Source organism: Nocardia sp. NPDC058666 (assembly GCF_042714895.1).
Classification (GTDB): domain Bacteria; phylum Actinomycetota; class Actinomycetes; order Mycobacteriales; family Mycobacteriaceae; genus Nocardia.
On record NZ_JBHXRY010000009.1, the window covers coordinates 85,110 to 195,449 of the forward strand.

A 110,340-nucleotide genomic window follows, 5' to 3' on the forward strand; every position below is an offset into this window, starting at 1 on the left:
GTAGCGGCCCGGCCGCGAGTTAGCCGCCGTTGCGTCCGAGGCGCAGCCTCTAGCAACGGTGGCTAACTCGCGGCCCCTCAGGGGCCGCGCTCGAGCGCGCCAGCGCTCCAAAATTACAGCCGAGCGGCCAGACGGGTGCCCTGGTCGATGGCGCGCTTGGCATCCAGTTCGGCGGCCAGGTCGGCGCCGCCGATCAGGTGCAGGTCCACGCCCGCCGCACGCAGCGGCTCTTCGAGTTCGCGTACGGATTCCTGTCCGGCACACACGATCACGTTGTCGACCTCGATCACCCGCGGGTTCTCGTGCTTGTCGCCGAAGCTGATGTGCAGGCCCGCGTCGTCGATGCGGTCGTAGTTCACGCCGCCGACCTTCTCGACGCCCTTGGCTTTGAGGGCCGCACGGTGGACCCAGCCGGAGGTCTTGCCCAGGTCCTTGCCGAACGGGGTCGACTTGCGTTGCAGGAGAACGACATCGCGCGCGGCGGGGGAGGGGTTGGGCTTCTTGAGCTGGCCGCGGGACTGCTCGTCTTCGGAGTCCACGCCCCACTCCTCTTTCCACTCGTCGAGCTTGAGCGTGGGATGCCCTTCGACAGTGAGGTATTCGCTCACGTCGTAGCCGATACCGCCCGCGCCGATCACCGCGACCTTCTTGCCGACCGGCTTCTCCTCCTTCACCAGTTCGGCGTACGACAGCACCATCGGGTGGTCGATGCCGGGGATGTTGGGGATGCGGGGGCGCACGCCGGTGGCCAGGATCACCGAGTCGTACTTGCCCGCGATCAATTCGTCTGCGCTGACCCGCTTTTCGAGGTGCAGGGTCACGCCGGTGACGTCGATCTTGCGGCGGAAGTAGCGGATCGACTCGTCGAACTCCTCCTTGCCGGGGATGCGGCGGGCGATGTCGAACTGGCCGCCGATCTTGTCGTCGGACTCGAACAGGTCCACGTGATGACCTCGCTCGGCCAGGCTCACCGCGGCCGACAGGCCTGCCGGACCGGCACCGACGACGGCGAACCGCTTGGCGCGGCGGGTGGGCAGCAGGTTCAACGTGGTCTCGCTGCCCGCACGCGGGTTGACCAGGCACGACACCTTCTTGTTGCCGAAGGCGTGATCCAGGCAGGCCTGGTTGCAGGCGATGCAGGTGTTGATCTCGTCGGCGCGGTCACCCTGCGCCTTGTTCGCCCATTCGGGGTCGGCCAGCAGCGGCCGGGCCAGCGAGATCAGGGCCGCGTCACCGCGCGTCAGGATCTCCTCGGCGATCTCGGGCATATTGATCCGGTTCGACGCGCACACCGGGATGTTCACCTTGCGGGCGATCTTGGCGGTGAACTCCACGAACGCCGCGCGCGGCACCGAGGTGACGATGGTGGGCACGCGCGCCTCGTGCCAGCCGATATCGGTGTTGATGATGTCGACGCCGACTGCTTCCAATTCCTGTGCCAGCGCGACGATTTCGTCGAAGGTCTGGCCCTTCTCCACCAGCTCGGCCATCGACAACCGGAACACGATGATGAAGTCGGGGCCCACCTCGGCGCGGATGCGGCGCGCGATCTCCACGGGCAGCCGACGCCGGTTCTCGGGCGTGCCACCCCACTTGTCGGTGCGCTTGTTCACGCGCGGGGCGAGGAACTGGTTGAGGAAATAGCCCTCACCGCCCATGATCTCGCAGCCGTCGTACCCGGCGAACTTGGCCAGCCCGGCGCAGCGCGCGTAGTCGTCGATGGTGCGCTCGACACCCTTCGACGACAGTGCGCGCGGCTTGAACGGGTTGATCGCGGACTTGATCGCCGAGGCCGAAACACTGGTCGGCATATAGGAATAACGGCCCGCGTGCAGGATCTGGATGGCGATCTTGCCGCCTTCGGCGTGCACCGCCTTGGTGATCGCGCGATGCCGGTAGGCCTCGGTCTTGTTCGACAGTTTGCCGCCGAACGGGGACAGCCAGCCGGCGCGGTTGGGGGAGTAGCCGCCGGTGATGATCAGGCCGACACCGCCGCGCGCGCGTTCGGCGAAGTAGGCGGCCAGCTTGTTGGTGTCCCAGGCGCGATCTTCCAGGCCGGTGTGCATGGAACCCATGACCACCCGGTTGCGCAGGGTGGTGTGTCCGAGGTCGAGGGGGGAGAACAGATGGGGATAGGCAGTCATGGGCGGTGTTCACCTTTTCGCGGTCGCAGGGCCTGCAGTACTTCGTCGCACCATTCGAGATAGCCGGACTCCGCGCGGATGCCCGCGCGCAGGACCAGATACTGGTGCAGAGCGGTGCCGGAGAGCTGGTCCGGCGCCGGAAAGAATTTCTTTTCGCTGAGGCGGTACTCGTCCAGGCGCTGGGCGTGCTGGGCGCGATGTCGCGCGACCTCGGCGCAGATGGCATCGATGTCGCCGTACGCGGCGGCGCGGATCTTCACGCCCAGTTCGTCGCGGGCGGGGGCGGCGTCGGTGGGTTCGGCCAGCCAGCGGGCGATCTCGGCCTGCCCGGCCGGTGCCACCGAGTACACCTTCTTGTCGGGTTTGCCCTGCTGGTTCACCGATTCCGCGGTCACCCAGCCGGATTCCTCCATACGCTTGAGGACCCGGTAGATCTGCTGGTGGGTGGCACTCCAGAAGTAGCCGATCGACTTGTCGAATCGGCGCGCGAGCTCATACCCGGAGCCGGCCCGCTCGGTGAGCGAGACCAGCAGCGCGTGCTCCAGTGCCATGACACGAGAGTATCCGCAACGCTCGGTACTATGCAACCAGGTTCATATGAATTGACGGCGCGAATGTCGGATCGCCGATACGCTTCGCGGATGACCGAGGTGAACGCGTCCGACACCGTCGGCGAGGCGGCCGGACGCGGACAGGTACTGGCGTGGGGGCTGTGGGACTGGGGGTCGTCGGCCTTCCAGGCCGTGACGCTGACCTTTGTGTTCTCGGTGTATCTCACCGACAAGGTGGGCGACGATCTGCCCGGTTCGATCTCCGCGAGCGCGTGGCTGGGCTGGGCGCTGGCCGGGGCGGGATTGGTCGTGGCGGTCACCGCGCCGGTGTGCGGGCAGTACTTCGACGCGGTCGGTTCGCGTAAACGGGCCTTGGCGACGTTGACCGCGCTCACCGTCGGCGCGATGTCGCTGATGTTCTTCGTCCACGACGACTATCACGACCTGTGGCTGGGCCTTGCGCTGCTGGCGTTTGCCGCGGCCACCTTCGAACTGGCGGGCGTGCCCTACAACGCGATGATGCGCCAGGTTTCCACACCGGCCACGGTCGGCCGGGTGTCCGGATTCGGTTGGGCGATGGGCTATTTCGGTGGCATCGTGCTGCTGCTGATCTGCTATGTCGGGTTCTTGGCCGGTGACGGCGACACTCGCGGGCTACTCGGGATGCCCACTGATCAGGGCCTGAACATCCGCCTGGTGATCGTGCTCGCGGCGGTGTGGTTCACGGTGTTCGCGCTGCCGGTGCTGTTCGCGGTGCCGGAGATGCCACGCACCGGCGCCGATCCGGGGGCGGCCAAGGTCGGGTTCCTCGGTTCCTACCGGGTGCTCGCGCGCGACGTGCGGGAGCTGTGGGGACAGGACCGGCACACGGTGTACTTCCTGCTGGCCAGTGCGGTATTCCGCGATGGCCTGGCGGGGGTGTTCACGTTCGGCGGGGTGCTGGCGGTGACGGTGTACGGGTTCGCCGACGCCGATGTGCTGCTGTTCGGGATCGCCGCCAATGTGGTGGCGGGCGCGGCCGCGATCGTGGCGGGCCGGTTCGACGACCGGATCGGGCCCAAACGGGTGATCGTGGCGTCGCTGGTCGGCATGCTCATCTGCGGTTCGGTGTTGCTGGCGGTCTCGGGCCCGACGATGTTCTGGATCTTCGGGCTGGCCCTGACGGTGTTCGTCGGGCCCGCGCAGGCGTCGGCGCGTTCGTTCGTCGCGCGGCTGGCACCACCGGGACGCGAAGGTCAGCTGTTCGGGCTGTACACCACGACCGGCCGGGCCGTGTCGTTCCTGGCACCGGCCCTGTTCGGGGTGTTCGTTGCGGTGTTCCACAGCGATCGCGCGGGCATCGCGGGACTGCTGGTGGTGTTGGCGCTGGGTTTGCTGGTGTTGTTGCCGGTGCGTTCGCCCGGAAAGGTCGCGCTGGAGAAGGAATCTCTGTGATGCGTCACCGAAGCGGCGGTCAATCGTTGTGTGTACGCCCGTACTCTGAATTCACTCCGCGTTTTTGGGTACCCAGCCCGCGATGCCCAGCGCGATCAGTCGCATCTGCATGACGGTGCGCTCCTGAATCGCCGATTCCTCACGGGGGGTGGATGCCACGAACGCGGCAATACCGTCGGTCACGGTGGTGACCAGTAGATCAGCGGCGATCTCCAACTCGGTGGTGCTCCACGAATCCAGTGCACGCAACCGGGACAGATCCGCGACGATCTCGCGCACGATCAACTGCATCTCCATCGCGATCGCCTGACGCAGTGGTGCGGGACCACCGTGACGTTCGCGAATGAGAAAGCCGAACAGTGCCCGCTTGGCGCGCACCTGTTCGAACACGAAGCGCACCGTATCGGCCAGGTGGGCGTCGGGTTTGCGCCTGACCTCGCGCAATGCCAGGCGCAGCGCGGTCACGCCCTCGTCGACGATGGTCGCGCCCAGGTCGTCCAACGAGGCGAAATGACGGTAGAAGGCGGTGGGCACGATGCCGGCCGAGCGGGCGATCTCGCGCAGGCTCAAGGCCGCGAAACCGCGCTCCGATGCCAGCAACAAAGTGCCGTCGAGCAGTGCGGCCCTGGTGTGCGCTTTGCGCTCATTGCGGGTCCCGGCCTGCTCAGTCACATCGGTGAGTATACGTGCGTTCACCATAGCCGCTTTCGTCATTGTGTTGTCCGCCTCACATCTTTGCCGGTTGACAGCGCCCCGGGGTCATCCGGCACACTAGTGAGTGTACAGACGTGCACTGAAAGTTGAAGCGCACGCCGGACTTTCTCGTAAGGGGCAATACGACATGGTGGGACTGATCGATCTGGTGCAGACGTTGACCACGCCGCACCCGCTGGACCGGTACCTGGAGCTCGTGCGCCCCGGGCTCACCGCCCGGGAGCTGCGCGCCGAGGTCACCCACGTCTCGCACGCCACACCCGGCTCGGTGACGCTGACGCTGCGGGCCTCCCGTCAGTGGCGCGGCCACGCCGCGGGCCAGTACATCCAGATCGGCGTCTCGATCAACGGTGTGCGCCACACCCGCTGCTACTCGCCGATCGACCCCGAGAGCAGCAACGGCCAGCGCTACCTGCAGATCACCGTGAAGGCGCACCCGGGCGGCCTGGTCTCGAACTACCTACACGACAACGCCAAGCCCGGCATGGTCGTCGACCTGGCGCCCGCGTCGGGTGTGTTCCACCTGCCGCAGCAGCGTCCCGACAAGATCCTGTTGGTCAGCGGCGGCAGCGGCATCACGCCGGTACTGTCGATGCTGCGTACTCTCGACGCCGAGGGGTACACAGGAGATGTCACCTTCCTGCACTACGCGCGGCAGCCCGAAATGGTGCCGCACCGCGCGGAACTGTCCTCGATCGCGCAGCGTCGCGCCAACTTCCGTATCGAGTACCGCTACCCGGTCGAGCCGGGCACGGTGATCGACGGTGAAACCTCCACCGGCAGTGGGTTCTTCGACTACGACGAGCTCGAGCGGGTGGCACCGTGGTTCGCGAACGCACAGACGTTCGTCTGTGGACCGCCGCCGCTGATGCGCGCGGTGCACACGATCTTCGACGCCGAAGGTCTGCAGGATCGGGTACTCAGCGAGGAGTTCACGCTCACCACCGTGCCCACCGACCCGTCCGAGGCCACCGGCACGGTGACCTTCTCCGACAGCGACGTCGCCGCCGACAACACCGGAGCAACGCTGCTCGAACAGGCCGAAGCATCGGGCCTGACCCCGGAATACGGCTGCCGCATGGGAATTTGCTTCTCCTGCACCGCGACCAAGGTCTCCGGCTGCACGCGCAACATCCGCACCGGCGAACTCGACGCCGAGCCCGACAAGCAGATCCAGGTCTGCATCAACACCGCTGTCGGCGACGTCGACATCGCACTCTGATCGACACACAGAACCAAACAAGGGGAGATATAGCCATGACGATCCTCACCGAAGGCAAAGACGGCCCGGTCATCCTGAGCCCGGAGCAGGTCGAAGAGCTCGGCGCCGCACTGGACGCGATCCGCGCCCGCGTCGTCGACGACCTCGGCGAACGCGACCGCGACTACATCTACAACATCATCAAGACCCAGCGTGGCTTCGAGATCGCCGGCCGCGGTCTGATGTACCTGGGCTTCCTGCCCCCGTTCTGGCTCGCCGGTGTGGCGGCGCTGGGTGTGTCGAAGATCCTGGACAACATGGAGATCGGCCACAACGTCATGCACGGCCAGTACGACTGGATGCGTGAGCGCGGCATCAACTCCCGCGAATTCGACTGGGACACCGTGTGCCCGGCGGATCAGTGGAAGCACTCGCACAACTACATGCACCACACCTACACCAACATCCACGACATGGACCGCGACATCGGTTACGGCATCCTGCGTATGGACGAGGGTCAGAAGTGGCACCCGTACTACCTGGGCAACCCGCTGTACGCGTTCCTGCTGATGACGTTCTTCGAGTGGGGCGTGATGCTGCACGACCTCGAGGCCGACAACATCATCAAGGGCAAGCGCAAGTGGTCCGACCTCAAGCCGCTGCTCAAGGGCCAGGGTAAGAAGGCCGGCAAGCAGGTCTTCAAGGACTACGTGATGTTCCCGGCGCTGACCGGCCCACTGTTCGTGTCCACCCTGGCAGGCAACGTGGCGGCCAACCTGGTGCGCAACGTGTGGACCTACTCGATCATCTTCTGTGGTCACTTCCCCTCGGGCGTGCAGACGTTCTCCAAGGAGGAGACCGAGGTCGAGACCCGCGGTGAGTGGTACGTGCGTCAGATGCTGGGTTCGGCCAACATCAAGGGTTCGCGACTGTTCCACATCATGTCGGGCAACCTGTCGCACCAGATCGAGCACCACCTGTTCCCGGATATCCCGGCGAACCGGTACCCGGAGATCGCACCCGAGGTCAAGGCGCTGGCCGACAAGTACGGCCTGCCCTACAACACCGGCCGTTTCTCCAAGCAGATCGGCTCGGTCTGGGCCAAGATCTTCCTGCTCTCGGTGCCGGATCGCTTTGTCAACAGGTCGTCCAAGCCTGCTGTTATCCTGATGCGTAATCAGCCGGAATCTTCCACTGTGAGCGGGTAAATGGTCGGGAAATTCGAAAGCAACAAGGACCTGGTCCAGGAGTTGACGGCTTCCGGTGCCCAGCGAGTCGGCAGGATCGCGACGCTGATCACCGGAACCATCATCGAGGTCACTCGGGAGATCGGTGAGTTCGTCACCGACGCGATCGAGATGCGCGAAGCCGCGGCGGCTGCTCGGCGCGATGCCGAGCAGGATCGGGCGGTGGTCACCGAGACCGAGACCGAGGTTGTCGATCTCGATGTTCCGGTTGCTGACGATCTCGGTGCACAGCCGTTGTTCACCGAACCGGTCCCTACCGACAAGACCAACCAGGCTTGATCCTCACCACACCGGCAACCGCCTGCGGTGTTCGGTGACATCGGTGATCAGGTCCCGGTAGCCGTCGGTCAGTTCAGCCAGACGACACCACTGCAGATGGGTAACACGCTCCCGCTGCCGTGGTGTCGTTTGCGTTTGCGCGGCCAAAGCTTGTTGGGCGGCAACCCATTTCGCGGCCATCCGGTCGATCACCGCGCCCAGGGTCTCGGTGTGCAGGGAGGCGCCTTCGCGGTGTTCGATGTGGGTGGCGACCCAGTGGTCGATGCGCGCGATCAGGGCGGTGCGGTCGTTGTCGATGTCGTCGACGCAGCGGGTGCGGGCCTCGACGTTGCCGGTCGTTTCCAGCAGCAGGCGGCGGCGATCGTGGCAGCGGGCCAGCCCGTTGGCGGCGTCGAGCACCCGGTGTCGGCCGGGGTGGTCGGTTTCGGTGAACGCTCGCAGCAGTGCCGACGGTGTCGGCAGCTGTGCGGAATCCAGGTGATCGATCGGCATGGTGTTGCCCCTGACAGCGCATTCGAGCATGGATACGCCAGGGCCGAGGAGGAAGTGGCGCACTCCCCGGCACCGGCGTAGCCCCGCCCGGGCGTCGACGGAAATCCGCGACGCTGCGGTGGTGTAGACGGCCCGGGGAAAAATCGGGACTCCTCCAGGAAACCGCGCGATGTCGGCGGCGCGCAATAATATGGTCGGCAAACTCGGAGGTGCGCGGGAATTGTTATCCACCATTACGGGTGGGTCTCCTGGCGGGCACTGCCCGGTAACCGGGTGGAGCATATTTCCGGCAATCATTTTGCCGCCGAATGCACTAACCTCGATAACTGTGCCGGCTTACGTGTCCTCGCCAGAGCTGACGTTCGGGTTCCTGTTCGCGCTGGAAGATCCCGAGCGCATCGCCGATGTCGTGCGCGGTCTCATGGAACGCCGTGCGGTGTCGGTGTTCCGGCTGGCGCGCCTGTCCGACGACGACGGCCCGCCACAACGCTACGTCGTGAATTGGGCTGCCATTCCACAGATTTCGATCACCACCAGCGCCCCCGACGAGCAGGAGTTGCGGGCCGCGCGGATCATGTTGGTCAACGCGTTCCTCGGTGACGGCGGCGAAGTGAGCATGTACGCGGGCAGTCCCGACGCGCCGCACTGACGATCAGCGGGTCGACTCGTAGATGCGGCGCACCACGTCTTCGATATCGGGTTCCTCGATCGAAAGGTCGCGCACCTGCGCCCGGTCCGACACCGCCGCCAGCAACGCCGCCGCGGTGGTGTGCTCGGCATCGAAAGCCAGCCGCTGACGCATCCCGCCCGCTTCGCTGGACAGTAGCTGCGCCCCGCAGGGCAGGTCGTTGAGATCCGGTGTGGGAGCGGCCAAATCGACCACCAGTACCCGGCGCGCGCCGACGGTGGCGCCCAAACCGGTCAGTGAACCGTCGTACACCAGTCGCCCGTAGTCGACCACCAGCACGCGATCGCACAGTCGCTCGATATCGCCCATGTCGTGGGTGGTCAGTAACAGGGTGGTGCCGCGTTCGATGCGTTCGGCGCGCAGGAATTCGCGTAATCGCTGCTTGGACAACACATCCAAGCCGATGGTCGGTTCGTCCAGGATCACCAGTTCCGGCGAATGTAACAGCGCCGCAGCGACTTCCGCGCGCATGCGCTGTCCCAGCGAGAGTTGGCGAACCGGAGTGTCGAGAGTGTCGGCCATTTCCAGCTGTTCCACCAGTTCGTGGGTGCGCTTGTCGGCGACGTCGGGGTCGAGGCGGTGGATCGCGGCCAGGATCGAAAACGATTCGTGCAGCGGCAGATCCCACCACAGTTGCGAACGCTGCCCGAACACCACCCCGATGCGTGAGGCCAGTTCCTTGCGCTGGCGCACCGGCTCGAGGCCGCACGTGCGCACGGTGCCGGTGGTGGGCACGAGGATGCCGGTGAGCATCTTGATCGTGGTCGACTTGCCCGCGCCGTTGGCGCCGATATAGCCCACCGCGGAACCACGTTCGATCCGAAAGCTCATCCGGTCGACCGCGGTGATGGTGTCGCGGTGTCGACGCCAACGGCGCCCGCTCTTGCGGTAGACGGTGAATTCGCGGGTGAGGTCATCGATGTCGATGATCGGCTCGCGGTCTTCGTTGTCGTCCATCGTTATCCCCCTCCTCCCTGATAATGCCTGGTACCGATCCGCCATGCCGCTGATGCGAGCAACCACACCCATATCGCGGCCAGCGGGGTGAGCCAGGCCGACCATGCGGGCAACAGTGGTGGGCCGGGCAGCCCCAGCAGGGCGATCGTTGGCACGTAGGCCGTGAACGCGACGGGAATCGCGAACCCGAACAGCAGTTTCAGCGGTGTCGGGAACACCGAGGCCGGCTGCATCGCGGCGAACGATCCGCCGTAGGTGAAGCTGTTGGTGAGCTCGGCACCGTCGATCAAGAAGAACTGTAGTCCCGCCGCGCATACGAAAAGGCCACAGAACAGCGCAATTCCACTGATCAGGGTGATCACGATCAAGGTAACCGGGGCGATGCCCCAGTCGATGTCGTTGCGCCACAGCCCGATCGCGAGCACGATCACCGCCACCGCGGCACGCGCGAGTCTGCGCAGGGAGATGTCGCTGGTCACCAGCTGCAACAGAAGTGGTTGGGGGCGAAGGTGATACGCGTCCAGCGTGCCCATGCGGATCATCGACGGCAACGAATCCAGGTGCCCGACCGCGACCTGGGCCAGCGCGAACGAGGTGTTGGACAGGCCGAAAAGCAACAGCGACGCCTCGACATCGAGACCGCCCAGCGTGCCGACGTTGTGGAAGATCACCCACACTTCGCCGAACTCGACCAGGCCGATCAGGAACGCGCTGAACACCTCGGTGGCGAACGAGAGCCGGTACACCTGTTGTGCTTTCACACGCGAACGCAATACTGCGAGATAGGGGGTGAACCAGGTCCCGGCTACGATGCGCACGGAATCCGGTTCAGCCACCCTGTACCTCCAGCCTGCGTTGTCCCGCTCGCAGCAACACCCTGCCCAGCAGTCCGATCGCCAGCACCCAGAAGCCCTGTATCGCAACGATCAGCAAGGCGTCGGTGCCGGCGGCCCGCCCTGACAGCGTATCGATCGGGGCCTGCAGGATGGACGGAAACGGCGTAGACATGGCCACGACACGCAGCCAGTCGGGGAACATGTGCACCGGCACGAACAGCCCGGCCAGAAACGTTCCCACGATCTGGTACAGGATCCGGATGCCGCGGATCTCGATGACCCAGAACCCGATCAGCGCCACCGCGAACAGGCACAGAAACGACAGCGCCACCGCGAGCAGCACACTGATCACGCCCAGCAGGTAGGCCAGGGGAGTGTCGGGCATCGACAGGCCGAAGGTGGCGGCGCCGATGACCACGCTGGGGATGCCGCGCGGCAGGATCGTGCAGGCGGCGCGGCCCATATCGGTGGCCAGGTAGCCCAGTTGCACGTCGATGGGGCGCAGGAAATCGATCGCGACGTCACCGGATTTGATCCGGTCGACCAGGTCGATCTGCGGTCCCATGAACTGGGTGGCGCCCAGAAGTGCTTGCGACAACCACACATACGCGCCGATGGTGCCCTCGTCGTACCCGCCGAAATCGCTGGCCGACCGCACCGCGGCCACCATCACCGCGGCACGGACGAACCCGAACACGCAGTTGGTGAAAAGCCCAGCGAACATCGCCAGTTTGTACTGCGCCTGCCGCTTGAATCCCGCCCGCGCCAGCGTCCAATACACCCTGATCGCCCCGGGCTTGCGTCGACGCCGCACCGCGAAGGCAAGCCCACCATCCCCCACCGCCTTGCCCCGCACAATCAGTCCACTGTAGGCCGCTCGCCCGAGATCAGGACGAAAACGGCACGGATCGACCGGTGCGGGCCGCGTTGCGGGTCAGTGCCGCACGCTCAGTGCTCGGGGAAACCCGTCGCGAACAAGATCGCAATAGCAACCGAGCTGACCACGGAGACGGCAAGAATGATCCACATGAATCGGAAGATTACCCGGAGGTAGGTGCGGGTTCGGCATCGCACCGCCGTGACCGGCATCGCGGCTGGTCGCGGGGGTGTGTGGCTTCGGGCCGACGGTCGATCGCTAGGCGCCCGTGTCGAACTGCGGTACGGCGGTGCCCGGTGGCAGCGCGGGCACTGGGTCACCGCTGCGCTTCGCGCGAATGATCTAGTTCGAGATCTGGCAGACCCGCAGGTGGGATCTACTGGCCGGACGCATTGCGATCGGTGAAGGTGATGCGGACCGAGATCGGGGTGGTTTGTAGGGCGCGGAAGGTGGCCGTGGTGAGGATGCCGGTGACGCGGTTGGTGGCGAAGCTGCGATTGCGGGCGGCGATGTCATCGTCGGGGGCGAAGGCGGCGGTGCCGGTTCGCCAGGTGTTGCCCTGGCGGATTCGCACTGCGGGGTCGGCGGTGATGTTGATGCCCCAACCGGAGCGGCGACCGTGTTGGGAGATCACCCAGGCGCCGTCGTTGTCGAACGCGGCGGCCACCGGGACGCGCCGGGCGAGGCCGGATTTGCGGCCCGTCGTCTCCAGTTCGGTGGCAAGCGAGGTCTGGATGCCGATCGCGTCGAGTGCCCGCACCGCAGGGTTGGCCACATAGCGTCCAACCAGGCGTTCCATCTGAAACTTGCGCAATCCGTGATCGGTCACCGGGGCTCCTTTGCCAGGTGGGCGGAGGCGCACGTGTGTCGCCCCGTCCCGATATTATGCTATCTACCATAATCGCGGCGGTGTGCGCGGTGTGCGCGGTGTCGTCAGTCCCGGTCGGCGATGGCTGTGGCGGCGGGGTTGGTGGCGTCGCGGATGATGCGCAGGGCGGTGACCAGGCCGTCGAGTTGGTCGGGGGTCAGCAGGCCGGTGAGCCACTGGTGGATCGCGGCCAGGTAGTCGGGCAGGACTTGTTCGAGGCGGTGGGTGCCGGCGTCGGTCAGTACCGCGTAGGCGCTGCGGCGGTCGGTGGGGTCGAAGTGGCGTTCGACCAGGCCCGCGGTGGTGAGGCGGTCGACCAGGCGGGTGACGCCGCTGGTGGAGAGTTCGGTTTGCGCGGCCAGGTCGGACATGCGCAGGCGCTGATCCGGTGAACGGCTCAGGCGCAGGATCGCGTTGACCTCCAGTCCCGACATTCCGTGCGACTTCCAGGTCGGCTCCAGTTTGGCGACAAGGCCACTGTGAGCCTCGAAGAGCAGGCCGGAGATGGTCAGGCGGGGGTCGTCGAAGAGATCGTTCATGGACATGACATCCACTCTAGCCGGTGCTTGCCCTGCGGATAGTTGACAAGAGGAATACCTTGGCGTAAACCTATGCGTAGGCAATATTCCTCACGGCAACTAATGGAGTGGTCATGCAGAACAACACCTGGATCGCGGGCTTCCGGACCGGCGTCATCAACCCCGCCGAGCAGATCAAGCTCGTGGAATCGCGGGAGTTCAGCGACGAGACGGTGCGCCACGTCATCCGGATGGCAGGCGGCGGCGAGGCGGTGCGGGTGCGGGTGACCAACCGTTACGGGCTGGTTCCGTTGCGGATCGGGGCCGCGCGCATCGGTGGGCGTAAGGAAGGGTCGGCGATTTCCGGCGATCACGAGATCAGGTTCGGTGGGGCTACCGAGGTCACCATCGCGCCGGGTGCCGAGCTGGTCAGCGATGCGGTCGAATTCCCGGTTGCCGCAGGCGAAGACGTGCTGCTCAGCCTCTACCTCCCGGAATCCACTGGCCTGGCGACCTTTTCGCACCAGCCCGCGGAGATCACCTACATCGCCGGTGGTGACCTCACCGCTGACACGGAACTCGTTGACGCAGAACAGGTTCCCTTCCGCTTCTTCGTCACCGGCGTCGATGTGCTCGCTCCCGAAGGCACTCCGGTCGCGGTCGCCTTCGGCGATTCCTGGTTCGAAGGCGTCGGCACCACGTTGAGCGCCAACCGGCGGTCGGTGGACGTGCTCAACACCCGGTTGTCCCACGGCTGGGTGGTCAACAACGGCATCGCGGGCAACCGCCTCACCGCCGAGGAAATCGGCGAATCAGGCTTGCGCCGTTTCGATTCCGACGCCCTGCAGGTCCCCGGCGTCACCGACGTGCTGATCAACTTCGGCATCAATGACCTGATCCTGGGCGCGATGGGCGGCCAGCCGTCGGCCACCACCGAAGAACTGATCGCCGGCTTCACCGATCTCGCCACCCGAGCACACGCCGCGGGCCTACGCATCCACGCCGCAACCATCGGCCCCTACGCCGGTTGCGTATTCCCCGGCATGCCGCTGCTGGAAACCCAGCCGACCCGCCACGCCGTCAACGAATGGTTGCGCACCACTTCGACTTTCGACTCGATCTTCGATGTCGACCGCGCGGTCGCCGACCCACAGCGTCCCGATTTCATCCGCCCCGAATTCGACAGCGGCGACGGCATGCACCTCAACGACGCCGGCGCCGCGGCCATGGCGCAGACGGTCGATGTGGACGCACTGTTCGTGTGAAGACCGACCGTGTCGTCCGAGCGCTCGCGGCGCTGTCTGTTTGACTCGCCTTGACAGCGTTCGGTGACCAACGATCGGAGAACGTCATGCCCACACCCCTTCCCGGCGGCACCATCACCCTCGGTGACGACCTCACCATCACCCGAATGGGTTATGGCGCAATGCAGTTCGGACTGCCAGGCACGGTCGGGTCGCATGGTGCCGACGGGAAGGCGGGTGCGGTGCTGCGGCACGTGGTGGAGCTGGGCATCAACCACATCGACACCAGCGATTTCTACGGCGCGGGCGGTGTGAACGAACTCCTTCGCAGCGCACTGCACCCCTACCCGAGCGACCTGCACATCGCGACCAAAGTCGGCTTCCGGTCCGACCGCGACGGAAATTGGTCGCCCGCCGCGGACCCCGACGACCTGCGGCGACAGGTGCACGACAACCTCGACCGATTGGGACTCGAGACCCTGGATCTGGTCAACCTCCGTGTCGACACCGAAGCCCTCGACACGGTGAGCGACGATTCCATCGCCGAACAGTTCAGCGCGTTGGCCGACCTGCAACGCGAAGGTGCGATTCGACATCTGGGCCTGAGTTGCGTGTCGGACGCACAACTGACTGAGGCGCAGTCCATCGCGCCGGTGGTGTCCGTGCAGAACTACTACAACCTCGCCCAGCGCAACCACGATGATCTGGTCGACCGCTGCGAAACCGAGAAGATCGCCTTCGTCCCGTTCTTCCCCCTCGGCGGCTTCTCACCTCTGCAGTCCCAGTCCCTGACCGACGTCGCCGCCGGCCTGGGCGCGACCCCGCAACAAGTAGCCCTGGCATGGCTACTGCACCGCTCGACCACCATCGCCCTGATCCCCGGCACCTCCTCGATCGACCACCTACACGACAACATCGCCGCCGCGTCTTTGGAGTTGCCCGCCGAGGCGATCGAAACGCTCGACACGATCGGTGCCGCTGCGGTCTGACCCTGCGGAGTCGGCTCCTGCTGCAGCCGCGCGTGGTCGGCCTCGCGGCACGAATGATCGATATATAGATCTTTGAAGGAAGCTAGGTCCCGATCGTGCGATAGATCCCCAGGCATTTCGCATCGACCTACTGTCTGCCGTGACCTTCAACGTCATCATGGGCAACGGCGACGCCCATTCGAACAACTACTCGCTACTGCTCAGTCGGCACGGGGAGGTGGCATTGGCGCCGCTGTACGACTCGGCGCCGGTCATGTACCTCGAATCGCGAATCAAGGGCACGGGGCATGTCGCGAATCAAGGGCACGGGGCATGTCATCAACGGGCGCACGAATATCGACTGGGTGGATGTGTCCGACCTCGTGGCAGAGGCGCAGTCGCGTTGCCCGCCGGTGTTGAGGAGATCACGGATCGGTTGGAGGCATTGTGGATTCGGCGTCAGTGGACTGTCGGCGGCCCGTAGGAGAACGCCCCTCCGCACTGTGGGGAGGGGCGTCGAGTTCGGTAGATGCTCAGGCGGATTAGATCTTGTCTGCGCGCGAGGCTGTTCCCCATACCGCCAGGACGATGATCAGTGCGAAGGCGACCAATGCTGTCCCGGTGCGTAGGAAATGGAAGATGTCCCAGCGGGTGAGCAGGGTGGCGTAGTCGGTGGGGACGCCGTCGACGGCCCAGTCGTTGATCTGGTAGTTGATCGGGACGTTGCCGAGGCGGGTGATGAGGAACGACGCGACTACGAACACCGTGGCTGCCGCCGCGAGTAGGCGATCGCGGCCGGTCGAGATGACTGCCAGGGCGAGACAGGTCAGGGCGGCGGCGGCCATGGTGAGTTGCATGCTGATGCTGTTGTTGCGCATCAGTTCGGTGTGGAATTCCAGGCGCATCTGGAGGGGGACTCGGTGGAAGGTGGGGACCAGGTTCGCGGCGCCGTAACCGAAGGCGCCCACGAGCAGGCCGGTGGTGAGCAGGGCGATGGCGCGGATGGGGGCGGATCTCATGCGGCGATGGTCTCAGGTCGGACAGGCGCGGGGGTTTCGGTGATGCGCTTGCCGAGGGTGATGAAGAAGAAGACCAGGCCTATCGTCAGGATGATGTGGCCGCCGCCTGCGAAATGTGCTGCCAGTTCGGGTGTTTCGTGGCCGAGGACCGTGCGGGTGCCGCGGATGGTCATCACGGTGACGGTCAGGGCCAGGCCCGCGTTGTAGGTCCAGAAGAACGGGGTGAACAGGTTGCCTGCCGACAGGGTGAACAGTTTTTCCAGGGCCAGCACGATCAGGAAGAACAGCATGCCCAGTGCCAGCAGGTGGGTGTGGACGAGGCCGAGTTGGGATTCGCCGGTGAAGTCGTTGAGCTTGGTGATTTCGCGGTAGTACAGGCCGGAGAGCAGGCCGACGATCATGTACGTGTGCGCGGCGTAGTAGAGCTTTTTCATCGGGGTCCTCAGTACGAGACGGTGAAACGCTGGTTCACGAAGGTGCTGTTTTGCAGCGCGTCGACGATCGCGCTCGCGTAATCGCCTACGGTGATGCGGCTTTCGCCGTTGGCGTCGGTGATCGGGGTGTCGCGGGCTTCGGCGCGGTAGGTGCCGGTCGCGTCGCCGGGCAGCAGGTGCACCGGTGGTGGGCTGACGTAGGACCAGCGGATCGAGGTGGTGGAAGCACGGAAGATTTCCAGTGCTTCGCCCTGGTCGCGGGCGGTTTCCAGGTACTGGGGCGGGAAGTTGGGGGAGTCCACGAAACGTTGGCCGGGTGCGTATTCGAGGCTGCCGCCACCGCCGAGGAAGATCAGACGGTCCACGCCTGCGAGGGGCAGGGCTTCGAGCAGGGTTTGCGCGCCACGGGGGACCAGTCGGTCGTCGCCCTTGATCGCTACGACGACTGCATCATGGTCTGCGACAGCGTTTTTGACCGAGGCCGGGTCGGTGACGTCCACGGTGGTTCGGTCGAGGGACGTGACCCGTAGGCCGCGGGCGGTGGCTTCCCGGACGACCGCGCTGCCGAGGTTGCCTTTCGCGCCGATAACAGCGATCTTCATGGGCTCGGTTCGATGCACCCGAGCGACGAAATCGCTGATGAGGGGGGCGATTTCGGGAAGGTTCTCCTCGAGTGCGAAGTGGCCCGTGTCCAGTACATGGATGGCGGCATCGGGAACATCGCGCAGGTAGGCGTACGCACCGGCTTCGGGGAAGAAGGCGTCGTTGCGGCCCCACAGCACCAAAGTCGGCGGCTGGTTGTCGCGCAGCCACTGCTGCCAAACCGGGTAGAGCGCGAGGTTGGTGTGGTAGTTCAGGCCGAGCTGGACCTGGGCTTCCTTGCGGCCGGGCAGGTCGAGGAAGTGCTGGTCCAGGGTCCAGCCGTCGGGGGCGATGAGCGCGGGATCGGTTGTGCCACCTTCGTATTGGCTTCGGGTGACGGGCAGTTCGAGGATCTGTCGCACGTTGTCGGCGCCGCCGGGCACGTCCGGGGTGTTCGCGGTCATAGCGCGGGCTATGTCGGACAGACCCTCGTCATAGGCGTTGGCGTTCTGGATGATCAACCCGGAGATCAGTTCCGGGCGACGGGTCGCCAGGCGCATTCCCACGGGACCGCCGAAGTCGAAGGCGTACAACACAAATCGCGACAGGCTGACTGCATCGACGAACCCTTCGACGATGTCGGCGAGCCGCTCGAAGCTGTACTCGAAATCCGCGGGGGTCTCGGTGTGCCCGAACCCGGGATAGTCGGGAGCGATCAGCCGGTATCGCCCGCCGAGCGCGTCCATGAGTCGACGGTACTGATGCGAGGCTGACGGAAAGCCGTGCAGCAGAAGCAAAGTCGGCGCACCCTGCGGTCCGGTTTCCCGGTAGAAGACTCGCACTCCGTCGACCTCGACGAACCGGTGCTTGATGTGCGGGAACACCATGTCAAAACCGACCTCTCTGAACGTTTTTCGTAGACGAATCTATGATTGAGCGTTCCCCGGAAGTGATCAACGACAGATCACCCAAGGATCGTTAACCAGCGGGCAAGGATCACGAGGACGACAGTGGAACGAAACGAGATCGAGGCGTTCCTGACGCTGTCGGAGGAACTGCATTTCGGCCGCACCGCCGAACGCCTACGGGTGTCCACGGCACACGTCAGCAAGACGATCAAAGCCATCGAACGCCAGGTCGGGGTACCACTGTTCGAACGGACCAGTCGCAAGGTGGCGCTGACCGCGGTCGGCGTTCAACTGCGCGAGGAACTGCGCCCCGCCTACGAGCAGGTACAACGCAGTATGCGCAACGCCAAGCTGAACGGGCGTGGCATCGCGGGGACCTTGTGGGTGGGCTACTTCGGGTCCGCCGGTGGCCGGTACCTGCTCGAGGTGGGCGAGATCTTCCACGCCCGCTACCCCGAATGCGAGGTGCGGATCGCCGAAATGCAGCTCAGCGACGGGGCGAGCAGGCTGCGGTCGGGCGAGGTCGAAGCCCTGCTGTGCTGCTTCCCGATGTGCGAGCCCGACATGGCCATCGGGCCGCCGCTGATCTCCGAGGACAAGATGCTCGCGGTGCCGTCGAGCCACGAGTTCGCGCGCAAAGAGTCGGTGTCGCTGGAAGACCTCGCCGACGTGGCGATGATCCAGAACCCACCCGGACTACCGGCCGACTTCGACGAATTCCACCATCCCAAACGCACCCCGTCGGGTCGACACATCCCGCCCGGCCCCACCGCGTGCACCTTCCAGGAAATCCTCGCCCTGGTCGGTGCGGGCAAGGGCGTCTACCTCACCACCACCCAGGCCCCGCTGTTCTACCAACGCCCCGACGTCACCTTCATCCCCGTCACCGACGCCCCACCCCTGCAATTCGGCCTCGGCTGGATGACCGCGAGCCTGACCCGGCGCGTCGAGGCGCTGGTGCAGGTGGCGGTCGATCAGCGCGGGGAGTGAGACTTCGCTGCTCGGCGACAGCATCGCCGCAGATCGGCGGCCTATACTATGGGTCATACAATAATTGCCGGACGAGGTGAGGCGGGCGAATGGCGGCGCGGGTGACTACGCGGCAGAAGATGCTGCTGGGCGGGGTCGAGTTGCTGCGGGAGCGCGGCGCGGCCGGGGTGACCATCGATGCGATTCTGGCTCGGACCGCGACGCCGCGTGGGTCGGTGTATCACCACTTTCCCGGTGGTCGCGGGCAGATCATCAGTGAGTCGCTGGATCTGGCCGGTGACGCGATCGCGGCCATCATCGACGAATCGCTGCAAGACGGGCCGGTCGCGGGGCTGGAACGATTCGGCGCGTTCTGGAAGCAGATTCTGCGCGACAGTGACTTCGAAGCGGGATGCCCGGTGATCGCGGTGGCGGTCGGTGGGGCGCCCGATGACGAGCTTTCGCACAAGGTGGCCGCGATCGTGCAGCGGTGGCAGACCAGCTTGCGAGCCTGCCTGGTCACGGCCGGGCTCTCGCCGCAGCGGGCCGTTCCGCTGGCGACTATGGCGATGGCCTCCATCGAGGGAGCGGTCATTCTGTGCCGGACCACGCGCACGATCACCCCGCTCGATGACGTGATCGGCGAGCTCACCGGGATGCTGGCGATAGTTATTCCGCGTCGATAGCCGACTCGATCGCCAGCAGTTGGCGCAGCGTCGCGAGTTGCTGGTCGAAGTCGCCGTCGAGTTTGGCCAGCAGGCTGGTGATTCCGGTGGCTCGGTACCGGTGCAGCCGTTCGGTGATCATCGCCGGTGTGCCGATCAGATTGGTGAGCTGGCCCAGTTCGCGGGGGACCGCTTGTCGGGCGGCGTCGCGGTCGCCGGACTGCCACAGCGCGGCGACTTCGGTGACGGCGCTGCCGAAGCCGAGTCGGGTGAAGGCGTCGTTGTAGAAGTTTCGGCCGCTGCCCATCGCGCCGATGGTGAACGCGTAACCCTGCGCGTGCCGGGCGATCGCGGCGGCCGCGGTGTCCTCGTCGGGGGTGATCTCGACCGCTACCGGGGCCACCAGATCGAGGTCGGTCAGTGATCGGCCCGCGCTCTCTGCCCCCTCGCGCAGTGGGTCGAGAAACAGTTCCGCGGCTTCGGGGATGAAGGCGTTGGCCAGCCAGCCGTCGGCGAGTTCGCCGGTCAGGCGCAGATTTTTCGGACCCATGGCGGCGTTGTAGATCGGAATGTGCGCGGGGGCGACCATCGGCCGCAGCGCGCGTCCCGGCCCGTCCGGCAGTGGCAGTGGATAGATCTCGCCGGAATGCTCGAGTCGTTCGGCGCGACTGACGGTCCGGATGATCTCGATGGTTTCGCGGGTGGTCTGGATCGGCTGCCGGAACCGGACACCGTGCCAGCCCTCCATCACCCGCGGGCCGGAGACGCCGATGCCCAGGTCGAAGCGCCCGCCCGAGAGTTCGTGGATGCTCAGCGCCGAGGTGGCCAGCAATGCTGGTGTGCGGGAACCGAGTTGGACCACGAAGGTGCCAAGGCGAATCGACGAGGTTTTCGCCGCCAGGTACGCGAGCGCGGTGAGCGCGTCGTAGCTCCAGACCTCCGGGACCCACAGCGAACGCGCGCCGGCTTCCTCCGCGGCGACCGCGAAGTCGATCGCGCCGGGCAGTCGCGGCTCGATCAGAACACCGATGTGCATCACGCCTCCTCGTCGATGAATTATGCTCTACAGCATAACTTCACTGGCACCAGAGTAGAGGAAGGTTCGCTGTGCGCTACCGCGACTGCCCGACGATCGAAGTCACCGAGCGAGTCCCCGCCGATCCGGCCACCGTCTGGGCCTTGGTCACCGATATCGAACTGCCGGTCCGCTGCGCCGGCGAGCTGGCCGAGGTCGAGTGGATCGGCCCGATCGACCGGGTCGAAGTCGGTGCGCGATTCCGCGGGCGCAACAGCCACCCTGCGCTGGGCACCTGGGAAACCGAATGCGAGATCGTGGAGATGGAACCGGGCCGCCGCTGGGTGTGGAACGTTTTCGGACCCGACGGGGTCAGCGCCACCTGGGGTTTCGAGGTCGATCCGGCACGGGAGGGGACGCTGGTGCGGCAGTGGGCCAAGCTGGGCCCCGGTCCGTCGGGGTTGTCGTTGGCGATCGCGGCGAAGCCGGAACTGGAGGGCCGCATCGTGGCCCGCCGCCTGGTCGAGTGGGCCGACAGCATGCGCGCCAACCTTGCCTGGGTTGGCGCGCAGTGCACTACCGAGTAGCCAGCAGCTGCTCGGACTTGGTGTGCTGCTTGGACTTTCCGCGCAAGGTCAGCGTGTAGACCAGGGCGGCCGACGCGGTGGCGGCCAGCAGTAGGTAACCGAGGGTGTAGTCGTGCCAGTGGCTGTAGGTCAGGCCCATGACCAGCGGCGGGAAGTAGCCGCCGAGGCCGCCTGCGGCGCCGACCAGGCCGGTGACCGTGCCGACCTTGCTCGGGTCGACCATCTTCGCCAGCAGGGCGAACACGCCGCCGGTACCGAGGCCGAGGAACAGGGCGGTCAGGACCAGGCTGGCGCCGGCCGCTAGTTCCAGGGGCGGGCCGAACGAGAGGACGACCGCCATGGTCGCCGTGCCCGCGAAGGCGATGGCCAACACCATGATCGGGCCGATCTTGTCCGACAGGATGCCGCCCAGTGGGCGGGCGGCGACACCGGCCAGGGCGAAGCCGGCGGTGCGCAGGCCCGCGTCGGACTGGGCGAATTCGTAGACGTTGTGCAGCACGGTCGGCAGGTAGGTGGAGAACGCGACGAAACCGCCGAAGGCGACGGCGTACAGGAACGCGCCCTGCCAGGTGGCCTTCATCTTCAGCGCGGCGCCGATGCGGGGAAGGGCGGGAGTGGTGGCCGGAGTCCAGTTGGGTGCGTCCTTGCTGAACAGGTACATCGCCACACCGGCCGCTGCCAGCGCGATCGCGATCAGCACATGGGTGGTGCCGCGGCCGAACCACTCGACCAGTCGCGGGGTGAGCAGGGCCGACAGGGCCGTGCCGCCCATGCCCGCACCGAAGATGCCGGTGGCGAAACCGCGACGGCTGGGCTCGTACCAGTTGTTCACGAACGGGACGCCGACGGCGAAGGTGGTGCCCGCGATGCCGAGGAAGAATCCCCAGAAGATCAGGGCCCCATAGGAATTGGACCATCCGACCATCAGCACCGGGATGATGCTGACGAAGCACAGGATCGTGAACATGCGTCGCCCGCCGTAGCGGTCGGCCAGGACCCCGACCGGGATGCGGCCCAGCGAACCGACCAACACGGGGGTGGCCACGAGCATGGACTGCTGGCCCGCCGACAGCGAGAGCAGTTTCGTGTACGAGGTCGAGAGTGGGCCGATGAGATTCCAGGCCCAGAAGGTGATGCCGAAAACGAGGGTCGCCAGGGCAAGATTGCGTGACTTCACTTGAGCTCGGTCCTTTCTGCGAGGCAGGTTTACGTGAGGAAGTAGGTGAGCAGGCCCGCGACGGCGCCGCCGAGCAGTGGCCCGCAGACGGGGACCCAGGCGTAACCCCAGTCGGGGTCCTTGTTGGTGGCCGTTACCGGGGCTCGGAAACGGTCGGGGATCGAAACCGGCGAACCGACGGTGACCAGGGCGCGCGGCGACACCCGACTGGTGGGCAGCAGGGCGTAGGCCAGGCGGGGAGCCAGGTCGCGGGCGGGGTTGATCGCGTATCCGGTCGGCCCACCCAGCGACGCGCCGATCCCGACAACCAGCAGCGCCGCGGCGAGCGGGCCGAGACCGCTGGGTGTGTGACCCAGCGACAGGATCACCAGGACCAGCGCGAACGTCGCGATCGCCTCGGTCACGAAGTTCCAGCGGTGCGACCGGATCGCGGGGCCGGTCGCGAACACGGCCAGCTTGGTGGCCTCGTCGGGTTCGGCGTCGAAATGCTGTTTATAGACCGCGAACGCGGCGCATGCACCGAGGAACGCGCCGGTGAACTGCCCGGTGAGATACGCCGCGGTGTCGGCGACGTTCACCGGGATACCCGGCGCGAATTCCGTTGCGCCGCTGGTGATCATGCCGATGGTGACCGCCGGGTTGAGGTGGCCGCCGGTCTTGTAGGCGGCGTAGACGCCGGCGAACACGCCGATGCCCCAGCCGATACTGATCAGCAGCCAGCCTCCACCGATCCCTTTGGATTTCCGCAGCGACACATTGGCCACCACCCCGGCGCCGAGCAACAGCAGAATGCCGGTGCCCAGTGCCTCGCTGACGAAAATCTGCCCGACGTTCATAGCCAGCGCGCGGTGACCAGGCGGGCCGCGTTGGCGGAGACATCGGTGGTGGCCTGGTTGGCCGCCAACTCCGCGTGCACGCGGTCGAAGTAGGCGTTGACCTCGGTGTCGACCCGATCGGTGTCCCAGCCCAGCGGGCCCGCGACCAGGCGGCCGATGTCCTGGGCGGCGGCCAGGCCGCGGTCGGGGACTTCGATCGAGATGCGGGTGCGGCGGGTGAGCAGGTCGTCCAGGTGCAGCACGCCTTCGCTGGTGGCCGCGTATACGACCTCGGCGGCAAGGTAATTCGGTGCGCCGTCGATCGGGCGGGCCAGGCTCGGGTTCGCGGCGATGAGATCGAACAGTTCGGTGACCAGTGATCCGTATCGACCGAGCAGGTGCTCGATGACCTCGGCCGACAAACCGGTCTGTGCGACAAGGTCTTCGGGATCGGCCAGCAGGGTCGCCCGCAGTTCGAAGTAGCCCTGCGCGCCGAGGATCGGCATGAACTCGGTCGCCGACGGGGCGACCGCACGATTCAGGCGTTGCGCGGCGGCGTCGACCACGTCCTTCGCCATCACCCGGTAGGTGGTGTACTTGCCGCCGGCGATCACGAACAGGCCGGGAGCGGGTTCGGCGACGGCGTGTTCGCGCGAGAGCTTCGCGGTTTCCTTGGTCGCGCCGGTCATCAGCGGGCGCAATCCGGCGTAGGTACCGACGATGTCCGCGCGCGTGAGCGGTTCGCGCAGCAGCGAATTGACGTGATCGAGGATGTATTGCACGTCGGCGGCGCTGGCGGTGGGGTGGTTCTTGTCCAGGGACCATTCGGTGTCGGTGGTGCCGATGATCCAGTGCTGCGCCCACGGGATCACGAACAGCACCGACTTCTCGGTCCGCATGATCAGGCCGGTGTCCATGTCCAGCCGGTCGCGCGGCACCATGATGTGCACGCCCTTCGACATCTGTACGTGGAAGGGGAATTCGACGCCGGTCATCTCGATCATGTCGTCGGTCCACACGCCGGTCGCGCTGATCACGGTCTTGGCCTTGATCTGGTGCAGGCGCCCGGTTTCGGAGTCTTCGACCATCGCGCCGGTGACGCGTTCGCCCTCGCGCAGCAGGCCGACGACCGTGGTGCGGGTGAGCACGGTGGCGCCTGCGTCGGCGGCGGTGCGGGCCAGCATCATGGTGTGGCGGGCGTCGTCGACCTGGGCGTCGTAGTAGCGGATCGCGCCGGTCATCGCGTCCTCGGTGAGCGCGGGCGCCAATTCCAGTGCCTTGGTGCGGCTGAGGTGCTTGTGCATGGGCACCGAGCGGGCGCCGCCGAGGGTGTCGTACAGGGCGATGCCCGCGCCGATGTAGGCGCGCTCCCACACGCGATGCTGCAGCGGGAACAGGAACGACACGGGCTTGACCAAGTGCGGGGCCAGCGAATTCAGTAGCAGCCCACGCTCTTTCAGCGCTTCACGCACCAGTGCGAAGTCCATCTGCTCCAGGTAGCGCAGGCCGCCGTGGATCAGTTTCGACGAACGGCTCGAGGTGCCGGCAGCGAAATCCCTTGCCTCGACCAGGGTTACGGACAGGCCGCGCGAGGCGGCGTCGAGGGCGGCACCGGCGCCGGTGACACCGCCGCCGATCACGAGGACGTCGACCTCGGTGTCGTCGAGGGCGGCGATCGCGGCGGCGCGGTAGGCGGGGCTCAGGCGGGTGGTGCGGGCATGGCTGGTCATCGGGTGCTCCTTGGGGAAAAGTGTGAAAAGTGGTGGTGGGGCGCGTTATACGTCGACCCAGTCGAGGGTGCGGCCGACCGCGTTTTTCCAGCGGGTGTAGCCGGTGGCTCGCTGTTGCGCGGTCCAGGTCGGCTCCCAGCGCCTGCCCTCGTGCCAGTTGGCGACCAGTTCGTCGACGTCGGACCAGAAACCGACCGCCAGGCCCGCGGCGTAGGCGGCGCCAAGGGCCGTGGTCTCCGCGACCGCGGGGCGCGAGACCGGCACGCCGAGGAAATCGGCCTGGATCTGCATCGCCAACTCGTTGGCGGTGACGCCGCCGTCGACCCGCAAGGTCGCCAGCTCCACGCCGGAGTCGCGCTGCATCGCCTCGACCACATCGCGGGTCTGATAGGCGATGGATTCCAACGTGGCCCTGGCCAAATGGGCGTTGTTGCTGAAGCGGGACAGGCCGACGATCGCGCCACGCGCGTCGGGTCGCCAGTACGGGGCGAACAGTCCGGAGAACGCGGGCACGAAGTACACGCCGCCGTTATCGGGCACCTTCGACGCCAAGTCCTCGACATAGGCGGTGCCGCCGATGATGCCCAGCTGATCGCGCAACCACTGCACCGCCGAACCGGTGACCGCGATCGACCCCTCCAACGCGTAGACCGGCTTCTGTCGGTCGAACTGGTAGGCGACGGTCGTGAGCAGACCGTGCGTGGAGTGCACGATCTCGGTGCCGGTGTTGAGCACCAGGAAATTGCCGGTGCCGTAGGTGTTCTTCGCCTCGCCCGCGCGGAAACACACCTGCCCGACGGTGGCCGACTGCTGATCGCCCAGCACACCCATGATCGGGACCTCGCCCTTGAACGGGCCGTCGGGATTGGTGAACCCGAAGGTGGTCGGATTCGACGACGGGGCGATCACCGGCAGCATCGCGCGGGGCACGTCGAACAGGGCGAGCAGGTCGTCGTCCCAGGTCAGCGTCTCCAGGTTCATCAACATGGTCCGCGAGGCGTTGGTCGGATCGGTGAGATGCAGGCCGCCGTTGACGCCGCCGGTGAGGTTCCAGATCAGCCAGGAATCGATGGTGCCGAACAGGGCGTCACCACGCTCGGCGTCGGCGCGCACGCCCTCGACGTTGTCGAGAATCCAGCGCAGTTTGCCGCCGGAGAAGTAGGTCGCGGGCGGCAGACCGGTGAGCTTGTGCACGAAGTCGGCGTGGCCGGTGCGGTGCAGGTCGGCGATGATCTTGTCGGTGCGGGTGTCCTGCCACACGATCGCGTTGCCGTAGCAGCGCCCGGTATGCCGGTTCCAGACCACGGTGGTCTCGCGCTGGTTGGTGACGCCGATCGCGGCGAGGTCGCGATGGGTGAGTCCGGCACCGGCCAGCGCGCTCTTGATGACAGTGCGGGTGCGCTCCCAGATCTCGTCCGGGTTGTGCTCCACCCAGCCGGGTGCGGGCAAGATCTGGTCGTGTTCGAGCTGATGGCGGGCGACTATCGCGCCGTCATGGTCGAACACCATGAATCGGGTGCTGGTCGTGCCCTGATCGATGGCACCCACGTACTGCTGCGTCATGTGCGGTCCTTTCCGACGGGCTCGTCGTTGGGCCCGCCGCCCGGCAATCACCGGGTTACACATTCGACGCTAGGAACTCGAGACGTCCCGCAGCAGCTACCCCGTTCGACAATGTCGAATTGTGGCCATCCTCACCAGCCCCGACGCTCCGGGCGCGACCCCATCAGCTCGTCCTGCTTGGCGCTCGAGCGGGACCGGTAGACGATGTACGGCCGGTAGAAATAGCTGATCGGGGCGCTGAACGCGTGCACAAGGCGAGTGAACGGCCAGATCGCGAACAGCGTCAGCGCGATCAGTACGTGGATGTGGAACGACGTCGGCGCTTCGGCCATGAGGTCGCCGCGCGGTTGCAGGATCCAGATCGACCGGAACCACGGCGACACGGTTTCGCGGTAATTGTGCTCGGGGCCGACCGCGCCGGAACCGATCAGCGTGGTGGCAAGGCCCGTCACCAGCGCCGAGAACAGGACCAGGTACATGATCTTGTCGTTGAGGGTGGTCGCGGTGAACACCGGTCCGTGGCGGCGCCGCCGGTAGATCAGCAGCGCGAGGCCGGCAAGCGTGGAGACCCCGGCGATGCTGCCCAGCGCGATGGCCTGGATGTGATAGACGTGCTGGCTCATCCCGACGGCGTCGGTCCACGATTCGGGGATGACCAGGCCGATGATGTGGCCCACGATCACCACCATCATCCCGTAGTGGAACAGCGGACTGCCGATGCGCAGCAGCTTGGATTCGTACAGCTGCGAGGAACGGGTGGTCCAGCCGAACTTGTCGTAGCGGTAACGCCACCAGGTGCCCACGATCAGGATCGCCAGGCTCACGTACGGGACGATGTTCCAGAAGGTCGTCACCGGAGTCCTTTCGCTACAGCGGGTTCCCGGTCGGTGCCGGAGCGACGTGGGGGCACGGTCAGGGTGAACGGGGCCAGGCCGACCGATTCGGCGGCGGGGCCGGTGTCGACGAGCCTGCGCGCCCAGCCCAGATCGGCGTCGTTCGCCGGTGGCAAAGTGGCGGTGACTGCGGCCAATGTCGGTGCGTAGAGCGAGTTTTCGTCTTGCAGGGCCATGCCGATCGCATGGATTGCGCGGCGGTTGGCCGACAGCAGGGCTGCACCGGCGATGGGGTCGACGGTGGCCGCGAATTCGAGGACTACGGGCAGGTGATCGGGGACCTCGCTCGACGGCGGTGCCACGCCCGCCGCCCGGTAGGCCTGGGTGAAGGTGAGCATGGCCATGCCGCGGTTGCGGGTGTCGCCGTCGGTCCAGTAGGTCAGCAGCAGTGTCGCCCGTCTGCGCAGGTCGAAGGTATCGACATACTGTTGTGCCGCAGCGGTTTCCGTCAGGGCGCGCAGGGCTTCGGCGGTGTCGAGCAGGGGGCGCGACTGTTCGGCGGGCAGGTGCGCGGTCAGTTGCGTGACCAGGTCCAGGCGCGCGCGCTGTTCGGCGTCCGGGTACGCCAGCAGCAGCGATGCCGCCTGCCAGGTCAGGCGATGTTCGGCGGACCGGCGGGCCGTGCGTGTGCGCATCATTTGCCGCCGCCGGGGAACATTCCGTCGGGTGCGCCCTTGCCGTCCCAGTTGAGCAGGTTGACCCGGGAGGAATTGCTGCTGTCCACGGATTCGCTGGTCTGGCGTTGTTTGAGCGCCTGGAATGTTTCCACCGCGACCGGCACCGGTTTGCCGCTGGTTTCGCCGAACGGTCCCGACGCCTGTTCGTACATGCCGGGGCCGCCGTCGAAATCCAGGGCGCAGTCGGTCATCGATTCCTCGAGCTGATGGCCCTGATCGGCATAGGCCGACGGAATCACATACCGGTCTTCGATTTTCGCCAGTGCCAGCAGTCGGTACATGCGGTACATCTGTTCTTCGGTCATCCCGACGGCTTCGGGAATATGGGCCTGCGGTTCACGGCCGAGATTGATATCGCGCATGTAGGAACGCATCGCGGCCAGCTTGCGCAACACCAGGGCCACCGGTTCGATATCGCCGGCGGTGAACAGTCCGGCCAAGTACTCCAACGGGATTCGCAGCGAATCCAGCGCGCCGAACAGGTTGCCGATGTCCTCACCGTCGTGACCGTCGCGGCTGACCGCGTCGACCACCGGCGACAGCGGCGGGATATACCAGACCATCGGCAGGGTTCGGTATTCCGGATGCAGCGGCAGCGCTACCCGGAAATCCTTGATCAGGGCGTGGATCGGTGATCGCTGGGCCGCCTCGATCCAGCTATCTGGAATCCCCGAAGCCTTCGCTCCCGCAACTACCTCCGGGTCGTTGGGGTCCAGCATCACGTCCATCTGCGCCTCGTACAGGTCGTGCTCGTCGGGCACGGCCGCGGCGTCGAGCACTCGGTCCACGTCGTAGAACACCAGCCCGATATAGCGCAACCGGCCCACACAGGTTTCCGCGCACACCGTCGGCAACCCGACCTCCACGCGCGGATAGCAGAACGTACATTTCTCGGCCTTGCCGGTTTTGTGGTTGAAATACACCTTCTTGTACGGGCAGCCGGAAATACACATCCGCCAGCCACGGCACTTGTCCTGATCCACCAGCACGATGCCGTCCTCGGTGCGCTTGTAGATCGCTCCCGACGGGCACGACGCGACACATGCCGGGTTCAGGCAGTGTTCGCAGATGCGCGGCAGATAGAACATGAACGTGGACTCGAGGTCGGTCTTGACCTTCTCGCTCACCTTCGCCAGCACCGGATCTCCGGGCAGGATCTCCGGCGAACCGGCCAGGTCGTCGTCCCAGTTGGCCGACCAGTTGATCTTCATCCGCTCGCCGGTGAGCAGGCTGCGCGGCGCGGCGACCGGGATCTGGTCGCTCAGCGGGGCATTGATCAGATTCTCGTAGTCGTAGGTCCACGGCTCGTAGTAGTCGTCCATCGACGGCATCTTCGGATTGGCGAAGATATTGGCGAGCTTGGCGAAACGATCACCGCCCAGCAGCCGCAACCGACCCTTCTTCAAGGTCCAGCCGCCGCGCCATTTCTCCTGATCCTCGTACTGCCGCGGATAACCCTGTCCCGGCCGGGTTTCCACATTGTTGAACCACACGTATTCGGTACCGGACCGGTTGGTCCACGCCTGCTTGCAGGTCACCGAACAGGTGTGGCAGCCGATGCATTTGTCCAGGTTCATCACCATCGCCAATTGCGCCATGACCTTCATCAGTACGTCACCTCCTGGCTGCGGCGACGGACCACGGTTACCTCGTCGCGTTGATTTCCGGTGGGGCCGAGATAGTTGAACGCGAACGAGGTCTGGGCGTAACCGCCCGCCAGGTGCGTGGGTTTGATCAGCAGCTGCGTGATCGAATTGTGAATGCCGCCGCGGGTTCCGGTGGTATCCGACAGCGGGACATCGATGGTGCGTTCCTGTGCGTGGTAGACGTAGACCACGCCTTCGGGCATGCGCTGGGAGACCACCGCGCGGCACACGTACACGCCGTTGCGGTTCAGCGCCTCGACCCAGTCGTTGTCGCTGACGCCGATCTTGTCCGCGTCGCCAGGACTCATCCACATCGTCGGACCGCCGCGCGACAGCGACAGCATCAGCAGGTTGTCCTGATATTCGGAATGGATCGACCATTTCGAATGCGGAGTCAGATAGCGCAGGGTCAGGCCGACGCCGTTGCGTTCACCAATTGCCGGTTCGCCGAACAGCTTTCCCATATCAAGGGGCGGCCGATAGATCGGCAGGGCCTCGCCGAGTTCCTCGATCCAGTCGTGGTCGACGTAGAAATGCATCCGGCCGGTGAGGGTGTGGAACGGTTTGCCGAATTCGATGTTCTGGGTGAACGGGGCATAGCGGCGGCCGCCGGTTTCACTGCCCGACCATTCCGGACTGGTGATCACGGGCACCGGGCGAGATTGCGTCTCGGCGAAGGTGATTCGACGTTCCTCGCTGCCCTCGGCCAGCACGACCATGTTGCAGCCGGTTCGCCGGTCCAGCTCCTTGAAACCTTCCACCGACAACCGGCCGTTGGACGTTCCCGAGAGCATGAGGATGGTCTCGGCGGCCTTCTCCGCGGTGTCCATCGCCGGACGTCCCACTGCCACACCGGCATTCATGACGCCGTGCAGGCGGGCGAGTTCGGGGACTTCCTGTTCGGGGAAGGTGGTGATGCCCTTGGTGGTCAGGCCCAGCTTCTCCACCAGCGGTCCCAGCGCGGTCCATTTGTCGGCCACCGCGGCGAAGTCGCGTTCGACCACCGCGATGGGCCCCATCGTCTTACCGGGCACGGGCACCTCGCCGGTGTCCTGCCAATTCGATTGCGTGCCATGGGGATAGGCCATCGCGCCCGGGGTGTCGTGCTGCAGGGTGCCAAGGACCACGTCGGTTCTGGTGCCCAGGTGCTTGGCCGCCATCGACGAGAACGCGCGGGCGATCGCGCCGAACGCGTCGAAGTCGGACTTGGTTTCCCACGGCGGGTCGATGGCCGGGGTGAAGGCGTTCATGAAGGGGTGCATGTCGGTGCTGGACAGGTCGGCCTTCTCGTACCAGGTCGCCGCGGGCAGCACGATGTCGGAGAACAGGGTGGTGGAGGTCATGCGGAAGTCGATCGACATCAGCAGATCGAGTTTGCCCTCGGGGACTTCGTCGGGGGACACCACGTCGACCGGGCGATCCGCGGGCGCGGCGATGGTGTTGCGCACGTTCGAGGCGGTGCCGAGCAGGTGCTTGAGGAAATACTCGTTGCCCTTGGAGGAGGAGCCAAGCAGATTGGACCGCCACACACTGAGCACGCGGGGCCAGTTCTTCGGGTTGTCGGGATCCTGGACCGCGAATTTCAGTGCGCCGCTGTGTAATTGGTTGGCGGTGTAGGTGGCGGGATCCTCACCTGCCGCCTTCGCCTCGTCGGCCAGTGTCAGCGAGGAACGGTCGAACTGGGGGTAGAACGGCGTCCAGCCCATCGCCACGCCCGCGCTCATGATGTCCATCGTGTGCTTGTCTCGGAACAGGCCGCGGCCGGTCGGGGAGGCGAGCACGTCGGCGCGGTAGCCGTCATAACGCCACTGGTCGGTGTGCGCGTACCAGTAGGAGGTGCCCGCCATCAGGCGAGGCGGGCGCGACCAGTCGGTGCCCATCGCCACGGTCGCCCACCCGGTCACCGGTCGGCACTTCTCCTGGCCCACGTAATGGGCCCACCCGCCACCGTTGCGGCCCATCGAACCGGTGAGCAGCAGCATCGCCAGGATCGCGCGGTAGGTGGCGTCGCCATGGAACCACTGGCAGATGCCCGCGCCCATGATGATCATGGACCGGCCACCGGAATCCACGGCGTTGTCGGCGAATTGGCGGGCGATCCGGATGACCTGCTCGGCGGACACGCCGGTGATCTGTTCCTGCCAGGCGGGGGTGTAGAGGCTGTCGGAGTCGGTGTAATCGGCGGGCCACGCACCGGGCAGCTGCTCGCGGCCCACGCCGTACTGGGCCAGCATCAGATCGAAGACCGTGCACACCGGGCGGCCGTCCAGGATCAGCACCGGCACGCCGCGCTCGATGGTCTCGCCGTGGCCGTCGAGGGTGTCGAAGCGGGGCAGGGTGACGGTCGCGGCCTTCAGTTGCGCGCCGCGCACATCGGCGACGCTGAGCACCGGCTGCAGATCGCCCAGCTCCAGGTTCCATTTGCCTGCCCCGTCGGGGCCGAAGCGGAAGCCCAGCGAGCCGTGCGGGATGACGGGGCGACTGGTGACGCCGTCGATGAAAATCGGTTTGAATGCCGCGTTCTCGTCGGTGCTGCCCAGGTCCGAGGCGGTCAGGTTCTTGCCGGGGACCAGTCGGCCGTCGCGTTGTTCCAGGCTGACCAGGAACGGCAGGTCGGTGAACTTCTGGACGTAGTCGACGAAGAACGGCTCGCGCTTGCGCACGAAATACTCGGTGAGGATGACGTGGCCCATCGCCATGGCCATGGCGCCGTCGGTGCCGGCCGCGCACGGCATCCACTCGTCGGCGAACTTGGTGTTGTCGGCGTAGTCGGGGCTGATCGTGACGACCTTGGTGCCCCGGTAGCGCACCTCGGCCATCCAGTGCGCGTCCGGGGTACGGGTCACCGGCACATTCGAACCCCACATGAGCAGGTATGACGCATCCCACCAGTCGCCCGATTCGGGCACGTCGGTCTGGTCGCCGAACACCTGCGGTGAGGCCACCGGCAGGTCGGCGTACCAGTCGTAGAACGAGGTCATCACGCCACCGATGAGCTCGATGAAGCGCGAACCGGCGGCGAACGACACCATCGACATGGCCGGGATCGGGGAGAAGCCCGCGACTCGGTCGGGACCGTACTCCTTGATCGTGTGCACGTGCGCCGCGGCGATCATCTCGACCGCTTCGTCCCAGGTCACACGCACCAAACCGCCCATGCCCCTGGCCTTTTGGTACGTGCGCCGACGATCGTCGTCGGCCTGGATGTCGGCCCAGGCCAGCACAGGATCGCCCAGCCGCTTCTTGGCTTCGCGATACATCTCGACCAGCAGGCCGCGCGCGTACGGATAGCGGACGCGAGTGGGGGAGTAGGTGTACCAGGAGAACGCGGCGCCGCGCGGACAACCACGCGGCTCGTAACCGGGCCGGTCGGGGCCCGCCGACGGGTAGTCGACGTCCTGCGCTTCCCAGGTGATGATGTCGTCTTTGACGTAGACCTTCCACGAGCACGAGCCGGTGCAGTTCACGCCGTGGGTCGAGCGCACCACCTTGTCGTGGCTCCACCGGTTGCGATAGAAGATGTCGCCTTCGCGGCCGCCCTTGCGGGTGACGGTGCGCAAGTCGGGCGATTCCACGCCGGGGGTGAAGAACCGGCCACTGCGAACGAGCAGATCTTCGACGGGACCGCCGATTCGAGCTTGGGGTGCCACAGCTTCTCCTTCGACGAATCGGACCGAATTACTCGACGGCGCGCAGTTTGACCACGGTGTAGATCAGGGCCGCCAGCGCCGTCGCCGCGAGCAGCAGCAGGCCCACGGCGTAACTGTGACTGGCCTCGTTGTAGGTGATGCCCATGATCAGCGGCGGGAAATAGCCGCCCAGACCACCGGCCGCGGACACGACGCCGGTGACACTGCCGACACTGGACGCGGGCGTGCGCCGCGCCACCCACGCGAACACGCCACCGGTCCCGATCCCCAGGAACAACGCCAGGGTGATGAACGTGGCGGCCGAAGCGACATCGGCGGGCGGTTTGAACGCGGCCACCACCGCCATGACCGCGGTGCCCGCCAGCGAGACGACCACGATGTACTTCGGCGCGATCCGGTCCGACAGCGCGCCACCGACGGGCCGGGCGATCACCGCGGCGAGCGCGAACGCGGCGGTGCGGGTGCCCGCGTCCACCGAGGCGAACCCGTACACATTGGTGATGTAGGTGGGCAGATACGAACTGAACGCCACGAACCCGCCGAACACCACCGCGTACAGGAACGACATCTCCCAGGTCACCGCGAGTTTCATCGCCGCGCGCAGCTTGGGCAGCACGGGATCTGTACTCGGGGTGAAGTCCGGTGAGTTGCGCATGAACGCGATGCACGCACCCGCCGTCACCGCGAGCACGACCGCCACGATCAGATGCGTCGGGAACAGTCCGAACCAGTTCACGAAGCGCGGCGTGAAGAACGCCGACACCGCGGTCCCGACCATGCCCGCCCCGAACACGCCGGTGGCGAACCCGCGCCGCGCGGGCACGTACCAGGAATTGGCGAACGGAATCCCGACCGCGAAAATCGTGCCGGGAATACCGAGCAGGAACGCGAACGCCAACATCAGGGGATAGGACTCGACCTGCCCCGCGATCCCGACCGCGATCACCGGCACGATCGAGGCCAACGACACCCCGATGAACATCGTTCGCCCACCCAGCCGATCAGTGAGCGAACCGGACACGATCCGCCCCAACGACCCGACCAGAATCGGCATCGCCACCATGATCGAGGCCGCGGTACTGCTCAACGCCATGTGATGGGAATACTGCGACGACAACGGGCCGATCAGATTCCAGGCCCAGAAGTTCACCGCCGACGTCCACGTGGCAAGGGCGAGATTCAGGGTCGCCGACCCGTTGCGTACCGCTGGCTGTAGCGAGTTCACGTCGCTTAGAAAACCACAGAATCGCCCGCTGACGGCGGCAACACGCAACTTTTGGGCTACCCGGTGGAAATCGGGCTAGCTGCGGGTACTACTCGGTGGTGGTCCGGCGGCAAACTCGAACGGTTTCTAGCTGTTGCCGCCGCCGACAGCAACGGCCCGCTCCGGTGGGCGATATATCGCCGCAGGGAACGGGCCGTTCGATGCGCCCCCGGCAGGAATCGAACCTGCGACCTAGAGATTAGAAGGCTCTTGCTCTATCCAACTGAGCTACGGAGGCAATCGCATCCACCTTGGCCGAAGTCGGCGCAGGTGTCCAGTTCGAAAAGTATAGCGACCGGTCGGATAGGTGATCGGGGGCCGCGGTGGGACGCCCCATCGGGGCGTGGCGGGGCTCACCGAACTACCCTCGTAGTCATGTCGTTATCGCAGGACCGCTCCGCTGGACCCGCCGTCGACGGCGGAACACCGGCGGATTCGCGTTCGGTGGCGTCGTTCGGTGTGCTCAGCGTGATGGCCGGGTGTATCGCCGCGGTGGTCGCGGCCATGGTGGTCGGGTTGTCGGCGGCGCACGCGCTGCGTTTGCTCGGGATACCCGATCCGGGGGCATTGACAACATATGGGTTGCCCGCGTTGCGGGCGGTGGCCGATCTGGCTGCCGCGGTGACGGTGGGTTCGCTGCTGTTCGCGGCGTTTCTGTTGCCGCCGCGCGATGGTGGGCTGCTGGAAGCGGGCGGGTATCGGGCGGTGCGGCGGGCCTCGGACGCGGCGCTGGTGTGGGCGGGCAGCGCGGCGCTGTTGGTGCCGTTGACGGTGTCAGATACGACGGGTCAGCCGGTGGATGCGCTGTGGCGGCCGGAGATGTTGTGGCCGGTGATCGCGCAGGTCGAGGTCGCGGGGGCTTGGCGTACGACGGTGTTGTTCGCGCTGATCGTGGCGATCGGCTGCCGGTGCGCGTTGCGCTGGGGGTGGACGCCGGTTCTGCTGGCTGGTGCGCTGGTGAGCATGATGCCGCTGGCGTTGACCGGGCACTCGTCCTCGGGTGGCTCCCACGATGTGGCGACCAATTCACTTATTTTGCACATGGTGTCGGCCTCGATTTGGGTGGGCGGGTTGGTCGCGGTGCTGGCACACGCGATGCGAGGGGGTGCGAATACCGATATCGCCGCTCGGCGGTTCTCGGTGGCCGCGACCATCTCGATCGTGGTGATCGGCCTGAGCGGCGTGGTCAATGCCTGGGTGCGGGTGCCGTTCTCCGATCTGTTCACGACCACGTATGGCCGGCTCGTGCTCGCGAAGGCGGCCGCGTTGTTGGTGCTGGGTGCCATCGGTTACCTGCAGCGTCGCGCCGCGCTGCCTGCGCTTGCGGCCGACCCGCGCGATCGCGGTGCGCTGATTCGCTTCGCCGGGGTGGAGATGTTGATCTTCGCGGCGACCATCGGCCTGGCTGTCGGCCTCGGGCGTACTCCGCCTCCGCCGCCCACGGCCATCCCGACGCCGGTCGAAGTGGAGCTGGGTTACAACCTGGCCGGACCGCCGACCGTGACACGACTGCTGTTCGACTGGCGCTTCGACCTGATCTTCGGAACATTGGCGATCGTGCTGGCCGCGCTGTATCTGCTCGGTGTGTACCGGCTGCGCAAGCGCGGCGATGCCTGGCCGGTCGGACGGACTATCGCCTGGTGCAGCGGCTGTTTGGTGTTGTTGCTGGCCACGTCGTCGGGTGTCGGCCGGTATTCGCCGGCGATGTTCAGCGTGCACATGGGCGCGCACATGGCGTTGTCGATGCTGGCGCCGATTCTGCTCGCGCTCGGTGGCGCGGTGACCCTGGCCCTGCGCGCGTTGCCGCCCGCCGGGCGCGGTGGGGTGCCTGGCCCGCGCGAGTGGATTCTGGCGGCCGTGCACAACCCGGTCTCCCGGTTCCTCACCCAGCCCGTGGTGGCGTCGGTGATCTTCGTGGCCGGGTTCTACGCGCTGTACCTGGGCGGCATCTTCGACGCCTACGTCGACTCGCACGCCGCCCATCTGATGATGAACACGCACTTCCTGCTCAGCGGCTACCTGTTCTACTGGGTGGTGATCGGCATCGATCCCAAACCGCGCGAGGTGGCGCCGCTGACCAAGCTCGCGATGGTGTTCGGCACGCTGCCGTTCCACGCGTTCTTCGGGATCGCGCTGATGAGCATGACCACGGTGCTGGGCGACTGGTTCTATCGCACGCTGGACCTGGGCTGGCGCATCGACCTGCTCGCCGACCAGCGCAACGGCGGCAGTTTCGCCTGGGCAAGCGGCGAGATCCCGCTGGTGGTGGTGATGCTGGCGCTGCTGATCCAATGGTCGCGCAGCGACACCAGGCTGGCCAAGCGCACCGACCGGGCCGCCGACCGCGACAACGACGCGGAGCTGACCGCCTACAACGCGATGTACTCCGAGCTGGCCCGTCGCGACCGCGAGGTCCGTCGGTGACCGGTGTGCAGTCCGGTGAATCGACGCGGCGCACCGAACCGGAGCGGGTGTTGCGCACCGACGTTCGGGAAGCGCGGCGTCGGCTGGCCGGACGGGTGCGTAAGACGCCGGTGTTCCACACGAGTGTGGAGGGGCCGCACGGGCCGGTACCGGTGTCGCTGAAGATGGAATTCCTGCAGCATGGTGGCACTTTCACCGTGCGTGGCGCACTCAATGCTCTGCTCGCTGCCGACGACGGGGCCGACCAGGTGGTGGTCGCCTCGGCGGGGAATGCCGGGATCGCGGTCGCGTTGGCCGCCGCGCAGCTGGGCAAGGAATGCACGATCGTGGTGCCCGAGTCCGCGCCGCATACCAAGGTGGCCGCGATGTGGGCGCACGGGGCCGAAGTGCTGTGGCACGGAACGACTTACGCGCAGGCGCAGGAACGTGCGGTGAGCCTGGCCGCCGAGCGAGGTGCCGACCACCTGCACGCCTATGACATGCCCGCGGTCGTTGCGGGGGCCGGCGTTATCGGGCTCGAGTTGGAAGAACAGGTGCGCGGCAGGCCGCCGGTGCTGGCCGCGGTCGGCGGCGCTGCGTTGATCGCGGGCCTGGGTGCGGCGCTGGGTAGACGCAGGCAGATCATCGGGGTCGAATCCGAGCACCTGCCGGTGTTGTCGGCGGCGCTCGAGGCGGGTGGGCCGGTGGATATCGAGGCGACCGAGGTGCTGTGCGCGACGCGGGTCGGCGATATCGCCTTCGATATCGCCCAGCGGCATCAGATGCCGGTGCTGTCGGTCGCCGACGACGCGGTCGCGGCGGCTCGGGAGTATCTGTGGCGCGAATTCCGTGTGGTGGTCGAGCTCGAGGGTGCTGCGGCGTTGGCCGCGGTGCAGAGCGGGATGTACACACCGGCACCCGGTGTGCGGCCGATTGTGGTCCTGTGCGGGGCGAATACCGAACTTCCGGTGCTCTGACACACGCGATATCCACAACCGACAAACTTATCCACAGATCGTCTGGGCGCCTGCCACCTGTGCATTTCCACGTCATCCTTGAGTGGTCAGAGCAACAGGAATCGAGCGGGGGGCGAGCACGATGTACGAGGCACACTCGACGGTGATCGGGACCGTCATCACAGAACCGGTGCGGCGCGATCTGAGCACCGGGGAGCAGATGCTGACTTTCCGAATGGCGAGCAACGCACGACGGTTCGACGCCAAAGCGGGGGAGTGGACCGACAACGGGACCTTGTATCTCACGGTCAGTTGCTGGCGAAGGCTGGTGGCGGGGGTGGATCAGTCGTTGCATCGAGGCGATCCGGTGATCGCCTACGGGCAGTTGCGGTCCAACGAGTATCGCGGCAAGGACGGCACCGATCGGCGAGACCTGGAGATGCGCGCGATCGCGGTGGGGCCCGATCTGGCGCGCTGCCATGCCAGCGTTGTTCGCCGGTCGGAAGGTTTGCGGTCGCTGCCACACGCGACGGTGCGCAATATCTCCGACGCCGGTAGCGCTGCACTACCGAAGGCCGACGACGCTGCCACCGGGTATGCGTCGACCGACCCCGTTGCCGTAGCCTCTACGACCGTGGCGGATCCTGTCCCCGCGCGATCGCCGGACGTGGTGCCGAGCACCGACGGTGCCGAGCAGATCGACGCATGAGGGTCGTTTTCGCGGCACCGGTCCCTTCCCGTCCCCGTTTCCCCCACCGATAGGCTTGCGCGTATGGCTGAGTTCATTTATCAGATGATCAAGGTTCGCAAAGCACACGGCGACAAAGTCATCCTCGACGACGTGTACTTGAACTTCCTTCCCGGCGCCAAAATCGGTGTCGTTGGTCCCAACGGCGCGGGTAAATCCAGCGTGCTGAAGATCATGGCGGGACTGGACCGGCCCAACAACGGTGAGGCGTTCCTCGGCGCGGGCGCCACGGTCGGCATCCTCATGCAGGAACCCGACCTCAACGAAGAGAAGACCGTCCGCGGCAACGTGGAAGAGGGCCTGGGCGAGGTCAAGGTCAAGCTGGACCGGTTCAACGAGATCGCCGAACTGATGGCCACCGAGTACTCCGACGAGCTCATGGACGAAATGGGCCAGCTGCAGGAGTTCCTCGACCACGCCGACGCGTGGGATGTCGACTCCCAGCTCGAACAGGCCATGGACGCGCTGCGCTGCCCGCCGCCGGACGCGCCGGTCACCAACCTCTCCGGTGGTGAGCGCCGCCGGGTCGCGCTGTGCAAGCTGCTGCTGAGCAAGCCCGACCTGCTGCTGCTGGACGAACCGACCAACCACCTCGACGCCGAGAGCGTGCTGTGGCTGGAGAAGCACCTCGCCGACTACCCGGGCGCCGTGCTGGCCGTGACCCACGACCGGTACTTCCTCGACAATGTCGCCGAGTGGATTCTCGAACTCGACCGTGGCCGCGCCTACCCCTACGAGGGCAACTACTCCACCTACCTGGAGAAGAAGGCGCAGCGCCTCGAGGTGCAGGGCAAGAAGGACCAGAAGCTGCAGAAGCGGCTCAAGGACGAACTGGCCTGGGTGCGCTCCGGCGCCAAGGCCCGTCAGGCCAAGAACAAGGCTCGACTGGGTCGCTACGAGGAGATGGCGGCCGAGGCCGAGCAGCACCGCAAGTTGGACTTCGAGGAGATCCAGATCCCCGCGGGTCCGCGCCTGGGCGACATCGTGGTCAACGTGTCGAACCTGGACAAGGGCTTCGGCGATCGTCAGCTCATCAAGGACCTGTCGTTCACGCTGCCGCGCAACGGCATCGTCGGCGTCATCGGGCCCAACGGTGTCGGTAAGACCACGCTGTTCAAGACCATCGTCGGTCTCGAATCCGCCGACAGCGGCGAGGTGAAGGTCGGCGAGACGGTCAAGCTCAGCTACGTCGACCAGAACCGCGGCGGCATCGACCCGAAGAAGAACGTCTGGCAGGTCGTGTCCGAAGGCCTTGACTTCATCCAGGTCGGCAACCAGGAGATGCCCTCGCGCGCCTACGTCAGCGCGTTCGGCTTCAAGGGTCCGGATCAGCAGAAGCCCGCGGGTGTGCTCTCCGGTGGTGAGCGCAACCGCCTGAACCTGGCGCTGACCCTCAAAGAGGGCGGCAACCTGATCCTGCTCGACGAACCGACCAACGACCTGGACGTGGAAACCCTCAGTTCGCTCGAGAACGCGCTGGACCAGTTCCCGGGCTGCGCCGTGGTGATCTCCCACGACCGGTGGTTCCTCGATCGCACCTGCACCCACATCCTGGCGTGGGAGGGCGACAACGACAACGACGCCAAGTGGTACTGGTTCGAAGGCAACTTCGAGGCCTACGAGGCGAACAAGATCGAGCGCATGGGCGCGGAAGCCGCACGCCCGCACCGTGTTACGCACCGCAAGCTGACCCGCGACTGATTCTCGCGGTCGGTGTGACGGCCCGGTGGAACGATCTTTTCATGGTCGATCCGCCGGGCCGTCTGCGTCGGTGCCGTCTGCCGTTCATCGGGTGTTGCGCAAGTTACCGGCGCGGCAAGCGAAAATTCCCACAGCGTGTTCCACTACCCGCCGCTAGTCTCGGATTTGCGCCACAAGCGTTGCGAAATCGAAGCGATCCACAACCATGGGAGTTGGCTAAGCGATGACGGTCTCGGAAATCTCGAGCGCGGCGTGGGCCGCGGGAATGCCGCAGAGTCTGCGCGGCGATCTCGCGACTCTCGAGCAGGCGTACTTCCGACACGTGGACGCCGGCGACATCGACTTCCCGATCCCTGGAATCACCCAGATCTTCCGGCACCACATGGAATTGGCCGCGGTCCGGCGGCCGGGCAACGCCAAGGTCCGCGTGCACCACCCCGACGACGGCACGGGGATGGGCGCGGCGGTGCAGGTGGTCACCGACGACATGCCGTTGCTGGTGGAGTCGATCACCGCGGCGCTGGGCCGGATGCAGGTCACCGTGTCCGAGGTGATCCACCCGATCTTCGAGGTCACCCGCGACGCCGACGGAGACCTCACCGGCGCGGCGGCGCACGAAGTGGACGGCAACGGGGCCACCGGGCTCACCGAATCGTGGATGCACCTGCAGCTGCACCCCTCGACCAGTCGGGCCCAGCTCGACGACATCGAGCGCACCATGCCGGAGGTGATCGCCGATGTGCGCCAGGTGATCGACGACACCGAAGCCATGGCCGCGGTACAGAGTTCGCTGGCCGACGAGCTCGATCGGGCCGCCGACTCGAGCTCTACGCCGTTCCCCGCGGTCGAGGTGGCCGATTGCGCGCAGTTGCTGCGCTGGTTGGCCGCTGGCAATTTCACGCTGCTCGGCTATGCCCGCTACCGGCGCGAGGTCCGCGACGGCCACACCGTGTCCACACCGGTGCCCGGTGCGAGCCTTGGCGTACTGCGCCCCGATATCGGCACCGACTTCCAGGTGCCCATCAACGGCGAGGACCGGCCGCTGCTGCTGCTCACCCAGGGCCTGGTGCGCGCGACCGTGCACCGCTCGGTGTACCCGTACTTCGTCGGCGTCGCCGATGTCGACGCCGCGGGCGCGGTGGTGGGTGTGCACCTGTTCATCGGGGTGTTCACCGTGAGCGCGGTGCACGAGAACGTGCTCGACATCCCGGTGATCAACCGCCGGGTGCGCACCGCGATCGAAGGTGCGGGCTTCGACAAGGATTCGTTCTCCGGGCAGGCGATGCTCGAAGTGATCGAGTCGTTCCCGCGCACCGAACTGTTCTCCGCCGACACCGATGCCATGCGCCGCACGGCGGTGGCGGTGCTGGGTGTCGGATTGCGCAGGCAGGTAAGGCTTTTCCTGCGCAGCGACGGGTACGGCCGTTTCGTGGCCTGCATGGTGTATCTGCCGCGCGACCGCTACACCACTGCGGTGCGCTTGGAAATGCAGGAGATCCTGGTCGCGGAACTGGGCGGGGTGGACATCGATTATTCGGCGCGGGTGAGCGAAAGTGAGCTCGCCAGTGTGTATTTCACGGTGATGCTGCCCGCCGAGGCCAAAGGTGTTGCCGCCCCGGATACCTCCGAGGACAACCGGCTGCGGCTGCAGACGCTGCTCAACGATGCCAGCCACACCTGGGACGACCGCATCGGTGACGCGGTCGCGTCCTCGACTGTGATCGATCCCGCTGTGGTGAAACGGTATTCGGAGGCGCTGCCCGAAAGCTACAAGGAGGATTTCGCGCCCGATCGCGCGCTGGCCGATGTGGTGCGCCTCGAGCAGCTCGCCGAAGGCGGCATCGACCAGTACCTGTACCGCAGGCCAGAGGCGGCGCCCGGTTCGTGGCGGTTCAGTCTGTACATCGCGGGCACCGGGGTGTCGCTGAGTCAGGTGCTGCCCGTGCTGCAGAGCCTGGGCGTGGAGGTGGTCGACGAACGGCCCTACCAGCTCGAACGCGAAGGCGGCACCGAGCGCTGGATCTACGACTTCGGCCTGCAGGCGCGTCCGGAACTGCTGCGCAACGCCCTGGGCGGTGACCTGGACGCCGCACTGCTGCTCGAGGCGCCCGGCCAGGCCGACGCACTGCGCACCCGCTTCACCGAGGCGTTCGAGGCGGTCTGGTACGGCCGTGCCGAAGCCGACGGCCTCAACGAACTCGTGCTGCGCGCCGGGCTGCCGTGGCGGTCGGTCGCGATCCTGCGCGCGTACGCGAAATACCTGCAGCAGGCCGGGTTTCCGTACTCGCAGGTCAATATCGCGCGGGTGCTGCTGGCGCACCCGGAGGTAGCGCGGGACTTCGTCGACCTGTTCGCCGCTCGATTCGATCCGGACACGGTGTCGGTGGACAAGGCCGTGGCGATCGAGGCACGGGTGCGGGCCGGGATCGACGACGTGGTCAGCATGGACGCCGACCGCATCCTGCGCGCCATCCTCGGCCTGATCAAGGCCACCCTGCGCACCAACAACTACGTCGTGGACGCCGACGGCCGCCCGCGCGACTACCTGGCGCTGAAGGTGGAGCCGCGCGAGATCGCCGAATTGCCCAAGCCGAGACCACAATTCGAGATCTTCGTGTACTCGCCGCGCGTGGAGGGTGTGCACCTGCGGTTCGGCTCGGTCGCGCGCGGTGGGCTGCGCTGGTCCGACCGCCTGGAAGACTTCCGCACCGAGATCCTGGGCCTGGTCAAGGCGCAGGCGGTGAAGAACGCGGTGATCGTGCCCGTGGGCGCGAAGGGCGGTTTCGTGGTGAAACGTCCGCCCGCGGCCACCGGTGACCCGACCGTGGACCGTCAGGCCGGCATCGCCGAGGGCATCGCCTGCTATCGCACGTTCATCTCCGGGTTGCTCGACGTCACCGACAATGTCGACCTGGCCACCGGCGCGGTGCTGCCGCCGGACCGGGTCGTTCGCCGCGACGGCGACGACACCTACCTGGTGGTCGCCGCCGACAAGGGCACCGCCAGCTTCTCCGATATCGCCAACGAGGTAGCGCAGAACTACGGCTTCTGGCTGGGCGACGCGTTCGCCTCCGGCGGCTCGGTCGGCTACGACCACAAGGCGATGGGCATCACCGCCAAGGGTGCGTGGGAAGCGGTCAAACGGCACTTCCGCGAGATGGACATCGACACCCAGAGCCAGGAATTCACCGTCGTCGGCGTCGGTGACATGAGCGGTGACGTGTTCGGCAACGGCATGCTGCTGTCCCCGCACATCCGCTTGGTAGCCGCCTTCGACCACCGTCACATCTTCCTCGACCCGAACCCCGACGCCGCCACCTCCTTCGCCGAACGCGAACGGCTGTTCGCGCTGCCGCGATCGTCGTGGGCCGACTACGACCGCAGCCTGATCAGCGAGGGCGGCGGCGTGTTCGAGCGGACCGTGAAGTCGGTGCCGATCTCGCCGCAGGCCCGCGTCGCGCTGGGCCTGCCAGATTCGGTGCAGACGCTGTCGCCGCCGGAACTGGTGCGCGCGATCCTGCTCGCGCCGGTGCAATTGCTGTGGAACGGCGGCATCGGCACCTACGTGAAGGCGAGCTCGGAAACCAATGCCGACGTGGGCGACAAGTCCAACGACGCGGTGCGGGTCGACGGAAACCAGTTGCGGGTCAAGGTGATCGGTGAAGGTGGCAACCTGGGTGCCACCGCCCTGGGTCGAATCGAGTTCTGCCGCAACGGCGGCAAGATGAACACCGATGCCCTGGACAATTCCGCGGGCGTGGACTGCTCCGACCACGAGGTCAACATCAAGGTCCTGCTCGACGGCGTGGTCAGCGCGGGCGGACTCGACCCCGCCGACCGCAATCCGCTGCTGGCCTCGATGACCGATGAAGTCGCGGCAATGGTGTTGCACGACAACGTCGATCAGAACGTGCTGATCGGCATCTCCCGCACCGACGCACCGCACATGCTCACCGTGCACGGCCGCGTGATCGCCGATCTGGAACGGCGACGCGGTCTGGACCGGGAACTGGAAGCGCTGCCGTCGCCCGCGGAACTGGCTCGCCGCCACGACGAGGGCACGGGCCTGGCCTCACCGGAGCTGGCCAACCTGCTCGCACACGTGAAGCTGGGGCTCAAAGCCGATCTGCTCGATACCGACCTGCCCGACAGCGCCTTCTTCGCCAGCACCCTGCCGTTGTATTTCCCGACCCCGCTGCGGGAACGGTTCGGTGCGGCGATCAAGAAGCACCGGCTGCGCCGCGAGATCGTCACCACGATGATCGTCAACGAGGTGGTGGACTACGGCGGCATCACCTACGCGCATCGTCTCAACGAGGAAGTCGGGGCCACCACCACCGATACCGTGCGCGCGTTCGCCGCGGTCACCGAGATCTTCGGGCTGCACGACATCTGGTCGCGTATCCGCAGCGCCGACGCCCCGACCGCGGTGCGCGATCTGCTGGAACTGGAATCCAAGCGGACCCTGGACCGGGCCTCGCGCTGGCTGTTGAGCAACCGGCCGCAGCCGGTCGCGGTCGGCGCGGAGATCAACCGGTATCACCGTCGAGTGCAGGAGTTGGCGCCGCAGGTGCCCGGTTGGTTGCGTGGGCATCACGTCACCTCGCTCACCCAGGGCGCGGCCGAGCTGATCGCACGCGGCGCCCCGACCGACCTGGCCACCGAGGTGTTCGGACTGCTCGGGCTGTACCCGCTGCTGGACATCGTCGATATCGCCGACATCACCGATCGAGACGGCGCCGAAGTGGGCGCGCTCTACTACGCCCTGAACGAGCATCTCAAGATCGACTGGCTGCTCGAGGCGGTGAGCCACCTCGAACGCGGCGACCGCTGGCACGCGCTGGCCCGGCTGGCCCTGCGCGACGACATGTACGGTTCGCTGCGCTCGCTGACCCTGGATGTGCTGTCCGCGGGTGACCCGGAGGAAACCGCCGACGAGAAAATTGCATACTGGGAGTCGAAGAACCAGTCCCGACTCGGCCGTGCGCGCGCGGCACTGTCGGAACTGTTCGAGTCCGGGACCCACGACCTCGCCACACTGTCGGTTGCCGCACGACAGGTGCGGAGCATGGTGAGCGGGGTGGGCGCCCAATCGGAGGTACGGTGACGAGTTCGCCGAACGGCAACACCGCCACGCCCGCGGCAGACCTGGTGCTGCCGCAGCGTTTTCACGCCAAGGTCGAGATCCGCTGGTCGGATATGGACGTGTTCCAGCACGTCAACCACGCCCGAATGGTGACCCTGTTGGAAGAGGCACGGATTCCGTGGCTGTTCGACGACGACAAGCCGACGGCGTCGATGGGGCGCCAGGGTTGTGTGCTGGTCGACCTGCACGTGAAGTACCGCGGGCAGTTGCGGCACGAGGACACACCGCTGGATATCGCGATGTGGGTCAAGCAGTTGCGCGCGGTCGATTTCACGATCGGCTACGAGGTGCGGGCCAACGGCGCGGCCCCCGATTCGCCGCCCGCGGTCATCGCGACCACCCAGCTGGCCGCGTTCGACATCGACACCCAGCGTTTGCGCAGGCTCAGCGAGACCGAACGCGACTATCTCGCGTTGTGGCGGGCCTGATTTCGTGAGTTCTGAACAGCGGGTACTGCACACACCCGACCCGGCGGAACGCGAGAACCTGGCGACGTTTCTCACCCGCGCTCTCCGCCTCGACCCCGCCGCGGTGGTTCGGCTGCGGCGGCGCGGCTCCAGTCTCGTCTCCGCTTGGGTGACAACAGGTTTCGAGACCCTGGCAGTGCGCACGATCACCGCCGAACTCGGGGTCGACGATGTCACCGTCGGAGCCGACATGGTCCTGGCGGGATTGAGCACCGGTCATCCGATCGACCTCGGGTACTCGATGGATTCCGCATGGCGGGGCGCGCTGCCGCCGACCGACGGCTTCACCCACGTCGACGATGTGCCCGCTCGGACGCTGGTCGAGTTGGCCGAGCGTGGGGCCGAGGTGGCCCGCGATCACGGTGGTCCCAAGGGGCCGCCCGCTTCGCTGCTGGATCAGTCGGTGCTCACCGTGACCGGCGCGGACGATCTCGAGGTTCAGGTCCCGATGCGGGTCGTGTTCGCGCTCACCGCGATGGACTTCATTCCGCACGCGGGGGAGAAGACTGAGTCGCGGCGTATTCAGCCGTCGGAGTTGGTTCGGGTTCGGGCCACGCGGACGTGGTTGCGGTTGGATGCCCGGTATGGGTCGGTGGCACGGCGTCTGGGCGGCGGGATTCCTTTGTCGCCCAGCTGAATTGCTGCCGTGGCGGATTGGGGTCGCCCAGCTGAATTGCTGCCGTGGCGGATTGGGGTCGCCCAGCTGAATTGCTGCCGTGGCGGATTGGGGTCGCCCAGCTGAATTGCTGTCATGGCGGATTTTGGGTTTGCAGGGTGCCGCTGCCGCCCGCCGGGCATGGGTGGTGCGGGCTTAGTGGTTTGGGGTCAGTGAACGCCCACCAGTCGCAGCAGGGCCGTTGTCGTTGCCGCGGCCAACACGGTGACCAGCAGTGGAGCGCGGCGCCAGGCGAGCAGGCCGCCGACGGCGACGCCCGCGGGTAGCGCGATGCCCATGTGGTCGGAGCCGGTGGGCAGGGTCGCGGTGGCTACCAGGGCTGCGAGCAGGATGAGGGCGCCGGTGTCCAGCAGGTGTATTGCCTTGGGGGACAGACGTAGTCGATGGCGCATGGCGGGCCCGGTCCAGCGCAGGGCGTAGGTTCCCACGGCCAGCGCCAGCATGGCGGGGAGCAGGTACGGCGCGCTCATGTCGTTTCCGTACTGATCGAAGCGGCGGTCGGACGAAGAGTCATGCCGCTACCGCCTCGGTCACGGGCGCGGGCGTGCGCAACGCGAACACCAGTCCGCACAGTGCGATCAGAATCGGCAGACCCGCCGGCACGAACGGCGCGACCACCACTGCCACTGCGGCCCCGACCAGCACCGGACGCAACGTCGCCCGGTCGCGCAGCGCGGGCAGGATCAAGGCCAGCAGGATCACCGGGAACACCGCGTCCAAGCCGAGCGCGGAGGTGTCGGGCACCAGGGAACCCAGCGCCGCACCGAGGGTTGCGCCGAGCGGCCAGCACAGCGCCACGCCGATCCCGCAGGCCCAATACGCGGCGCGTTTGCGTTCAGGATTGCCCGGTGCCGCGGCGAAGGCCGCCGATTCGTCGTTGAGCATGTGGATGCCCAGCGCGCGTTTCCAGCCCTGCCCGAACACTTCCGGCGCCGCCAATCCGTACGGCAGATGCCGTGCGTTGAGCAGCAGACCGGCCACCATCGCCGCCAGGGGACTGCCACCGGCCGCGACGATGCCGAAGAACAGCAGTTCCGACCCGCCCGCCAGCACCGTCACCGCCATCACGATCGGCATCCACATCGGGAACCCGGCCGCGATCGTGGACGCACCGTAGGACACTCCGAACAGGCCAACGGCAAAGCACGCCGCGGCTACGGCAGCCGCGGTTCCCCGGTCGAGTGTTCGCCATATCGAACGCATGTTGTTTATAGTGAACGCTGAGGGTGGGTAAAGTCAACGCGGTATCGCACGGCCCCAGGAGGCGTAGATGGACCGGCAGGACCCTGTCGTCGGACCGCCCCAGGCGGTGATCGCGGCCGCGCTGCGGCGTGAACGCGCGCGTGCCGGGCTCTCGCTGACCGAGGTGGCCAGCCGGGCGGGTGTGGCGAAATCCACACTGTCGCAACTGGAATCGGGCACGGGCAATCCCAGCCTGGAAACCCTGTGGGCACTGTGTGTCGCGCTGGAGATGCCGTTCTCCCGGCTGCTTGATCCCCCGCGCGCCAACGTTCAGGTCATCCGCGCCGACGAGGGTTCACCGGTCCCGTCCGCGGATGCCGACTACCGGGTGACGTTGCTCGCAGCGGGCCAATCGCTGACTCGCTGCGACGTCTACCGCATCGCCGCCGAACCCGGCCACATCCGCCGCTCCGACCCGCACACCCCCGGCGTGGTCGAGCACGTCGTGCTCGCGGCAGGTCATGCCATGGCAGGCCCGGCCGACGAGCCCGTGGAGATGCGCCCCGGCGACTACATCCGCTACCTGGGCGATCTCCCGCACATCTTCGAAGCCCTCGAACCGGGAACCTGGGCCACGATGGTGATCGAGAGCGCCTGAACCGCCGGTGTCAGGCGGCTCCCTCGCCCAGATACTGCAACCAGATCGGATCCAGATCGGCGGTGGTCGACAGCAGCCGCCAGTGCGGTCCCTTGGGCGAGACCAGCGGGTGGCGCAGGTGCCAACCCAGATCGACCAGCATCTTGTCGGCTTTGCGGTGATTGCAGGGGGCGCAGCTGGCCACGCAGTTCTCCCACGAGTGTTCGCCGCCGCGACTGCGGGGGATCACGTGGTCGATGGTTTCGGCTTTGCCGCCGCAGTACCCGCATCGGTAGTGGTCGCGATGCATGAGCGCGGCGCGGGTCATCGGCACGCGGGCGCGGTAGGGCACGCGCACGTAGGTGCGCAGGCGGATGACGGACGGAATGGCCACTGCCGAGCCCGCGGAGTGCAGGACCGGGCCTTCGGGGTCTTCGTGGACAGCGTCTGCTTTGGCGCAGATCAGCAGCACGACGGCGCGGCGCGCGGACAGCGCGGTGAGTGGCTCGTAGGTGGCGTTCAGGAGCAGGACCCGGCGTTTGCGCCATGCGGCGGCGTCGTGGTCTCCGGCGAGATGAAGGGGCGCGGGGATATGGGTGTGATCGGACAGGATGTGCAGCGGAACAGCCCCCGAGCCCCGATTGTGGACGTCGGCGGGCTGGAGTTGTCGGTGCGCACGCACCTCGTGTGAACGAGTGCTGGGTCGCTGCTTCATCGTGGTGACCTCAATTTCATGATTGGCAGGATCATGTGGTATCTGGGGCCGATACTGCCCTCAGTTGACCATGGTTCCGGCGGTATTGCACGGCTATTTTTCAAACTTCCGGGTGAACTGTGGTTGAAGGGCAGCGCGTTCGTGACCGAGCCGTTCGGAGCGCGGCGAACCGGGGCACAATGGAGCGCGTGACTTCCGGTGAGCAGACAACGACCTCCTTCTACGAAGCCGTGGGCGGCGCGGAGACGTTTCGCCGTCTGGTGTCGGTGTTCTATCGCGAGGTCGCGGCCGACGAGATCCTGCGACCGCTGTACCCGGAAGAGGACCTCGGTCCGGCTGAGCGTCGATTCCGGATGTTTCTCGAGCAGTACTGGGGAGGTCCGCGCACCTACTCCGACGAGCGCGGGCATCCGCGGCTGCGCATGCGGCACAACCCGTTCGTGATCGGTCCGCTGGAACGCGACGCGTGGATGCGGTGCATGCGGATCGCCATCGGCGAGATCGAACCCGCGATCCTGGACGACGAACATCGCAAGGCCCTGCTGGACTATTTCCAAATGGCCGCATCCTCCTTGCAGAACTCGACGATCTGACCCTCGCGGGCGGCCCCACCCAGCGTACGGGTGCCCAGTGTTCGCTGATGTCGAGAACATGGCCGCCCGATTTCGCGCCGATGCCGTCTTTTACCACGATGTAACGCTGCGGCGTGGCGAACGCTGGCAATTTGCCAGATTCGCAGAAAGTCTCGCCTCAGATGATTAATGTCGGCGACCTTTGGCAATATTGCACGTGTGACACAGACACCTGCCTCGCTGGTGCCGGGGGAAGCAAGCACCGCTCCATGGTGGAAAACGGCCGTGTTCTATCAGGTCTATCCGCGTTCGTTCGCCGACTCCGATGGTGACGGGGTCGGTGATCTGGGCGGGGTGCGCGAGAAGATGGGGTACCTGGAGTTATTGGGCGTCGACGCGTTGTGGATCTGTCCGGTGATGCGTTCACCGCAGGCCGACGGCGGGTACGACGTGTCCGATCCGCGCGATATCGACCCGCTGTTCGGTGGGCTGGAAGCACTGGACGCGTTGATCGCCGAGGCCCACGATCGCGAGATCAAGGTGACCATGGACCTGGTGCCCAACCACACCAGCGTCGAACACGCGTGGTTCCACGCCGCGGTGGAGGCGTCGCCGGGCAGTCCCGAGCGTGCCAGGTACATCTTCCGCGATGGTCGTGGGAAGAACGGCGACCAGCCGCCCAACAACTGGCCCAGCATCTTCGGCGGCCCGGCGTGGACCAGGGTCACCGAGGCCGACGGCACCCCGGGCCAGTGGTACCTGCACATCTTCGCGCCCGAACAACCCGACCTGAACTGGGACAATCCCGAGGTCGCCGCCGATTTCGAGAAGACCCTGCGCTTCTGGCTCGACCGTGGCATCGACGGGTTCCGTCTCGACGTCGCGCACGGCATGGCCAAGCCCGAAGGCCTGCCCGATATGGCCAAGGTGCAGACCAAGATGTTGGTCAACGACGACGACGATCCCCGCTTCAACAACCCGGGTGTGCACGCGATCCACCGCCGCATCCGCACGGTGCTCGACGACTACCCGCAGGCGGTGTCGATCGGCGAGGTGTGGGTCGACGACAACGTCCGATTCGGCGAATACGTGCGCCCCGACGAACTGCACCTGGCGTTCAATTTCCGGCTGGCCGAGACCCCGTTCGCCGCGGACAAGGTCCACGAGGCGATCACGCACTCCCTGGACGCGGTCGCCGCCGCGGGCGCGCCGCCCACCTGGACGCTGTCCAATCACGACATCGCGCGCGAGGTGACCCGCTACGGCGGCGGCAAAACCGGTGTCGCGCGGGCGCGCGCGATGATGATGGTCGAACTCGCCCTGCCCGGCGCGGTGTTCATCTACAACGGCGCCGAACTGGGCCTGCCCAATGTCGACGACCTGCCCGAAGACGTTCTGCAGGACCCGGTGTGGCAGCGATCGGGCCACACCGAGCGCGGTCGCGACGGGTGCCGGGTGCCGATGCCGTGGGAGGGCGCCACCACCCCGTTCGGTTTCACCACCGGCAAGCCGTGGCTGCCGATCCCCGCCGATTGGGCCGATCGCACCGTCGAAGCGCAACTGGAAACCCTGCACTCGACACTGTCGCTGTACCGGTTGGCGATCGACCTGCGCGGCACCCGACCGGAGTTCGGCGGGCAACGCATCGAGTGGTACGGCAGTCCCGACGGGTGCCTTGCCTTCCGTCGGCCGGGCGGGCTGATCTGCGTGCTCAACGCCTCGGAGAACACGATCCAGCTGCCGCCGGGCGAGGTGTTGCTGTCGAGCGCGCCGGTCACCGACGACCGGCTGCCACCGAACGCGGCGGCCTGGTTGGTGTAACCGGCCACGGACACGCGAGGCGGAAACCGGTGGCCGGAGGATGAACTACTACACAGCATCGTCTACCGTGGCAGCGTGAGCATTCTCGAGACAGTGCTGATCTTCGTCGGCATCCCGGCCGCGATCTACTTCGCGATCGCGGGCTTGTCCTATCTCGGTAAGCCATTCTCCGGTGAGAAGCCGGCCCACTTCGCACTCGGGCAGAAGTGGACCCACCGGCCGGTGCTGTGGAGTGCTACCGATGAGGTGACCGCCGCGGCGGGTCACCACACCGCCGAGCCGCATGGCAGCCATGCGGCTCTCGAAACCGCGCATGCGGACCTGATCGGAGGCCGGGCAAGTGGCAAGTTCTAATTGGCCCGCGGTGGTCGATGCCGACCTGCCGCACGGGTTCGTGGTGACCAGCAGTGGCCGCGTGTCCGGTGTGCACGAGCCCGGTGCGATGTTCGACGAGGTGCCGTTCACCGATCGCGAACGGGTGGCACTGGACAACGCGCTCACCGAGGCGACCCGCGCGACCAAGGTCCGCTTCAACATCTACCTCGGTGACCTGGGCACCGATCCGGCGGCCGGTGCCGACGCGATCCTGCCCAACACCCCGGAGTCGGCACACTCGGTGCTGATCGCGGTGTCCCCGAACCAGAGTGCGATCGAGGTGCGTTCGGGTGCCGATGTGGCCGAGCGTGCCAACGACCGCATCTGCCAGCTCGGCGTCACCGCCGCGTCGGCCTCGTTCCGTCAGGGCAACCTGATCGACGGCCTGATCTCCGCGGTCCGCGTGATGTCGGCGGCGATGGGTCGCTAGTACTTCTTCGACCGTGCGGCGCGTTCACTGTGAAAGGTGAACGCGCCGTTCGTGTTCGCGGGGAGAGGTTGCTCGGTCACCGTGGGATGCCAGGCCGGGCACGGGGTTCGCGTAACCTGGTCCGCGGTCTATCGGCAGTCGGCGTAGTGGGGGGAACTTGTACAGACGTATCGCTTCGGTGTTCGTGGCGGCTTGCCTGGCGTTGACCGCTTCGGCCTGCGCCGACGACAGCACGCCGGTCGAATTCGCCGCGGCCGCTCCTTTGTCGGAGTTCTACAACCCCAGCGCGGAATCGATTCCGGGACCGCGTGGTTCGGTGATCCGTTCGCAGCCGCTGTCCGGGTCGCACGCCGTGCCGGGGGCTCGCAACTTTTTGACGCTGTACCGATCGCTGGACGCGCAGGAACGGCCGGTCGCGGTGTCGGGGACGCTGGCGGTGCCCGAAGGTGTTGCGCCCGAAGGTGGTTGGCCGCTGATCTCCTGGGCGCCCGGGAGTACCGGGGTCGCCGATGTGTGCGCGGCGTCGCGGTCCGAAGGTTCCACGCCGAGTCGGGACGAGCAGGCCCGCTGGGTTGCCGAAGGGTACGCGGTGGCCAGGACCGATTATGTGGGACTGGGCACGCCCGGCGATCACGGCTACCTGATCGGCGAGACCGAACATCGCGCGATGGCCGATATCGCTACCGCGGCACGGGAAGTCGACAAATCCGTCGGCGCGCGTTGGGTGGCGATGGGGCACTCGCAGGGCGGTCACGCGGCCCTGTTCGCCGCCGCGGACTCCGCCGGCTGGGCCCCTGCCTCGCCGCTGCTGGGCGCCATCGCGCTCGCGCCGGCTTCGCATCTGGGCGAACAGGTCCGCATGGCGAAGTGGGCGGCGTCGAACCCGCTGGGCAAACTCGGCACGGGCGATATCTCGATCTACGTGCCCCTGCTGGTGCGCGGCGCCCAGACCATCACCGACGTCGATCCGGCACGCTTCCTCACCGACCGCGCCCGTTCGCTGCTGCCGGTCGCCGACGCCGAATGCACCGGCGGACTGCGCGATCAGTGGGGCGGACTGTCGCCGAAGGACGTGTTCACCTCCGACGGTGATGCGTCCGGGCTGCTGCGCGTTCTCGACGACAACGACCCGGGTGGCCTGCGATTCACCGTGCCGGTGCTCGTGCTGCAGGGTAAGTCCGATCTCACGGTTCCGCTGGCATCGACCGATGACATGGTTCGCGAACAGCAGGGGCGTGGGGAATCGGTCGACTACCGCAAGTACGACGACGTCGACCACAGCCACATCGTGTCGGCGTCCTTCGCCGATGCACTGAGCTGGGCAGACAAGCTTTTCTGAGTCTTTGGAGCGCTGGCGCGCTCGAGCGGGGCCCTTCGGGCCCCTGATCTTCCCTCCCTCCGGGTACTCCTTCGTCGCACCCTCCACTCAGTCCAGATCAGGGCGGGCCCCTTGAAGAGACGTATCGGTGCGCTCGAGCGGGGGCCGGTTCGGGTTACGCCCAGAGCAGATGACCGCGGGGATTCGGCTCGCGAGTTCTACGCTGGCGGGTATGGGCGAGCACAGCGGGTTGCGGGTGATTCCAGGCGGACGTGGGGAACGGCAGCCTGAACCTCTGTGGCGTGAGGCGCTGGGCGAACGCCTGCGTGCGCTGCGCTTGGAGCGGGGCTGCACGCTGGTGGATACCGCAGGTCGGGCGGGTATTTCGCCGCAGTATCTGTCCGAGGTCGAACGGGGGCGTAAGGAACCGTCGAGCGAGATGATCGCGGCGCTCGCGGGCGCCCTTGGCACTTCGTTGGGTGAACTTGTCGCCCAGGTGGCGGAATCGATGCGCAAGTCCGCGCTGGTGCCCGCGCGTGCGGTGGTGTTGGGCGGGCAACGTCAGATCGCGCCGATCAGGTCCGTTCCGATGGCCCCGAACGCGGTCTTGCTGGCCGCCTGATCGGCGGATCAAGATCACCAGGCTATGAGGGATTTTCTCTCTCGCGCGATGTTTGCGTAGTTGCCTGGTGATCAATTGTCCAGGTCGGTGCGGCTCAGGCTGTGCGGACCGAAGCGATCTGGCTGCGGAGCAGGTCCACGATCGCGCTGACCGGCAGTTCGGGGTCGATCGCGCGTTGCACGCCCAGGCCGATGCCCATCGAAAGTAATTGCAGCGCAGCGTCTTCCGGCGACATCGTGAGCTCGAGCCCGTGCTCGTCGGCTTGTGCGCGGACCACCGTGGCCAGCATCGCGGTGAGGCCGCTTCGCCGTTTCGCGAGCTCGGTGCGCACCTCGGGCATGTGCCGGGTGCTGGTGGCGAACTCGACTTCCAGCGCGGTCCAGCCGACATCACCGATGTTCTCGTCGGCCCACCGCGCGAAACCTTCGATGCGCTCGGCCATGGTGTCGTGCGCCAGCATCGCGGCGATCAGCGACTCCGCGCGCTGCACGTGCACCACGTCGAGCACGGCCAGGCCAAGTTCGTGTTTGGTCGCGAAGTTGGAATAGACCGCGCCTTTGGAGAACCCGGCCTCGGTGGCGACCTTTTCCAGCGAGGTCACGTTGTAGCCGTCGGCCAGGAACAGGCGGGTGGCCGTTTCGACCAGACGCTCACGAGTGAGTGCGTGCGACTCCTTGCGCGTCATCCTGGCCATGTGCGGGAGTTTAGCAAATGGGCTACCGTTGGAACTCGAATACCTTTAGTATTCGAAACATGACTACACGACGTGGCGTGGCCATCGGTTGCGGAGGGCTGCTCGGTTTCGCCTGGACCGCCGTCGCCCTCGACGCCGTCGAACGCGCGCTGAACTGGGATATCCGCACCGCCGAGGTCTTGATCGGCACGTCCGCCGGCGCCGAACTCGTCGCCGCACTGGGCTCGGGCCGCACACCCACCGACCTGCTCGCGGCCCTGGACGGCACCCCCGACGCCGACCCGATCCTGGCCGCTCACGTCGCCGTCGACCCGGGCAAACTCCCCCCGCCGCCCGCCCTCGCGTTCCCCGCCATCGGCCTGGTCGGCGCCGGCCTGCGCACCCGCTCGCCCTACACCGCACTGGCCGGCCTGCTCCCGCGCGGGCGCGGCGACGCGGGTTGGCTGCGCCGGTACGGCCAGGCGCTGGCCGGACCCGACGGCTGGGTCAGCCATCCCGCGACGTGGGTAGTCGCCGCCGACGCGACAACGGGCGAGCGAGTGGCTTTCGGCGCCAACGCGCACGACATCGCCGAAACGGCGAAGGGTGCGCGAGCCCCCGCTGACGTGCGCGATGCGGGAAAGGGTGAGCGAGCCGCCGTTGATGTGCGCGATGTGGCGAAGGGTGCGCGAGCCGCCGCTGATGTGCGCGACGAGGCAACCGGTGGGCGACGCGTCGGCGCACAGGACGCGGTCGACATCGGTGACGCGATCGCCGCCTCGTGGGCGATTCCCGGCTGGTTCCCGACCGTGCGGATCGGCGGGCGCGACTATGTCGACGGCGGTTCGGTGTCCTCGGTCTCGGCCGATCTGCTGGCGCCGTTGCAGCTGGACGAGGTGGTGGTGATCGCCCCGATGACCTCCGAAGGTGGCGCGCCGGCCACCGGCGTCGACCGCGTCGAGCGACTGCTGCGCGCACAGATGACCCGCGGCCTCGACCGCGAAATCGCCCTGCTCCGGGCCGCGGGCACCCGCGTGATCCGCGTCGAACCGGGCCGCGAGGAACTCGCCGCGATGGGCCCCAACTTCATGGACGCCGTCCGGCGCCCCGCCACCCTGGCCGCGGCCCGTCGCGCTATCGATGAGCGGGTCGCCGCCGCGATCCACACGGCCGACCGGGTATCCGCATGATCGGCAACCAAGTTTCGACCAGTTGCGTTGAGGCCGTGCGGTTCTCGCGCGCCCACGCCGTTGGCTCTGTTTCGCTCGAAGGAGAAATCTGATGACTGTGCACCACGAAGTAATCGTGATCGGCGCCGGCATTTCCGGCATCGCGGCCGCGATCAAATTGGCCGAGGCCGGCGTCGACGATGTCGTGATCGTGGAGAAGGCGCACGCGTACGGCGGCACCTGGCGGGCGAACACCTACCCGGGTTGCGCGTGCGATGTGCCGTCGGGGCTGTACTCGTTCTCCTTCGCGCCCAACAGTGAATGGTCGCGGCTGTTCGCGACCCAGCCGGAGATCCTCGAGTACGTGGACAAGGTCGCGCGTGAGCACGGGCTGGTCGAACGCACGCGCTTCGGCGTCTCGGTGGTGGGCACCCGGTGGGACGACGCCGCGAACCTGTGGCGGGTCGAGACCGACCAGGGTGAGATGACGGCGCGTTTCGTGGTGTCGGCCGCGGGCCCGTGGAACGAACCCAACCTGCCGTCGATCCCCGGCCTTGCCGACTTCCCCGGCGAGGTCTTCCATTCCGCCCGCTGGAATCACGACTACGACCTGCGCGGCAAGCGCGTCGCGGTGGTCGGTTCCGGTGCGTCGGCGGTGCAGTTCGTGCCCGCGATCGCGCCCGACGTCGCCCAGCTGCACCTGTTCCAGCGCACCGCGCAGTGGGTGCTGCCCAAGCCCGACCATCGGGTGCCCAACGTCGAGAAGCGGGTGATGCGACGAATCCCGTTCGTGCACAAGGTTTTGCGCTCGCTCGAATACGGCATGATGGAAGGTCTGGGTGTCGCGTTCCGGCATCCGCGTCCGCTGATGCAGGTCGTGCAGTCCATCGGTTCGGCGTATCTGCGTGCGGTGGTGCGTGATCCGGAACTGCGCGCCAAGCTCACGCCGGACTACCTGCTGGGCTGCAAGCGAATCCTGTTCTCCAACAACTACCTTCAGTCGTTGACCCGCGAGAACGTCGACGTGCACGCCACCGCGGTGCGGGAATTCCGGGGCAACACCGTGGTCGGCGCCGACGGCACCACCGCCGAGGTCGACGCCGTCATTCTCGGCACCGGCTTCCACATCCTGGACTCCCCGCTGTCGGATGTGGTGGTCGGCGCCGACGGCCGCACCATGGCCGAGCACTGGAAGGGCTCGCCCGAGGCCTATCTGGGCACCGTCACCACCGGGTTCCCCAACTCGTTCACGGTGCTGGGCCCCAGCTTGGGCACCGGGCACTCCTCGGCGTTCGCGATCCTCGAAGCCCAGGTGGCCTACCTGACCTCGGCCATCTCCGCCGCCCGTCGCGAAGGCTGGGCGGCCCTGGACGTGCGCCCCGAGGTGCAGTCGGGCTACGTCGACCAGGTGCAGGAAGCGCTGGCGACCACCGTCTACAACGCGGGCGGCTGCCGCAGCTACTACATGGACGTCAACGGCCGCAACAGCTTCAGCTGGCCCTGGTCCACCGGCGAACTCACCTCCCGCGTGAGCACGTTCGACCCCGCCGACTTCACCATCACCCACGCCGCGACAGTCTCCGCATGAGTCGACCTACCAGCGAAACCGGGTCACCACGCCATGAGTAGTCCCCCGATCGATCTCGCCGAGATACCGGTCGCTTCCACTCGCGCTACCTATTCGGTCGCGCACGTATGTACTCGACGAGAGGCCACGACATGACCTACCCACGGATCGACCTCGAAGGCGCCACCATCGCGATCACCGGTGCCGCCCGCGGCATCGGACTGGCCACGGCCAAAGCGTTCATCGAGGCCGGCGCGTATGTCGCACTCGGCGATCTCGACGAAGCGCTGGCCGTGCAGGCCGCCGCCGACCTCGGTGATCACGCGATGGGTCACGCTCTCGACGTGACCGACAAGTCGTCGTACGCAGCATTTCTCGACGCCACGGCGCAGTGGCGCGGGCTGCCGCTGGACGTGCTGGTGAACAACGCCGGCGTGATGCCCAACGGCGCGTTCCTGGAACAGTCCGACCGGATCGACCAGCTCACCATGGACGTCAACGTCTACGGCGTCATCCACGGCATGCGACTGGCGCTGCCCGGCATGGTCGAGCGCGGGTACGGGCACGTGGTGAACGTGGCGTCGCTGGCGGGCAAGTTCCCGCTGCAGGGTTTGGCTGTGTACAACGCCAGCAAGTTCGCGGTAGTCGGTTTGACCGCGGCCACCCGCCTCGAGATGGAAGGTACCGGCGTCAGCGTGAGCACGGTGCTGCCGTCGGCGGTGCGCACCGAGCTCAGCTCCGGCATCGACCTGGGCTTCCTGCCCACGGTGGACCCCGAGGACATCGCCGCCGCGGTGGTGCGCACGGTGAAGACTCGGGCGGGCGAGACGTCGGTTCCCGGGTATGTCGGGGTGTTGGCGAACGCGCACGGGCTCATCCCGGGGCCGGTCATGCGGGCCTTCCGCAAGGTGGCTCACGATGACGCCGCGATCTCGCGGGTGGACGACGATGTGCGTCGGGTCTACCTGGATCGCATCGAAAAGCAGTGAGTGTCGAGTAGTCGCGCCACGCAGGACCGCCTGCGCCCGGCGTAATCGACCACTTCGTCGCGTCCGAGTCGATATTTTCGACTGAACGCGGCTGAAGTGGTCGATTACGCCGGACAAGCTCGACGCCCACCGGACGCGTGCGCCCGGATCGATCACTGCAGTCCGGTGGTGGTGGCGTCGTCGGCGTGGAAGGGATGGAGTTCGACTCCGTCGAGTACGCCCGCCGCCGAACCGTCTCTTCGAGTTGCGGCCGCTCACTCCCGTTCGTGCAGGACCTGGTCGACCAGGCCGTAGTCCAGTGCGGTGTCGGCCGTGAACACGCGGTCGCGGTCGGTGTCGCGGCGCAGGGTTTCCGGGGTCTGGCCGGTGTGCCTGGACAGGATCGCCTCGATCGCCGCGCGCATGCGCACGATTTCGTCGGCCTGCAGGATCAGGTCGGGGATGGTGCCCTGGCCGCGAGTTGCGGGCTGGTGCAACACGATTCGGGTATGTGGCAGCATCGCGCGGTGTCCGGGGGCGCCGCCAGCGAGCAGGACCGCGCCGACCGCGATCGCCTGGCCGACGCACGTGGTGTGCACGGGGGCTTTGATGAAGCGCATGGTGTCGTAGACCGCGAGCATGGCGGACAGGTCGCCGCCTTCGCAGTTGATGTAGAGGCTGATCGCCTGGCCGGGGCTGTCGGATTCCAGGTGCAGGAGTTGGGCGATGAGGGCGTTGGCTACGCCGGAGTCGATGGGGGTGCCCAGGTAGACGATGCGTTCGCTGAGCAGGTGTGAGTAGATGTCGGTGATCCGCTCACCGCCGCCGGGGTGCTGGGACACCACGTTGGGGATCGTGTAGGTCATGCGCTGGCCTTCCGGAGGTAGCTGAACGACGTGGAGTACGGGAGGTCCGCTGCGGCGAGTCCGCCACCGAACGGCACCGAGGCGACGATGCGCTGTGGGCCATGTTCGCGGTGCGTGGCAGCGAGTACCTTGCGTACCAGTGACGGGAACCTGTGTGCGGCAGTGTTTTTCATGCGGTGATTCCGATGCGGTGCCGGTTGGGCACGACCTGGTCGAACGATTCGACGATGTGGTCGATGAACCCGTATTCCAGTGCCTGGGGTGCGGTGAACCAGCGGTCGTGCAGGGAGTCCTCGTAGATGCGGTCGAAGGGTTGGCCGGTGTCGGCGGCGATCAAACCGAGCACGGTGTCGACGGTGTAGCGCAGGTCGTCGGCCTGGACCTCGACCTCTACCGCGCTGCCGCCGATCCCCGCCGAACCCTGGTGCATGAGGACGCGGGCGTGCGGGAGGGCGTAGCGCTTGCCGGGTGCGCCGGCGGAGAGTAGGAATTGTCCTGCGCTGCAGGCCAATCCGAGGGCGAGAGTGGAGACTTCGCAGGGGACGAGGCGCATCACGTCGCGGATCGCCAGCATCGACGGGACGGAGCCGCCGGGGGAGTGGATCCACAGGGAGATGCCGGCTTCGGGGCTTTGGGCGCCCAGGGTGAGTAGTTGGGTGATGAGCAGGGTGCCGTTGTCGTCGTCGAGGGGGCCGTCGAGGACGAGGATGCGGCGGGCGAACAGTTGTTCGCGGGCTCGCCAGGTGAACATCGGGGTCTTGTCGTCGTGTGCCATGAGTCCACGGTGCCTCGCGGACACCATGTTTCGCCGCGATCGCTGCCCTCAGCAGATCTGCTCACGGCAGCGAGCCGACTTCACGTCGCGCCTAGCCGTCGAACCCGGCGTAATCACGCAATCGGCCTGCCGAGAATCAGTTTTCTGACTGTAAGGCGACGAAGTGTGTGATTGCGCCGGGTGCGGGCCGCGGATACGGCCGAGAGCCCGGTGTGCGAAGTCGCAGCACCGGGCTCTCGGGTCCAGTTACCTACTTGGCGTCGAATTCTCTTGCGCGGAGGGAGCGTTCGATGCCGGAGCGGCCTTCGGAGACCAGGCGGTACAGGGCCGGTGGGTGGTTGCCTGCGAGGAACTCGTCGGCTTTGGTTACCGCTTCTTCGGTGATTGCCCAATGGGGGTACAGGCCGATGACCACTGTTTGGGCTACTTCGCTCGAGCGGCGGTCCCAGACTGCGGGGATGTCGGCGAAGTACTTGTCCATGTACGGTGCCAGCAGTTCGCCTTGGCCTGCGGGGGCGAAGCCGCCGACGATGGCGCGGGCGGTGATGTTGGGGACGGAGTCGTCGGCCATCACGGTGTTCCAGGCCTTGGCCTTGGCCTCGGGGATCGGGCGGGCGGTGGCGGCGGTGGCCGCTTGGCGCTTGCCTGCCGCGGTCGGGTCGCGCTGGAGTTCGGCGTCGATGGTGGGGGTTTCGATGCCGTCGGCGTCGATGCGGCCGCCTGCCGCCAGCGCGGTGACCACGCGCCAGCGCAGGTCGGTGTCGATGGTGAGACCGGCCAGGCCGGCCGCGGCGGGGTCGCCGTCGAGCAGTTGCGCCAGCACGTCGAGGTGGCGGGCTTCCAGCTTCGAGCCGGTCAGCGCGTTGACGAAGGCCAACTGGTGGTCCGAACCGGCCTCGGCGTCGCGGGCCAGTTCGAGTAGCCGGTCGGCGAATCCCGGCCAGCCTTCCGCGTCGGCCCACGCCGGATCGGCGTAGCTGGCGATGGCGGTGTTGGCCTGCATGAGCAGGCGCTGCACCACGCCGATCTCGGTTTCGGAGCCGATGCCGCGCTGCACGAGCGCGACGAAATCGCGGGCCTTCATCTCGGCCTGCCGGGTCATCTCCCACGCTGCCGACCAGGCCAGGGTGCGCGGCAGGGAGTCGGCGATGTCACCCACGCGCTGCACGACCACGTCCAGGGATTCGGGGTCCAGACGCAGCGAGCAGTAGGTGAGGTCGTCGTCGTTGACCAACACCAGCGCACCGCGCGGCACACCGACCAGTTCGGGTACCTCGGTGCGCGGGGCGGCGTCGAGGTCGAGCTCGACTCGCTTGGTGCGCACCAACTTTCCGTCGACATCGTCGTAGACGCCGATCGCGATCCGGTGCACGCGGTACTCGCCCGCGCCGGGCGCGGCGCCTTCCTGCGCGACCGCGAAGCTCGAGAAGGTCCCGTCGTCGGCGACGGTGAAATCGGGGCGCAGGATGTTCAGGCCGGTGGTCTTGAGCCACTGCGCGCCCCAATCCGACAGATCGCGGCCCGACGCCTTTTCCAGCGCGGCGAGCAGATCGTCGAAAGTGGCGTTGCCGTAAGCATGTTCGGCGAAGTAGTCGCGCAGACCGGCCAGGAACGGCTCCAGTCCGACGTAGGCCACCAGCTGCTTGAGAACCGAAGCGCCCTTGGCGTAAGTGATTCCGTCGAAGTTGACCTCCACCGCGTGCAGGTCGGGGATGTCGGCGGCGATCGGATGGGTGGAGGGCAGCTGGTCCTGACGGTAGGCCCAGGACTTCTCCACATTCGCGAAAGTGGTCCAGGCACTGGTGTATTCGGTGGCCTCGGCCTGGCACAGGACCGAGGCGAAGGTCGCGAACGACTCGTTCAACCACAGGTCGTCCCACCACTTCATGGTGACCAGATCGCCGAACCACATGTGCGCCATCTCGTGCAGCACGGTCTCCGCGCGACGCTCGTAGGACGCGCGGGTCACCTTGGACCGGAACACGTAATCCTCGAGATAGGTGACTGCGCCCGCGTTCTCCATCGCGCCCGCGTTGAACTCCGGCACGAACAGCTGGTCGTACTTGCCGAACGCGTAGGGCACACCAAAGTTGTTGTGGTAGAACTCGAAACCCTGTTTGGTCTCGGTGAACAGCCGTTCGGCGTCCATGTGTTCGGCCAGCGACGCACGGCAGTACAGGCCGAGCGGGATATCACCGCTGGCATCGCTGAACGTGTCCGTCCACTTCGCGTACGGGCCCGCGATCAAGGCGACCAGGTAGGTGCTCATCCGCGGCGTGGTGGCGAAGGTGTGGCGCACGACCGCGCCGATCTTCTCCTGCTCGACCTCGGCGCCATTGGAAATGACTTCCCAGTCGTCGGGCGCGGTGGCCACGACGTCGAAGGTGGCCTTGAGGTCGGGCTGATCGAAGCAGGCGAACATCCGCTTGGCATCGGCGGTCTCGAACTGCGAGTACAGGTAGACCTTGTCGTCGGTCGGATCGACGAACCGGTGCAAACCCTCACCGGTATGCGAGTACTCGCACTCGGCCTCGACAATCAGTTCGTTGTCCTCGGCCAGGCCCGCCAGCGCGATCCCGGTCGACTCGTCGTAGGCGCTCACGTCGAGGGCAACCCCATTGAGCACCGCGGACCGCACTCGCAGCGCGACCAGATCGATGAACGTGCTCGCACCGGGCGTAGCGGTGAAGGTAACGGTGGTCTTCGATCCGAACGCGTCCGACACCTCAGACCCCGCACCACGCGGCTGATCGGTGAGGTCGAGTTCGATCTGGTAGTTCCGCACAGCCACCACGGCGGCACGCTCGACCGCTTGATCGCGGGTGAGATTCGGGGCAGACATTGATCTCCTTCGCTCTTCGACGAACACGGCTCTTCGGCGTCCACAATGCCACCCTCGCCACGGCGGCGCGCGCGAGTTATCGGCGCGGTGGTGTCGGCTCCTGGTCAGCCGAGTACATTCCCGATGACCACGAACGATCGTGGTCGCTCGATCGGCGCGCTGGTGCCACGCTCGTAGGGAATCTCGTGATCGTCTGGACCCGCTGGGGAATCTTGTTCTTTCTGCTCATCCCGGTGGTGATCTTGCCCGCGCTCGCGGCCGAGGAGGCGTTGATCGGTGGGCCGGTGCGCGGCGCGGGCGCGTTCCTGTTGTTCGGGGTGAACGCGCTGATTGTCACCGTGGTGTGGGCGCTGCTGTGGTACCTGATCGACGGGCTGGAGAAGCCTCGTCGTCTGGAGGTCGTCAGTGCCGACGGCGCGACCATGGTCGCGGTGACCCATCCCGAGACCGGGGAGCCGATCGAGTACGCGCCGTCGTCGTCGCTGTTCTTCATTCCGATCAAGTACCTGCCCGTGGTGGCGGGTGCGGCCAGCTTCATCGCGCTCGTCGCCGGTGCCACGCTGATGGTCGCGGAATAGGCGACGGTATCGTTTGCCCACGACAGGTTCGGTTCCACGGATTCGGAGGCCCACGGTGAAGCATGTGCACGCGGGGAAAGTTCGCGACCTCTATGAGGACGGCGATACCTTGCTGCTCGTCGCGTCGGATCGGGTTTCGGTTTATGACGTGGTGTTGCCGACGCCGATTCCGGACAAGGGTGCGCTGCTGACGCAGTTGTCGAACTGGTGGTTCGAGTACTTCACGGGGATTCCGAATCATGTGGTGTCGGCTACCGATGTGCCCGCGGAGTTCGCGGGGCGGGGGATTCGGGTGAAGCCGTTGAAGATGCTGTCGGTGGAGTGCATCGCGCGGGGGTATCTGACGGGCTCCGGGCTCAAGGAGTACCAGCAGTCGGGGACTGTGTCGGGGATCGCGTTGCCTGCTGGTCTGCGGGATGGGGACAAGCTGCCCGAGCCGATTTTCACGCCGTCGACCAAGGCTTCCGAGGGGCATGACGAGGCGATCAGTTTCGCCGATGTGGTGAATCAGGAAGGTCGTGAGGTGGCGGAGAAGTTGCGTGATCTCACGCTGGAGATCTACTCGCGGGGGGCCGAGCATGCGGCGAAGGCGGGTGTGATCGTCGCCGATACGAAGGTCGAATTCGGTTGGGACGGTGAGGTTCTCACTCTCGGTGACGAGGTGCTGACGTCGGATTCCTCGCGGTTCTGGCCTGCCGACGAGTGGGAGCCGGGTCGCCCGCAGGCCTCCTTCGACAAGCAGTTCGTGCGCGACTGGTCGACCTCCACCGGGTGGAACAAGGAATACCCGGGGCCCGAGATCCCCGCTGATGTCGTCGAGGGAACTCGCCGCAAGTACGAACAGGCTTATGAGCTGATCACCGGTCAGAAATGGGCCGGAATCCAGGCTTGATCCGACGCGGCGCCGAGCCGCACGAGCCGGCGCCGCACCCGATATCCAGCCGTCAGTGCACGGGTGCCCCAACACCTTTGACCGCGCAGATGTGTTGGAGTGTCGTGTCAGTGCACGGGTGCCTCAACACCTTTGACCGCGCAGATGTGTTCCATGTTCTCGTTGCCCCACGCGCCGAGCGTGACCAGCGCCGCGTTGAGTGACACCCCGCGCTCGGTGAGCGAGTACTCCACCTTCGGAGGAACCTGCGCGTAGACCTCGCGCGCGATGATGCCGTCGTGCTCGAGTTCGCGCAGCTGCTGGATCAGCATTTTCTCGGTCACGCCGGGGACCAGGCGTTTCAGGTCGCCGAAGCGTTGGGTGCCGGTGGACAGGGCCCACAGGATCAGGGCTTTCCATTTGCCGCCCACGACGTCCAACGCGGCGTCGATACCGCAGGAATACGGACGCTCTCGCTGCTTCATAGTCGCCTTACTTACTTTTAGGTGGGTATTGCACTTGATAGTCGGTACTTGTCGAGTGTAGTGCAACCGGCGATTCTAGGAGGGCGTTGCCGCTCGGCAGCGAAGAGCTTCGGATCTAGGAGAACAATGCCCAATCAGACTGCGGTACAGCGTATTTCGGTGATCGGACTCGGGGCGATGGGCACCGCGCTGGCGAAGGCCTTGCTGGCGGGCGGCCACGAGGTGACGGTGTGGAACCGCACTGCGGCGCGGGCCGACGCCGTGGTGGCCGACGGTGCCAAGCTCGCGGCGACCTCCGCGCAGGCGATGGCGGCGGCGGACCTGGTGATCCTGTGCGTGCTCGACGACGCCGCGGTACGCGAACACCTCGAGCCCGCCGCGGACCAGGTGCGCGGGAAGGTGGTGGTGAACCTGACCACCACCTCGCCGGAGCAGGCGCGCTCGCCGGGGCGCTGGGCTGATGTGAACGAGGTCGAGTTGATCGACGGCGGGATCATGGCCGTGCCCGAAATGATCGGTGGGCCCGCGGCTTTCGTGCTGTACAGCGGTGCGGCCGCGGGGTTCGAGCGGTTCCGTGCGGTGCTGGACTTGTTCGGTCGTGCCGAGTTCGTCGGCGAGGATCTGGGCGCCGCCGCCATGTACGACGTCTCGATCCTGGGTGGCATGTACGCCATGTTCGCCGCGTTCCGCCAGGGTGGTGCGATGGTTCACGCCACCGGCGGCTCGGCTGCGCGCCTTGCCGAGTTGATGGGGCCGTTCCTGCAGGCGATGGCGAACCTGCTCGCGGGATACGCCCCCGGCATCGACAACCCGGCGGACTATGTGCAGCCCCAAAGCGACGAGTTCACCGCCGCCGCCATCGACCTGATCGACAAGTCCGCCGCCGAATCCGGCAACCCCACCGAGCTCTACCGAGTGCTGCGCCACAACCTCACCGGCCTGTGACTGGTCGCCTTGCCGTCGATGGCCCGTAGCCACTTGCCGGATCCGACCGGCGTAATCGACCAGAACGGCGCCGCATAGTCGCTTTTCCGACTGTGGTGGCGGCAGATTGGTCGATTACGCCGGGTTGCGACGTCGTCGCAACGGGTGAGCGCGCGGGGACCGGTCCCTGCGTGACTGTGGTTCAGGCGTTGACGAGGTCGACGGCGAGCAAGTCGTCGACGAAGGCCTCGGCTTTCGCGTCGAAGGCGGCGTAGTGGGTGGTGCGCGCGTCGCCGCTGATCGCCTCGCCGATCACGAGATTGCCTGCGGCATCGATACTTTGGGGCTGCTCCTCGGCATCGGGGAGTAGGCCGACTCGGGACTCCGCGAAACCGCTGTAGTAGGCCAGACCCTCGTTGAGCTGGGCTTCCAGTAGCTGTTGCATGCCGGGGAGGATCGCGTCATCGGCTGTCGCCCCGGCCAATCCGAGCCACAGAATGCGCTTGCCCGCCAGACGTGGCTTGCTGCGGCCGTAGGCGAAACCGTAGTTCCAGATGCGGTCGATCCACCCTTTGAGCAGGGCGGGCACGCTCTGCCAGTAGACCGGGAACACCACGACCACGACCTGGGCGGCCAGGATTCGCTGCATGTGGGCTTCGGCGTCGGGGGAGTACTGCTTGTCGCGGTTGCCCCACTCGGGCTGGTCGGCCACGGTCATGCGCGGGTCGAAGTTCTCCGCCTGCAGGTCGAGGTAGTCGATGGCGTAGCCCGCTGCGGTGAGCCGGTCGACGGCCTTGGCGGCGATATGAGCCGACAGCGAGTCGGCGCGATGGTGGCCGAGAACGACGAGTGCGGTCGGTGCGGACCGCTCGACGTTGGGCTCACCGCTGGTCGGCGCAGTGGTGGTGGGCTGCGCGGCATGATGCGTCGCCGTGTCGAGGGTGGCCGGCGACGTGCCCGGTGTCGAGGAGTCGGTGGTGGTCAGTTCGGCGATGGCGGTCGTGGTGGCGGCGGACTGGGTCACGGTGGGCTCCTGTTCGATGGTGCGGGCTGTTCGGCCCGATGTATTCAGTCAACCGCGAATCGTGTGGACGATCTATGGGTGATCATCTCCGGTCGATAGGAATTCGTCTACGCTGGGGGAGTGGACCCGTTGAGTTCGTTGCTGAGCGGCATTCGTGCCGAAGGATCGGTCGTGGCCCATGCGGTGCTGCGCCCGCCGTGGACGATTCGCTTCGCCGATCGGGCGCCGCTGATCATGGTGACGGTGCTGCGTGGCGGCGGCACGTTGGTGCTCGCCGACGGATCGCGCACGAGTCTGGTCGCGGGCGATACCGCGCTGGTGCAGGCCGGTGAACCGTTCCATCTCGCCGATACGCCCGCCGCGCTGGACCGCCCGCACGAGCGCTACGAATTGTCCTGCTTCGTACCCGACGGCTTCGGCCCCGCCGATTTCACCTGCGCGACACCGGAATTGATCGAGGTACCGACGAGAACTGGTGTGCCAGGGGAGACTTCGTTGCTCGTCGGCGCCTACCGCGCGTCGGGACGGCGTCATGAACGGTTGCTGCGCGCACTACCGCAGGTCATGGTCGTGCACGAAGACCCCGAAATGTGCCGGTGGCTGGAACAATCCGCCGCCGACGCGGTCCGCATGAGCGCGGGCTCGCAGGCACTGATGGACCGGCTGCTGGACTGGGCGCTGGTCTGCACGCTGCGGTCCTGGCTTTCCGAACAGCAACACTGCGCGCCCGCCTGGTATCGGGGCATGGCCGATCCGGTGGTCGGGCCGGCGCTGACCGCCATCCATGATCGGCCGTTCGACCGCTGGACCGTGGCGAGCCTGGCCACCGAGGCGGCGGTCTCGCGCGCCCTGTTCGCCAAACGATTCACCGAGGTGATGGGCGAACCGCCGCTGGCCTACCTCACCGAATGGCGCATGGCCGAAGCCGAGGAACTGCTCGCCGACCCCGCCCGCAGCGTCGCGCAGGTGGCGACCACGGTCGGCTACTCCGACGCGTTCGGTTTCAGCGCGGCTTTCAAACGTTTGCGGGGGACCAGCCCGACCGAGTTCCGGGCCGCGCGGGTGTAGCGGACGCCTCGTGCCGGGCGGACGATGCGCCCGACCCGAGGTTGCCCACGCGTGGAGAGCCTGCCTGGGGAAAGTTGCGCTTGTGGGGATCGCACCGTGGCGACTCGGCCATAGTGTGCGGCTGGACCGGCGCCGGGCTGACCGAGGAAAGGCCACAGGCTCAGTTTCGTGGGGTGAGCAGGACCAGCGGGATCTCGCGGGTGGTCTTCTTCTGGTAGTCGCCGTAGCCCTTGTACGCGGCGACGACACGCGGCCACAGCTGCGCGCGCTGTTCGGGGGTGGCGATGGTGGCCAGCATCGGCCGCTCGGGCCCGTTGCGCAGCGAGACCTCGACGTCGGGGTTGTCGCGCAGGTTCAGGAACCAGGCCGGGTGGGTGTCGTCGCCACCGCGCGAGGCGACCACGACGATCGTGTCGCCGTCGATGACGGGCGCGGTCAGCATGGACTTGCGTGGGGTGCCGGACTTGCGGCCGATCGTGGTGAGTTCCAGGGAGGCCATTCCCATGAACGACGTGCCGATGCGGCCACCGCTCACGGTGAGCAACGCGCGGTGGACGGCGTTCATGATCTTCAGCTGCAGGTCACTGGGCATACCGCGAAATCTACTCCCACCGCCGCCGGATCTCACCCGAGTTGGATCACCAGGCGGTTCAGGAACGGCCGCTGGCCTTTTCCGAGCTTCTCCGCCGCGGTGGCGAGGTCGAACCATTCCGCCCGGTCGATCTCGGGGAATACCGCGACCTGCCCCGATCGCGGCGGCCACTCCATCTCGAAGGTGCCGGGCACCACGTCGGCCGGGTCGAGATCGCCCTCGACGGTCCACACCTTCAGGATCTTGCGCTTGGCCCCGCTGCGGTAAGTCACCTGACCGAGCTCGGCCCACTCACCCTCGGGTGCGGGCAGCCCGAGTTCCTCGGTGAACTCCCGGCCGGCCGCATCACGCGCCGACTCCTCCTCGGACGCCAACTCACCCTTGGGAATCGACCACGCCGAGGCGTCTTTCTTCGCCCACAGCGGCCCGCCCATGTGCCCGAGCAGCACCTCGACCCCGGCTTCGCCTCGGCGATACACGAGCAGGCCAGCACTGATTACGTCCGTCATGACCGTGAGTCTGCCAGGCGCGGTGGTGTGACCTGGTCGCGGCGTCAGCTGTCATTACCAGTCACCGCGCGCAGGTGAGCGGCACGCAGCAGCAAGTAGTCGCGTTCGGGGGCGCTCGCCGTGTGCTCGGCGGCGCGGTGATACTCGACGACGGCCGCAGCCTGCTCACCCGCCATTTCGTGCAGGTGTCCGCGCACGGCGGCGAGGCGATGGGAGCGCGACAGCGGTTCGGCGACGGTGTCGGCTACGGCGAGCCCGGCGGCCGGTCCGTGGACCATCGCGGTGGCGACGGCGCGGTTGAGGGTGACCATAGGGTTGGGGTACAGACGCTCGATCATGTTGTATAGCAGCAGGATTCGCGCCCAGTCGGTGTCCTCAGCGCGTGCGGCATCGGCGTGCACGCCCGCGATCGCGGCTTGCAGTTGATAGACCCCGGTCAGTCCCGCCGACAGGGTCGCGGTGAGTAACCGCAAGCCTTCGGTGATCTGAGGGCGATCCCAGCGTGAGCGATCCTGTTCGGTGAGGGGGATCAGTTCGCCGTGCGGCCCGGAGCGGGCGGCGCGGCGGGCGTCGGTGAGCAGCATCAGCGCGAGAAGGCTTGCCACCTCGGTATTTTCGGGCAATAGGGAAAGTAACGTGCGCGTGAGGCGGATCGCCTCGGCGGACAGGTCGGCGCGACGCAAGCCCGCGCCCGAAGTGCTGGTGTGGCCCTCGGTGAAGATCACGTACAGCACCTGCAGCACCGCACCCACCCGCGCGCTGTCGTGCGCCCCGTCGGCGAACGGTCGATCCGATTCGGCCAAACGCTTCTTCGCACGTGAAATACGTTGTCCCATAGTCGCTTCGGGAATCAAGAACGCGGCGGCGATCTCGGCGGTGCTCAATCCACCAACCGCACGCAACGTCAACGCGACAGCCCCAGCAGGTGGTAGGTCGGGGTGACAGCACAGGAAATACAGGTCGAGCGTGTCGTCACGCGCCACCGGTTCGACGGGCACCTCCCGTTCGAAAATCGTTGTCTCCCTGCGCCGCCGAGCCACCTCCGCCCGTACCGAGTCGGCCATGCGCCGCTGCGCCACCTGGATCAACCAGCCGCGCGGATTCTCTGGCAGCCCGTCACCCTGCCACTGCGTCGCCGCCGCCAGCAGGGCTTCCTGCACCGAATCCTCGGCCAGGTCGAAATCGCCGAAGCGGCGCACCAAGATGCCGAGGACCTGCGGCGAGAGTTCTCGCAGCAGGTCCTCGATGCGTACGGTCATTGCACCTCGGGCGCGCTCATGATCTGGCGCACTTCGATGTACTCGCCGATCGGCTTGCCGCCGGGGCCCGGCGCCGCCGACGCCTGCGCGGCGATCTCGACCGCGCGCTCGACGGAATCGACGTCGATCACCCAGTACCCGGCCAGGAACTCCTTGGTTTCGGGAAACGGGCCGTCGGTCACCACCGGCGCCGAACGGCCGTCGGAGCACACGATCATCGCCTGGTCGGGCCCGGCCAGGCCCTGGGCGTCGACGAGCTCGCCCGCCGCGGCGAGCTGTTCGCCCAGCATGCGCTGGAAATCGATGTGCGCGGCGATGTCCTCGGGTGCCCACTCCGGGAAGGGTGTGGTGCAGTAGGCGGCGTCTGCATAGGTCTTGACCAGCATGAACTTCATGATCCGGCTCCTTCTCGGTGCGCCCCGGTGGCGCTCTCGATGGATGGTCGGAGCCGATCAGCCGTCTTCGACACAACCTTGGATGTGAACTGGATCACAGGGGAATGTTCGTGTCGGTCAGTCGTGCGGGATCGACGGGTTCCTCGGACAGGATCAGCTCCTTGATCCGGTCGGTCACGTCCCAGACATTGACGTTCATGCCCGCGCGCAGCTTGTTGTCCTTGTCGAGCCAGAACGCGACGAACTCCCGCTTGTCGAGGTCGCCGCGCACCACCACCCGCACGTCGTCCTCGCGCCCGACATAGCCGGTGTACTCCATCCCGACGTCGTACTGATCGCTGAAGAAGTACGGAAGCCGGTCGTACACAGCCACTTTGCCCAACATCGTCTTCGCGGCGACGGCGGGCTGATTCAGTGCGGTCGCCCAGTGTTCGACCCGGATCAACCGGTGCAGCAGCGGATGTTCCTCCTCGGCGATATCGCCCACCGCGACCACATCGGGGTTGCTCGTGCACAGCGCCGCGTTCACCAGCACGCCGCCGTCCACCGCCAGGCCGGCCGCGGTCGCGGTCTCGATATTGGGTTGGGCGCCCACCGCGACCAGCACCGCCTGCGCGCCCACCACCGTGCCGTCGCCCAACTGCACGCCGGTGGCCTCGCCGTTTTCGGTCAGGATCAGGTCGACGGTGGTGTTCGTGCGCAGGTCGACGCCGTGCGCGCGGTGCAGGTCGGCGTAGAACCGGCCCATCTCGGGGCCGAGCACGTTGATCAACGGCAGGTCCGCCGACTCGATCAGCGTGACCTCGACGCCTTTGGCGCGGGCCTGCGCGGCGACCTCGAGACCGATCCACCCGGCGCCGATGATGACCAGGCGCTTGTCCGTGCGCAACACCCGCACCAGCGCGTTCGAATCGCCGATGGTGCGCAGGGTGTAGACGTTCGGCGCGTCGGCGCCGGGAATGTTCAGCCTGCGGGCGCGCGAACCGGTGGCCAGCGCGAGTTTGTCGTAGTCGAGGGTGGAACCGTCGGGCAGCGTCACCGTTTTGGCGATCGGATCGAACGCGGTCGCGGTGGTGCCCAGGCGCAGGTCGACATTGTGGTCGCGGTACCAAGCGGCCGGGTCGACGGTGAAATCGGGCAGTTGTTCGGTGCCTGCCAGATGCTGTTTGGACAGCGGCGGGCGCTCGTACGGCAGTTCCTCCTCGGCGGCCAACAGTGTGACGTGGCCGTCGAAGTCGTTGGCGCGCAAGGCTTCGGCGACTTTCGCGCCACCAAGACCCCCGCCGATGACGACAAAATGCTGATTCGAACTCATGAACGATCCCTTCTCGCGCAACGAGCCGGACCACCCGAGCCTAGTGCCGCAATTCGTGCGCGGGAACGATTCCGGTGGCGATGCGGTTGCACCAGTCGGCGGGGCGATCCGACTCGCCGCAGCTGACCCGAGAGGAACCCATCGTGAGCGAACAGGCCACCAAGGATGTCGCCGATTTCTGGTTCGACCCGCTGTGCCCGTGGTGCTGGATCACCTCACGGTGGATCCTGGAAGTGGAGAAGGTGCGCGACATCGACGTGCGCTTCCACGTGATGAGCCTGGCGGTGCTCAACGAGGGCAAAGACGATCTGCCGCAGCAGTACGCGGAGATGATGGCTGCCGCGTGGGGGCCGGTTCGGGTCGTGATCGCCGCCGCGCAGAAGTACGGCGACGAGATCCTGTCGCCGCTGTACACCGCGATGGGCACCCGCATCCACGACCGCAAGGCCGAATACGAGCGCGCCACGCTGCAGGAGACCTTCGACGCGGTGATCGCGGACTCGCTGGCGGAGCTGAACCTGCCCGCCGAACTCGCGCAGGCCGCCACCGACGCCGACTACGACGAGGCGCTGCGGATCAGCCACCACGCGGGCATGGACAAGGTGGGCCCCGATGTGGGCACCCCGACCATTCACGTGAACGGCACCGCGTTCTTCGGGCCGGTGCTGTCGCGCATCCCGCGCGGTGACGACGCGGGCCGCGTGTGGGACGGCGTGGTCGCGCTGGCCTCGTACCCGCACTTCTTCGAGCTCAAGCGCACCCGCACCGAGGACCCGGTCTTCGACTGATCCGCGCAGGTCGGGGGGTGTCGCAGCGGGCACCCCTGACCGGTCAGACGGGCTTGGGCGGCAACGCTTGCGGCGCCGAGTTCAGCGGATAACCGCCCGGCGGCGGGATCATGCCCGGATGCGGTGGGCGCGGGCGCCAGAACATCGAACCCGGTTTGCTGCGGTCGCGCAGCGCCCACATCCGCCAGGTGAGTACCGGGTGGCTGGCCATGGCGTTGACCAGCCAGATGAAACCGCCCTTGTCGAGCGCGGCCCGATCGGCCATCTCGTCGACGCCGACATCGACATTGAGGTACTTGCCCGCGGCCAGGGTGGCCATCGCGCTGGGTGCGCCCTGCGGGCGGAAGCAGTAGCCGTGATTGTCGGCGGTGTACTCCTGGGCACGGATCAGCGACGAACCCAGAATCGGCAGATACGGCGCGGCGAACATGCCGAGTTGCCGCCAATACGACACGTGACCGGCGGCGATATGCCCGACCTCGTGGCCGATGATGAACGCGAGACCCTCCGGTTCGCGGGCGGCGCCACCGATTTCGAACAGGTCGCTGTAGACCACCACGAACCGGCGGAATCCGTGCCCGGCGGCGAAGGCGTTGATCTGGCCGTTGCCCAGGATCACGTACGCGTCCGGCGCCGTGGACATCCCGAATCGCGCCGCCGCCTCCTGCACCATCCGATACCCCTCGGGGAACTGGGTGGGCGACATCCGCACGCCGTTCACGCGCTGGGTCGCGAAGTTCAGGCCACGACCGGCCCACAGCAGGATCGGCGCGAACAACAGCAGCAGCACGTACGGGCTGGACAGCACCGAACCGGACTGCTCGATCCCGTTCTCGTCGACCACGGGATCGGCGAACAGTTCGAACGAGGTGAGCAGCAACGCCAGCAGATACGCCACGGCGGTGATCATGATGACCACGATCAGCAGCGGGATCTCCCACGGATGCCGGGCGGGGCGATCCCACGGCATCAGACCGCGCGGGCGATGCTGCGGGGGAACCGGCGGCGGACCGCTCGGTGGGTAATAGCCTGCCGAATGCGGGGGATGCGGTTCGTGCGGGTGCATGAAACGACTCTAAGTGGGCCTGCAAGAATCGCAGGTATGCGCGTTTACCTGGGTGCCGACCATGCCGGTTTCGAATTGAAGAATCACGTCAAGGCCCATCTGCTCGAGGCCGGACTAGAGGTTGTCGACTGTGGCGCCCTCGAATACGACGCTCTCGACGACTACCCCGGCTTCTGCATCGAAGCCGCGCGTCGCACCGTCGCCGACCCGGGTTCGCTGGGCCTGGTCTTCGGTGGCAGCGGCAACGGCGAGCAGATCGCCGCCAACAAGGTCCCCGGTGCCCGCTGCGCCCTGGCCTGGAGTGTCGAAACCGCGGTGCTGGCCCGCGAACACAACAACGCCAACCTGATCGGCATCGGCGGCCGGATGCACTCCACCGCTGAGGCATTGGCCATCGTGGACGCGTTCATCGCCACCGCGTGGTCGGAGGAGGCGCGGCACCAGCGTCGCATCGACATCCTGGCCGACTTCGAGAAGACCGGCATCGTTCCCGAGATTCCCGCGTACTGAGGTAATGCCCGAAGGACACACCCTCCACCGGATCGCCGCGCTGCATCAGCAGCGGTTTTCCGGTGGGGTGGTGCGGGTTTCGAGTCCGCAGGGGCGGTTCGTCGAAGGTGCCGCGCTGGTGGACGGGCAGGTGCTTGAGCGGGCCGAGGCCTTCGGAAAGCATCTGCTGCACCACTATTCGTCCGGGCTCACGGTGCACGTGCATCTGGGGCTGTACGGGACTTTCAGTGAAGTCGAGTTGCCGATGGCCCCGCCGGTCGGGCAGGTGCGGATGCGAATGCTGGGCGCCGCAACGGATTTCGGCACCGACCTGCGCGGACCTACCGCGTGCGAAGTGCTGCTGCCACCCGAAGTGGACGCGCTCACCGCACGTCTGGGCGCCGACCCGTTGCGTGCCGACGCCGATCACGAACGAGCGGGCGCGCGAATCCGCCGCTCCCGCAGGGCAATCGGTGCGCTGCTGATGGACCAGGCGTTGATCGCCGGCGTGGGCAATGTCTATCGCGCGGAAGTACTGTTCCGCCACGGCATCTCACCGTTTCGTCCCGGCACCTCGATCACGCCCGCCGAATGGGACGCCCTGTGGGCGGACCTGGTCGAACTCATGCCGATCGGCGTCACCACCGGGCGCATGCACGTCGTGCGCCCCGAACACGACACCGGCGCACCGTCTTACAACAAAGACCGCCCCCGCACCTACGTCTACCGCCGCCAGGGCGAACCGTGCCGAGTCTGCGCGACCCCCATCGCGCACAAGGTCATGGAGGGCCGAAACCTGTTCTGGTGCCCCACCTGTCAGCCCGACTAAGAGCTGGAATGAAAGTCGACTGAGCCGGACCGCGAAGTGCAGGCTTCGCGATCCGACTCAGCCGGCGACCGCCGTTCCCAGTTCGGGGTCGCCCGTTTCAGCGAGCGCGAAACGCCGCCCGCCCGCCGATTTCGCCGAGTACATCGCGCGGTCGGCGCGGCGTAGCAAGTCGGTGAAATCGCACGTCTTTCCCGGTGGGCAGAAAGCGGTGCCCACGCTGGCCGAGACCGGCACCGGACCCGCGCTTGACCACACCGGGTCGCGCAGTGCCGCGACCACACGGTGGGCCAACTCGCCGAGGGTGTCGCGGCGCGGATTGGCCGCCACCACGAACTCGTCGCCGCCGTACCGGCAGATCACCGTGTCGGGCGGGCACACCTCACGCAAACGGTGGGCCAGTTCTACCAGAACCTCGTCGCCGATCGCGTGTCCGTAGCCGTCGTTGATCTGTTTGAAGCGATCCAAGTCCACCACCAGCACGCCGACACCCCGGCTGGGGTCGGCGGCGAACGCGCGCACCCGTTCTTGCAGCAGCGTGCGGTTCGCCAGATCGGTGAGGGCGTCGTGGGTCGCCTCGTGGCGCAAGCGGTGCTGCAGCGCGGCGATCTCCTGTACGCGCAGCGACACTTTCGCCGAGATGTTCTGTTCCTGTTGCACCAGGGCGCGTTCTTGCAGCGCCTGGGCGTAGCTATCGATGGCCTGGCTGGCCACCAGCGGCCACCGCGTGGCCACCAGCGAACCCGGAACCCCGGAGGGGAAGCCGAGCAGCCAGCGACTGGCGTGGGCCAGCATTCTGGTTCGTTCGAACGGCGCCTCGGCCAGGCGTGCGCCGACCTTGCGCGCCTGTGGCACCGGGAACGGTTCGGTCCTGGCCAGGTGCAGCAGCCGCTCGACGATATCGACGAGCACCGGCTCCAGCTGGTGCGGGGCCGTGGAAGAGCCCGGTTCGGCACAGACCGCGCGGGCCCAGGCGCGGGCCATCGCGGCGACCGGTGGCTCGATGTGGGTCATCGACATCACCGGCGTTCATTCGCACTGCTACGCGGTTGGGTCCACCGAGTTCGGCACACGCTCACCGCCCCCTTTCCAGATACCCCCGTCCGGCAAAAAGGATCCTAGCAAGCCACCCGAGACCGAAAAGTCGCGTTCTAGACGCGTTCTCAGGTCTCTCGCGAATGGCGATCGGCTATGACATCGCTACGCAGTCTCCGGCGTTACACATTTTCCGAAAAAGATTTCGGCAGCCCGAAACGTGCAGCGTAGAGCCCTCTACGCGGGTGGTGGACGCTGTGTCGCCATGGTTCCTCCTGCACGGGAGTCGGTCGTGACGATGAGGCGGTAGTCGTCACGCGCACTCTCATGGTGGCCTATTCGCCGCCCACGTGCCAGGTTTTTAAGGAAAATTCTCCTATTTATTCCCCCGGTGGAGCCGGCGCCGGTCCCCGTGGGCGCCCAACCATCGTCGCCGGGAGGGAGTTTCGGGGATAGGGTCATTAGGCCCTAATCGGGCACGGCGACGACTGGCCGCCGGCGCGAGCCCGGCCCGAGGGGGCCCTGATTGGCATTTAGCGCGCGGCGTTCGGTACAGTCGTGGCGCACGCGACATCGTGGCGATCCCATCGATGTCGTTTGCCTGCGGGTGTAGTTCAATGGTAGAACCTCAGCCTTCCAAGCTGATGGTGCGGGTTCGATTCCCGTCACCCGCTCAAACATGTATTGCCGCAACGGCTTTCCCGCCGCCGCGGTATCGGGGTGTAGCGCAGCTTGGTAGCGCATCCGCTTTGGGAGCGGAGGGTCGCAGGTTCAAATCCTGTCACCCCGACAGAAAGTACGACCCGTTCGCCCTGGTCAGGGCAACATCGGCCCTCGGGTTCCATCGAGCGAGTGTGCCGCTGGTCACCCAGATTGACCGGGATTGACCGCCAGTAATTGCACGTAGATCGCACGCGGATGGCTGAGGCTGTCCGCGTTTTTTCGTGTTCGGGCAACGCGGTAGCTCGAAGGTTCGTTTGCCTGTCGAGAACTTGCCTCGGATGCCGGAAGTGTTGGGGTGCAAACCGTTCCGGTCAGTGTTGCCTCGAGTAAGCTGTGCTCACCTCCATCTCAGGGGCGGTACGGGACCTGGTCACCGTGCCGTGCCGGGAAAGGAGGTGGTGGGAAATGGTGAAACATCGCCGGAGCAAGCAGAAAGCCCCGGTCGATTACGGTCTGCTGCTAACGACAGCTTCCGTGATCGCCGGGGCTCTGTTCCTGGTCAGCCGAGTTTGGCGGGCTAGCTAGTTTCCCATCAGGGTGGGGCGTCGAGCCAACGGCGTCCCACCCGCTCAGCATCACTCGCGTGATGGTCTCGATAGTACTGGACAAAGGACAGTTCGGGAACTGCCTAGGCTGTCACCCCGACAGTTAAGGTGGGGCTCATGTCCTCCACATCTCGGGTCGCGATCGTCACCGGTGCCGCGCGCGGAATCGGCGCGGCCGTCGCCATCAAACTCGCTGCTGACGGCAATGCTGTCGCTGTTATCGACCTCGACGAAGCCGCCTGTGCGGGCACCGTCGCCGCCATCGAAGCCGCGGGTGGCACCGCGCTGGCTGTCGGGGCCGATGTTTCCGATGAAGCGGCCGTGGCTGCCGCTGTCGAGCGGATCGCCGCCGAGCTCGGGGCGCCGACCATTCTGGTCAACAACGCCGGCGTACTGCGCGACAACCTGCTGTTCAAGATGTCGGTCGACGACTGGGACACCGTGATGAACGTGCATCTGCGCGGCGCGTTCCTGATGACCCGCGCGGTGCAGAAGTACATGGTGGACGCGAAGTTCGGGCGCATCGTCAACCTGTCGAGCACCTCGGCGCTGGGCAACCGGGGCCAGGCCAACTACTCCGCCGCGAAGGCGGGCATGCAGGGCTTCACCAAGACCCTCGCCTTCGAACTGGGCAAGTTCGGTGTCACCGCCAACGCGATCGCGCCCGGCTTCATCGAGACCGAGATGACCGCGGCGACCGCTGCGCGTGTCGGCGTGGACTTCGAGGCGTTCAAAGCCGCTGCGGCGTCACAGATTCCGGTCAACCGGGTGGGCACGCCCGACGACATCGCCAACACCGCATCGTTTTTCGCCAGTGACGGTGCCGGCTTCGTGTCGGGTCAGGTCATCTATGTGGCGGGTGGCCCGAAGGACTGAATGTCGTTCAGGCGCAACCGAAGCGGAAGTTCGCCTTCGCTTCGGTGCCCGCGGCGACAGTGACGCGGACCGGCTCGGCGGTGGTCAACCCACAACCGCCGGGCACGGTCACCACCTTCGCCTCGTAACAACCCACCGGCAGTGCCACGGTCGCGCGCCCGTCGGCGCCGCTGACCAGGGTGGTGACCGGCCTTTTCGCATCACACGGGGTGACCGCGATATCGGCGCGATTGACCGGCATCGGTTCCGAGCCGGTGAAGGCCCACACGGTCAAAGTGCCCGCGGTCGGCGGGGCCGGATCCGCGCTGGCGATACCTGTGACCAGCAGCGGAGTGAGTACGGACAGTGCGAGAAATGTGCGGCGCATGAACCTCTCCTCGTCGATGAGTCGGGTCGTCCGATGCTGATGGTAGGCCTATCGGGGCCCGAAACCGCCCGTCACGCGGGGGTGATTCCCGCGCGTTCGCTCCAAACCTGTTCGGCGGGGACCGACACCGTGGTCATCTCCGGGTAGCGCACCGCCGACAGGGTGCCGCCGAAGACCGCGCCGGTGTCCAGGCACAGGGTGTTGTTCACCCAGGTCAGGTCGGGGACCGGGGTGTGGCCGTAGAGGACAGTGGCGGTGCCGCGGTAGTCCTGCGCCCAGTCGTAGCGGATGGGATAGCCGTGTTCGTCGAGTTCGCCGGTGGGGGCGCCGTACAGGGCGAAGGAGCGGGCGCGACCCGAGGTGCTGCCGTGCAGGCTTTCGGGCAGGCCCGCGTGCGCGACGACGAGATTGCCCTTGTCGAGTAGGTAGTGCGTGGGCAGATCGGCCAGGAAAGCGTGTGCGGCGGTGCGGAATTCGAGGTCCTGGTCGGCCAGTTGGGCCAGGGACTGTTCGAGGCCGTGGGCGACGCGCACATTGCGGCCGTCCAGCGCGCGCATCAGTTTGTGGTCGTGGTTGCCGGTGACGCACAGGGCGGATTTCGCGGCGACCATGCCCATGACCAGGCGCAGCACGCCGGGAGTGTCGGGGCCGCGGTCGACCAGGTCGCCGACGAATACCGCGGTGCGGCCCTGCGGGTGGGTGGCGCCGATCGGGCGGTCCTGGTCGTCGCGGGCCAGCTCGTAATCGAGTTCGCGCAGCAGGGTTTCCAGTTCGCTGCGGCAGCCGTGGACGTCGCCGATCACGTCGAAGGGTCCGCGCAGGTCACGGCGGTCGCGGGGGAGGGCTTCGGGGCGGCGGGGTTGGGTCATCTCGCTTCCATCGTTGTGCAGCACACGCGCGCCCGCAACCGCGTTACTGCTCGGTGGGGATCGTGGCGTCGGGCCAGGCCCAGTTCGAGACCACGGGCATGTCCGCGCCGTGTTCACGGGTCCAACGCCGTGCGATCAGCCGGGCGTCCACGATTTCCTGACGGAGGCCCGCGGCCTGTTCGCGCAGGCCGGGGACGCGGTCGATCACGTCGATGACCAGGTGGAAGCGGTCGAGATCGTTGAGCATCACCATGTCGAAGGGGGTGGTGGTCGTGCCCTTCTCCTGGTAACCCCGTACGTGCATGTTGTGGTGATTGGTGCGGCTGTAGGTGAGGCGGTGCACCAGCCACGGATAGCCGTGGAAGGCGAAGATCACCGGGCGGTCGGTGGTGAACAGGGCGTCGAATTCGGCGTCGGGCAGGCCGTGCGGGTGATCGCCGGCGGGCAACATGCGCATCAGATCGACGACGTTGATGAAGCGAACTCGCAAGTCCGGCAGGCGATCTCGTAGAATCGCCACTGCCGCCAGGGTTTCCAGGGTCGGGATGTCGCCCGCGCAACCCATCACCACATCGGGTGTGGTGCCCAAATCGTCGTTGTGACAAGCCCATTCCCAGATGCCGAGGCCGCGCGTGCAGTGCAGGCCCGCTTCCTCGGCCGAAAGCCAGTCGGGCCCAGGCTGTTTCCCGGCCACGACCACGTTCGCGTAATGCAGTGACCGCAGGCAGTGGTCGTAGGTCGACAGCAGGGTGTTGGCGTCGGGCGGCAGGTACACGCGCACGATATCGGGACTCTTGTTCGCCACCACGTCGAGGAAACCGGGGTCCTGGTGGGTGAAGCCGTTGTGGTCCTGGCGCCACACGTGCGAGGTGAGCAGGTAGTTCAAGCTGGGGATCTTGCGCCGCCACGGCACTTTCAGGCTGGCGTCGAGCCATTTGGCGTGCTGGTTGAACATGGCGTCGACGATGTGGATGAACGCCTCGTAGCAGGTGAAAACGCCGTGGCGGCCGGTGAGCAGATAGCCCTCGAGCAGGCCCTCGCACATGTGCTCGGACAGCACCTCCACCGCGCGGCCGTGCGGCGACAGATCCACGTCCCAGCGGCCGACCTCCTCCTGCCAGTCGCGACCGGTCACCTCGAGAATGTCGCCGAGGCGATTGCTCACCAGTTCGTCGGGGGCGAAGGTCAAGAAGTTGTGCGGGTTGCGGGCGGTGACATCGCGCAACCAACTGCCCAGCACCCTGGTGGCCTCGTGCTGACTCGCGCCCGGTGCCACGACATCCACGCAATATTCGCGCCAGTCGGGCAGGTCGAGATCGCGAATCAGCAAGCCGCCGTTGGCAACTGGGTTCAAGCTCATCGGATGGGCGGGAACCTGCTCGAGCAGTGTCGACACCGGCGTGCCGTCGTGTTCGAACAGTTCCTCGGGCCGGTACGACTGCAGCCACAGCTCCAACACCCGTCGATGATCGGGGTTGGTGCGCGCGTCGGGCAGCGGCACCTGATGCGCGCGGAACGTGCCCTCCACACGCAAGCCGTCGACCACCGGCGGACAGGTCCAACCCTTGGGCGTGTGCATCACGATCATCGGCCAGCGCGGACGTTTCATGTCGCCGTCCTCGCGCGCCGCCCGCTGGAATTCGGCGATCTTGTCCATGCAGGTGTCCATCGCCGCAGCCATCGCCTGGTGCACCGGCGCCGGGTCGTTGCCCGAGACCACCAGCGGCTCGTAGCCGTACCCGCGCAACAGTTCGACCAACTCTTCTTTGGGGATGCGCGCGAAGATCGTGGGGTTGGCGATCTTGTACTCGTTCAACGCCAGGATCGGCACCACCGCACCGTCGCGCCCGGCGTTGAGGAACTTGTTCGCATGCCAACTGCCCGCCAACGGACCGGTCTCGGCCTCACCGTCGCCGATCACGCAGAACACCACCAGATCCGGGTTGTCCAGCGCGGCACCGTACGCGTGCAGCAGGCAATAGCCCAGCTCACCACCCTCGTGGAACGAACCGGGCGTCTCCGGCGCGCAGTGACTGGGCACGCCACCGGGGAAGGAGAAGCGGTGGAAGAAGCGGCGCATACCGTCGGCGTCGCGGGGGATATCGGGCTCTAGAACGGAATAGGCGTCCTCGAGCCAGGCACAGGCGTTCGGGCCGGGGCCGCCGTGACCGGGGCCCGCCACGTAGACCGCGTTCAGCTCGCGGTTCCTGATCACTCGATTGGCATGGGCCCACACCAGATTCAGGCCGGGCACGGTGCCGAAATGGCCCAGCAGGCGCGGCTTGATGTCGTCGGGGATCAGCGGGGTGCGCAGCAGGGGATTGCTCATCAGGTAGATCTGGCCGACCGCGAGATAGTTCGACGCGCGCCACCACGCGTCGACCGCGACGAGCTCCGCGCGCGACAGCGGGCCCGGCGCGTCGGTGAGAACGTACGGCTTGGGCGGGATGGTTTCGCCCTGGCCGCCCTCCAGATTATCCGCGGCGGTGTCGTCGCTGGACCGGGTCATCGCGGACTCCTCGTACTCGACCGAGTTCGCGGCACCGTCGGAGCCGCGGGACCTGCCCGGGCACCGCCCAACTCACGGCGACACCGGTGAGACACGCATCGCCGAGCCTACCGTCGTGCCGGTTCCGCGGGCCGCAACGACGGTCGATTACTGTGCGGGCCATGCATTCTCTCGGCAAGATCTTCGGAATCGGACTCGTCGCGGCCGCCGCGATCACCACCGCAGCCTGCGGCTCGGACTCGGATTCGACCGGCTCGCCGAGCACGAGCGTGCAAGGTGCACCCGCCGCGAGCACCGGCCGCGAATGCACCGCCGACGACGTGAAAGTCACCGGCGGTTACGGCGAAGCGCCCACCATCACCATCCCCGACACCTGCGACGCGCCCACCACCCTGATCACCAAGGACCTGGTGGTCGGCAGCGGACCCGGCGCGGCCGCCGGACAGCCGCTGACCATGAACTACGAGCTGGTCACCTGGTCGGACAAGCAGGTGCTGGACAGCTCCTTCAAGCGCGGCAAGCCGTTCGGCCTGACGCTGGGCACCGGCCAGGTCATCCAGGGCTGGGACGAAGGACTGGTCGGCGTGCAGCAGGGCACCCGTCGACTGCTGATCGTGCCGCCCAACCTGGGCTACGGCCAGGGCGGCAACGGTGTCGCACCCAACGAGACGCTGGTCTTCGTGACCGACGCCGTGCAGGTCGGCCGCTAGCGGCACCGCCAACCAAACACCGATTACACGACCGCGCACGCGGTCAACTAACCTGGTCGGGATGCGTACGTCGCACCTGTCTCAGGACGCGACGCCCCTGTCCGGGGCCAACACCATGAACTACGAACCAAGGAGTATGTCCGTGAAGAGCACCGTCGAGCAGCTGAGCCCGACCCGGGTCCGGATCAACGTCGAGGTGCCCTTCGAGGAGCTGAAGCCCGACTTCGACAAGGCGTACAAGGCACTGGCACAGCAGATCAAGATCCCCGGCTTCCGTCCCGGCAAGGCCCCGGCCAAGCTGATCGAAACCCGTGTCGGCCGTGGCGCCGTGCTCGAGCAGGTCGTCAACGAGGCGCTGCCGAACAAGTACGCCGAGGCGATCCAGACCGGTGAGATCAAGGTCATCGGCCAGCCCGAGATCGAGATCACCAAGATCGAAGACGGCGAAGAGCTGGCCTTCACCGCCGAGGTCGACGTGCGCCCCGAGATCGCCCTGCCCGACTACTCGGGCATCGAGGTGACCGTCGATTCCTTCACCATCGGTGACGACGACATCGAAGAGCAGCTGCTGTCGCTGCGTCAGCGTTTCGGCACCCTCACCGGTGTCGAGCGCGCGGTCGTCGACGGTGATTTCGTGTCGATCGACCTGTCTGCCACCGTCGATGGTGAGGACGTCCCCGAGGCGGCCACCACCGGCCTGTCGCACGAGGTCGGTTCGGGTCAGCTGATCGAGGGCCTCGACGACGCGGTCATCGGCCTGAAGGCCGGCGAGTCCGCCGAGTTCACCTCCAACCTGGTCGCCGGCGACCACGCGGGCAAGGAAGCCGTGATCACCGTGACCGTGCAGTCGGTCAAGGAGCGCGAGCTGCCCGAGGCCGACGACGAGTTCGCCCAGCTGGCCAGCGAGTTCGACACCATCGACGAGCTCAAGGAAGACCTGAAGGGCCGCGTCGAGCGCGTCAAGAAGGTCGAGCAGGCCGGCGAGATCCGCGACAAGGTGCTGGACACCCTGCTCGAGACCATCGAGGTCCCGCTGCCCGAAGCTGTGGTCAAGGCCGAGGTCGACGCCGTGATCCACGACGCCGTGCACGGTTTCGACCACGACGAGGCCAAGCTGGCCGAGGCGCTCGAGGCGCAGGGCTCGTCGCGCGAAGAGTTCGACAAGGACACCCAGGAAGCCGCCGAGAAGTCGGTGAAGACCCAGCTGCTGCTGGACGCCATCGCCGAGGCCGAGAACACGCAGGTCGGCCAGCAGGAGCTCACCGAGCGAATCCTGTTCCAGGCGCAGCGTTACGGCATGGCGCCCGAGCAGTTCATCCAGCAGGTGCAGCAGGCAGGCCAGCTCGGCGCGGTCTTCGCTGACGTGAAGCGTGGCAAGGCGCTGGCCGGCATCGTGGGCCAGGTCAAGGTCACCGATTCCGACGGCAATGTCGTGGACACCACCGAAATGTTCGGTGACCCTGCGGATTCCGCTGCAGACGAGCAGAACGAAGCCGCTGCTGAGTAAGTTTGGTCAGCGTGATTTGATTGCGCTGTGAGCGAAGAAGGGCGGTACCGGGAGTTCGGTGCCGCCCTGCTTCGTTAGTGTTTGTGACGACGACCCGTATTCGTATGGCCGTAGCTATCGGTGAGAAGAGAAGGCAGGTATCCGTGACAATGAACCAGGCAGGGGTCATGACAGCCACTACCGCTGGCCTCAACCTCAGTGATTCGGTGTACGAGCGGCTCCTGCGCGAGCGCATCATCTTCCTGGGCAGCCAGGTCGACGACGACATCGCGAACAAGATCTGCGCGCAGATCCTGCTGCTCTCGGCCGAGGACTCGACCAAGGACATCGCCCTCTACATCAACTCGCCCGGCGGCTCCGTCACCGCGGGCATGGCCATCTACGACACGATGCAGTTCGCCGAGTGCGACATCGCCACCTACGGCATGGGCCTGGCGGCATCGATGGGGCAGTTCCTGCTCACCGCGGGCACCAAGGGCAAGCGTTTCGCGCTGCCGCACACCCGGATCATGATGCACCAGCCGTCGGCGGGCATCGGTGGTTCGGCCGCGGACATCGCGATCATGGCCGAGCAGTTCGCCCACACCAAGCGTGAGCTCAACGAGCTGCAGTCGCTGCACACCGGCAAGTCGGTGGAGCAGGTGACCGAGGACGCGGACCGCGACCGCTGGTTCACGGCGAAGGAAGCCCTGGAATACGGCTTCATCGACCACGTGGTCGCCCACGCGAACCAGGCGAAGAAGTAGCACCCGCGCGCCCCACACACTCGAGACAAGCTTGGAGACCAAGATGGCCAATCTGATCGACCCGCGCGCAGGCCTGGGTGGCGCTGCCGCGGCCACCCCGCAGTCGCGCTACATCCTGCCGCAGTTCACCGAGCAGACCTCGTTCGGCGTCAAGACATCCGACCCGTACAACAAGCTGTTCGAAGAGCGGATCATCTTCCTGGGCAACCAGGTCGACGACGTGTCCGCCAACGACATCATGGCGCAGCTGCTGGTGCTGGAGTCCCAGGACCCCGACCGCGACATCACCATGTACATCAACTCGCCCGGTGGTTCGTTCACCGCGCTGATGGCCATCTACGACACCATGCAGTACGTGCGCCCCGACGTGGTCACGGTCTGCCTGGGTCAGGCCGCCTCCGCCGCCGCGGTGCTGCTGGCCGCCGGTGCGCCCGGCAAGCGCGCCGCGCTGCCCAACGCCCGCATCCTGATCCACCAGCCGTCCTCGGGCGGGGTGCAGGGTCAGGTGTCCGACCTCGAGATCGCCGCGGCGGAGATCGAGCGGATGCGTCGCCTGATGGAAGTCACCATCTCGCGCCACACCGGCAAGTCCGAGGAGCAGGTCCGCAAGGACACCGACCGCGACAAGATCCTGACCGCCGACGAAGCCAAGGAATACGGCATCATCGACCAGGTCTTCGACTACCGGAAGCTCAGCGGTCAGAAGTGACACGCCCGGGCCCGCTGCCCTGATGTGGGCGGCGGGCCCACCTTTTTCACCCGGGGTGGCTCACAATGGTGAGAACCCGCACAACGCAGACCGCAAACATGCGCGAGTTGTCGACCTCATTCGCGCACAACAGGTACGGTCGACTCAGGGACCATTGCTCTGATTGACGGCACCGAGACGTGTTTGACGGCCCAATCGGGGGTGCACGGTCGCACTCGGACAAGGAAGTAGGGACCTACGAGATGGCGCGCATCGGAGACGGCGGCGATCTGCTCAAGTGCTCGTTCTGCGGAAAGAGCCAGAAGCAGGTCAAGAAGCTCATTGCGGGCCCTGGGGTCTATATCTGCGACGAGTGCATCGACCTGTGCAACGAGATCATCGAGGAAGAGCTGGCCGAATCGAGCGAAGTCAAGCTCGACGAGTTGCCCAAGCCCTCGGAGATCCGGGATTTCCTCGAGAACTACGTGATCGGCCAGGACACGGCCAAACGGACGCTGGCGGTGGCGGTCTACAACCACTACAAGCGCATCCAGGCCGGTGACAAGGGCCGAGACAGCCGCGGCGAGACCGTGGAGCTGGCCAAGTCCAACATCTTGATGCTTGGCCCCACCGGCTGCGGTAAGACCTACCTCGCGCAGACCCTTGCCAAGATGCTGAACGTGCCGTTCGCCATCGCCGACGCCACCGCGCTCACCGAGGCCGGCTACGTGGGCGAGGATGTCGAGAACATTCTGCTCAAGCTGATCCAGGCCGCGGACTACGACGTCAAGCGCGCCGAGACCGGCATCATCTACATCGACGAGGTCGACAAGATCGCCCGCAAGAGCGAGAACCCGTCGATCACCCGCGATGTGTCGGGCGAGGGTGTGCAGCAGGCGCTGCTGAAGATCCTGGAAGGCACGCAGGCCAGCGTCCCGCCGCAGGGCGGTCGCAAGCACCCGCACCAGGAGTTCATCCAGATCGACACCACGAACGTGCTGTTCATCGTGGCCGGCGCCTTCGCGGGCCTGGAGAAGATCGTGTCCGATCGCACCGGTCACCGCGGCATCGGCTTCGGCGCCGAGGTGCGCTCCAAGGCCGAGGTCGACACCGACGACCACTTCGCCGACGTGATGCCCGAGGATCTGATCAAGTTCGGTCTGATCCCCGAGTTCATCGGCCGTCTGCCGGTGATCGCGTCGGTGACCAACCTGGACAAGGAATCGCTGGTCACCATCCTGTCCGAGCCGAAGAACGCGCTGGTCAAGCAGTACGTTCGACTGTTCGAAATGGACGGCGTGGACCTCGAGTTCACCTCCGACGCCCTCGAGGCCATCGCCGATCAGGCGATCCTGCGCGGCACCGGCGCTCGTGGCCTGCGCGCCATCATGGAAGAAGTCCTGCTGCCGGTGATGTACGACATCCCCGGTCGCGACGACGTCGCCAAGGTGGTCGTGAACGCCGATACCGTCATCGACAACGTCCTCCCGACGATCGTGCCCCGCAAGGCGCAGCGGCCCGAGCGTCGCGACAAGTCGGCATAGGACACCTACGCGAAAGGGCCCCTTCGAATCCGAAGGGGCCCTTTTCGTGTGCTCAGTGGGTGGGATTGCCCAGGCTCGGCGCCGCGAGCAGATCCTCGGCGTCGTCGGCGGGGATGTCCGCACTGGCACGGGCGATGGCGGTGCTGTAGCGGGCGCTGGCGGCATTGTGGATGAGCAGGGCAACACCGATCATGATCGGGGCCACCGCGTGCACAGCGGCGTCGTACCAGTGCCGCGCGCTCAGGTGCGGGTAGGTGTTCAGCGCGATGGTCAGCGATAGCAGGAACCCCTCGGCGATCAGCACCTGGTTGCGGTTGCCCATCACCCCCCACTCCGATACCCGCGTGGTCCCGATCATGATGATGATCAGACACACGCTGATCATCGCCTCGAGGCCGAAGCTGGCCCAGTACAGCGGATCGCTCGGCCCGCCGGGGGCGATGTTGTGCTGCACGTTCACCGCCGACCACAGCATCCCCACCAGCACCACGCCTGCCAACCCGCGCAGCGACCAGGTGCGGTGCTGATACAGCGACGCCAGGCGAGCGCGCGGGTTGGACTCGCGGCGTTGCGCGGCGATGGCCTTGCGGGCCAGCATCAGGTCCGACATCTCGGCGCGCTCGAGCTCCGCGGTGGTGTCGCGTAAGCGGTCGGCGTGCGAAGAGGCGGCCTTGATCTGCTTCCAGCGCTGATCGCGCTCGTAGGTGCGGATCTTTTCGGCGAGCTCGCGTTCGGCGCGCAGTTCGTCTTCGGACAGTGCGTCGGTCAACGCCGGATCGGACTGGTAGGCGATCCGACGCCTGGCCCGTTCCACCCGCACGGGCAAGGCGGTGACCTCGTGGTCGAGCGGGTGTTCCTCGCGCATCGCAACTCCAGTAGCAAAAGGGTTCGCCGGGTCGCGTCATTGTTGCGCATGGAGCGGGGGAACTACACCCGCGGGCCCGAATCAACCGGCCCGCGGGGGCTCAAAGGGTCTGGCGCACAAGCGGTGTTGCCGTGGATGCACCAGAACGGGGGTCGGTGACAACGGTGGTGAAACCGTCGCGCCCGGGGTCGAGGAGCTTCGTTGATCCTCCGTGGTTCGCCGTTGAACCTTGGTCCCGTGAAGTGCTTCTGATGGTGTGTCGTCGCTGGTCATCGCCGTGTTACTCAGATGTTTGGGAGGTGGAGAAATGGATAGGGGATCGGTTCCTTCGAAACCGTCCTTTCGTCCGTTTGGTCCGTCTCGCAGGGCCTTCACCAGATACGACGGGTTCGGCACGCAAAACTCATCGGCGTATCCTCGCGGTGTGTCGGACTGGTACTGCTGATTTCGTGCTGTTTACTCGGTCCGTCAATCAGATGTTCGAGTGACGAGTGGAAGCGGAGGAGACATGGCACTGCCTACGATGACCGCCGAACAGCGCACCGAGGCGTTGGCCAAAGCGGCTGCCGTGCGCAAGGCGCGCTCGGAACTGATCGGCAAGGTGAAGGAGGGCAAGGTCACCGTCGCCGATCTGCTCAAGAAAGCCGACAGCGACGACCTGGTGAAAAAGACCAAGGTCGCTGCCGTGATCAAGGCACTGCCGGGCGTGGGTCCGGTCAAGGCCGCGAAGTTGATGGATCAGGCCGAGATTCCCGAGGATCGTCGTATCGGTGGCCTGGGTGCTCGTCAGCGCGCGGCACTGCTCGACGCCCTCGAGGCCTGAGCCGATTCGCGATCCGACGCCCGTGGTGCGCGATGCACGGGCGTCGGGATGGTCTTTCAGGGATATCTACACGCAGTAGGTCAGCAGGAAGTCGTTGATCCGCAGGCGCCAGCCCGGTTGTAACTCGATCGGGAGGGTGCCAACGCGTGACCAACGCTCGCTGTCGGGGGCGGCGAAAAAGGTTCCCGAGGTCGCGGGGGCTTCGCGGACGAACACCTTGCCACGGTCGGGGGCGACGAAGGCATGGACCCGCGAGACCAGACGATCACGTTCGATCAGTATCGGCGTCGCCGCGGAGGCGCGCACCGATTCTTCGCCCGACGGGTTGCGGCCCAGCACATACGACCGGTCCAGCGGGTAGCTCATCCCGTCTTCGGTGACCAGGGCGCCGCGCGAACTCGCACCACCTTTGCTCAACGCGACCGGTTCGGCGCGTTTGGCGGCGTTCAATGCCTGCGACCAGGCGCGGGGGGCGTTCGCGGCGGGGGAGTTGCGGGGGCCGGTGCTGACGGTGACGCCGTCGGAGTTGACGGGGTCGCCGGTGTTCGCGCTTGCCGGTTCACCGTCGGGTTGGGGCGCCTCGGCGGGGAATCCCTGGGTGGGCGGCAGTGCGTCGCCGGGGTCGGTGGCACGGGTGGGTGGGCGCACGGCTTGGAAGCCGGTGGCCTCGGTGGGTGCGGGTTCGTCGATGGACTCCACCCGACGCGGCGGGGGATTGCGCCGGCGGCCCAGATTCAGCACGAAACCGTTGCCGGTGACGATGCCCGCGCGCAGGTCGGTGCGCGGGTTGGCGCTGGTGGGGTCGGCCATCTCCGCGCCGACCGCGATCCGCCGCACCGGTTCGCGGATGATCTCGTCGACCCAGGTGAAGGCCCGGTCACCGGCCAGGCGACGGTTGCCCTCCGCGCCGGAGATCTCGGCGATCACCGCGCCGCGCAACAGGATCAACATGCCGTCGGCGGTGGGGGCGAGCACGCCGAAAGGTGGTGGGGCGGAAGCGCCGCCGAAGACCACGCCCGCCAACCGCTGCGCCAGGGCCGCACCCGGTGCGGAGGCCGCGGTGTTGTTGGCGACGGTTTCGACCGCGCCGAGCAGGCGGTCGGTCGAGGGCGTCTCACCGGCCAGATAGACCACGACATCGCCGAAACGGGCGACGATCCCGGTCCCCGGCACGATGGCCACGGTGGACGAATGCGCGTGCATCAACGCCTCCTTCTCGGACTGGCCTGCTCCCCGCTGTGGCCGCCCCGCTGCGCGGTAGACCGCGACCGAGGTCTGTGTCGCCAGCATAGAGGGCGCGGCGCCCTCGGATAAGGCTCGAAGCACAATTTCGAACAGTGTTCGTGCCAAACGGTGTTCGTGCGCCGCGTAAGATCGGCACATGAATGCCGCACCCGTGAGTCGCCGGGCACGACCGGCGAAACCACCCCTGAGCCGCGAACTCGTCATCGAGACCGGCCTGCGCATCCTCGACACCGACGGCTGTGCCGCGCTGACCATGCGCCGGGTCGCCCAGGAACTCGATACCGGGGCCGCGTCGCTGTATGTGTACGTGGCGCATCGCGACGACCTGATGACGGCGATGCTCGACCATGTGTTGGCGCAGATCCCCGTGCCCACTTCAGGGGACTGGCGGGGGCGGCTGACCGCGCTGGTCGACGCGGCGATCGAGGCGTTGGGGCGGCATGACGGGCTGGCGCTGGTGGGGTTCGGGCGGACCCCGACCACCGATCACGCCCGTGCGCTGGTCGAGCGGTTGGTGGTGCTGTTGCGTGAAGGGGGACTGGATGGCGAGACGGCGGGGTGGGCTGTGCGGCTGATCCAGCGACATATCGCCGCGGAAGCTGTGGAGCAGGCGGCCCGCGGGGCGACGCAGGACTCACTCGATCGTGGCCGGTGGGCGCTGAATGCTCTGCTCAACGGCATTCTCGCCACCCCGCGCGGAGAGGGTCGCGTGCGCACGCAGCAGCGGCCTGTAGTGACCGGCGGGCCGGTGCGACCGGCGCGCGAGGACGAGATCGGGGCGTTGCAGGAGATCGAGGTGCGGGCGGGGGCGCCGTTCGCGCAGGTGGGGATGATCGCGGTGGCCGACGACGAGCCGCCGTCGCGAGAGATGTTGCGCGCCTTCATTATTGCGGGGCGGGCGTGGGTGTGGCCCGATGAGCACGATCGGCCGATCGGGTATCTGGTGTTGGACTTCGTCGACGGTGTGCCGCACATCGAACAGGTCTCGGTGGACCCGGCGTACGCGGGTGCGCGGATCGGGAAGCGGTTGATCGACTACGCGGTGCGCTGGTCGAAAGACCGTGGGCTGCACCAGATCACGCTGACCACGTTCACGCAGGTGCCCTGGAACGGGCCGTACTACGAACGCCTGGGGTTCGCCTATATCGCCGCTGCCGACGAACCGCCGGGCCTGCGCGCGATCCGGGCCACCGAACTGGCCCACGGGCTGGACGAATGGCCCCGCGCGTCCATGCGCGCGGAGCTCGCCTCCTGGGTCTTCGACGGAACCGGCGGAGTCGGTCGGACTATCGGGTGATGCGGGCGTGTCGCGCGAACGCCTTCTCGGCGGCGCGCGTCGCCGCCGCTCGGTCGGCGGGGACCAGGCCGATTCGGGTGCGGCGGTCCAGCAGGTCGTCGACGGTCAGGGCGCCTTCGTGGGTGATGGCGAAATCGAATTCGGCTGCGGTGACATCGATTCCGGGTGCCACCGGTTCTGCCAGGGCGGGGTCGGACAGCCAGGCGGAGACGATCTGGGTGGCCTCGGTGCCGTAGCGCTCGATCAGGACCGGCGGGGCGTCGATGCGGTCGCGGGCGGCGCCGGTGACCGCGCCGACCAGGGGGAGGGTCTTGGTGCGGCAGGGGGCGGCGGTGAGTCCGGAGTGGGCGATGGCGGCGTCGACGGCGTCTTCGGCCATCTTGCGGTAGGTGGTGAGTTTGCCGCCGACCACGGTGATCAGGTCGTCGGGTGCGATCATGACCGCGTGTTCGCGCGAGATGTCGGCGGTGCTGTCGCCGTCGGTTTTGAGCAGGGGGCGCAGGCCGGCGAACTGGCCGCGAATGTCCTTGCGGGTCAACGGTTCCCGTAGGACCGTATTGATCGTGTCGAGCAGGAAGTCGATCTCGGATTCGGTGGGTTGTGGCTCGTCGGGGATCGGGCCGGGGGCGGCTTCGTCGGTGAGACCGAGGTAGACGCGGCCGTGCGCGGCGGGTAGCGCGAACACGAAACGGCTGATGCTGCCGGGTACGGGCACGGTCAGCGCGGCACTCAGACCTCCGAACGCGGCGGCGTCGAACACGAGGTGGGTGCCGCGGCTGGGGCGCAGTTCGATGCTGTCGTCGATCTCGTCCGCCCACACGCCGCACGCGTTCACCACCGCGCGGGCGGTGACCTCCAGGTGTTCGCCGGAGATGGTGTCCCGCAGCAGCACATAATCGCCGCGTGCCGTCCAGGCTGCCATGCGGGTGAGCACGGTCGCGCCGAGGTCCGCCGCGGTCCGGGCCAGCGCGACAACCAGTCGCGCGTCGTCCACGAGCTGCCCGTCCCAGGCCTGCAGCCCGCCGCGCAGTCCCTCACGTCGCACCGTGGGCGCCAACCGCAGTACCTCGGCCTCGGTCACCCGACGCGAGCGCGGCAGGGTATCGGCGGAGGTGCGTGCGCTGATCCGCAAGGCGTCACCGGCGGCGAAACCCGCACGGATGAGCGAACTCTGGGCCGTCCTGATCTCCGGCAGCAACGGCACCAACTGGGGCATCGGGCGCACCAGATGCGGTGCGGTGGTGCCCAACAGGATCCCGCGCTCGACCGCGCTCTCGTGCGCGATCCCCACCCGACCGCCCGCCAGGTACCGCAGCCCGCCGTGCACCAGCTTCGAACTCCACCGGCTGGTGCCGTGCGCGAAGTCGTTGCGCTCCACCAGAACTGTGCGCAGGCCACGCGCGGCGGCGTCGAGGGCCACGCCGGTGCCGGTCACGCCGCCGCCGATCACCACCAGGTCGACCTCGGGATTGGCGTGCAGTGCGGCCAGTTCGGCGGTGCGGCGTGCGGCATTGAGTTCAGCGGTCATCACAGTCCTTCTCGGGTAGCGGGAGCAGGTAACCCTCGATAGCCCTGGACAATTCGGCGTCGAATTCCGCACCGGCCAGTAGTTCCGCGACCGTGCCCGCCGATTGCACCGCCGACTGAGCGATCAACAGCAGCATGGTGCCCATGTGCTCGGGATCGCCCGCCCGAATCGACCCATCTGTGTGGCCTAGCCGGATCACGGTGGCGAACAGCTCGATCAGCGTGCGCTGGTTGCGACCCAGTCGACCGAACACATAGGTGAGCATCAAATCGGTGTCGGTGCGGAAGATCTTGGCGAACACCGCATTCGACCGAATCGCCGCCGCGCCGTCCACGATCCCGCGCACCAGCCGAATCCGACCTAGGCCGGTGTCGGGCATGGTCTCGGCCATGATCGTGCGCAGTTCCCGCACCAGCAATTCCGCGATCAGCGAGCCGGTGTCGGGCCAGCGGCGATACACCGTCGGCCTGCTGACGCCCGCTCGACGCGCCACCTCGGTGAGCGTGGTGCGACGAACTCCGAAATCTACGACGCAGGCCCGCGTGGCATCGAGAATCGCCACGTCTGTTGGCGAAAGCTGGTCAGCGTGGGTAGCGAGGTCGATCATCGTGCTTCACCGCCGGTGTGTTCGGTGGCGCCGGGTGGTGGCGCCGTGGTCGAGCTGGAACGCCCCAGGGTATCGAGCGGACCAGGCAGGTTGCGGTTGGGAAAGTGCGGCAGTGACATCCGACAGCGGTGCCGATGCCGACTCGAGGACATATCGCGTGGTTACTGCTTGACATCTTATGTCATTATGTAACGCATGGTCGAGATGCAACACGAACAATCCGGGTCTGCCACGGTGGCGCCGAGCATGGTGTGGGACGCGTGGGGCGTCGCCGCCGGTCACCAGCCGCTGTCGGCGCAGATCCGTGGTCTGCTCGGACAGGTTTTCGGGATCTCGGGTGACCCGGTCGCGCGTCGTGACGAGGGTGACGTGCCCCTCGTTCCGTCGACGCTTACCTTGACTGATAAGTCCGGCCTGGCCGCGATCGTGGGTGACGAACATCTCACCACCGCCGACATCGCTCGACTCCGCCACGCAGGCGGCAAGAGCACCATGGACCTGCTGCGCCGCCGCGACACACAGCCGCAGCGCGCCCCCGACGCCGTCGTGTACCCCGCCGACCACGCGCAGGTCATCTCGCTGCTGCGGTACTGCGCCGAGCACGCCATCGCGGTGGTCCCGTTCGGCGGCGGCACCAGTGTGGTCGGCGGCGTCGACCCGGTGCGCGGGCGGTTCGACACGGTGATCGCGGTGGATCTGCGCAGGCTCGACACCCTCACGCAGGTCGATCCGGCCAGCGGCACCGCCACGCTGGGCGCTGGACTCACCGGCCCGCAGGCCGAGCAACTGCTGGGCGCGCACGGGTTGTCGCTGGGACATTTCCCGCAGAGTTTCGAATTCGCCAGCATCGGCGGGTTCGCCGCGACCCGGTCGTCGGGTCAGGCGTCGGCGGGCTACGGCCGGTTCGACGACATGGTCCAGGCGCTGGTGGTGGCCACCCCGCAGGGCACCCTCGACCTGGGCCGCGCGCCCGCGTCGGCGGCGGGGCCGGATCTGCGCGAGCTGTTCGTCGGGTCGGAGGGTGCGCTGGGCATCATCACCTCGGTGACCGTGCGCGTGCATCCGGTGCCGGAAACCATTGCCTACCAAGGTTGGTCGTTCCCCGACTTCGCCACCGGCGCGGCGGCGCTGCGCAGTGTCGTGCAGGCGGGGGCCGCGCCGACGGTGCTGCGACTGTCCGACGAAGCGGAGACGGGACTGAACCTGGCTCGCACCGCCGACGTCGGCCGCGACCCGGTGTCGGGCTGCCTCGCCATCACCACGTTCGAAGGAAGCGCGGCGCACGTGGCCGCCCGGTCGGCCGAGGCGAGCGCGTTGCTCGCGGCCGCGGGTGGCACCGCGCTGGGCGAGGCGCCCGCGCAACAGTGGGAGCACGGCCGGTTCGCCGCGCCGTACCTGCGCGACGCGCTGCTGGATGTCGGCGTGCTGTGCGAAACCCTCGAAACCGCCACCAGCTGGGCCAATCTGGCCAATCTCAAGATCAAGGTCACCGGTGCGCTGATGGACGCGCTCGGTGCGCAGGGCACACCTGCCCTGGTCATGTGCCATATTTCGCACACCTATCCCACCGGTGCCTCGCTGTACTTCACCGTGGTGGCCAAGCAGCTCGACGACCCGATCGCCCAGTGGCAGATCGCCAAGTCCGCGGCGGGCGACGCGATCATCGCCGCGGGCGGCACCATCACCCACCACCACGCCGTCGGCGCGGACCACCGGCCGTGGATGGGTGCGGAGATCGGTGAGCTGGGCGTTCGGGTGTTGCGTGCGGTGAAGCGCGAACTCGACCCCACCGGGGTGCTCAATCCTGGGAAGCTGGTGCCGTGAGCGAACATTCGGTGCGGCGGGTCCTGGTAGTCACCAACCCGCATTCGGGCTCGGGACGCGGCGACGGTGTCACGGAGGCAGTGCTGGCGGAGCTGGCCACCCAGGGTGTCGAGGTGACGCAGGTGCGCGCGCCGAGTGCGGATTCGTCTGTCGCGCAGGTCAGAACGGAGCTCGCGGGACCCGACCGGCCCGACGCGGTGATCTGCGTGGGCGGCGACGGACTGATGAACGTCCTGCTGGCGGCGGTCGCGCACAGCGGTGTGCCGCTGGGACTGGTGCCCGCCGGCACCGGAAACGACCTGGCACGCGAACTCGGCATTCCCACCGACGACCCGCGCGCGGCCGTGCGGATCCTGCTCGACGGTCGCGTCCGCACGCTGGATCTGGGCCGGATCGAATCGCCCGACGCCACCCCCACCTGGTTCGCGACCGTGGTCGGCACCGGCTTCGACGCGCGAGTCACGTTGCGCGCCAACGGCATGCGATACCCGCGCGGACCACTGCGCTACACCGTGGCGGCGGTGGCGGAACTGCTGCGCGGCTACACCCTGCCGTTCCGCATCGAGATGTCCGGGCTGGCACCGGGCGCCCTGGACAACCCGCCCGACCAACACGTGGTGATCATGACCGACGCGGTGATGGCGCCCATCGGTAACACCCGCACCTACGGGGGCGGGATGTTGGTGTGCCCAGAGGCCAAGGCAGACGACGGGTATCTCGACATCACCGTGGTCGGCGCGGTGTCGCGCTGGGAGATGGGTCGGTTGCTGCCCGCGCTGTCGGCGGGCAAGCGCATCGACCATCCCGCGACGAAGCGGTACCGGGCGCGACGGATCACCGTCAGTGCGCCGGGTGGGTATGCCACCGCTGATGGCGAGCCGGCGGGAATGTTGCCGGTGACGGTGCAGGCGATGCCGGGGGCGTTGGCTGTGCTGGTGCCCTGACCTAAGGCCAACGTGGAGGCGAGGCCGGGCGCCTTGGCTGTGTTGGTGCCCTGAACTCAGGCCGAGGTGACCGTGGAGGCGATGCCGGGCGCGTCGGCTTGTGCTGGTGCCCTGAACTCAGGCCGCGTCGAACCCGATGCGTGACACCGCGGCCAAGGTCGGCCGGTCGATGATCACCACCGACGTCGCCGACAGCGGCGCGGTCTCGGGTTCGAGCGTGTCGAGTTCGCGCATCATCGCCGCCCAGCGACGGCAGTGTGCGGTGAACGCGACACTGTTGACCCTGCGCCCTCGGCTGATCTGACCGTGCCTGGCCTGCATCGCGGGCACGTCGATGAGCACCATGTGCAGCTCGCGCCGGCCTTGCGCGGCCCAGCGCACGATCAGGCGGCGACTCCACCGGAATGTCGCGCAATCGTGGATGGCGACCGGGCCGTTGTCCGCGCGCAGTGCGTCGCGGATCGCGCGGTAGTGCGCCAAATGCACCAGCGGTCGCCACAGCGAATAGGGCGCCCACCCCAGACGATGGCGCAGCCGGTTGCGCGTGTGGTTGGAATCCAGGACCAGCGCGCCCGACGCGGACCGCACCGACTGCTCGGCATCGGGGCCCGCACCGAACAGCCGGTGCAGCGCGGTGGACTTGCCCGCCCCGGGCACACCGGCGAACACCAGCACCGTGCCGGCCGGGTAGCGCAGTTCGTCGACCTCGCCCGCGCGTAGGTCCACCAGGGCGGCCGGGGTGATGATTCGGGGTGCCGATCGGTGGGTGGGGGCCGAGTCGGAATCGAGCGGGGGCGTCACCCTCTCCAGGATCCGGTAAAGCGGACAAAACGGCAATCAGGGATTTCCCTGATAGGCCGCTGCGGGTCCGGGGGAGTGCTTGGCGCGCAAGGGTTTCCGCGTGTCGCCGTGGCGCGTCATAGGCCTTGCTGACCTGCGCGGGGTCGAATCTGAGAATTCCATATGGATTCTTCGAGGTGGGCGCGATCGCCGGTAGGATCACAGGTGTAGACGGAGTCTTCGGTGTCCCTCATCCACCGAAGATTCCGTCTTTTTTTGTGCGCGGGTAGGCGGGGAAAAAGGTGTCGCCGCCTCCCCTTAGGATTGGGACGTGACCGCCACAGCCCCGGAGAACTCGCGTAATCGTGCCGATGCCCTGCCCAAGAGCTGGAACCCCAGCGAGGTAGAGGCCGACCTGTACGAGGGCTGGGTCAACGCGGGATACTTCACCGCCGACGCCTCCTCGGCCAAGCCGCCGTACTCGATAGTGTTGCCGCCGCCCAACGTCACCGGCACCCTGCACATGGGCCACGCCCTGGACCACACGATCATGGATCTGCTCACCCGCCGCAAGCGGATGCAGGGCTACGAGGTGCTGTGGCTGCCCGGCATGGACCACGCGGGCATTGCCACCCAGACCGTGGTGGAGAAGCAGCTGGCCGCCGACGGCAAGACCAAAGAGGACTTCGGTCGCGAGCTGTTCATCGACAAGGTGTGGGACTGGAAGCGCGAGTCCGGCGGTCAGATCCAGGGGCAGATGCGACGCCTCGGCGACGGCGTGGACTGGAGCCGCGACCGTTTCACCATGGACGACGGCCTGTCGCGCGCGGTCCAGACGATCTTCAAGCGCCTGTACGACACGGGCCTGATCTACCGCGCCGAACGACTGGTGAACTGGTCGCCGGTGCTGCAGACCGGCATCTCCGATCTCGAGGTCGACCACAAGGAGGTCGACGGCGAGCTCGTGAGCATGCGGTTCGGGTCGCTGAACGATGACGAGCCACACGTGATCGTGGCCACCACCCGCGTGGAGACGATGCTCGGTGACACCGCCGTGGCCGTGCACCCCGACGACGAGCGGTACAAGGCGCTGATCGGCACCACGCTCTACCACCCGATCACCGGCCGTCAGATCCCGATCGTGGCCGACGACTACGTCGATCCCGAATTCGGTTCCGGCGCAGTGAAGATCACGCCCGCGCACGACCCCAACGACTTCGAGCTCGGCCTGCGCCACGGCCTGCCGATGCCCACGATCATGGACAAGGCCGGCCGGATCGCCGACACCGGCACCGAATTCGACGGCATGGACCGGTTCGAAGCCCGCGTGAAGATCCGCGAGCGTCTCGAGGCCGAGGGCCGCATCGTCGGACGCAAGTTCCCCTACAAGCACCAGGTCGGTCACTCGGAGCGCTCCGGCGAGCCGATCGAACCGCGCCTGTCGATGCAGTGGTGGGTCAAGGTCGACACCCTGGCCAAGGCCGCCGGCGACGCCGTGCGCGAAGGCGACGTGAAGATCCACCCGGCCAGCCAGGAACCGCGCTGGTTCGACTGGGTCGACAACATGCACGACTGGTGCATCTCGCGTCAGCTGTGGTGGGGCCACCGCATCCCGATCTGGTACGGCCCCGAAGGCGAGATCGTGTGCCTCGGCCCCGGCGAGGAAGCGCCCGAAGGCTGGGTGCAGGACCCCGACGTGCTCGACACCTGGTTCTCCTCGGGTCTGTGGCCGTTCTCGACCATGGGCTGGCCCGACGCCACGCCCGAGCTGGCGAAGTTCTATCCGACCAGCGTGCTCGTCACCGGTTACGACATCCTGTTCTTCTGGGTGGCCCGGATGATGATGTTCGGCATGTCGGTCAGCGACGATCCCGTGCTCACCGCCGGTAAGGGTTCGCAGAAGCAGGTGCCGTTCGAAGACGTGTTCCTGCACGGTCTGATCCGCGATCAGCACGGCAAGAAGATGTCGAAGTCGCGCGGCAACGGCATCGACCCCCTGGACTGGATCAACTCCTACGGCGCCGACGCGCTGCGCTTCACCCTGGCCCGCGGCGCTCAGCCCGGCGGCGACCTGTCCGTCGGCGACGCGCACGCGCTGGCCTCGCGCAGCTTTGTCACCAAGCTGTTCAACGCCACCAAGTTCGCGCTGATGAACGGCGCGCGCACGGGTGACCTGCCCCCGCGCGACACCCTCACCGACGCCGACCGCTGGATCATCGACCGGCTCGACGAGGTCCGCGCCGACGTCGACACAGCGTTCGACGCCTACGAATTCGGCAAGGCCTGCGAGGCGCTGTACCACTTCGCCTGGGACGAACTGTGCGACTGGTACCTGGAGCTGTCCAAGGTCCAGTTCGCCGAGTCCGACGCGCGCGCCGAGAGCACCGCGGTGGTGCTGGGCACCGTGCTCGACGCGGTGCTTCGCCTGCTGCACCCGGTGATCCCGTTCGTCACCGAAACGCTGTGGAAGGCACTGACCGGCGGCGAATCGCTGGTGATCGCGGCGTGGCCGCAGGCCAGTGGCATCGCCACCGACGAACTCGCCGCCCAGCGCGTGGCCGACACCCAGCGCCTGATCACCGAGATCCGCCGGTTCCGTGGCGATCAGGGCCTGGCCGACAAGCAGAAGGTCAAGGCCACCCTGGTCGGCATCGAGGAGGCCGGACTGAGCGGTTTCGCCGATTCGGTGGCCAACCTGGCCCGCCTCACCGAACCCGGTGACGACTTCGCCACCACCGCGGAGGTGGAGGTGCGCCTGTCCGGCGGCACCGTCACCGTGCAGCTGGACACCTCCGGCGCGATCGACCTCGACGCCGAACGTCGACGCCTGGAGAAGGATCTCGCGTCGGCGCAGAAGGACCTCGACACCACCACCGCCAAGCTCGGCAATGAGGCCTTCCTGGCCAAGGCGCCGCAGCCGGTGGTGGACAAGATCACCGCGCGTCGGGATGTGGCCACGGCCGAAGTCGCGCGCATCGGCGCCCGCCTGGCGGAGCTGAGCGCCAAATGAGCGACCTGGGCCCCTTCGATATCGACCCCGAGGACATCGAGCCCGACAGCGGCGACTTCGGTGGTACCGGCTACGAGGAGGCTCGTCCCGACACCGGCCCCTCACCGGTCGACCTCGCCGAAATGGCCCTGGTCGAAGCCGAACTCGACAAGCGCTGGCCCGAAACCAAGATCGAGCCCTCGCTCACCCGGATCTCCACCCTGATGGATCTGCTGGGCAACCCGCAGCACAACTACCCGGCCATCCACATCGCGGGCACCAACGGCAAGACCTCGGTGACCAGGATGATCGACGCCCTGCTCACCGCCCTGCACCGGCGCACCGGCCGGATCACCAGCCCGCACCTGCAGCTGGCGACCGAGCGGATCAGCATCGACAACGCGCCGATCACCCCGGCCGACTACGTGGCGACCTACCACGAACTCGCGCCGTACATCGGCATGGTCGACCTGCGTTCCGCGGAAACCGGCGGTCCGGCGATGAGCAAGTTCGAGGTGCTCACCGCCATGGCCTACGCCGCGTTCGCCGAAGCCCCGGTCGACGTGGCCGTGGTCGAAACCGGCATGGGTGGCACGTGGGACGCCACCAATGTGATCCAGGCGCAGGTCGCGGTGATCACCCCGATCGGCCTGGACCACACCGACTATCTGGGCCCCGACCTCGAGTCGATCGCCAAGGAGAAGGCCGGGATCATCAAGCGCGCCCCCGAAGCGCTGATCCCCACCGACACCGTCGCGGTGATCGCCGAGCAGCCGCCCGAGGTGATGGACGTGCTGTTGCGGCGCGCCGTGGCCGAGGACGCCGCCGTTGCCCGCGAGGGCGCGGAGTTCCGAGTGCTGGAACGCGCGGTCGCCGTCGGTGGACAGCTGCTGACCCTGCAGGGTCTGGGCGGCGTCTACGACGAGATCTTCCTGCCGCTGCACGGCGAACACCAGGCCCGCAACGCCTCGCTCGCACTGGCCGCGGTGGAAGCCTTCTTCGGCGCGGGCGCGGATCGTCAGCTCGATATCGAAGCCGTGCGCACCGGTTTCGCGAGTGTGGCCAGCCCCGGCCGGATGGAACGAATGCGCAACGCGCCCACCATCTTCGTCGACGCCGCGCACAATCCGGCCGGCGCGCAAGCCCTGGCCAAGACGCTGACCAGCGAGTTCGACTTCCGCAAATTGGTCGGCGTGGTCGCGGTGCTGGCCGACAAGGACGCGGGCGGGATCCTCGACGCGCTCGAGCCGATCTTCGACGAGATCGTGGTCACCAGCAACGGTTCCCCGCGCGGCATGGACGTCGACGCGCTGGCCGACCTGGCCGTGCAGCGGTTCGGCGACGAACGCGTGATCACCGCCGAAACCCTGCCCGACGCACTCGAGTCGGCGATCGCGCTGGCCGAGCAGGCGGGCGACGAAGGTGACGTGATCTCCGGCGCCGGCGTGATCGTCACCGGGTCGGTCGTCACCGCCGGGGCCGCGCGCGCACTGTTCGGAAAGGGACCGGCATGAGTGAGGCGCCCACTGTTCCTGACCCCTGGAAGGGTCTGCGCGGGGTGATGGCGGGGACGTTGATCCTCGAGGCGATCGTCGTGCTGCTGGCGTTGCCGGTGGTCGCCGATGTCGGTGGCGGTGTGACGTGGTTGTCGGGCACCTACCTGGTGGTGCTGTCGCTGCTGATGATCGCGGGCGCGGGTGTGCAGCGGAAGCCGTGGGCGATCCCGTTCAACCTGGGTTTGCAGGTGCTGCTGCTGGCCGGTGCGTTCATCCACCTGTCGATCGGCGTGATCGCGGTGGTGTTCATCGCGGTATGGGCGTTCATTCTGATTCTGCGCGCCGATGTCCAACGTCGCATGGACGCAGGACTACTACCCAGTCAGCGGATGCGTTCGAATTCCTGACGGTTGCCGGGTACGCAGGACTACTACCCAGTCAGCGAATGCGTTCGAATTCCTGAGTCCCAGTCGACGAAAGTCGTCGAGTCCTGACAGCCGCCGGCCCCGGCTCGAGGGCCCGATCCGCGTGCTGACACGGCCGACGCTAGGGTTACCCCCGTGACTGAGCAGACGTTGGTACTGATCAAGCCGGACGGTGTCTCCCGTGGCCTCGTCGGCGAGATTCTCGCGCGGATCGAGCGCAAGGGCCTCACTTTCGCGGCGCTGGAACTGAAGAACGTGTCCCCCGAGCTCGCGGCCGAGCACTACGCCGAGCACGCCGAGCGGCCGTTCTTCGGCTCGCTGATCGAATTCATCACCTCCGGCCCGGTCCTCGCGGCCGTGCTGGAAGGTCCCCGCGCGATCGCGGCGTTCCGTCAGCTCGCCGGTGGCACCGACCCCGTCGAGAAGGCCGTGCCCGGTTCCATCCGCGGCGATCTGGGCCTCGAGACCCAGTTCAACCTGGTCCACGGGTCCGACTCGCCCGAGTCCGCCAAGCGCGAGATCGCCCTCTGGTTCCCCGAATTCCCGGCCTGACCCTCGCAGGTTCGCACCGCGGCAGAAACAAGTAGGACACCCGGTCAGGCGGTATCGACTCCGCCCGGCCGGGTGGCCCTGGCTCACGGGATCCACCGAGGAATACTCCGGTCGTGAGCGGGGCACAGTTCGCGTGAGTTGCGCCGATGGCGATCCCCGCGCGAACGGTATGGGATACTGAACACGGATGTGTTCGACGTCGACTTGTTGCGCAGGTACGCGACGCGGCGGCGGACATGACCGGATGACACCGCGGTTGATGCCGATCATCGCTGCCACAGAATGGCCCTGTTGCTGGGGCTGTCCGCGTGGCACGCTGGATGAGCGCTCGTAAGCGCGGTGGCACGCCGTACAGCCAGGCGCCGTGTGACCGGTTGGCCCGCCAGATGATCGATCAAAGGTGCGACCGGACACGCGGGGCGAGACCAGATGACCCTCGTACCATCGGGTGCGAGGTGCACGGACGATGCCCCCGCGTCGGCCGCGTCACTCCCGTACCGGGGATGGACGCGCCCGGGGGCCCGAGGAGACTTCGTGGCCGAAAAAGAGCCGCTGGACACAACACAACAGGATGCCGATCAATTGCCGGAGCGAATTCGAGTTCATGCACTGGCCAAACGGTTGGGAGTGACCAGCAAACGCATCCTGGCCAAACTGGCCGAGCTGGGCGCCGAGGCGCGCAGCGTGCAATCCAATGTCGATCGCGCGGTCGCCGAAACGGTGCGCGACGCGATCGCCGCCGCTGACGCCGAACCCGGCGCCCCCAGCGAACCCGCAGCACCCGCGACGCGCGCCAAGAAGCAGCGCGCCGCGTCCACCCCCGTCGCCGAGCAGCCGGCCAACACCTCCGCGGCGCCCGCGTCGCTGTTCTCCGCACCGCATGTCGCGCGCACCGACGAGGTGTTCGCCGCCATGCGCGAGGACGCCCACACGGACCTGTTCACCCACCGGTCCGCCGATACCACCCCGCAGGTCGAGGCACCCGCCTTCGAAGCGCCCGCTTCGGTGGGTATGCCGCTGTTCCTGCCCCCGGATGCCACCGCCGCCGAGGAGACCCGCAAGCGCCGTCGCGCGGACCGGACCCCCAAGCGCGAGGAGCCCGTCGCCGCGCCGGTCGAGGAGATCGAGGCCGAGGCCGAGGTCACCGACGAGTCCGCTGACGACGCCGCCGACGACAACGACCACGATGCCGACGGCCAGCCGCGCCGCCGCCGTCGTGGCCGTCGTGGCCGCGGTCGTGGTCGTGGCGAGCAGTCCGCCGACGGCGAGGACACCGAGTCCGACGACGACGACACCGACGAGGCCGAGCAGCAGGCCGAACCGGTCGCCGCCGAGGCCGAGCCGACCAGCGTTGCCGCCGAGGCCGAGGCCGAGGACGCCGACGACGAGGACGGAACCTCCGATGGCGCCAGCCGTCGCCGTCGCCGTCGTCGCCGCCGCAAGGTCGGTGGCGAGTCCGCCGAGACCGAGACCGTCACCGAGGACGATCCTCCCAACACCGTCGTGCACGAGCGCGAGCCCCGCAACAAGCGGCGCGAGCGTGCCGGCGCGAGCAACCCCGACGAGGTGCAGGGCATTTCCGGCTCCACCCGTCTGGAAGCCAAGCGCCAGCGTCGCCGCGACGGTCGCGAGGCGGGGCGTCGTCGTCCGCCGATCCTGACCGAGTCGGAGTTCCTGGCTCGCCGCGAGGCCGTGGATCGCGTCATGGTCGTGCGCGAGAAGGCGTTCGACCCCGCCGAACACGCACCGGGTCACCAGACCACCACGCAGGTCGCGGTGCTCGAGGACAACATCCTCGTCGAGCACTTCGTGACCAGTTCCGGCCAGGCGTCGATGGTGGGCAATGTCTACCTCGGCAAGGTCCAGAACGTGCTGCCCAGCATGGAAGCCGCGTTCATCGACATCGGCCGCGGCCGCAACGGCGTGCTCTACGCCGGTGAGGTGAACTGGGAGGCCGCCGGTCTCGGTGGTCGTGAGCGCAAGATCGAACAGGCGCTCAAGCCCGGCGACACGGTGCTGGTGCAGGTGTCCAAGGACCCCGTCGGTCACAAGGGCGCCCGCCTGACCACCCAGATCTCCCTGGCCGGTCGCTTCCTGGTGTACGTGCCCGGTGGCACGTCGACCGGGATCAGCCGCAAGCTGCCCGACACCGAGCGCAAGCGGCTCAAGGAGATCCTGCGCGACATCGTCCCGTCCGATGCCGGTGTGATCATCCGCACCGCGTCCGAGGGTGTCAGCGAGCCCGAACTGGCCCGCGACGTCGAACGGCTGCAGGCCGCCTGGCGCACCATCGAAGAGGCCGCCGCCAAGGAGACCAACGCACCCAAGGCCCTCTACGAAGAGCCCGACATGCTGGTCAAGGTCATCCGCGACCTGTTCAACGAGGACTTCGCCAAGCTGGTCATCGAAGGCGACCGCGCGTGGAGCACCGTCGAAACGTACGTGCGCACCGTCGCGCCGGACCTGCTCCCGCGGGTCAACCGGCACGAGAACAACGGCGTCGACGTGTTCGACGCCTACCGCATCGACGAACAGCTGGCCAAGGCACTGGATCGCAAGGTGTGGCTGCCCTCGGGTGGCACCCTCGTGATCGATCGCACCGAGGCCATGACCGTGGTCGACGTCAACACCGGCAAGTTCACCGGCTCGGGCTCCTCGAACCTCGAGGAGACCGTGACCAAGAACAACCTGGAAGCGGCCGAGGAGATCGTGCGCCAGATGCGGCTGCGCGATATCGGCGGCATGATCGTGGTCGACTTCATCGACATGGTCCTGGAATCCAACCGTGACCTGGTGCTGCGTCGTCTCACCGAGGCGCTGGGTCGCGACCGCACCCGCCACCAGGTGTCGGAAGTCACCTCGCTGGGTCTGGTCCAGATGACCCGCAAGAAGCTGGGTACCGGGCTGGTCGAGGCGTTCTCCACCACCTGTGAGCACTGCAACGGGCGCGGCATTCTTGTGCACTCCTACCCGGTGGATTCCGGGTCGGGTGTGGAGGAACCGCGGACCAAGGACAGTGCGCGGCGTCGTCGCGGCAAGGATCGCGACAAGCCCGCCGTGGCCGCGGCACCCGCGACCAACGGCACCGCACCGGTCGTCGAGCACGCCGAGGAGGAGATCGCGGTCAAGCGGGCTCACCCGGTGGTGCTGGCGATGACCGGTCACCACGAGGACGAGCCGTTGGACGTCGAGGTGGTCGAGGAAGCAGCTGTCGAGCCTGCCACCCGGTCGCGTTCGCGGTCGCGTTCGCGCAGGTCGGGCCGTGGATCCGCGGCCGCGCACAGCGAGCCGAGTACCGAGGGTCCGCTGACCGGGGTCATGTCCGCCGAACCCGAGGAGGAGGTGACCTCGACACCCGTCGAGACCGTCGCCGAGGCCCCGGTCGTCGAGGCGCCGGTTGTCGAGCCCGAGGTTGTCGAGACTCCGCAGCCAGAACCGGCTGCCGCCGAACCCGCGGCTCGCGCACCACGTAGGCGCCGCGTAGCCCGCTCTACGGCCGCACCCGCACAGGACAGCGCGGGCGCCGTGTTCGTGCTGTCGGCCAACGATCAGCCGCCCGCAGCGGCCGTCGTGGACTTTGCCGCGGAGCCCGTGGTCGTGCCCGAACGCAAGCCGCGTCGACGCGCCGTGGGTCGCCCCGCGGGCGCGCCGACCGACACGAAGTAGCTCGACCGTTGCCCCAATTCGGTCCTTGACCGGCCGAATTGGGGTAGTGGATACCGTTCTGGTAACCTAGGTCGGTCGCTGCCCAGTGATTGAGCGTCTGGCCGAACAGGCCGGATGCGTACCGCAGGCAGCAAACGTTCTTCCCCCGCTCTTGCGGGGATGAGCCCAGAAATACACGTCGCAGCTGCGGCGTGGACATGTGCAGCACCAATGTGAGTGGAGGAAGCCGACCGATGGCAGCGTACGCAATCGTCAAGACCGGCGGAAAGCAGTACAAGGTCGCGGTCGGTGACCTGGTGAAGGTCGAGAAGATCGAGGGTCCCGTCGGCACCGCCGTGGCGTTGACCCCGGTTCTCGTCGTCGACGGCACCGATCTGACCACCGACGCCGACAAGCTGGCCAAGATCTCCGTGGCAGCTGAGGTCATCGACCAGACCAAGGGCCCGAAGATCCGGATCCACAAGTTCAAGAACAAGACCGGCTACCACAAGCGCCAGGGTCACCGTCAGCCGCTGACGGTCATCAAGGTCACCGGCATCAAGTAAGAATTTTCCCGAGGAGACGAAGCAATGGCACATAAGAAGGGCGCATCCAGCTCCCGGAACGGCCGCGATTCGAACGCACAGCGCCTCGGCGTGAAGCGTTTCGGCGGCCAGAAGGTCAGCGCGGGCGAGATCCTGGTCCGTCAGCGCGGAACCCACTTCCACCCGGGCGTGAACGTCGGCCGTGGTGGCGACGACACCCTGTTCGCTCTCGAAGCGGGCGCGGTCGAGTTCGGCACCAAGCGTGGCCGCAAGACCATCAACATCGTCGTACCGGAGCCGGTCCAGGCCTGACCGCCTGGAGCTTTGCTCCCCACAGACACCAGAGCGGGTCAGGGTTGTTTCCCTGACCCGCTTTTTGGTGCACAAGGAGGAGAATCAATCCATGTCCAAATTCATCGACCGCGTCGTGCTGCATGTTCATGCCGGTAGAGGTGGACACGGTTGTGCCTCGGTGCATCGTGAGAAATTCAAGCCTCTCGGCGGGCCCGACGGCGGCAACGGCGGCAGTGGTGGCGACGTGATCCTCGAGGTCGACGCCAACGTGCACACCCTGCTCGACTTCCACTTCCACCCCAACGCCAAGGCGGGCAACGGCAAGCCGGGCGAGGGCAGTAACCGGGAGGGCAAGAACGGCGCCGATCTGGTGCTGCAGGTCCCCGACGGCACGGTCGTCGTCGATGACGACGGCAAGGTGGTCTGCGACCTCGTCGGCGCGGGCAACCGGTTCATCATCGCCCGTGGCGGCCGCGGTGGCCTGGGCAACGCGTCGCTGGCGTCCAAGGCCCGCAAGGCGCCCGGTTTCGCGTTGCTCGGTGAAGAGGGCGACGAGGTCGATGTCGTTCTCGAGCTGAAGTCGGTCGCCGATGTCGGCCTGGTCGGGTTCCCGTCCGCGGGCAAGTCGTCACTGGTCTCGGTGCTGTCCGCGGCCAAGCCGAAGATCGCCGACTACCCGTTCACCACGCTGGTCCCGAACCTGGGCGTGGTGCTGTCGGGTGACACCACCTTCACCATCGCCGACGTGCCCGGCCTGATCCCCGGCGCCAGCGAAGGCCGAGGCCTGGGCCTGGACTTCCTGCGCCACATCGAACGCTGCGCGGTGCTGGCCCACGTCGTGGACTGCGCGACCCTGGAACCCGGCCGCGACCCGGTCTCCGACGTCGACGCCCTGGAAGCCGAGCTCGCCGCCTACAAGCCCGCCTTGTCCGGTGACGCCAGCCTCGGTGACCTCGCCGACCGTCCGCGCGTGGTCATCCTCAACAAGACCGACGTGCCCGATGCGGCCGAGCTGGCCGAAATGGTGTCCGCCGAGTTCGCCGAACGTGGCTGGCCGGTCTTCGAGATCTCCGCCGTGAGCCGGGCGGGCCTGCGCCCGTTGACGTTCGCGCTGGCCGACATGGTTCGCCAGTACCGCGAGGATCACCCCAAGGCCGCACCCAAGCGCCCCATCATCCGCCCGATCGCCACCGACGAGACCGGCTTCAGCGTCATCGCCGATCCGGAGGAGGCCGGCGGTTTCATCGTGCGTGGTACCCGCCCCGAGCGTTGGATCAAGCAGACCGACTTCAACAACGACGAGGCCGTGGGTTACCTGGCCGACCGGTTGGCACGCCTGGGTGTGGAAGCCGAGCTGGTCAAGCAGGGTGCGCAGCCGGGTTGCCCGGTCACCATCGCCAACGTCACGTTCGAATGGGAGCCGATGATCTCGGCGGGTGTGGACATGCAGCCGACCGGTCGCGGCACCGACCTGCGCCTGGAGACCAACGACCGCATCGGTGCGGCCGAGCGCAAGCTCGCCTCGCAGGCGCGGCGTGGTCTGCTCGACGAGAACGGCGAACGAAAAGAGTGAAAACCGGTCGTGCCCGGCGAAATTCGGTGTCGGGCGCGACCGTGGGATCGGCATACTGCGGGTTCGGTAGTACGTCGGTGATCGTGGTGCAGGGAGTGAAGCGATGCAGGTGAGTCAGGGCCGCGCGGCGATCGTGTCGGCGCGCACCGTGGTGGTGAAGATCGGTTCGTCGGCGCTGACCAGCCTCGAAGGCGGGTTGGACACCGCGCGACTGGATCTGCTCGCCGACGCGGTCGAAGCGCGGATGCGGTCGGGTTCGGATGTGGTGGTCGTGTCCTCGGGCGCGATCGGTGCCGGGCTGGCACCGCTGGGCCTGTCGAAACGGCCCAAGGACCTGGCGACCAAGCAGGCCGCGGCCAGTGTGGGGCAGCTGGCTCTCGCGCACGCCTGGGGGACCTCCTTCGCTCGTTATGACCGCACCGTCGGCCAAATCCTGCTCTCCGCAGACGATTTCGCGCGTCGCGAGCATCATCGCAATGCCCAGCGGACGCTGGATCGGTTGCGAGCCCTGGGTGCGATCGCGGTGGTGAACGAGAACGACACCGTGGCTACCGAGGAGATCCGGTTCGGCGACAACGACCGGCTTGCTGCCCTGGTCGCGCATCTGGTGGGGGCCGACGCGTTGATTCTGCTGTCCGACGTGGCGGGGTTGTACGACGGTGACCCGCGTAAAGGTGCCGCGAACTTCATTCCCGAGGTGCGCAGTAGCGCTGACCTCGACGGTGTCATCGCTGGTAGTGGCGGGGCGCTGGGTACCGGGGGAATGGCGTCGAAGCTATCCGCTGCGCGACTGGCCGCTGATGCGGGGATTCCGGTGCTGTTGGCCTCGGCGGCCGATGCTTCGTCCGCGCTGACCGACGGTGCTGTGGGGACTGCGTTCGCTGCTCGCGCAGTTCGGTTGTCGGGGCGCAAGTTCTGGGTGCGACATGCTGCTGATCCGCGGGGGGCGGTGTTGTTGGATGCCGGTGCCGTGGATGCGGTGGCTGGGCGGCATTCGCTGTTGGCTGCGGGGATTACGGGGATTCGGGGGCGGTTCTTCGGGGGGGATGTGGTGGATTTGGTGAGTCCTGAGGGTGTTGTTGTCGCTCGGGGGGTTGTCGAGTACGACAGTGCTGAGGTTGCTGCGATGATCGGGCGGTCTACTGCCGATTTGCCTGAGACTATGCAGCGTCCGGTGATTCATGCGGATGATTTGGTGAAGGTTTAGGGGCTGGGGTTTGGGTGGTGCCGGGGCGGGGTGGTCCGGCAAAGCCACGAGGTTTGAGTGGTCCCGGGTTGTTTGAGGCTGTGTTTTTGGAGCGCTGGCGCGCTCGAGCGCGGCCCCTGAGGGGCCGCGAGTTAGCCACCGTTGCTTGAGGC

At 66.9% G+C, this 110,340-nt stretch carries 100 protein-coding genes, 3 tRNA genes and 1 pseudogene; 56 read left to right on the forward strand and 48 right to left on the reverse strand.

Annotated features, from left to right (window positions below):
* Positions 1-113: 113 nt before the first annotated feature.
* Entirely contained in the window at positions 114-2,144 is a 2,031-nt protein-coding gene (locus tag ACFWVD_RS20255; protein WP_379244943.1) for an FAD-dependent oxidoreductase, read from the reverse strand.
* Positions 2,141-2,695 (reverse strand): PadR family transcriptional regulator, encoded by a 555-nt coding sequence (locus ACFWVD_RS20260; RefSeq protein WP_379244945.1) that lies wholly within the window; start codon positions 2,693-2,695, stop codon positions 2,141-2,143. The genes ACFWVD_RS20255 and ACFWVD_RS20260 overlap by 4 nt, the downstream gene beginning before the upstream one ends.
* Before the next feature lie 90 nt (positions 2,696-2,785).
* On the opposite strand from ACFWVD_RS20260, the gene ACFWVD_RS20265 reads away from it, so the two are divergent.
* Positions 2,786-4,129: an MFS transporter gene (locus ACFWVD_RS20265; protein WP_379244947.1), complete on the forward strand. Its 1,344-nt coding sequence runs from the start codon at positions 2,786-2,788 to the stop codon at positions 4,127-4,129.
* Positions 4,130-4,180: 51 nt separating this feature from the next.
* Here the strand turns inward: ACFWVD_RS20265 and ACFWVD_RS20270 are convergent, their stop codons facing one another.
* Positions 4,181-4,828, reverse strand: a complete 648-nt coding sequence (locus tag ACFWVD_RS20270) for a TetR family transcriptional regulator (protein WP_379244949.1) — start codon at positions 4,826-4,828, stop codon at positions 4,181-4,183.
* Between the two features lie 142 nt (positions 4,829-4,970).
* Between ACFWVD_RS20270 and ACFWVD_RS20275 the strand changes: the two genes are divergently transcribed.
* Genes ACFWVD_RS20275 through ACFWVD_RS20285 form a run of 3 tightly spaced genes read left to right on the forward strand, consistent with a single transcriptional unit; the run spans position 4,971 to position 7,570 of the window.
* Positions 4,971-6,065 (forward strand): ferredoxin reductase, encoded by a 1,095-nt coding sequence (locus tag ACFWVD_RS20275; RefSeq protein ID WP_379244951.1) that lies wholly within the window; start codon positions 4,971-4,973, stop codon positions 6,063-6,065.
* Positions 6,066-6,100: 35 nt separating this feature from the next.
* The gene (locus ACFWVD_RS20280) at positions 6,101-7,252 is read left to right on the forward strand and encodes a fatty acid desaturase family protein (RefSeq protein ID WP_379244953.1); all 1,152 of its coding nucleotides are present in this window, start codon (positions 6,101-6,103) and stop codon (positions 7,250-7,252) included.
* Positions 7,253-7,570, forward strand: a complete 318-nt coding sequence (locus tag ACFWVD_RS20285) for a hypothetical protein (protein ID WP_379244955.1) — start codon at positions 7,253-7,255, stop codon at positions 7,568-7,570.
* Positions 7,571-7,573: 3 nt separating this feature from the next.
* Here ACFWVD_RS20285 and ACFWVD_RS20290 read toward each other — a convergent pair whose 3' ends face one another.
* A complete protein-coding gene (locus ACFWVD_RS20290) occupies positions 7,574-8,062 on the reverse strand; it encodes a DUF4254 domain-containing protein (RefSeq protein ID WP_379244957.1) in 489 nt (162 codons plus the stop codon).
* A 328-nt stretch (positions 8,063-8,390) separates the two neighbouring features.
* Between ACFWVD_RS20290 and ACFWVD_RS20295 the strand changes: the two genes are divergently transcribed.
* The gene (locus tag ACFWVD_RS20295) at positions 8,391-8,711 is read left to right on the forward strand and encodes a hypothetical protein (protein ID WP_379244959.1); all 321 of its coding nucleotides are present in this window, start codon (positions 8,391-8,393) and stop codon (positions 8,709-8,711) included.
* A gap of 3 nt (positions 8,712-8,714) precedes the next feature.
* Here the strand turns inward: ACFWVD_RS20295 and ACFWVD_RS20300 are convergent, their stop codons facing one another.
* The 5 genes and pseudogenes from ACFWVD_RS20300 to ACFWVD_RS20320 all read right to left on the reverse strand — a co-directional run bounded on the left by ACFWVD_RS20300 (position 8,715) and on the right by ACFWVD_RS20320 (position 12,833).
* Positions 8,715-9,707, reverse strand: a complete 993-nt coding sequence (locus ACFWVD_RS20300; RefSeq protein WP_379244961.1) for an ATP-binding cassette domain-containing protein — start codon at positions 9,705-9,707, stop codon at positions 8,715-8,717.
* Positions 9,708-9,709: 2 nt separating this feature from the next.
* Positions 9,710-10,543, reverse strand: a complete 834-nt coding sequence (locus ACFWVD_RS20305) for an ABC transporter permease (protein ID WP_379244963.1) — start codon at positions 10,541-10,543, stop codon at positions 9,710-9,712.
* Complete coding sequence (locus ACFWVD_RS20310; protein ID WP_379244965.1) at positions 10,536-11,399, reverse strand: ABC transporter permease; 864 nt, start codon at positions 11,397-11,399, stop codon at positions 10,536-10,538. The genes ACFWVD_RS20305 and ACFWVD_RS20310 overlap by 8 nt, the downstream gene beginning before the upstream one ends.
* Before the next feature lie 397 nt (positions 11,400-11,796).
* A pseudogene (locus ACFWVD_RS20315) lies at positions 11,797-12,234 on the reverse strand (nitroreductase family deazaflavin-dependent oxidoreductase); the annotation flags it as partial.
* Positions 12,235-12,353: 119 nt separating this feature from the next.
* Positions 12,354-12,833 (reverse strand): MarR family winged helix-turn-helix transcriptional regulator, encoded by a 480-nt coding sequence (locus ACFWVD_RS20320; RefSeq protein WP_379244967.1) that lies wholly within the window; start codon positions 12,831-12,833, stop codon positions 12,354-12,356.
* Positions 12,834-12,940: 107 nt separating this feature from the next.
* On the opposite strand from ACFWVD_RS20320, the gene ACFWVD_RS20325 reads away from it, so the two are divergent.
* The 3 genes from ACFWVD_RS20325 (at position 12,941) to ACFWVD_RS20335 (ending at position 15,502) form a co-directional block, all read left to right on the forward strand.
* Entirely contained in the window at positions 12,941-14,071 is a 1,131-nt protein-coding gene (locus tag ACFWVD_RS20325) for a GDSL-type esterase/lipase family protein (protein WP_379244969.1), read from the forward strand.
* A gap of 86 nt (positions 14,072-14,157) precedes the next feature.
* A complete protein-coding gene (locus ACFWVD_RS20330) occupies positions 14,158-15,039 on the forward strand; it encodes an oxidoreductase (protein WP_379244971.1) in 882 nt (293 codons plus the stop codon).
* Between the two features lie 157 nt (positions 15,040-15,196).
* On the forward strand, positions 15,197-15,502 hold the full coding sequence (locus ACFWVD_RS20335; protein ID WP_379245132.1) for a hypothetical protein: 306 nt from the start codon (positions 15,197-15,199) through the stop codon (positions 15,500-15,502).
* A gap of 58 nt (positions 15,503-15,560) precedes the next feature.
* Here ACFWVD_RS20335 and ACFWVD_RS20340 read toward each other — a convergent pair whose 3' ends face one another.
* The 3 genes from ACFWVD_RS20340 to ACFWVD_RS20350 are packed head-to-tail and all read right to left on the reverse strand — an operon-like array spanning position 15,561 to position 17,940.
* Complete coding sequence (locus ACFWVD_RS20340; protein WP_379244973.1) at positions 15,561-16,037, reverse strand: anthrone oxygenase family protein; 477 nt, start codon at positions 16,035-16,037, stop codon at positions 15,561-15,563.
* A complete protein-coding gene (locus ACFWVD_RS20345; protein ID WP_379244975.1) occupies positions 16,034-16,471 on the reverse strand; it encodes a DUF2871 domain-containing protein in 438 nt (145 codons plus the stop codon). Before ACFWVD_RS20345 ends, ACFWVD_RS20340 begins: the two co-directional genes overlap by 4 nt.
* Before the next feature lie 8 nt (positions 16,472-16,479).
* A complete protein-coding gene (locus ACFWVD_RS20350; protein WP_379244977.1) occupies positions 16,480-17,940 on the reverse strand; it encodes an alpha/beta fold hydrolase in 1,461 nt (486 codons plus the stop codon).
* A 123-nt stretch (positions 17,941-18,063) separates the two neighbouring features.
* Between ACFWVD_RS20350 and ACFWVD_RS20355 the strand changes: the two genes are divergently transcribed.
* Together ACFWVD_RS20355 and ACFWVD_RS20360 are read left to right on the forward strand one after the other, a co-directional pair.
* Positions 18,064-18,951: a LysR family transcriptional regulator gene (locus ACFWVD_RS20355; RefSeq protein WP_379244979.1), complete on the forward strand. Its 888-nt coding sequence runs from the start codon at positions 18,064-18,066 to the stop codon at positions 18,949-18,951.
* A gap of 101 nt (positions 18,952-19,052) precedes the next feature.
* Positions 19,053-19,616, forward strand: coding sequence for a TetR/AcrR family transcriptional regulator (locus tag ACFWVD_RS20360; RefSeq protein ID WP_379244981.1), 564 nt, complete (start codon positions 19,053-19,055; stop codon positions 19,614-19,616).
* Here ACFWVD_RS20360 and ACFWVD_RS20365 read toward each other — a convergent pair.
* The gene (locus tag ACFWVD_RS20365; RefSeq protein ID WP_379244983.1) at positions 19,600-20,631 is read right to left on the reverse strand and encodes an LLM class flavin-dependent oxidoreductase; all 1,032 of its coding nucleotides are present in this window, start codon (positions 20,629-20,631) and stop codon (positions 19,600-19,602) included. The two genes, ACFWVD_RS20360 and ACFWVD_RS20365, sit on opposite strands and share 17 nt — an antisense overlap.
* Before the next feature lie 71 nt (positions 20,632-20,702).
* Here ACFWVD_RS20365 and ACFWVD_RS20370 point away from each other — a divergent pair, with 71 nt between their 5' ends.
* Complete coding sequence (locus ACFWVD_RS20370) at positions 20,703-21,197, forward strand: SRPBCC family protein (RefSeq protein WP_379244985.1); 495 nt, start codon at positions 20,703-20,705, stop codon at positions 21,195-21,197.
* Here the strand turns inward: ACFWVD_RS20370 and ACFWVD_RS20375 are convergent.
* From ACFWVD_RS20375 to ACFWVD_RS20420, 10 genes are all read right to left on the reverse strand, one after another.
* Complete coding sequence (locus ACFWVD_RS20375) at positions 21,187-22,374, reverse strand: nitrate/nitrite transporter (RefSeq protein ID WP_379244987.1); 1,188 nt, start codon at positions 22,372-22,374, stop codon at positions 21,187-21,189. The two genes, ACFWVD_RS20370 and ACFWVD_RS20375, sit on opposite strands and share 11 nt — an antisense overlap.
* Before the next feature lie 29 nt (positions 22,375-22,403).
* Entirely contained in the window at positions 22,404-23,210 is an 807-nt protein-coding gene (locus ACFWVD_RS20380; RefSeq protein WP_379244989.1) for an MIP/aquaporin family protein, read from the reverse strand.
* A complete protein-coding gene (gene glpD, locus ACFWVD_RS20385) occupies positions 23,207-24,919 on the reverse strand; it encodes a glycerol-3-phosphate dehydrogenase (RefSeq protein ID WP_379244991.1) in 1,713 nt (570 codons plus the stop codon). The genes ACFWVD_RS20380 and glpD overlap by 4 nt, the downstream gene beginning before the upstream one ends.
* A gap of 45 nt (positions 24,920-24,964) precedes the next feature.
* Positions 24,965-26,482 carry a glycerol kinase GlpK gene (gene glpK / locus ACFWVD_RS20390; protein WP_379244993.1) on the reverse strand — a complete coding sequence of 506 codons (1,518 nt, stop codon included), beginning with the start codon at positions 26,480-26,482 and terminating at the stop codon, positions 24,965-24,967.
* Positions 26,483-26,613: 131 nt separating this feature from the next.
* Positions 26,614-27,336 (reverse strand): respiratory nitrate reductase subunit gamma, encoded by a 723-nt coding sequence (gene narI, locus ACFWVD_RS20395; protein WP_379244995.1) that lies wholly within the window; start codon positions 27,334-27,336, stop codon positions 26,614-26,616.
* Entirely contained in the window at positions 27,333-28,013 is a 681-nt protein-coding gene (gene narJ, locus ACFWVD_RS20400; protein ID WP_379244997.1) for a nitrate reductase molybdenum cofactor assembly chaperone, read from the reverse strand. Before narJ ends, narI begins: the two co-directional genes overlap by 4 nt.
* Positions 28,010-29,659, reverse strand: coding sequence for a nitrate reductase subunit beta (narH, locus tag ACFWVD_RS20405; protein WP_379244999.1), 1,650 nt, complete (start codon positions 29,657-29,659; stop codon positions 28,010-28,012). The genes narJ and narH overlap by 4 nt, the downstream gene beginning before the upstream one ends.
* Entirely contained in the window at positions 29,659-33,348 is a 3,690-nt protein-coding gene (locus tag ACFWVD_RS20410; RefSeq protein WP_379245001.1) for a nitrate reductase subunit alpha, read from the reverse strand. The genes narH and ACFWVD_RS20410 overlap by 1 nt, the downstream gene beginning before the upstream one ends.
* A gap of 28 nt (positions 33,349-33,376) precedes the next feature.
* The gene (locus ACFWVD_RS20415; protein WP_379245003.1) at positions 33,377-34,573 is read right to left on the reverse strand and encodes an MFS transporter; all 1,197 of its coding nucleotides are present in this window, start codon (positions 34,571-34,573) and stop codon (positions 33,377-33,379) included.
* Between the two features lie 203 nt (positions 34,574-34,776).
* Positions 34,777-34,850, reverse strand: a tRNA-Arg gene (locus ACFWVD_RS20420).
* A gap of 137 nt (positions 34,851-34,987) precedes the next feature.
* Here ACFWVD_RS20420 and ACFWVD_RS20425 point away from each other — a divergent pair.
* The 7 genes from ACFWVD_RS20425 to ACFWVD_RS20455 all read left to right on the forward strand — a co-directional run bounded on the left by ACFWVD_RS20425 (position 34,988) and on the right by ACFWVD_RS20455 (position 46,670).
* Positions 34,988-37,036: a cytochrome c oxidase assembly protein gene (locus tag ACFWVD_RS20425; RefSeq protein ID WP_379245004.1), complete on the forward strand. Its 2,049-nt coding sequence runs from the start codon at positions 34,988-34,990 to the stop codon at positions 37,034-37,036.
* Positions 37,033-37,992 (forward strand): serine/threonine dehydratase, encoded by a 960-nt coding sequence (locus ACFWVD_RS20430; protein ID WP_379245006.1) that lies wholly within the window; start codon positions 37,033-37,035, stop codon positions 37,990-37,992. The genes ACFWVD_RS20425 and ACFWVD_RS20430 overlap by 4 nt, the downstream gene beginning before the upstream one ends.
* A gap of 121 nt (positions 37,993-38,113) precedes the next feature.
* The gene (locus ACFWVD_RS20435; RefSeq protein WP_379245008.1) at positions 38,114-38,680 is read left to right on the forward strand and encodes a single-stranded DNA-binding protein; all 567 of its coding nucleotides are present in this window, start codon (positions 38,114-38,116) and stop codon (positions 38,678-38,680) included.
* A 63-nt stretch (positions 38,681-38,743) separates the two neighbouring features.
* Positions 38,744-40,420, forward strand: coding sequence for an energy-dependent translational throttle protein EttA (gene ettA, locus ACFWVD_RS20440; protein ID WP_379245010.1), 1,677 nt, complete (start codon positions 38,744-38,746; stop codon positions 40,418-40,420).
* Positions 40,421-40,643: 223 nt separating this feature from the next.
* Entirely contained in the window at positions 40,644-45,527 is a 4,884-nt protein-coding gene (locus tag ACFWVD_RS20445) for an NAD-glutamate dehydrogenase (protein WP_379245012.1), read from the forward strand.
* Positions 45,528-45,568: 41 nt separating this feature from the next.
* Positions 45,569-45,994, forward strand: coding sequence for an acyl-CoA thioesterase (locus tag ACFWVD_RS20450; RefSeq protein WP_379245134.1), 426 nt, complete (start codon positions 45,569-45,571; stop codon positions 45,992-45,994).
* Positions 45,995-45,998: 4 nt separating this feature from the next.
* Positions 45,999-46,670, forward strand: coding sequence for a hypothetical protein (locus ACFWVD_RS20455; protein WP_379245014.1), 672 nt, complete (start codon positions 45,999-46,001; stop codon positions 46,668-46,670).
* Between the two features lie 188 nt (positions 46,671-46,858).
* Here ACFWVD_RS20455 and ACFWVD_RS20460 read toward each other — a convergent pair whose 3' ends face one another.
* Together ACFWVD_RS20460 and ACFWVD_RS20465 are read right to left on the reverse strand one after the other, a co-directional pair.
* Positions 46,859-47,179 (reverse strand): AzlD domain-containing protein, encoded by a 321-nt coding sequence (locus ACFWVD_RS20460; protein WP_379245016.1) that lies wholly within the window; start codon positions 47,177-47,179, stop codon positions 46,859-46,861.
* Between the two features lie 40 nt (positions 47,180-47,219).
* Complete coding sequence (locus ACFWVD_RS20465; protein ID WP_379245018.1) at positions 47,220-47,912, reverse strand: AzlC family ABC transporter permease; 693 nt, start codon at positions 47,910-47,912, stop codon at positions 47,220-47,222.
* A 67-nt stretch (positions 47,913-47,979) separates the two neighbouring features.
* On the opposite strand from ACFWVD_RS20465, the gene ACFWVD_RS20470 reads away from it, so the two are divergent.
* Complete coding sequence (locus tag ACFWVD_RS20470; protein ID WP_379245020.1) at positions 47,980-48,549, forward strand: helix-turn-helix domain-containing protein; 570 nt, start codon at positions 47,980-47,982, stop codon at positions 48,547-48,549.
* 10 nt (positions 48,550-48,559) lie between these two features.
* Here ACFWVD_RS20470 and ACFWVD_RS20475 read toward each other — a convergent pair whose 3' ends face one another.
* Positions 48,560-49,243, reverse strand: coding sequence for an HNH endonuclease (locus ACFWVD_RS20475; protein WP_379245022.1), 684 nt, complete (start codon positions 49,241-49,243; stop codon positions 48,560-48,562).
* Positions 49,244-49,422: 179 nt separating this feature from the next.
* Here ACFWVD_RS20475 and ACFWVD_RS20480 point away from each other — a divergent pair, with 179 nt between their 5' ends.
* From ACFWVD_RS20480 to ACFWVD_RS20505, 6 genes are all read left to right on the forward strand, one after another.
* Positions 49,423-49,836 (forward strand): globin, encoded by a 414-nt coding sequence (locus ACFWVD_RS20480; protein ID WP_379245024.1) that lies wholly within the window; start codon positions 49,423-49,425, stop codon positions 49,834-49,836.
* Positions 49,837-50,004: 168 nt separating this feature from the next.
* Entirely contained in the window at positions 50,005-51,636 is a 1,632-nt protein-coding gene (locus ACFWVD_RS20485; RefSeq protein WP_379245026.1) for a glycoside hydrolase family 13 protein, read from the forward strand.
* A 75-nt stretch (positions 51,637-51,711) separates the two neighbouring features.
* On the forward strand, positions 51,712-51,990 hold the full coding sequence (locus tag ACFWVD_RS20490) for a hypothetical protein (protein ID WP_379245028.1): 279 nt from the start codon (positions 51,712-51,714) through the stop codon (positions 51,988-51,990).
* Positions 51,977-52,441 (forward strand): DUF5130 domain-containing protein, encoded by a 465-nt coding sequence (locus ACFWVD_RS20495; protein ID WP_379245030.1) that lies wholly within the window; start codon positions 51,977-51,979, stop codon positions 52,439-52,441. The genes ACFWVD_RS20490 and ACFWVD_RS20495 overlap by 14 nt, the downstream gene beginning before the upstream one ends.
* 157 nt (positions 52,442-52,598) lie before the next feature.
* On the forward strand, positions 52,599-53,780 hold the full coding sequence (locus ACFWVD_RS20500; protein ID WP_379245032.1) for an alpha/beta hydrolase family protein: 1,182 nt from the start codon (positions 52,599-52,601) through the stop codon (positions 53,778-53,780).
* Between the two features lie 211 nt (positions 53,781-53,991).
* Complete coding sequence (locus tag ACFWVD_RS20505) at positions 53,992-54,381, forward strand: helix-turn-helix domain-containing protein (RefSeq protein ID WP_379245034.1); 390 nt, start codon at positions 53,992-53,994, stop codon at positions 54,379-54,381.
* Positions 54,382-54,475: 94 nt separating this feature from the next.
* Here the strand turns inward: ACFWVD_RS20505 and ACFWVD_RS20510 are convergent, their stop codons facing one another.
* The gene (locus ACFWVD_RS20510) at positions 54,476-55,075 is read right to left on the reverse strand and encodes a TetR/AcrR family transcriptional regulator (RefSeq protein WP_379245036.1); all 600 of its coding nucleotides are present in this window, start codon (positions 55,073-55,075) and stop codon (positions 54,476-54,478) included.
* Between the two features lie 59 nt (positions 55,076-55,134).
* Here ACFWVD_RS20510 and ACFWVD_RS20515 point away from each other — a divergent pair, with 59 nt between their 5' ends.
* The 3 genes from ACFWVD_RS20515 (at position 55,135) to ACFWVD_RS20525 (ending at position 58,779) form a co-directional block, all read left to right on the forward strand.
* Positions 55,135-56,244 carry a patatin-like phospholipase family protein gene (locus ACFWVD_RS20515; RefSeq protein ID WP_379245038.1) on the forward strand — a complete coding sequence of 370 codons (1,110 nt, stop codon included), beginning with the start codon at positions 55,135-55,137 and terminating at the stop codon, positions 56,242-56,244.
* Between the two features lie 91 nt (positions 56,245-56,335).
* Positions 56,336-57,811, forward strand: coding sequence for a flavin-containing monooxygenase (locus ACFWVD_RS20520; protein WP_379245040.1), 1,476 nt, complete (start codon positions 56,336-56,338; stop codon positions 57,809-57,811).
* 131 nt (positions 57,812-57,942) lie between these two features.
* The gene (locus ACFWVD_RS20525; protein WP_379245042.1) at positions 57,943-58,779 is read left to right on the forward strand and encodes an SDR family oxidoreductase; all 837 of its coding nucleotides are present in this window, start codon (positions 57,943-57,945) and stop codon (positions 58,777-58,779) included.
* Between the two features lie 254 nt (positions 58,780-59,033).
* Here the strand turns inward: ACFWVD_RS20525 and ACFWVD_RS20530 are convergent, their stop codons facing one another.
* From ACFWVD_RS20530 to pepN, 4 genes are all read right to left on the reverse strand, one after another.
* Complete coding sequence (locus ACFWVD_RS20530; protein ID WP_379245044.1) at positions 59,034-59,624, reverse strand: ClpP family protease; 591 nt, start codon at positions 59,622-59,624, stop codon at positions 59,034-59,036.
* The gene (locus ACFWVD_RS20535) at positions 59,621-59,797 is read right to left on the reverse strand and encodes a hypothetical protein (protein ID WP_379245046.1); all 177 of its coding nucleotides are present in this window, start codon (positions 59,795-59,797) and stop codon (positions 59,621-59,623) included. Before ACFWVD_RS20535 ends, ACFWVD_RS20530 begins: the two co-directional genes overlap by 4 nt.
* Positions 59,794-60,399 carry a ClpP family protease gene (locus ACFWVD_RS20540; protein ID WP_379245048.1) on the reverse strand — a complete coding sequence of 202 codons (606 nt, stop codon included), beginning with the start codon at positions 60,397-60,399 and terminating at the stop codon, positions 59,794-59,796. The genes ACFWVD_RS20535 and ACFWVD_RS20540 overlap by 4 nt, the downstream gene beginning before the upstream one ends.
* 250 nt (positions 60,400-60,649) lie before the next feature.
* A complete protein-coding gene (gene pepN / locus ACFWVD_RS20545) occupies positions 60,650-63,241 on the reverse strand; it encodes an aminopeptidase N (RefSeq protein WP_379245050.1) in 2,592 nt (863 codons plus the stop codon).
* A gap of 185 nt (positions 63,242-63,426) precedes the next feature.
* Here pepN and ACFWVD_RS20550 point away from each other — a divergent pair, with 185 nt between their 5' ends.
* Complete coding sequence (locus ACFWVD_RS20550; protein WP_379245052.1) at positions 63,427-63,819, forward strand: hypothetical protein; 393 nt, start codon at positions 63,427-63,429, stop codon at positions 63,817-63,819.
* A gap of 55 nt (positions 63,820-63,874) precedes the next feature.
* The gene (locus tag ACFWVD_RS20555) at positions 63,875-64,711 is read left to right on the forward strand and encodes a phosphoribosylaminoimidazolesuccinocarboxamide synthase (RefSeq protein WP_379245054.1); all 837 of its coding nucleotides are present in this window, start codon (positions 63,875-63,877) and stop codon (positions 64,709-64,711) included.
* 107 nt (positions 64,712-64,818) lie between these two features.
* Here the strand turns inward: ACFWVD_RS20555 and ACFWVD_RS20560 are convergent, their stop codons facing one another.
* Positions 64,819-65,175: a winged helix-turn-helix transcriptional regulator gene (locus tag ACFWVD_RS20560; protein WP_379245056.1), complete on the reverse strand. Its 357-nt coding sequence runs from the start codon at positions 65,173-65,175 to the stop codon at positions 64,819-64,821.
* A gap of 60 nt (positions 65,176-65,235) precedes the next feature.
* Here ACFWVD_RS20560 and ACFWVD_RS20565 point away from each other — a divergent pair, with 60 nt between their 5' ends.
* Positions 65,236-66,120, forward strand: a complete 885-nt coding sequence (locus tag ACFWVD_RS20565; protein ID WP_379245136.1) for an NAD(P)-dependent oxidoreductase — start codon at positions 65,236-65,238, stop codon at positions 66,118-66,120.
* Between the two features lie 181 nt (positions 66,121-66,301).
* On the opposite strand, the gene ACFWVD_RS20570 is transcribed toward ACFWVD_RS20565, so the two are convergent.
* A complete protein-coding gene (locus ACFWVD_RS20570) occupies positions 66,302-67,123 on the reverse strand; it encodes an NAD(P)H-dependent oxidoreductase (RefSeq protein ID WP_379245058.1) in 822 nt (273 codons plus the stop codon).
* 120 nt (positions 67,124-67,243) lie between these two features.
* On the opposite strand from ACFWVD_RS20570, the gene ACFWVD_RS20575 reads away from it, so the two are divergent.
* Entirely contained in the window at positions 67,244-68,191 is a 948-nt protein-coding gene (locus tag ACFWVD_RS20575; RefSeq protein ID WP_379245060.1) for an AraC family transcriptional regulator, read from the forward strand.
* A gap of 160 nt (positions 68,192-68,351) precedes the next feature.
* Here the strand turns inward: ACFWVD_RS20575 and ACFWVD_RS20580 are convergent, their stop codons facing one another.
* The 5 genes from ACFWVD_RS20580 to ACFWVD_RS20600 form a co-directional block, all read right to left on the reverse strand.
* Positions 68,352-68,783 carry a nitroreductase family deazaflavin-dependent oxidoreductase gene (locus tag ACFWVD_RS20580; RefSeq protein ID WP_379245062.1) on the reverse strand — a complete coding sequence of 144 codons (432 nt, stop codon included), beginning with the start codon at positions 68,781-68,783 and terminating at the stop codon, positions 68,352-68,354.
* Positions 68,784-68,815: 32 nt separating this feature from the next.
* Positions 68,816-69,292, reverse strand: coding sequence for an NUDIX domain-containing protein (locus tag ACFWVD_RS20585; protein WP_379245064.1), 477 nt, complete (start codon positions 69,290-69,292; stop codon positions 68,816-68,818).
* 44 nt (positions 69,293-69,336) lie between these two features.
* Positions 69,337-70,551, reverse strand: coding sequence for an RNA polymerase sigma factor (locus tag ACFWVD_RS20590; RefSeq protein WP_379245066.1), 1,215 nt, complete (start codon positions 70,549-70,551; stop codon positions 69,337-69,339).
* Positions 70,548-70,946: a YciI family protein gene (locus ACFWVD_RS20595; protein ID WP_379245068.1), complete on the reverse strand. Its 399-nt coding sequence runs from the start codon at positions 70,944-70,946 to the stop codon at positions 70,548-70,550. Before ACFWVD_RS20595 ends, ACFWVD_RS20590 begins: the two co-directional genes overlap by 4 nt.
* A gap of 94 nt (positions 70,947-71,040) precedes the next feature.
* On the reverse strand, positions 71,041-72,261 hold the full coding sequence (locus ACFWVD_RS20600; RefSeq protein WP_379245070.1) for an NAD(P)/FAD-dependent oxidoreductase: 1,221 nt from the start codon (positions 72,259-72,261) through the stop codon (positions 71,041-71,043).
* A 143-nt stretch (positions 72,262-72,404) separates the two neighbouring features.
* On the opposite strand from ACFWVD_RS20600, the gene ACFWVD_RS20605 reads away from it, so the two are divergent.
* The gene (locus ACFWVD_RS20605; protein WP_379245072.1) at positions 72,405-73,049 is read left to right on the forward strand and encodes a DsbA family protein; all 645 of its coding nucleotides are present in this window, start codon (positions 72,405-72,407) and stop codon (positions 73,047-73,049) included.
* Between the two features lie 43 nt (positions 73,050-73,092).
* Here ACFWVD_RS20605 and ACFWVD_RS20610 read toward each other — a convergent pair whose 3' ends face one another.
* On the reverse strand, positions 73,093-74,115 hold the full coding sequence (locus ACFWVD_RS20610; RefSeq protein WP_379245074.1) for a M48 family metallopeptidase: 1,023 nt from the start codon (positions 74,113-74,115) through the stop codon (positions 73,093-73,095).
* A 36-nt stretch (positions 74,116-74,151) separates the two neighbouring features.
* Between ACFWVD_RS20610 and ACFWVD_RS20615 the strand changes: the two genes are divergently transcribed.
* Positions 74,152-74,625, forward strand: coding sequence for a ribose-5-phosphate isomerase (locus ACFWVD_RS20615; RefSeq protein ID WP_379245076.1), 474 nt, complete (start codon positions 74,152-74,154; stop codon positions 74,623-74,625).
* Positions 74,626-74,629: 4 nt separating this feature from the next.
* Positions 74,630-75,433 carry an Fpg/Nei family DNA glycosylase gene (locus ACFWVD_RS20620; RefSeq protein ID WP_379245078.1) on the forward strand — a complete coding sequence of 268 codons (804 nt, stop codon included), beginning with the start codon at positions 74,630-74,632 and terminating at the stop codon, positions 75,431-75,433.
* 57 nt (positions 75,434-75,490) lie between these two features.
* Here the strand turns inward: ACFWVD_RS20620 and ACFWVD_RS20625 are convergent, their stop codons facing one another.
* Positions 75,491-76,444 carry a diguanylate cyclase domain-containing protein gene (locus ACFWVD_RS20625; RefSeq protein WP_379245080.1) on the reverse strand — a complete coding sequence of 318 codons (954 nt, stop codon included), beginning with the start codon at positions 76,442-76,444 and terminating at the stop codon, positions 75,491-75,493.
* A 624-nt stretch (positions 76,445-77,068) separates the two neighbouring features.
* Here ACFWVD_RS20625 and ACFWVD_RS20630 point away from each other — a divergent pair.
* The 3 genes from ACFWVD_RS20630 to fabG all read left to right on the forward strand — a co-directional run bounded on the left by ACFWVD_RS20630 (position 77,069) and on the right by fabG (position 78,609).
* Positions 77,069-77,139: transfer RNA gene (locus ACFWVD_RS20630), tRNA-Gly, on the forward strand.
* 42 nt (positions 77,140-77,181) lie between these two features.
* A tRNA-Pro gene (locus tag ACFWVD_RS20635) sits at positions 77,182-77,255 on the forward strand.
* A 595-nt stretch (positions 77,256-77,850) separates the two neighbouring features.
* Complete coding sequence (gene fabG, locus ACFWVD_RS20640; protein WP_379245082.1) at positions 77,851-78,609, forward strand: 3-oxoacyl-ACP reductase FabG; 759 nt, start codon at positions 77,851-77,853, stop codon at positions 78,607-78,609.
* Between the two features lie 7 nt (positions 78,610-78,616).
* Here the strand turns inward: fabG and ACFWVD_RS20645 are convergent, their stop codons facing one another.
* The 3 genes from ACFWVD_RS20645 to ACFWVD_RS20655 all read right to left on the reverse strand — a co-directional run bounded on the left by ACFWVD_RS20645 (position 78,617) and on the right by ACFWVD_RS20655 (position 82,354).
* Positions 78,617-78,976 (reverse strand): hypothetical protein, encoded by a 360-nt coding sequence (locus ACFWVD_RS20645; RefSeq protein ID WP_379245084.1) that lies wholly within the window; start codon positions 78,974-78,976, stop codon positions 78,617-78,619.
* 71 nt (positions 78,977-79,047) lie between these two features.
* Positions 79,048-79,845 (reverse strand): metallophosphoesterase, encoded by a 798-nt coding sequence (locus ACFWVD_RS20650; protein ID WP_379245086.1) that lies wholly within the window; start codon positions 79,843-79,845, stop codon positions 79,048-79,050.
* A 43-nt stretch (positions 79,846-79,888) separates the two neighbouring features.
* Entirely contained in the window at positions 79,889-82,354 is a 2,466-nt protein-coding gene (locus tag ACFWVD_RS20655) for a phosphoketolase (protein WP_379245088.1), read from the reverse strand.
* A 161-nt stretch (positions 82,355-82,515) separates the two neighbouring features.
* Here ACFWVD_RS20655 and ACFWVD_RS20660 point away from each other — a divergent pair, with 161 nt between their 5' ends.
* The 5 genes from ACFWVD_RS20660 (at position 82,516) to clpX (ending at position 87,549) form a co-directional block, all read left to right on the forward strand.
* On the forward strand, positions 82,516-83,064 hold the full coding sequence (locus ACFWVD_RS20660; RefSeq protein WP_379245090.1) for an FKBP-type peptidyl-prolyl cis-trans isomerase: 549 nt from the start codon (positions 82,516-82,518) through the stop codon (positions 83,062-83,064).
* 142 nt (positions 83,065-83,206) lie between these two features.
* Positions 83,207-84,571: a trigger factor gene (gene tig, locus ACFWVD_RS20665; protein WP_379245092.1), complete on the forward strand. Its 1,365-nt coding sequence runs from the start codon at positions 83,207-83,209 to the stop codon at positions 84,569-84,571.
* A gap of 149 nt (positions 84,572-84,720) precedes the next feature.
* Positions 84,721-85,317 carry an ATP-dependent Clp protease proteolytic subunit gene (locus tag ACFWVD_RS20670; protein WP_379245094.1) on the forward strand — a complete coding sequence of 199 codons (597 nt, stop codon included), beginning with the start codon at positions 84,721-84,723 and terminating at the stop codon, positions 85,315-85,317.
* Positions 85,318-85,360: 43 nt separating this feature from the next.
* Entirely contained in the window at positions 85,361-86,026 is a 666-nt protein-coding gene (locus tag ACFWVD_RS20675; RefSeq protein ID WP_379245096.1) for an ATP-dependent Clp protease proteolytic subunit, read from the forward strand.
* A 242-nt stretch (positions 86,027-86,268) separates the two neighbouring features.
* A complete protein-coding gene (clpX, locus tag ACFWVD_RS20680; protein ID WP_379245098.1) occupies positions 86,269-87,549 on the forward strand; it encodes an ATP-dependent Clp protease ATP-binding subunit ClpX in 1,281 nt (426 codons plus the stop codon).
* Positions 87,550-87,601: 52 nt separating this feature from the next.
* Here clpX and ACFWVD_RS20685 read toward each other — a convergent pair whose 3' ends face one another.
* On the reverse strand, positions 87,602-88,414 hold the full coding sequence (locus ACFWVD_RS20685) for a hypothetical protein (RefSeq protein WP_379245100.1): 813 nt from the start codon (positions 88,412-88,414) through the stop codon (positions 87,602-87,604).
* A 508-nt stretch (positions 88,415-88,922) separates the two neighbouring features.
* Between ACFWVD_RS20685 and mihF the strand changes: the two genes are divergently transcribed.
* A complete protein-coding gene (mihF, locus tag ACFWVD_RS20690) occupies positions 88,923-89,237 on the forward strand; it encodes an integration host factor, actinobacterial type (RefSeq protein ID WP_019045768.1) in 315 nt (104 codons plus the stop codon).
* Positions 89,238-89,303: 66 nt separating this feature from the next.
* Here mihF and ACFWVD_RS20695 read toward each other — a convergent pair whose 3' ends face one another.
* On the reverse strand, positions 89,304-90,527 hold the full coding sequence (locus ACFWVD_RS20695) for an FHA domain-containing protein (protein ID WP_379245102.1): 1,224 nt from the start codon (positions 90,525-90,527) through the stop codon (positions 89,304-89,306).
* A gap of 91 nt (positions 90,528-90,618) precedes the next feature.
* Here ACFWVD_RS20695 and ACFWVD_RS20700 point away from each other — a divergent pair, with 91 nt between their 5' ends.
* Entirely contained in the window at positions 90,619-91,779 is a 1,161-nt protein-coding gene (locus ACFWVD_RS20700; RefSeq protein WP_379245104.1) for a GNAT family N-acetyltransferase, read from the forward strand.
* On the opposite strand, the gene ACFWVD_RS20705 is transcribed toward ACFWVD_RS20700, so the two are convergent.
* Entirely contained in the window at positions 91,769-93,307 is a 1,539-nt protein-coding gene (locus tag ACFWVD_RS20705; RefSeq protein ID WP_379245106.1) for a glycerol-3-phosphate dehydrogenase/oxidase, read from the reverse strand. The two genes, ACFWVD_RS20700 and ACFWVD_RS20705, sit on opposite strands and share 11 nt — an antisense overlap.
* Positions 93,297-93,914, reverse strand: coding sequence for a TetR/AcrR family transcriptional regulator (locus ACFWVD_RS20710; RefSeq protein WP_379245108.1), 618 nt, complete (start codon positions 93,912-93,914; stop codon positions 93,297-93,299). The genes ACFWVD_RS20705 and ACFWVD_RS20710 overlap by 11 nt, the downstream gene beginning before the upstream one ends.
* A gap of 246 nt (positions 93,915-94,160) precedes the next feature.
* On the opposite strand from ACFWVD_RS20710, the gene ACFWVD_RS20715 reads away from it, so the two are divergent.
* Together ACFWVD_RS20715 and ACFWVD_RS20720 are read left to right on the forward strand one after the other, a co-directional pair.
* Positions 94,161-95,738 carry an FAD-binding oxidoreductase gene (locus ACFWVD_RS20715; RefSeq protein ID WP_379245138.1) on the forward strand — a complete coding sequence of 526 codons (1,578 nt, stop codon included), beginning with the start codon at positions 94,161-94,163 and terminating at the stop codon, positions 95,736-95,738.
* The gene (locus ACFWVD_RS20720) at positions 95,735-96,682 is read left to right on the forward strand and encodes a diacylglycerol kinase family protein (protein WP_379245110.1); all 948 of its coding nucleotides are present in this window, start codon (positions 95,735-95,737) and stop codon (positions 96,680-96,682) included. Before ACFWVD_RS20715 ends, ACFWVD_RS20720 begins: the two co-directional genes overlap by 4 nt.
* Before the next feature lie 117 nt (positions 96,683-96,799).
* Here the strand turns inward: ACFWVD_RS20720 and ACFWVD_RS20725 are convergent, their stop codons facing one another.
* On the reverse strand, positions 96,800-97,483 hold the full coding sequence (locus tag ACFWVD_RS20725) for an AAA family ATPase (RefSeq protein ID WP_379245112.1): 684 nt from the start codon (positions 97,481-97,483) through the stop codon (positions 96,800-96,802).
* Positions 97,484-97,793: 310 nt separating this feature from the next.
* Here ACFWVD_RS20725 and ACFWVD_RS20730 point away from each other — a divergent pair, with 310 nt between their 5' ends.
* The 9 genes from ACFWVD_RS20730 to proB all read left to right on the forward strand — a co-directional run bounded on the left by ACFWVD_RS20730 (position 97,794) and on the right by proB (position 110,188).
* Positions 97,794-100,472, forward strand: a complete 2,679-nt coding sequence (locus tag ACFWVD_RS20730; protein ID WP_379245114.1) for a valine--tRNA ligase — start codon at positions 97,794-97,796, stop codon at positions 100,470-100,472.
* Between the two features lie 122 nt (positions 100,473-100,594).
* Complete coding sequence (locus ACFWVD_RS20735) at positions 100,595-101,965, forward strand: bifunctional folylpolyglutamate synthase/dihydrofolate synthase (protein ID WP_379245140.1); 1,371 nt, start codon at positions 100,595-100,597, stop codon at positions 101,963-101,965.
* The gene (locus ACFWVD_RS20740) at positions 101,962-102,354 is read left to right on the forward strand and encodes a DUF4233 domain-containing protein (RefSeq protein ID WP_379245116.1); all 393 of its coding nucleotides are present in this window, start codon (positions 101,962-101,964) and stop codon (positions 102,352-102,354) included. Before ACFWVD_RS20735 ends, ACFWVD_RS20740 begins: the two co-directional genes overlap by 4 nt.
* A gap of 153 nt (positions 102,355-102,507) precedes the next feature.
* Positions 102,508-102,924 (forward strand): nucleoside-diphosphate kinase, encoded by a 417-nt coding sequence (gene ndk, locus ACFWVD_RS20745; RefSeq protein WP_379245118.1) that lies wholly within the window; start codon positions 102,508-102,510, stop codon positions 102,922-102,924.
* A 534-nt stretch (positions 102,925-103,458) separates the two neighbouring features.
* Positions 103,459-106,590 carry a translation initiation factor IF-2 N-terminal domain-containing protein gene (locus ACFWVD_RS20750; protein WP_379245120.1) on the forward strand — a complete coding sequence of 1,044 codons (3,132 nt, stop codon included), beginning with the start codon at positions 103,459-103,461 and terminating at the stop codon, positions 106,588-106,590.
* Positions 106,591-106,823: 233 nt separating this feature from the next.
* Positions 106,824-107,135: a 50S ribosomal protein L21 gene (rplU, locus tag ACFWVD_RS20755; protein ID WP_194828727.1), complete on the forward strand. Its 312-nt coding sequence runs from the start codon at positions 106,824-106,826 to the stop codon at positions 107,133-107,135.
* Between the two features lie 24 nt (positions 107,136-107,159).
* Entirely contained in the window at positions 107,160-107,426 is a 267-nt protein-coding gene (gene rpmA, locus ACFWVD_RS20760) for a 50S ribosomal protein L27 (RefSeq protein ID WP_379245122.1), read from the forward strand.
* 91 nt (positions 107,427-107,517) lie between these two features.
* A complete protein-coding gene (obgE, locus tag ACFWVD_RS20765) occupies positions 107,518-108,981 on the forward strand; it encodes a GTPase ObgE (protein ID WP_379245124.1) in 1,464 nt (487 codons plus the stop codon).
* A 103-nt stretch (positions 108,982-109,084) separates the two neighbouring features.
* Positions 109,085-110,188 carry a glutamate 5-kinase gene (gene proB / locus ACFWVD_RS20770; protein WP_379245126.1) on the forward strand — a complete coding sequence of 368 codons (1,104 nt, stop codon included), beginning with the start codon at positions 109,085-109,087 and terminating at the stop codon, positions 110,186-110,188.
* The last annotated feature ends 152 nt before the right edge of the window (positions 110,189-110,340 follow it).

What these genes read in the sequence shown, in the direction of transcription:
- ACFWVD_RS20255 (WP_379244943.1), bottom strand. Translation starts at nt 2,144, where the DNA reads ATGACTGCCTATCCCCATCTGTTCTCCCCCCTCGACCTCGGACACACC.
- ACFWVD_RS20260 (WP_379244945.1), bottom strand. Translation starts at nt 2,695, where the DNA reads ATGGCACTGGAGCACGCGCTGCTGGTCTCGCTCACCGAGCGGGCCGGC.
- ACFWVD_RS20265 (WP_379244947.1), top strand. Translation starts at nt 2,786, where the DNA reads ATGACCGAGGTGAACGCGTCCGACACCGTCGGCGAGGCGGCCGGACGC.
- ACFWVD_RS20270 (WP_379244949.1), bottom strand. Translation starts at nt 4,828, where the DNA reads ATGGTGAACGCACGTATACTCACCGATGTGACTGAGCAGGCCGGGACC.
- ACFWVD_RS20275 (WP_379244951.1), top strand. Translation starts at nt 4,971, where the DNA reads ATGGTGGGACTGATCGATCTGGTGCAGACGTTGACCACGCCGCACCCG.
- ACFWVD_RS20280 (WP_379244953.1), top strand. Translation starts at nt 6,101, where the DNA reads ATGACGATCCTCACCGAAGGCAAAGACGGCCCGGTCATCCTGAGCCCG.
- ACFWVD_RS20285 (WP_379244955.1), top strand. Translation starts at nt 7,253, where the DNA reads ATGGTCGGGAAATTCGAAAGCAACAAGGACCTGGTCCAGGAGTTGACG.
- ACFWVD_RS20290 (WP_379244957.1), bottom strand. Translation starts at nt 8,062, where the DNA reads ATGCCGATCGATCACCTGGATTCCGCACAGCTGCCGACACCGTCGGCA.
- ACFWVD_RS20300 (WP_379244961.1), bottom strand. Translation starts at nt 9,707, where the DNA reads ATGGACGACAACGAAGACCGCGAGCCGATCATCGACATCGATGACCTC.
- ACFWVD_RS20320 (WP_379244967.1), bottom strand. Translation starts at nt 12,833, where the DNA reads ATGTCCATGAACGATCTCTTCGACGACCCCCGCCTGACCATCTCCGGC.
- ACFWVD_RS20325 (WP_379244969.1), top strand. Translation starts at nt 12,941, where the DNA reads ATGCAGAACAACACCTGGATCGCGGGCTTCCGGACCGGCGTCATCAAC.
- ACFWVD_RS20330 (WP_379244971.1), top strand. Translation starts at nt 14,158, where the DNA reads ATGCCCACACCCCTTCCCGGCGGCACCATCACCCTCGGTGACGACCTC.
- ACFWVD_RS20335 (WP_379245132.1), top strand. Translation starts at nt 15,197, where the DNA reads ATGGGCAACGGCGACGCCCATTCGAACAACTACTCGCTACTGCTCAGT.
- ACFWVD_RS20340 (WP_379244973.1), bottom strand. Translation starts at nt 16,037, where the DNA reads ATGAGATCCGCCCCCATCCGCGCCATCGCCCTGCTCACCACCGGCCTG.
- ACFWVD_RS20345 (WP_379244975.1), bottom strand. Translation starts at nt 16,471, where the DNA reads ATGAAAAAGCTCTACTACGCCGCGCACACGTACATGATCGTCGGCCTG.
- ACFWVD_RS20350 (WP_379244977.1), bottom strand. Translation starts at nt 17,940, where the DNA reads ATGGTGTTCCCGCACATCAAGCACCGGTTCGTCGAGGTCGACGGAGTG.
- ACFWVD_RS20365 (WP_379244983.1), bottom strand. Translation starts at nt 20,631, where the DNA reads ATGCACATCGGTGTTCTGATCGAGCCGCGACTGCCCGGCGCGATCGAC.
- ACFWVD_RS20380 (WP_379244989.1), bottom strand. Translation starts at nt 23,210, where the DNA reads ATGAACGTCGGGCAGATTTTCGTCAGCGAGGCACTGGGCACCGGCATT.
- glpD (WP_379244991.1), bottom strand. Translation starts at nt 24,919, where the DNA reads ATGACCAGCCATGCCCGCACCACCCGCCTGAGCCCCGCCTACCGCGCC.
- glpK (WP_379244993.1), bottom strand. Translation starts at nt 26,482, where the DNA reads ATGACGCAGCAGTACGTGGGTGCCATCGATCAGGGCACGACCAGCACC.
- narJ (WP_379244997.1), bottom strand. Translation starts at nt 28,013, where the DNA reads ATGATGCGCACACGCACGGCCCGCCGGTCCGCCGAACATCGCCTGACC.
- narH (WP_379244999.1), bottom strand. Translation starts at nt 29,659, where the DNA reads ATGAAGGTCATGGCGCAATTGGCGATGGTGATGAACCTGGACAAATGC.
- ACFWVD_RS20425 (WP_379245004.1), top strand. Translation starts at nt 34,988, where the DNA reads ATGTCGTTATCGCAGGACCGCTCCGCTGGACCCGCCGTCGACGGCGGA.
- ACFWVD_RS20435 (WP_379245008.1), top strand. Translation starts at nt 38,114, where the DNA reads ATGTACGAGGCACACTCGACGGTGATCGGGACCGTCATCACAGAACCG.
- ettA (WP_379245010.1), top strand. Translation starts at nt 38,744, where the DNA reads ATGGCTGAGTTCATTTATCAGATGATCAAGGTTCGCAAAGCACACGGC.
- ACFWVD_RS20445 (WP_379245012.1), top strand. Translation starts at nt 40,644, where the DNA reads ATGACGGTCTCGGAAATCTCGAGCGCGGCGTGGGCCGCGGGAATGCCG.
- ACFWVD_RS20460 (WP_379245016.1), bottom strand. Translation starts at nt 47,179, where the DNA reads ATGAGCGCGCCGTACCTGCTCCCCGCCATGCTGGCGCTGGCCGTGGGA.
- ACFWVD_RS20465 (WP_379245018.1), bottom strand. Translation starts at nt 47,912, where the DNA reads ATGCGTTCGATATGGCGAACACTCGACCGGGGAACCGCGGCTGCCGTA.
- ACFWVD_RS20470 (WP_379245020.1), top strand. Translation starts at nt 47,980, where the DNA reads ATGGACCGGCAGGACCCTGTCGTCGGACCGCCCCAGGCGGTGATCGCG.
- ACFWVD_RS20475 (WP_379245022.1), bottom strand. Translation starts at nt 49,243, where the DNA reads ATGAAGCAGCGACCCAGCACTCGTTCACACGAGGTGCGTGCGCACCGA.
- ACFWVD_RS20480 (WP_379245024.1), top strand. Translation starts at nt 49,423, where the DNA reads ATGGAGCGCGTGACTTCCGGTGAGCAGACAACGACCTCCTTCTACGAA.
- ACFWVD_RS20485 (WP_379245026.1), top strand. Translation starts at nt 50,005, where the DNA reads ATGTCGGCGACCTTTGGCAATATTGCACGTGTGACACAGACACCTGCC.
- ACFWVD_RS20505 (WP_379245034.1), top strand. Translation starts at nt 53,992, where the DNA reads ATGGGCGAGCACAGCGGGTTGCGGGTGATTCCAGGCGGACGTGGGGAA.
- ACFWVD_RS20510 (WP_379245036.1), bottom strand. Translation starts at nt 55,075, where the DNA reads ATGGCCAGGATGACGCGCAAGGAGTCGCACGCACTCACTCGTGAGCGT.
- ACFWVD_RS20515 (WP_379245038.1), top strand. Translation starts at nt 55,135, where the DNA reads ATGACTACACGACGTGGCGTGGCCATCGGTTGCGGAGGGCTGCTCGGT.
- ACFWVD_RS20520 (WP_379245040.1), top strand. Translation starts at nt 56,336, where the DNA reads ATGACTGTGCACCACGAAGTAATCGTGATCGGCGCCGGCATTTCCGGC.
- ACFWVD_RS20525 (WP_379245042.1), top strand. Translation starts at nt 57,943, where the DNA reads ATGACCTACCCACGGATCGACCTCGAAGGCGCCACCATCGCGATCACC.
- ACFWVD_RS20530 (WP_379245044.1), bottom strand. Translation starts at nt 59,624, where the DNA reads ATGACCTACACGATCCCCAACGTGGTGTCCCAGCACCCCGGCGGCGGT.
- ACFWVD_RS20535 (WP_379245046.1), bottom strand. Translation starts at nt 59,797, where the DNA reads ATGAAAAACACTGCCGCACACAGGTTCCCGTCACTGGTACGCAAGGTA.
- ACFWVD_RS20540 (WP_379245048.1), bottom strand. Translation starts at nt 60,399, where the DNA reads ATGGCACACGACGACAAGACCCCGATGTTCACCTGGCGAGCCCGCGAA.
- pepN (WP_379245050.1), bottom strand. Translation starts at nt 63,241, where the DNA reads ATGTCTGCCCCGAATCTCACCCGCGATCAAGCGGTCGAGCGTGCCGCC.
- ACFWVD_RS20560 (WP_379245056.1), bottom strand. Translation starts at nt 65,175, where the DNA reads ATGAAGCAGCGAGAGCGTCCGTATTCCTGCGGTATCGACGCCGCGTTG.
- ACFWVD_RS20580 (WP_379245062.1), bottom strand. Translation starts at nt 68,783, where the DNA reads ATGCCCAGTGACCTGCAGCTGAAGATCATGAACGCCGTCCACCGCGCG.
- ACFWVD_RS20585 (WP_379245064.1), bottom strand. Translation starts at nt 69,292, where the DNA reads ATGACGGACGTAATCAGTGCTGGCCTGCTCGTGTATCGCCGAGGCGAA.
- ACFWVD_RS20590 (WP_379245066.1), bottom strand. Translation starts at nt 70,551, where the DNA reads ATGACCGTACGCATCGAGGACCTGCTGCGAGAACTCTCGCCGCAGGTC.
- ACFWVD_RS20595 (WP_379245068.1), bottom strand. Translation starts at nt 70,946, where the DNA reads ATGAAGTTCATGCTGGTCAAGACCTATGCAGACGCCGCCTACTGCACC.
- ACFWVD_RS20600 (WP_379245070.1), bottom strand. Translation starts at nt 72,261, where the DNA reads ATGAGTTCGAATCAGCATTTTGTCGTCATCGGCGGGGGTCTTGGTGGC.
- ACFWVD_RS20610 (WP_379245074.1), bottom strand. Translation starts at nt 74,115, where the DNA reads ATGCACCCGCACGAACCGCATCCCCCGCATTCGGCAGGCTATTACCCA.
- ACFWVD_RS20615 (WP_379245076.1), top strand. Translation starts at nt 74,152, where the DNA reads ATGCGCGTTTACCTGGGTGCCGACCATGCCGGTTTCGAATTGAAGAAT.
- ACFWVD_RS20620 (WP_379245078.1), top strand. Translation starts at nt 74,630, where the DNA reads ATGCCCGAAGGACACACCCTCCACCGGATCGCCGCGCTGCATCAGCAG.
- ACFWVD_RS20625 (WP_379245080.1), bottom strand. Translation starts at nt 76,444, where the DNA reads ATGACCCACATCGAGCCACCGGTCGCCGCGATGGCCCGCGCCTGGGCC.
- fabG (WP_379245082.1), top strand. Translation starts at nt 77,851, where the DNA reads ATGTCCTCCACATCTCGGGTCGCGATCGTCACCGGTGCCGCGCGCGGA.
- ACFWVD_RS20645 (WP_379245084.1), bottom strand. Translation starts at nt 78,976, where the DNA reads ATGCGCCGCACATTTCTCGCACTGTCCGTACTCACTCCGCTGCTGGTC.
- ACFWVD_RS20650 (WP_379245086.1), bottom strand. Translation starts at nt 79,845, where the DNA reads ATGACCCAACCCCGCCGCCCCGAAGCCCTCCCCCGCGACCGCCGTGAC.
- ACFWVD_RS20655 (WP_379245088.1), bottom strand. Translation starts at nt 82,354, where the DNA reads ATGACCCGGTCCAGCGACGACACCGCCGCGGATAATCTGGAGGGCGGC.
- ACFWVD_RS20660 (WP_379245090.1), top strand. Translation starts at nt 82,516, where the DNA reads ATGCATTCTCTCGGCAAGATCTTCGGAATCGGACTCGTCGCGGCCGCC.
- ACFWVD_RS20670 (WP_379245094.1), top strand. Translation starts at nt 84,721, where the DNA reads ATGAACCAGGCAGGGGTCATGACAGCCACTACCGCTGGCCTCAACCTC.
- ACFWVD_RS20675 (WP_379245096.1), top strand. Translation starts at nt 85,361, where the DNA reads ATGGCCAATCTGATCGACCCGCGCGCAGGCCTGGGTGGCGCTGCCGCG.
- clpX (WP_379245098.1), top strand. Translation starts at nt 86,269, where the DNA reads ATGGCGCGCATCGGAGACGGCGGCGATCTGCTCAAGTGCTCGTTCTGC.
- ACFWVD_RS20685 (WP_379245100.1), bottom strand. Translation starts at nt 88,414, where the DNA reads ATGCGCGAGGAACACCCGCTCGACCACGAGGTCACCGCCTTGCCCGTG.
- mihF (WP_019045768.1), top strand. Translation starts at nt 88,923, where the DNA reads ATGGCACTGCCTACGATGACCGCCGAACAGCGCACCGAGGCGTTGGCC.
- ACFWVD_RS20695 (WP_379245102.1), bottom strand. Translation starts at nt 90,527, where the DNA reads ATGCTGGCGACACAGACCTCGGTCGCGGTCTACCGCGCAGCGGGGCGG.
- ACFWVD_RS20700 (WP_379245104.1), top strand. Translation starts at nt 90,619, where the DNA reads ATGAATGCCGCACCCGTGAGTCGCCGGGCACGACCGGCGAAACCACCC.
- ACFWVD_RS20705 (WP_379245106.1), bottom strand. Translation starts at nt 93,307, where the DNA reads ATGACCGCTGAACTCAATGCCGCACGCCGCACCGCCGAACTGGCCGCA.
- ACFWVD_RS20710 (WP_379245108.1), bottom strand. Translation starts at nt 93,914, where the DNA reads ATGATCGACCTCGCTACCCACGCTGACCAGCTTTCGCCAACAGACGTG.
- ACFWVD_RS20715 (WP_379245138.1), top strand. Translation starts at nt 94,161, where the DNA reads ATGGTGTGGGACGCGTGGGGCGTCGCCGCCGGTCACCAGCCGCTGTCG.
- ACFWVD_RS20735 (WP_379245140.1), top strand. Translation starts at nt 100,595, where the DNA reads ATGGCCCTGGTCGAAGCCGAACTCGACAAGCGCTGGCCCGAAACCAAG.
- ACFWVD_RS20740 (WP_379245116.1), top strand. Translation starts at nt 101,962, where the DNA reads ATGAGTGAGGCGCCCACTGTTCCTGACCCCTGGAAGGGTCTGCGCGGG.
- rplU (WP_194828727.1), top strand. Translation starts at nt 106,824, where the DNA reads ATGGCAGCGTACGCAATCGTCAAGACCGGCGGAAAGCAGTACAAGGTC.
- rpmA (WP_379245122.1), top strand. Translation starts at nt 107,160, where the DNA reads ATGGCACATAAGAAGGGCGCATCCAGCTCCCGGAACGGCCGCGATTCG.
- obgE (WP_379245124.1), top strand. Translation starts at nt 107,518, where the DNA reads ATGTCCAAATTCATCGACCGCGTCGTGCTGCATGTTCATGCCGGTAGA.
- proB (WP_379245126.1), top strand. Translation starts at nt 109,085, where the DNA reads ATGCAGGTGAGTCAGGGCCGCGCGGCGATCGTGTCGGCGCGCACCGTG.